Below are 82,283 nucleotides of genomic sequence, written 5' to 3' on the forward strand. Positions count from 1 at the left end.
GGAGGTGACCGCCGTTTCCGGGTATGCCTACCCCCCTCCTCCGCCCCCCCCCCTCTTCCCCCCCCCCCCCCCCCCCCCCCCCCCCCCCCCCCCTCCCCCTCCCCCCCCCCCACCCCCCCCCCCCCCCCCCGCCGCACTTGTCAGTGTTCGTCGGACCGCCGAGCGGGGCGCTCCGCATTGAGCGCGTCGACCGCCCCGCGGACGTCTCCGATCGTCATGTAGTCGACGGCGACGAAATTCACCGGACTGCCCAGCTGCTGCTCGCACCGGTGCGCACGGTCGAGCACCCCTCGGGACCTGCGCGGGGATCAGACTGTCGAGCGCCTGGTTCAGGTCGGCCGAGAGCTCTGCGAAATCCGGCTCGGGCTTCTGACTGGTAGAACGACGGGGAAACCACGGTGCTGCGTGCCGTCGCGGTCACCGCCATTACCAGCGTGCACTCGGCCGCCACGAGGAACGCGGCCGTGCGCAGCGGGTGCCGCACGCCGAGGTCAGGGCTCATCTGCCACGGACGGGATCTCCTGCTCGGTCCACAGGGCCTTGCCGTCGCTGTTGTACCGGGTGCCCCAGTGGGTGGCGAGCTGGGAGACGATGAACAGTCCGCGTCCGCCCTCGTCGACGGTGCGCGCATGGCGCAGATGGGGTGACACCCGACTGCTGTCGTGCACCTCGCAGGTGAGCGAGCGGTCCAGGATCAGCCGCAGTTGCAGCGGAGGGGTGCCGTAGCGGACGGCGTTGGTGATCAGTTCGCTCACGATGAGTTCGGTCGCCTCGGTCGTCTCCTCGTCGAGGTTCCAGCCGTCGAGCCGGTCGCGCACGAGCGTACGGGCGATGGCGGGCGTGGTCCGGTCGTGGGCCAGCTCCCAGGTCGCGACGCGTTCGGCCGGGACGACGCCGGTACGTGCGAGGAGAAGGGCGGCGCCCTCGGGACAGTCCCCGGCCGGAAGGGTGTAGACGACGTCGTCGCACAGGTCCTGCAGACTCCGGCCGGGCTGCGCGAGCGTTTCCCCTACCCGGTTTGCGGAACCGCTGCCGGTCAGGAGGGCGCCGGTGAAGAACGCCAGAACGCTGCCTTCGTCGAGCTCGAAGGCAGCGGTGGCGAACGGCGAACTGTCGGTGGAGAAGAGCGAGGGCCCTTCGGGTACGTCCAGGGCGGCCGTGGTGCCGTCGGGCGTGACGAGAACCGGCGTCGGATGCCCCGACCGTGCGATGGTGCAGGTACGGGAGAACGGGTCGTAGACCGCGTACATGCAGGTCGCCTCGGGCGATTCCCGGTGCAGTCGGTCGCCGGGCGGAAGCGACGCCCGTTCGACGGCCAGGCGGCCGGCGGTGTCGCTCAGCCGGGCAAGCACTTCGTCCGGCTCCAGGTCGAGACCGGCCAGCGCGTGGATGACGGTCCGCAACTGCCCCATGGTGATGGCCGCCTGGAGGCCCGGACCGTCGACATTGCCGATGATCAGAGCGGTGCGCGCGCCGGAGAGGCCGATGGTGTCGAACCAGCAGCCGCTGTTGCGCCCGGGCAGCAGGACGTGTGCCGTCTCCACGGCGATCCGGTCACCGTCGCGCTGGGGGAGGAGCCGGCGCTGGACCGTCGACGCGATCACATGGTCGCGCTCGTAGCGCCGTGCGTTGTCGACGCTCAGTGCGACATGAGCGGCTGCGGTCAGAGCGAGCGGGACATCGTTCTCCTCATAGGGCTCCGCCCCCGGGCACCGGTAGAGACTCACCAGACCGAGGACCGTGCCGTGCAGTTTCAGCGGGACCACGATCAAGGAGTGGGCCCTGGTCGCTTCGATCATCCGGGCGCTGTCGGGGTCCGCGTCGAGCCACGGTGTCCGGGGACCGATCTGGACGAGACGGGGCCGGAGATCCGACGCGGCCAGAGCGTAGGGGGTACGGGCGGGCAGCCTGCGCATCTCTCCGGCCAGGCCGTCCCTGCGACCGTCGGCGCCGAGGCCCCGGACCGCCGCGCGGCGCAGTGGGACATCGCGCCCCAGGGGTCCGGTCGGCGGATCCGAACCGCGCAGGACCTCGTCCACCACCTCGACCACGGCGAAGTCGGCGAACACCGGAACGACGGCCTCGACGAGCCCCTCGCAGGTGGCCGCCACATCGAGTGACCTGCCCACCCGCGTGCGCACCGCGGCGAGACACGCCGCCCGGACGCGCGCCTTCTCCTGCTCGTTGATATCGACGACCGCGGCCAGCAGCCCGAGGGTGCGACCGTCCGCATCGTCCAGACGGTAGACGGACACCCTGAGGCTGCGATTGGGGCCGGGGGCGTCCTGGAGCCGGCCGCGGATCACTTGGTCGCGCGCGGCCACGCCGGTGTCCAGCACTCCGCGCAGTATCCGCTCCGCTCTGTCCGGCTGTTCGAGGTGGTACGCGTCGGTGAAGTGACGCCCCGCAAGGAGCTCGGCGTGGACGACGTCGGAAAGGGGGTTCGCCCGCACCACCCGCAACTGCGTGTCCAGAACATGCAGGCCCACCGCGGACTGGGTGAACAGCGTGTGGAGGACCGCCGCCCCCATACCGTCGACCGGAGTCGACCCGGGGTCCGGTGCACCGGCGTCCGAGTCCGACACGGATTCACCCCCATCAGGATCCGTCCACCGCGCGTATCGGTGGGTAGGGACAAGCGTCGACGTACCCTGCCCGCTTCGCCACTGCTCAGTGGCAGACGGATGAACAGCCGCCGGGACCACGGAAGCACGACGGTTCACGCTGCTCCGCGCCCCTCCTGGGAGCCCGCCGGCCCGTCGGCCGGCGGGGTGCCACCGGAGGCCGGCCGGGCGGGCGTCGCCACGGACTCGGGGGCCGACCCCGTGTCCGACGCCGGCGGTGGGGGCGGCGCCCCGGTGGACGGGGGCACCGGAGCCTGCGGTTCGGTCGTGGCCGTGGTGGGCGGCGAGGAGACCGAAGACGGCGAGGACGGCGCGGTGGTCGAGGACGGTGGCACAGGTCCCTGTTGCGTGGGGCCCGAGAGAGGGCCGGAGGGCGGTCCTGTGGGGCGGCCGGACGGCGGGGTTCGGTCACTCACGGGTTCTTCTTCCGGGCGGTAGGCATCGGTCCCGATTCTTCCCTTACGTGCACATTGTGTGCGCCATGCTCGAGAGGCCCGCAAGCCGACGCCGACCGGCTCTCCCAAGGGGCGGAGTGCCCGGCGCCGTGCCTAGCGTGGCCCCGTGAGCGAACAGGGAGCCGGGGACCGGAGCGGCAACGGACGCAGCGCCGAGCACGGCTGGGGCGACGCCCTCGTCACGGTGCTCGCCGGGCTGGCGGCCATGGCCATCACGGCCGCGCTCGGACTGTGGGCGGCCGGCGCGACCGCTCTGCCGGACGGTGCGTTCCCGCGCGTCGTCGCGGCTGTCGTAGTGATGGCGGCGGGCGGCACGGTCGACCTCTCCGGGGACGCCGGGGACCTCGCGAAGACCCACGCGGACCTCTCGGTGCTGCCGCTCTCGGTGACCGTCGCCGGCGCGTTGGTGATCGCCGCGGGTTTTCTGCGTCCGCTGCGTCACCGGGCCGTCGCGGGCACCCGAGAATTGTCAGGCTGGGCCGCCCGGGTGGCAGTGCTCTGGGCGCTGGTGCTCATCGGCCTCTCGCTGCTCGCTCGCCAGACGTTCGCCGTCGCGGTCGGGGGGCCGACCGGCACGGTCATCAGCGACGTGTTCGACGCATCCCCCGAGGTCGGATTCCGGGCCGATGTCCTCCTCACCCTCGTCCTCGGCCTGATCTGGCTGGCAGGGGTTCTCGTCCTCGCTCTGCTCGTATCGCGGGCGGCGCCGCTCCCCGGCCGGCTGGTGCGCTTCCAGGAGTCGGTGCGCCCGGCCGCGTACACCATGGTGGTGTTGCTGCTCGCGTGGGTCGTACTGGGACTGGTCGTCGGGCTCGTCGTCGCGGTGACCCGCGGTCACCCGGCCGAGACGTTCGCCGTGATTCTCCTGGGGCTGCCGAACCTTGTGTGGCTCGCCTTCACGCTGGGGCTCGGGGCGTCGTGGGAGGGACGGGTGGACGGCCCGTTCGGGCTGCCCGTGCCGCATGTGCTCGACTCCGTACTCCGTACCCCCGACATTTCCACCCTCGACGTCACCACGCTGGCCGATGCCGACGCGCGGTCCTGGTGGCTGGTGGTCGTCGCCGCGGTACTGACCCTGTCCGCCGCGTTCCTCATGGCGATTCGCTCGCCCGCCCGGATGCCGCCCTGGCAGCACGCCGTGCACATGGCGGTGGGGCTCGTACTCACCGTGCTCACCATCTGCCTGACCGTCGCCATCTCCGCGCACTACGGACTGTCGCTGCTGGGCATCGGGGATGTGGACGGCGGCCTCGGCGGGCAGGTCACCCTGCGCCCGCACGTAGGGAGCGCACTTGCTCTGGCCGCACTCTGGGGGCTGGTCACCGGGTTCCTCGGCGGCCTGCTCGGCTCCAGGGTCCTCCGGCGCGGCGAAGTGGCCGGCTGACCACCGCGCCTACCGCCGGAGCCCGGGGAACACCGGCAGTGCCCACCGTGGCGGCCCGGGCGGTGGCTCGGGCCCCGGGGACCGGGTGGCGATCCGTTCGTCCACCCGGTCGGCGGATGGTTGTCCCGCGCACCGCCCCGGGCGGCCGAGCGCAGGGCAGCCACGAACTGCAGACATGAGTCGTACCGGTCGTCCGGGCTCTTGGCCAGCGCCTTCGCCAGTACGTCGTCCACCGCGGCCGGGAGATCGGGGCGCAGCCCGCTCAGGGGCGGCGGCGGGTCGAACTGGTGGGCCCGCAGCAGCCATGTCGTCGTCGCGCCGGAACGGCGGAACGGCGGAACGCCGGCCAGGGTCTCGTGGACGACACACGCCAGGCTGTAGACATCGCACCGGCCGTCCACCGGACGGCCGGAGATCTGCTCGGGCGCCACATAGTCGACGTTCCGACGAACTGGCCCACCGAGCTGAATCCGGTCAGCGACAGCGACTTCTTCGGCAGGCCAAGTCGGTGAGGTACACATGCTCGGGGTGGTGGTTGTCCGTGCCCGCCGCGACCAGGATGTTGCCTGGCTTGACGTCCCGGTGCACCAGGTCGTGATCGTGGGCGCCGTCGAGTGCGGACGCCACCTGCGCGGCGATCCGGACCGCCGTGCCGATCGGCAGCGGCCCCTCGCGGTCCATGCGAGCGCGCAGGTCCTGACCTGCGACGTAGCGCATGGCGATGTAGAGAATGCCCTCGGTCTCACCGGCCTCGAAGACCGGCACGATATGCGGATGGTCGATCGCGGCCGCGACCCGTGACTCATGGGTGAAGCGTTTGCGGAATGTGTCGTTGCGCGCGAGTTCGGGTGCCAGCAGCTTGAGAGCGACCGTGCGGTCCAGTCGCAGATCCTTGGCCCGGTAGACCACCGCCATGCCACCGCGGCCGATCTCGCTCTCCACCACATAGCCCGCGATCTGCTTCCCGATCAGACCGGAAGGCCTGCCGACGGGCAGCTCGGTGCCCCGCGAGGAGTGCGCGGCAGCCGGGCGCCGGGGCTCGCCGGCCATCACTCGTCACCCGCCCGGGTGGGCGGATGCGCGGCGGGCGTGCCGGATTCGTCGACCGGGTGGACGATCTGGGTCAGTTCCTCGTCGGCCTCTTCCGGCGGCCGGTCCCGGACCGTCCGTTCCGTGTGGACGATCTGTGTCAGCTCCTCGTCGGTCTCTTCCAGCGCTCGGGCGTCGGCCAACTGCTCGGGCGAGACGACCTGTGTCGGATCCGCTTCGACCGCCTCCGCCGGCCCGTCCGCCCGGGCCGCGCTCGGCCTGCCCGGTCCGGCCGAGGCCGCGTAGGTGCTCAGCCGCGTCCCGTCGCAGTACACCCAGCGCTTGTGCTCGGCGTCGTACAGCCACACCGCCTCGCCGTCCACGACCATCCCCACCCGCAGCCCCTGCGTACGGCGGCGGAAGGTCTCCCCGTCGATACGCCCATCGGCCAGCTCCTCCGCGGCGCGCCGGTACTGGGCCAGCGACTCCTGGACCCGGGCCAGCAGGGGGCGCGGATCCGCCGTACGAGCGAGCGGCTGCCCGGCCATCGGCGGCCCCTGCGGTACGGAGACGAGCAGGCGGCCGTCGATCCAGGCCGACCAGCCGTTGGCGCACAGGACCTGCCCCCAGGCCCCGCGCCGGTCGATGAGCTGTACCGGGAGCAGCGGGTCGAGCGGTTCGGTGGGGCGGGACACGTCCGGCGCCTCCCAGGCGGGCAGCCCCTCCTGGGGGACGGCACGGGTCGGGCGGAACTCCGGAGTCACCATGGGCGCCTGCTTCCGCTACTTCCGCATGACGGCGGGTTCGTGCCGGCGCAGTAGCCGCGCGATCACCAGTCCGAAGACGACCGACAGCACCACCAGCATCCCCATGTTCAGCAGCCACACCGATGCGGAGTGCTCGAACAGCGGATCCGAGCTCACCCTTCCCGGCACGATCCGGGCGAGCCCGATGGTCCCGCCCATCGCCGCGAGCGCCCACCGGGACGGCACCAGCCACGCCAGCTGCTCCAGGCCGGGCACCCCGTGCAGCTTCAGCAGTGCACCGCAGAAGACGACCTGGACGATGGCAAGGAGCACCAGCAGTGGCATGGTGACCTCCTCCTTGCGCACCAGCGCGGAGATGAGCAGACCGAGCATCATTGCCGTGAACGACAACATGGCCACGGCCAGCGTGATCTCGACCAGCGGTGGCAGGAGGACGCCCTTGCCGCCCGGAGCGTTCAGATCGACGCCCACCAGACCGACGAGGGTCAGGACCACGGCCTGCAGCATAGTAATGGTGCCCAGGACAACCACTTTGGACATCAGATACGCCGATCTGGACAGACCGACAGCCCGCTCCCGCTGGTAGATCGCCCGTTCCTTGACCAGTTCCCGTACGGCGTTGGCGGCGCCGGTCAGTACGCCGCCCACGCAGAGGATCAGCAGTGCGTTGATCGCCGTGTCCTGGGTCAGACGGCTGCCGGCCAGGGCGCGGGTCATCGCGCCCATCACGAACGGCAGAGCGATCATGATGGCCAGGAACGTCCGGTCGGCACTCAGCGCGGCGGCATAGCGGCGGACCAGCGTCCGCAGTTGAGCGCCCCCGCTCCGGGTCTTCGGCGGCGGCGCGACCGGCGCGACCGCGGCGTGCGGCAGCCGCGGCTGCGCGGTGGAGTTGGCGATGTACTGCCGGTGGAACGGGGACGCGCGGTACTGCGTCGACCATTCCCGGTCCCGGTCGTTCTCGAACGCCTCGAAGGCCTCCGGCCACTGCTCGAACCCGAGGAAGGCGAGTGCGTCGTCCGGCGGCCCGTAGAAGGCGGTCTTTCCGCCGGGGGCGAGGACCAGCAGCCGGTCGCAGACATCGAGGCTGAGCACACTGTGTGTGACGACGATGACCGTACGCCCGTCGTCGGCCAGCCCCCGGAGCATATGCATGACCGAGCGGTCCATGCCGGGGTCGAGCCCCGAGGTCGGCTCGTCGAGGAAGAGCAGCGACGGCTTCGTCAGCAGCTCCAGCGCGACGCTGACGCGCTTGCGCTGGCCGCCGGAGAGGCTGTGAATCGGCTGCTCCGTCCGCTTTTCCAGAGCCAGCTCACGTATCACTTCGGCGACGCGGGCCCGGCGTTCGGACGGGGCGGTGTCGTGCGGGAAGCGGAGCTCGGCGGCGTACCCGAGGGCGCGGCGCACGGTCAGCTGGGAGTGCAGGATGTCGTCCTGCGGGACGAGCCCGATGCGATGGCGCAGCTCGGCGTAGTCGTGGTAGAGGTCGCGGCCGTCGTAGAGGACACTGCCCTCGTCGGCCGGGCGGAGGCCGGTCAGTGCGTTGAGCAGGGTGGACTTCCCGGAGCCGCTCGGACCCACCACGCCGAGCAGACATTTCTCGCCCACCGGGAAGGAGACATGGTCGAGCAGGGTCTTGCTGCCCCGGTCCACGGTGACCGCCAGGTCCTGCACATCGAGCGAGACCTCACCGGTGTCGACGAACTCCTGCAGCACGTCGCCGACCAGGGAGAACTCGGAGTGGCCGATGCCGACGATGTCACCGGCGGCGACCGGGGCGCGGCCGACCAGCTGGCCGTTGAGATACGTGCCGTTGTGCGAGCCGAGGTCGACGATCTCGTACGTGCCGTCCGGATGTGTCCGCAGTTCGGCGTGCCGGTGCGAGACGGTCAGGTCGTTGACGACGAGGTCGTTGTCGGGGCTGCGGCCGATGCGTACGTTATGGACGGGCCGCGGCCGCACGGTGGTCGGCTGCCGGAACGTAACGGTGGCCGAGGGCATGGAGACGGCGGACGGGCGGTCGGCCGGATGCAGAGTGGCGGTCGGGGGCCCCTGGCCGACCAGAACGACGCACGGCCCGTCCGCGGGGTGACCGAACCGGATGACGCTGCCGGGGCCCACGCCCGACTCATGGATGCGCCTGCCCTCCGTGTACGTGCCGTTCGCACTGTCCTCGTCCTCCAGTGACCAGTGGTCGGCCACGGGCCGCAGCACCGCGTGGTGCCACGAAACCCGTGCGTCGTCGATGACGATGTCGCTCATGGGGTCGCGCCCGACGTGGTAATCCCGGCTCGGACTCATCACAGTCGGCCCTGCGTCGGTTTCGAGAACGAGTTCGGGCGCAGTCGGCGTGACAGGCCGTTCTCCCATGCCCAAATTGTAGCGATACATGCTGTTATATGCCCGGCGTATCGCACTGAACGGACTCCGCCCAGCCGGTCCGCAGCCACCGCATCCGGCGCGCCACAGGTACGACCCCCGCCCTTCAGTCCAGGTTCACCCGACATTTCCGGAATCAAGAAACCCTCATCACGGCGGCGCCGCGATCCGGGCCTCGGGCCGTTGCCGCCCTGCACTGAGGAGAACATCGCGCCATGTCCCACCCCGTGCCCGAATGGGCCGACCCCCAGGTTCCCGCGGAGTCACTCGACCCGCAGGGTCTCAGCCGCCGAGGTCTGATGCGCCGAGCCGGTCTGTTCGGTGCGGCCTTCGCCGCCGCTTCGCTACCGCTGCCCGCGCTGGCCGACAGTCGGGGAGGGCGGTCCCAGGGACTCGGTCACGGACACGCCCCCGACCTGGTCTATCTGGTCGGCGATCACCACAACCACTCCGTCTACAGCCATGACGCCAAGTACACCTTCTCCCAGCTGGCCTCGGCAGGACAGAAGTTCGGCCTCGACTGGATGGTCTTCACCGAGCACAGCAACATCGGCCATGCCGAGCTCGGCGCCGCTCAGGAGCACCGGGAGATCCTCAAGGCCCGCGCCGACAACGAGCGCATGCTGATCTTCCAGGGCCTGGAGTGGTACATCCCCGGTGCCGAGCACTGCACCGTCTTCTCACCGCCCGGACGGCATGAAGTCGATCTCCTCACCCGTTTCGAAGAAGCCTTCGACGGCAAGCTGCTCGGCTACACCGCCGGTGCCCCCACGCACTCCGACACCCCGCGGAACGAGGCGCACGCGGTCAAGGCCCTCAAGTGGCTGGCCGAACAGCGCCGCACCCGGTACGTCGACGACGTGCTCGTACTCGCCAACCACCCCATGCGGCTCGGTATCGACTCCCCGCACGAGATGCGAGGCTGGCGCGACGCGGCCCCCGAGATCATGATCGGCATGGAGGGCGCCCCGGGCGCCCAGGCAGGGGCGATCCCGGGCTGGCACCCGGATACCAACATCCGCGGCGAGTACACGAATTCACCCTCCGCCGACTCCTGGCCCGGCTACCCGCGCGAGGCGTACGTCACCTACGGGGGCTTCGACTGGGCGACCGCGACCGTCGGCGGCCTGTGGGACGCGATGCTGGCGGAGGGCAAGCTCTTCACGATCACCTCCAACTCCGACGTCCACCGCGTCGCCCAGGACACCTGGGTCAACGGCGCCTGGCCGCCCGGCCGGAACTTCGACAACACCGGCCACGTCCCCGACCCGTACGACACCACCGAGCCGCAGCCCGGCGGCGACTTCTGGCCGGGCCAGTTCAGCCGTACGCATGTCGGCGTCACCCGGTACGGCTACCGGCACGTGATGGAGGGATTGCGGGCCGGCCGGGTCTGGGTCGACCACGGCCATCTCATCGACGGCATCGACGTCAAGGTGCGCGGCGAGCACGGCAACAGCGCCACACTCGGTGGCCGACTGCGCGCCCGGCGCGGCGAGAAGCTCACCCTCACCGTCACGGTGACGGCCGCCTCCCGCCGCAATCCGTACGGTGTGCTGCCGCGCCTGGAGCACGTCGACGTCATCCGCGGCGCGGTCCGCGGCCCGGTCGCCGACCGCGACGACTGGCACGCCCCGGACACGCGGCTCGCCCACACCGCCGACGTTGCGGGCCGACGCGGCACGTACACCCTGCGCATCCCGGCCGGGCGTGCGGACGAGCCGTTCTACCTGCGGCTGCGCGGCAGCGACGGCAAGCGCCACGGAACGGGATTCCTCGGTGCGTCGATCGACCCGCACGGCCCGCTCCCGCACGAGCCCGGCAAGGGCAACCCATGGCTCGACACCTGGTTCTACACCAACCCGGTCTTCGTGGACATCGTGCGCTGAGCCCGCCGAACGGCCGGGGCCGCCCGAGGCGGCCCCGGCCGGTCTCAGGCGTCCAGCGCCGCGGAGACCACGGCCTTGGCCTCCTCCTGCACCCGGCCGAGATGGTCGGCGCCCAGGAACGACTCGGCATAGATCTTGTACACGTCCTCGGTGCCCGATGGACGGGCGGCGAACCAGGCGTTCTCGGTGGTCACCTTGATGCCGCCGATCGGTGCGCCGTTGCCGGGCGCCTTTGTCAGCACGGCCGTGACAGGTTCACCGGCCAGGGTGTCGGCCGTGACCTGCTCGGGGGAGAGCCGTGCGAGAACCGCTTTCTGCTCGCGGTCGGCGGGAGCGTCGATCCGGGCGTACGCCGGCTCGCCGAACCGGCCGGTGAGCGCCGCATAGTGCTCAGACGGGGACTTGCCCGTCACCGCGAGGATCTCGGAGGCGAGCAGCGCCAGGATGATGCCGTCCTTGTCGGTCGTCCACACCGAACCGTCTTGGCGCAGGAAGGACGCCCCGGCCGATTCCTCGCCGCCGAACCCGAGCGATCCGTCGGCCAGTCCGTCCACGAACCACTTGAAGCCGACCGGCACCTCGACCAGCTCACGGCCGAGGCCGGTGGCGACCCGGTCGATCATTCCCGAGGAGACCAGCGTCTTGCCGATGCCCGCTGCGGCCGGCCACTGGTCGCGGTGGGCGTACAGGTAGTTGATGGCGACGGCGAGGTAGTGGTTCGGGTTCATCAGCCCGGCGTCGGGTGTGACGATGCCGTGCCGGTCGGCGTCGGCGTCGTTCCCGGTCGCGATCTGATAGCGGTCGCGCTGCCCGATCAGCGAGGCCATCGCGTACGGCGAGGAGCAGTCCATCCGGATCTTTCCGTCCCAGTCCAGCGTCATGAACCGCCAGGTGGGGTCGGTCAGGGGATTGACCACGGTCAGATCGAGCCGGTGCTGTTCGGCGATGCGGCCCCAGTACGCGACCGACGCGCCGCCCAACGGGTCGGCACCGATGCGTACTTCCGCCGAGCGGATCGCGTCCAGGTCGAGCACGGACGGCAGGTCCGCGACGTAGCTGCCGAGGAAGTCGTACGTCCCGGTGGTCGACGCCGCCCGTGCGCGGACGTAGGGCAGCCGTCGTACGTCCTTCATTCCGGCCGCGATGATCTCGTTGGCCCGGTCCTGGATCCAGCCGGTGGCCTCGGAGCCGGCCGGGCCGCCGTTCGGCGGGTTGTACTTGAACCCGCCGTCACCGGGCGGGTTGTGGGACGGAGTGACCACCACGCCGTCGGCGAGCTGCGAGGTCCGGCCCCGGTTGTGGGTGAGGATGGCGTGCGACACCGCCGGGGTCGGGGTGTAGCCGTCGGCCGGATCGATGAGCACGGTCACGTCATTGGCGGCGAACACCTCGATGGCGGTGATCCGGGCCGGTTCCGACAGCGCATGGGTGTCGGCGCCGAGGAAGAGCGGCCCGTCCGTGCCCTGCAGCGCCCGGTACTCGCTGATGGCCTGGCTGGTGGCGGCGATGTGGTCCTCGTTGAACGCGGTGGCCGTGGACGACCCGCGATGGCCGGAGGTACCGAAGGTCACCCGTTGGCCGGGCTCGGCCGGATCCGGGTGCAGCGTGTAATAAGCGGTGACCAGCCGGGCCACATCGGTGAGATCCTCAGGCCGGGCCGGCTCTCCAGCTCGTTCGTGCGGCATCTGCCCACTCCTCCATATCGGTCGGTCGTTGCGATCTTCCCCTCCGCCATTTTCGCGGGTGGCCCGCGCCGGTCCGCGACTGCCCCGCCGTGGACACGCACCGGCGCGGAGGGAAGGGCCGGCCCGGATGAACAGCCCAAATCCTGTGGAGGCGTGGCTCCGGCCCGACATATGTTTGTCCACGACGACGAGCAGCCCACCGCAGAGTGCGAGAAGTGGCGGGTTCCGACCGAAGGGGAAGCGACGAGATGGCACTGACCGAGTCCGCAGCGGCCGACCGCGCCTCGCTGCGCGAGGCCGCCGCCGAGGACGCGGAGCCGCTCACCCGGCTGTTCCTCGCCTCCCGCGCCGCAGCCATGCCGTACCTGCCGAGGGTGCACAGCGACGAGGACACGCTGGCCTGGATGACCCATGTCGTCCTGCCCGGAACAACGGTGTGGATCGCCGAGACCGGGGCCGGGGAGGTGCTGGGGTTCGCCTCCCTCGACGGAACGGAGCTGGAACACCTGTATCTGCGACCCGATGTGCGGCGTCGGGGCATCGGCTCGCTGCTCCTGGCCAAGGCGCGCGAGATCGCCCCCGACGAGCTCACTCTGTACGTCTTCCAGCGCAACACCGACGCCCGGGCCTTCTACGAGCGGTACGGCTTCACCGCGGTCGGGTTCGACGATGGCAGCCGCAACGAGGAGAAGGAACCGGACGTCAGGTACCGGTGGACCGCGAACGGCTGACGGCCCGCGCCGTCGGGGACGAACGCGCGGGTACATCCGCGGCACTTGCGTGAGCTTCCCGGCTGCCAGGGCAAGGAACCGGGTCTTCCGGAGGCGGATATTCCGCGTGACCGGATCCAGGACCCCATGCACTTCCGCTCGGGCGGCACCGACCCGGGACGCGACGGGTGCCGGGTACCGCTGCCGTGGTCGGCGCAGGCACCGTACGCCGGCTTCGGCTCCACCACGGAGCCGTGGCTTCCGTAGCCGGCCGACTGGTCCTCGTACGCCGCCGACCGGCAGAGCGCCGATCCGCAGTCGATGCTCAGCCTCTACCGCGAAGCTCTGCGGCTGCGCCGGACCGAGCCGGGCTTCCGGGTGGCGGCGGGTTTTGGTGCCCAGCAGATGACCTGGCTGCCCTCGGCGCCCGGGGTGTTCGCCTTCACCCGGACCGGCGGACTGATCCGCGTCGCCGATCCGGGCGCGGAACCCGTCGAACTGCCCGGACACACGGACATCCTTCTCACCAGCGGCCCGCTGGACGAGGAGAGGAGGCTCCCGCAGGACACGACGGCCTGGCTGCGGAACTGACCGAGGGGGAGCCGACGGGGCGACCGGTAATCCGTGCGGTGGGCCTGCGGCAGGATCGCGGGGGGACGAGGGCTGCGGCACAGTGGGCATATGGACGATCTGAATGCCCTCGCCGATGAGCATCTGGCCGCGGCCCGCACCTCAGCACACGGCCGCAGCGCCCACCGCCTGCTGCATGAGGAACCCCTGCGCCAGACCGTCATCGCCCTCACCTCCGGCTCCGCCCTCGACGAGCACAACGCACCCGCCGCGGCCTCCCTCCAGGTGCTCCGCGGCAGGGTACGCCTCACGGCGCCATCCGGCGATGTGGAGCTGAGTGCCGGAGGACTCCACCCGATCCCGCAGGAGCGGCACGGGCTGCTGGCGCTGGAGGACGCCGTGGTGCTGCTGACGACCGTCAACGAGTGACGGCGACGGACCCGGGACGTGCGACGGAGGCCATCCGGACGCGCTCCAGGACCCACAGCACAAGGCTTCCGGCGGCCAGCGAACCGCCCAGGATGCAGATGCCGCTCCAGCCCGCCCGTGCCCAGAGCACCGAAGCGAGTGCGGCTCCGGCCGCCCCGCCCATGAAGAAGAGCGTCATGAATCCGGAGTTGATCCGGTTGCGGGCCTCCGGGCGGAGCGCGTAGATCACATTCTGTGCGCTGTTGAGCCCCGCCTGCTGGGCGATGTTCAGCGAGATCACCCCGACCGCCAGCCACAGCAGGGAGGACTCGCCGGCCAGCAGCGGCAGCCAGGAGAGCGTGAGGAGCGCGGCCGCCGTTCCCGACACCGCCTGTACCCGGCCGCGGTCGCTCAACCGGGCCGCGAAGTTCATGCCCACCACACCGATGACGCCCACCAGACCGAAGAGTCCGATGGCGGCCGCGTTCCAGCGGAAAGGGGGCCGGGTCAGCAGAAACGTCAGCGCGGTCAGCTGCACGCTGTACGAGGCCATGGAGAACGCGCCGATGGCTGCCCGCCAGCGGAGCAGAGGCTCCTGCCGCAGCAGGGACAGTGTGGAGCGCAGAAGCCCGGTGTACGACATCGGGGCCGCGTCGCGCTGCCGGGGCAGCCGGGGGAGCCGTTTGTGCAGAAGTATCGCCATGACGGCCATGAGCAGCGCGTTGACCCAGTACGCGGTCCGCCAGCCGCCGAGCTCGGACAGCGCGCCGGAGGCCATCCGCCCGAACAGCCCGCCGAGCAGGACACCGGACATGACGACGCCGACGATCCTGCCGCGTTCGGCCGGAGCCGCGAGCGTCGCCGCGAACGGCACCACGACCTGCGCGCCGACGGAGGTCAGCGCGGTGAGCAGAGTCCCGGCGATCAGCAGGGGGCCGGTGGGGGCAGCGGCCGTGGCCAGGAGGAAGAAGGCGGTCAGCGCGAACAGGCTCACGGCGAGTCGTCGGCGTTCCATGACGTCCCCGAGGGGAACGAGCAGGATCAGGCCCAGCGCGTATCCGGCCTGCGCGGCGGTCACGATAAGCCCCGCCGCGGTGACACCGATGTGCAGATTCACCTCGATGATGTCGAGCAGCGGCTGCGCGAAGTAGTTGCCGGCGGCCGAGAGTCCGGCAGCGAGGGCCATCAGCAGGACCAGGCCGCGCCCGAGAGCGGGCGAATCGGGGAGAGTGCGCGGGACGGCCCGGCTTCGGGTCCCGTGTGTGGAATGAGCCATGTCCCTCAGCGTCGGGGATTCACCATCCATGAGTCCAACACATGTTTTTCATTCCATCGATCGTGGTTCACGATGGATGGATGGAACTTCAGCAGATGCGGTACGTCGTCGCGGTGGCCGAACTGGGGAACTTCACCCGCGCCGCGAAGAGGTGTCTGGTCGTCCAGTCCGCGTTGAGTCATCAGATCGCGCGGCTGGAGAAGGAGCTGGGGGCCCGGCTCTTCGACCGCACCAGCCGTCAGGTGCGGCTCACCGCGGCGGGCGAGGCGTTCCTGCCGGAGGCCAGGCAGGCGCTGGACGCGGCGGAGCGGGCCCGTGCCGAAGTGGCCGCCACGGCGGGTGAGGTCCGCGGGCGCCTGGCGGTCGGAGCCATCCCGACCGTCGCCGCGGTCGATATCCCGGCCGCGCTGCGGGCGTTCCACCTCCGCTACCCGAAGGTGCACATCGTCCTGCGCGACGGGGCGAGCAAGGACCTGGTCCAGGAGGTGCGGGACGGCGTGCTCGACGTGGCGTTCCTGGGCGTGCTGCCGAGCTACCGGCCGAAGGGCGTGAGCGATCACGAACTCGCCACGGGCGAACTGGTCGCCGTCGTGGCCCCCACCCACTCCCTGGCCGGTGAGGCGGAAGTGAGTCTGGAGCGGCTGGCGAAGGAGATGTTCGTCGACTACCCCGACGGCACCGCGGCCCGGGCGCAGTCGGAGGAGGCGTTCGCGGCGATGGGGCTCACCCGCGAGGTGGCCTTCGAGGTCAGCGGCACCGACTTCATCGTCCGGCTGGTCCGCAGCGGGCTCGGCATCGCCATGCTGCCGGCCGCCTTCGCGGCGGAACTGACCGGCGTACATGTGCTGCCCGTCCGCGACGCGCCTGCCCGCACGGAGCGGTTGGTCTGGAGCCGCTTCCGCCCCACCCCGGCCGCTGCGGCGTTCCTGACCGGACTCGGCGTCGACGCCGGCTGAACATTTCCTTCAGCCTTCCGGCAGCGACCGGCGGCGGCTCCGCAGGAAGTCCCGCTCGGCCGTGTTCGCCGTGCGGTCGACAGCGGCGTCGTACGCCGACGCGGCGTCCGAGGTACGGCCCAGCCTGCGGAGCAGATCGACGACGGTACGGGCCGAGCGGTCGGCTACATCCTGGGAACCGCGAACACGGCGCGGTTCGTCGAAGCGTTCCGCGAGAATCGGCTGCCGTCGGTCGAGGAGCGCTTCCCGGCGCTCGACGGCCCGCCGCGTACCCCCAGCGAGGAGATGATCGCCCTCCTGCACGACCCGGAGCGGATGATCCTCCCCGAACTGGCGGCCCATCCCGCGCACTTGCACATCGATCTGCTGCCCGCACGGCAGCGGAAAGGGTACGGAAGAGCGCTGATGCGTACGTTCCTGGCTGCGCTGCGGGCCAAGGGGGTCGAGGCCGTGCATCTGTCCATCCCTCCGGGGCGCCGGCCCCGGCCACCCGCGGGCGTCTTCGCGTCATCTGTACCGGACTGGCCATGGGAGGGGGTGTCACGGGGGTTGGCTGGGCAGGTACTGGTGTACGACCCGGAAAACGGGGCGAAGCGGCCGGCGCCGAGGGGTGTGTGACGTGAGGGAGCAGACCGTGTGGCAGTTCTCCGACGATCGTGGGCAGTTGTCGACCGCCGGGCGGCGCCCGACGCGGGTGCTCGCCTATGTCCAGGCCGGAGCGACCCTGTGGGACCACGGGATACGCCCGAGCGCAATATTCGGCTCCGATCACGACGACCAAGCCGTGCCGGACGCGGCGAAGACCGGATCGATGTCGCTGACCGAGGTCGGCTACCTCGGTGCAGGCAGCACCCTGGATGTGGACACCCTGCTGAGCGGTGAACCGGACCTCGTGGTGGCCGTCAGCTACGGCGGCGGTCATGTCTACGGGCTCGCCCCGGAGACCGCCAAGCATCTGGCGGAGCACGTCCCGGTCGTCGTCATCGACGTGGGCCAGGCGCGCACCCTCGCGGAGATCGGTGACCGGTTCGCGAAGCTGGCACGCTCACTCGGCGCCGAGGAGGTCACGACGGCGACACAGGACCTGGAGCCTGCCCGGGACCGGCTGCGCACACTCGCCGCCGGACCGGACCGGCCCAGGGCGGTCGCCCTTTCCCCGGCCGGGCAGGACCGGACGCACCTCGCCCGCCCCCGCATGTGGCCCGAGCTGCGTGTGCTGGCCGAGCTCGGCGTCGACCTGGTGGAGCCGGCCGAGGGGCCCGGCGCGAACTGGTCCACGGTCGGCTGGGCGGACGCCGCGGCGCTGCGCCCCGCCATCGTGCTCGCCGACATCCGCGCCAACGCCACGCCCCTGGACGAGCTCCGGACGAACGAGGAGTGGTCGGCGATCGAGCGCGTCGCCCGGGTGCTGCCCTGGAATCCGGAGCCGGTCTGCAGCTCGCAGGCCCATGCACGGTTCCTGACACTTGTGGCCGACGCGCTGGAGGCCGCCGCCCGCCGGATTTGACGTACGGGACGGCGGGCAGACGACCGTACTCGCCGAAGTGCCCCTGCCGCTGCGCACCGGGGTGACTCCTGCGCTGCGGATCCGCGCCCGGGCGTACGGATCGAGGCGTTCATCGACGGCCGTCCGGTCATCGATGTGACGGACACCCGCTATGCAAGCGGCAGGATCGGGCTCAATGTGTTCGGAGGCCGCACCGCCTACCAGGACACCTTCGGCACCGCACTCTAGGAGACCCCAGCTCATGCTCGACAGACTCGACCTGCTGGTCATCGGCGAATGCGTCGCCGACATCGTCCGGCTGCCGGGTGCGGCCGACCAGGTCCACCCGGGAGGCAGCCCGGCCAACGTCGCGTACGGTCTGGCCCGGCTCGGGCACGGCGCAACCCTGCTCACCCAGCTCGGCCCGGACGACAACGGGCGGCTGATCAGGGGCCATCTGACCGGCGCCGGGGTCGAGATCCGCACGGACGGTGCCACGGAACCCACCCCGTCCGCCGCCGTGACCCTGGGCGACGGCGGCCAGGCCGCGTACACCTTCGAGATCACCTGGACGCTCGACGCGGTCTCCCTGGACCGGGCGCCCCACCACGTCCACACCGGATCCATCGCGACGGTGATGGAACCCGGAGCGGCCACCGTCCTCGCCGCCGTCGAGTCGCTGCGGACGTCCGCGACCATCAGCTACGACCCCAATGTGCGGCCCGAGCTGATGGGGGACCACGACGCGGCCGTCCGCAAGGTCGAGTGCTGCGTCGCGCTCAGCGATGTGGTCAAGGCCAGCGACGAGGACCTGCAGTGGCTGTATCCGGGCCAGGAGCCGGAGCGGGTCGCCGAGCAGTGGCTCGCCACCGGCCCGGCCGTCGTCCTCGTCACCCGGGGAGGCGACGGTGCCCTGGCCGTCATTCCCGACGGTCAGGTGACGGTCGATGCGCTGCCCGCCGACGTGGTCGACACGGTGGGGGCGGGCGACGCCTTCATGTCCGGCACCCTGCACGCCCTCGCCTCGCACGGGCTGCTCGGTGCGGACGGCCGTGAACGGCTGCGCGCACTGGACCGGGACACCGTGACCGATGTCCTGCGTCACGCCGCGGCCTCCGCCGCCGTGACCGTCGCACGGGCCGGTGCCAACCCGCCGGACGAGGGGGAGTTGAAGGCGGCATTCGCCCGTTTCTGAACAGCCCCGGCATGACGGTGTCACCTCCCCCTCGCGGGGACGGTGACCCCGCCCTGTCATGCCGTCAGCGCGGGGTCACCCGATCGGAATGACCCGGGTCCGTATGCCGGACCGTGACGCCGGGAGACGGTAGGTAGGCTCGTTACCCGTTTATTACCCGGGCGCCGCCAGATGCGGCGTGCTGTCGTCGTCGAGGAACTCGATGACGGCGAGGGCGAACAGCGCGCACAGCGCGATCCATACGGTGACCAGGCCCGTCGGTCGGTCCCACGCCACCAGGACCGCGGCGGCCACCACGACCACCGTCCAGTTCAGCCAGAGCCTGGCGCGGTGCACCCACCTGCCGACCGGGCCGCCGGTGACACCGGCCGCGTCCCGTACGGCACCGATGCCGCCGCTCCACATCGCCTTGACGCGGGTGGCGGCGCGGCCGTCACCGGTGAGCCAGGCGGCGAGGGCCACCACAATGCCGAACGTGAGCACCAGGCGGACCAAGGCGCGTACGGGGCCGGCCAGGGCGTCGAAGACGGAACCGGCGGCCGGCTGGGACACCGCGGACGGGAGACTGTCGAGATAGAAGGCACGGCCCACCCACACGGTCAGCCCGAGCACCGCGGCACCCGCCGCGATTGCCAGAGCCGCCGTGGCCAGTGCGCGACGGCGGCGTATCGCGAGAAGCACCCCGCCCGCAGCAAGGACCAGAGTGACCAGCGGCAGCCAGAAACCGATGATCTGGAGGGCCCGGAACCACTTCTTGGCCTTGCCGACCGAGCCGGAGGTCAGCACCGTGAAGTCGGTGTGGATCTCCGGGATCTTCGCGGCGGCCGTCAGCCCCCGATCGACGAGGCGTTGCTTCACCCGGTCGATCACCGGTGCCAGGTCGATGGTGACGGTGTCATTGGTGAGTTTCACCGCCCCGCCGCCGCTCCCGGACAGTGCCTTCATCGTCGCGGACTGGGCGGTCCGGTTGAGGTCGGTCCAGATGGTCTCGAAGGCGTCGCCGGCGACGAACTTCTCCACGGTCCCGTGCACGAAGTCCGAAACCCCCGTGGTCAGGGGACCGCTCAGTCTCGAGAGCGCCTTGTCGACAACCGGCCGGTCCGCCGGGGCGACGTCGGCCAGCAGCGCCTTCACGTCGAGGTGCTTCATGACGGCGCCGGTCACGCGATCGGCCACCGCAGACTGCACATCGGGGTCGGAGGCGAGTGGCGCCATCATCGCCACATAGTTGTCCGTGTCGCCGATCTCGTTCTCCGCCCAGGTGGACACGATGCTCAGCGGTGTGAGGACGGCCGCGACGAGAATGAGCAGCACGGCGAAGAACGAACGGGCCCGCAGCCGGTGCCGTGCCGGGGCACGGGCCTCCAGCACCGCCACCCTGGCGCGCAGCGCCTCCAGTTCCGCGCGCGCTTGCGGGGACTGATACTGGTTACCGTCCGCTTCCATGTCCCAAGGGGATGCCCTGCCGGTGCACACAGCGCGGCGGACTGCTGCGGACGGGTGAACGCCTTCACCGGGCGCGCGGCGAGGTTCGGTCCACTCGGCCCATCGGTGACCCGTTCGGCTCAGTGAGCGCATCCTCGCCCGGGCGACTGCCGTTCGACATCCGGTAGACGTGATCGGTTACGGAGGAGGGGCGGATCATGGGGCGGGTCGACATGGGTGTCGCGGTTACGGGAGTGGGGCTGGTGACCCCTGCGGGCGCGGACGAGCACACCTTCTGGGCGGGACTGTGCGCCGGTGTGTCCGTGGCACGGCGATGTGAGGAACTGGCCGGGCTCCCGGTCGACTTCGCCTGTCCGGTGGACGGGATCGACCTGGACGAGGCCGTCGGCGGACGCTCGGGGTGGCGCATGGCACGGTTCGTGAAGATGGCGCTGGTCGCCGCCCGGCAGGCGGTGGCGGACGCCGGGCTGTCACCGGAGCGGTGGCACGGCGACCGGGTGGGAGTAGTGCTCGGCGTCGGTGTGGGCGGGGTGTCCGTGCTCGTCGACAATCTGCGCAAGCTGGACGGCGGCGGACCGGAGGCGGTGTCGCCGCTCCTGGTCCCGATGATGATGCCCAATGCCGCCGCCGGGGAGGTGGCCATCGCCCTGCGGGCCCACGGTCCCAGCCTGGCACCGGCCACGGCCTGCGCGTCCGGGGCGACCGCGATCGCCGTGGCCCGTGACCTGCTGACGAGCGGCCGCTGCGATGTGGTGGTGGCAGGCGGCGCGGAGTCCGTACTGACTCCGCTGGTGGTGAGCGCCTTCGCGGGAATGGGAGCGCTCTCCCTGCGCACCGGCGATCCGGCGGGCGCGTCGCGGCCGTTCGCCGCGGACCGGGACGGGTTCGTGATCGGTGAGGGTGCCGCCGTGCTCGTGCTGGAGCGGACACTCGATGCGCAAGCCCGCGGCGGACGGGCGCGCGCCCTGCTGACCGGCGCGGGTTCCGGCACCGATGCCCACCACCCCACAGCCCCGGACCCGGAAGGAGCCGGTGCGCGCAGGGCCGTGGAGGCGGCGCTGCACGAGGCGGGCTGGGTGGCCCACGAGGTCGACCACATCAATGCGCACGGCACATCGACCCCGCTGAACGACGCGATGGAGACAGCGCTCATCTCGGGGCTCTTCCCCCACCGGCCGTCGGTGACCGCGCCGAAAGGTGTGCTCGGGCACACCCTCGCCGCGGCCGGGGCGATCGAGGCGGTGGCCACCGTACTGACCCTGGAGCACGGTCTCGTCCCGCCGATCGCCAACCTGGCCCCGCTGCCGGACCGGTTCGACCTCGACTGTGTGGTCAAGGAGCCCCGCATGCAGCACGTCGAGCGGGCACTCAGCCACTCCTTCGGCTTCGGCGGACACAACGTCGCGCTCGCCTTCCAGCGCGTGGACGCGGACGGCCCGCCGAAGACGGCCCCCGGTGTCCTTGCGGTCGGCTGATCGTTCTTGTCTCATGACCGCAACGATCGACGACCTCCGCACCGAACGGTCCATGGAACTGCTCACGGGTGTGCTCCTGGGCGACAACTTCCGCCGGGAGCACGGCTTCTGGCAGCGAATGATCAGCACGGAACCGTTCCGCCGCCCGGACCGCTGCACTCCCGACGAACGCCTGCGTCTCGCGTACGAGCGGCTGCGTATCCTCAACGACTGCCTCGACAGCGGCGCCCGGCTCGCCGCCGACCCGCGCGCCCTCGCGGCCCTGCACGAATGGCTCGGCCCGGTCGACCCGGCCCTCACCACGGTGGCGGGCATCCACTACAACCTCTTTCTCGGCAGTCTCCTCGACCACGAAGGCGACAGCCGGCTCGATCTGTCGGACTTCCTCCGACTGCGCAGCATCGGCACCTTCCTCTGTACGGAGGTGGCGCACGGCAATGACGCGGCGGCCGTCGAGACCACGGCCGCCTACAACCGCGAACGCGACGGGTTTGTGCTGCACACACCGCATGCCGGCGCCCAGAAATTCATGCCCAACACCAGTCCGGCAGGCGGTCCCAAGACCGGTCTTGTGGCCGCGCGGCTGCTCGTCGACGGCACCGATCACGGCGTCTTCCTCTTCCTTGTACCGCTCACCGATGCCGTACGGGCCCTGCCCGGCGTACGGGTGCGCAGACTTCCCGCACGCATGGGGAGCCCGGTGGACCACTGCCTGACCTCCTTCGACCAGGTCTTCGTGGGGCGCGACGCGCTGCTCGGCGGGGACCACGGACGGATCGGTGACGACGGCGAGTTCAGCAGCGCTGTCGACAACCGCAGGCGTCGCCTCCTCACGTCGATCGGGCGCGTCACCTCCGGCAAGATCTCCATGAGTGCCTGCGCGGTCGGCTCCGCGCGCGCAACGCTCGCCGTCGCCGTCCGATACGGCAGCCACCGGTACATCTCCGGGCCCCGCGGATCGCGTCAGGTACCGGTGATCGCCCACCGCAGCCACCACGCCCCGCTCGCCCGGGCCATGGCCACGGTCTTCGCTATGAGCCTGCTGCACCGCAGGGCCCTGAACCGCTGGGAGGGAAGGGAGGACGGCTCGGGCTCGGGCCGGGAGGAGGCGGAGCGGCTGGTCGCCGTCGCCAAGGGTTGGATCAGCTGGCAGGCCAGGTCCGTGATCGTCGAATGCCGTGAACGGTGCGGTGCCCAGGCGCTCCTGGAGAACAACGGTATGACCGAACTCATCACCGGAGTGGAAGGCGTCATCACCGCTGAGGGCGACAACCTGGCCATCCACGCCAAGGCGGCCGCGGAAATGCTCTTCGCCATCGAACCGGCCGCGTACGACGCTCCCTTCGGCGGCGAACCCGGTGATCTCACCGACCCCGGGTTCCTCGGCAGGCTCCTGGCTGTGCTGGAGGAGATCTGGTTCGGCCGGGCCAGGGAAAGGCTGGGCCGCGCACCGCACGGTGACCCTCTGGAGCGGTGGAACATCGCATCCGGTCCCGCCCTTCGGGGCGTCGAGGCCCACGCCCACCGACAGGCTGCCGAGGCGTACGCGGACGCGGTGGCAGGTCTGCCGGACGGACCCGCCCGTGAGCGGCTGGTCGAGCTGCAGCGGCTGTTCGCACTCGACCGGATCGCCCGGAACAGCGGTGATCTGCTGGCCGCGGGATATCTGACAGCTGATCAGGTCAATGGATTGCCGGACGCCTTGGAAGAGCTGATCACCGCCGTCGCCGCTCATCTGCCCGCCCTCGCCGACTCCTTCGCGCTGCCGCAGGAACTGCTCGCCGACTGGCCCATCGCGGGGGCCGATTACGTCGATGCGTACGACGATCCGGCGGCGGCCTGGCAGTCGGACGGGGACCGGGCGACGGCCCCGGGGGAGCGGTGAGAGCCGTGACAGGGACGGGAACAGTTGTGCGGACGGCGCGGGTACGGGAGGCGGCCGGGACCCTCGGTGTCCGCGTTGTGCTGCTGGTCTTCTGGGGTACGGCAGCCGTCCTGGCCCGGTGGTGCACGCAGCCGCAGCAGGGCGGTGGCGAATCGGTTCGGCACAAGGCGTAACTGGAGGCACGTCACCCAGTTGATTCGGCGTCGGGACGGTGCCCCCGCCGTCCCCGGCAGCCGTACCGAATGATGGAGAGGAAGCTCATGAGTGCGATTCATCCCGAGATCACCGAGGTTCTGACACACACCTTCAAAGTGCCCGTCGCCGAGATCCGCCCGGATTCCACGATGGACAGCCTGGAGATGGACTCCCTCGCCGTCGCCGAGTTCGCCGTCCTCATCAGGGAGACGATGGGCGGCGACGGGGACTTCGACAAGCTCCCCAAGGACGCCACCCTGGCCGACATCACGCGGTACATCGACGCGACAGCCGGCAGCGGGGCGCTGATGGGCGGCGTGGCACCGACGAGCAATGCCCGATGAACAAGCCCGCGATTGCCGTAACAGGCCTGGGAATGATCACCCCTGTCGGCAACGATACCGAATCCACCTGGAAGGGTGTGTGCGCCGGAGTCTCGCCGGTGCGTACCGTCGCGGCACTCGAAGGCTGCGCGATCGACTTCGCCTGCACGGTCGACGGTATCGATCTGGACGCCGCGATCGGCGGCCGCACGTCCTTCCGGATGGGGAAGTACGTCAAGTTCGCCGTTCTCGCCGCCCGGGAGGCGGTCGCCGACGCCGGACTCGACCCGGCGCAGTGGGAGGGCAGCAGGGTCGCGGTGGTCGTCGGCACCAGCAGCGGAGGCTCCGCCGCACTGACCGAGCAGGCCGTCGTACTCGACCGGCACGGACCGGATGCCACCTCGCCATCGGGCATCCTGCTCACCATTCCGAACATGCCCGCGGCCGAGATCGCCATCCAGTTGCGGGCCACCGGTCCCAGCCTGGCACCGTGCACCGCCTGCTCGTCCGGCGCCACCGCACTGTCCGTCGCCCGCGATCTGCTGGTCACCGGACAGTGCGACATCGCGATCGCCGGAGCCACCGAGTCGATCGTCTACCCGGTCGCCATGACCGGATTCGCCCGGTCCGGAGCCGCGGCCCGTGCGGAGGGCGACCCGGCCAGGCGGTGCCGGCCCTTCGCGGCCGACCGTGCCGGGCTGGTCATGGGTGAGGGCGCCGCCGTCATGGTGCTGGAACGGGCGGACGACGCCGTCGCCCGGGGCGCCACGCCGCGGGCACTGCTCGCGGGCACCGGCGCCACCACCGACGCCCACCACCCCACAAGCCCGCACCCGTCCGGCGCGGTCGCCCAGGCCGCGGTCGAGGCCGCGTTGCGCGACGCGGGCTGGGCGACCGAGGACGTCGAGCACGTCAACGCACACGGCACGGCGACACCGATCAACGACGCCACCGAGGCCGCCCTCATCGGCCGGGTCTACCCGCACCGGCCGCCCGTCACCGCCCCGAAGGGCGTACTCGGGCACTGCATGGGGGCGGCCGGAGCGATCGAGGCAGGACTGACCGTCCTGACGCTCCAGCGCGGAGTCGTACCGCCGATCGCCAACCTGGACGCCCCGGCGCCCGAGTTCGACATCAACTGCGTCACCGAGCAACCCCTGCGCAAGTCCATCCGGCGCGCCGTCAGTCACTCCTTCGGCTTCGGCGGGCACAACGCCGTGATCGCTCTTGAGCGTCCGTAGGCATCGGGCAGGTGGTGCGACGGGAGCACAGCCCGGCGTACCACCGGCCACACCGCCCATGAGCTGCGCGGAGGCTCGTGATAGCTTGCCGAAGCCAGTCAAACTCCACGTAGGGGTCAGGGAATCCGGTGAGAATCCGGAACTGACGCGCAGCGGTGAGGGGGACGGGCGGGGCCACGGCCACTGGGACACCCGCAGGTGTCCTGGGAAGGCGTCCCGTCCGTAGGAGCCCGAGTCCGAAGACCTGCTGGCACCTGCGACCCGGTACCGGGCGCAGGACTCCGTACAGCGGGCTCCGCGCATGAGCCCCGAGACGCAGAGGGACTCCGTGCCGTCCATAGCCAGCCCTGTCCGCGCCATTGCCCTGCTCTCGGCGGGACTCGTCCTGCTGACCGCCTGCGGGGGCGGAACGAGCAGCTCTGCCGCGAAGTCCGGCTCCGCCGACGGATACCCCGTGACGCTGAAGAACTGTGGACGCACCGTCACCGTCGATGCCGCACCGCAGCGGGCCGTTTCGGTCGACCAGGGATCGACGGAGATCCTGCTCTCCCTCGGCCTCGCCGACCGGCTGGCCGCCACCTCGACCTGGACCGACCCGGTGATGAAGGGCCTGGAGAAGGCCAACGCCAAGGTTCCCAGGATCGCGGACAACCGGCCGTCGTCGGAGAAGGTCCTCGACCAGGAACCCGACTTCATCAGCGCGTCGTTCGAGTCGACGCTCGCCAAGGGCGGCGTCGCGCCCCGCGAACAGTTCGAGGATCTCGGCGTCCCGACCTATGTCTCGCCCGCCGACTGCACCGGCAAGGACAACAGCGGTGGCGGCGACGGAGCCCGTACCGCGCCACTGCCCATGGACAGCGTGTATGACGAAGTGCGCGACCTGGCCAAGGTGTTCGGCGTGCAGAAACGCGGCGACACACTCGTGGCGCAGCTGCGGGACCGGGTGAAGAAGGCGACCGAGGGCGTCGACGCCTCCGACGCCACCCTCCTCTACTGGTTCTCCGACTCCAAGGCCCCGTACCTGGCCGGCTGCTGCGGAGCGCCCGGCATCATCACCAGGGAACTCGGCGCGAAGAACGTCTTCGACGACACCCATGAGGAATGGCCCCAGATCGGCTGGGAGACCGTCGCCGACCGCAACCCCGACGTCCTGGTCATCGGAGACCTGACCCGCAAGGCACAGACCGCCGAGAGCGCCGCGAAGAAGATCGAATTCCTGGAGTCCAACCCCGTCACGAGGAACATGGACGCCGTCAGGCACAAGCGGTACGTCCTGCTGAGCGGCCAGGCCATGAACCCATCCATCCGGACGGTCGAGGGTGTGGAACGCGTCGCCGCCGGGCTGCGCACATTCGGATTCGCGGGGTGACGGACACCGAACGGGCCACGGCGGTGGACGCGTCACGGGCCTCCGAAGCGGCCGTGCGCAGTGGCACGGGGATACGGAAGCTGCGCGGCGCAACTCTGTGGGCCTGTGGCGTCGCACTGCTCATGCTGTCCGTCGCGGTCGCCATCACCATCGGCCCCGCCCGTATCTCCGTCGCCGACGTCTGGTCCACGGTCGCCTCCCACCTCGGCTGGGGCCGGTCACGGCTCACCCCGATCCGGGACGGCATCATCTGGAACCTGCGCATGCCGCGCACCCTGCTCGCCGCGGTGTGCGGCGCCGGGCTCGCGGTGTGCGGAACCGTCATGCAGTCCCTGCTCCGCAACCCGCTCGCCGACCCGTTCGTCCTCGGCGTCTCCTCCGGTGCGTCGACCGGCGCGGTCGTGGTCGTCGTCCTCGGCGTCGGCGGGGGAGCGGTGCCGATCTCGACCGGCGCGTTCATCGGTGCACTGTGCTCGTTCGCCCTCGTTCTGCTGCTGAGCCACACTCTGGGCGGCACGACCGACCGAGTCGTCCTCTCCGGTGTCGCGGCCATGCAGCTGTTCTCCGCGCTCACCTCCTTCGTCGTGATGACCGCCGCCGACGCCGAGCAGACCCGCGGGGTGCTGTTCTGGCTGCTCGGCTCGCTCAGCGGGGTCGGCTGGACCGATGTGTGGATCTGCTCCGCCGTTCTCGTCGTGACGCTGCTGATCTGCCTCGGCCAAGCCCGTACGCTCGACGCCTTCGCGTTCGGCCAGGACGCCGCCGCCACACTCGGCGTCCATGTCGCGCGCACCCGGATCGTGCTGCTCTGCACGACCGCGCTGCTGACCGCCGCACTCGTCAGCTCGGCCGGCGCCATCGGCTTCGTCGGTCTCGTCCTGCCGCACGCCGCCCGTGTGCTCGCCGGCTCCGGGCACCGGCGGCTGCTGCCGGTCACCGCCCTGGCCGGGGCGGTGTTCCTGGTCTGGGTCGACACCCTCGCCAGGACGGTCCTCGACCCGCAGGAAGTGCCCGTGGGAGTCGTCACCGCCCTCATCGGCGTGCCCGCGTTCGTTCTGGTCCTGTACCGCAGCCGGAGGATCACATGACGCCTGGAGCCACTGAGGGGCTGCGTGCCGAGCGGGTCAGCCGGGAGGCGGGCGGCCGCCTCATCCTCGACGGGGTCCACCTCACCCCGCCACCCGGCGCCACCGTCGGGCTGATCGGGCCGAACGGCTCCGGCAAGTCGACCCTGCTGCGGGTGCTGGCAGGAGTCCTCGCCCCGGATGCGGGCGTGGTCACCCTCGACGGCCGGCGGCTCGACGAGATCGGCCGCCGAACCGTGGCCCAGCGGGTCGCCGTGGTCGACCAGCATGCGGTCACCCAGGTCGAGTTGAGCGTCCTGGACGTGGTACGCCTCGGGCGTATCCCGCACCGCAGGGCCTGGTCGGCACCCGGCCGGACGGACGACGACGCGGTGCGCGAAGCCCTGGAGCGGACCGGTCTCGCCGATCGCGGCGACCAGTCCTGGCACACCCTCTCCGGAGGCGAGCGGCAACGTGTCCAGATAGCGCGCGCACTGGCCCAGCAGCCGCGTGAACTGCTGCTCGACGAGCCGACGAACCACCTCGACATCCAGCACCAGTTGGAACTGCTGTCGCTGATCACCTCGCTGCCCCTCACCGGTGTGATCGCTCTGCACGACCTCAATCTGGCCGCGATGTTCTGCGATCGGATCGTCGTCATGAAGGAGGGGCGGGTGGTGGCCGCCGGGACCCCGGCGGAAGTGATCACCGAGGAGCTGATCGCCGACGTCTACCGGGTCAGGGCGCGGGTCACTCCCGACGGCCCGGACGGGCGGCCCTCGGTGCGTTTCCTGCCGGAGCGGCCGCAGTGCTGCCTGCCGTAACGAGCCGGGCCGTCGCAGGACCGGCAGGGCGAGCGATCCGGGTCCTGACGCGGCGGGAGAGCGGACCCCGGCACGACACGGGTCCGCCCCTCATTCCCGGTGCGGCGCTTCCCCGGTGTCGGTCCCGGGCGCCGGGGTGGTTCCCGTGTCCGCCTGGCCGCCGAGTCCGGCGGTGGTGTTCCCGGCAACGCCGTAGTGGCGGTAGAGCTCCTCCTCCTCGGCCACGGACAGATGCGCGTCCGCGTCCACCCGTGGGGCTTCCTTGACGCGGTCCTTCGAAAGCGGGATGTGCAGGTCGGATCCCACTCGACGGGCTCCGGAAAGAGGGACGAAGCTCTCCTTCATACCGAACAGGCCGGTTTTCACCGTGATCCAGTCCGGGCGGCCGGTGTTGTCGTCGACGTACACCCGGCCCACACTGCCCACCTTCTCGCCCGCGGTGTCGTACACCGTGAGGCCGTCGAGCTCTCCGGAATCCGTGAAACCGTCAGCGGCTCCCATGACCGATTCCTCCTCGCCCGGGCGCGTCCTGTGGCTGGGCCACATCAGGGGAGGCGCGTCCTTCTTCCATCGCGCCTCACCCGGATGGCCGCTGCAACCTCCCCGCCCGTGGAGGCCGGGCGCCACATGCTCGGCACTTCGGCGGTGGGCGCCCGCCAGGGCGGTGCGCACGTCGTCCTCGCGTTGGGCCGATGGGGTGAATCATGGAAGAGGTGCACTCGGAATGCGGGCGCGGAAACCGAGGCTGAGCGGCCGAAACGCCCGACGCCGAACAACCGGTGATGTGCCCTTTCCATGACAGCGGGGCACGCTGTGCGGGACAGCTCGGGCCTGACCGCAGATGCGGTGGGGTGTCTCCGGGCATGCCGCCGCACCACGGAACCGCACCATGAAACCGCACCATGAAACCGCGCGGATCCGTCCGGCGTTGTATCCGGCATGAATACCTTGCGCGGCACGTTCGACGAGGACGCGGAGCTCTACGACCGGATGCGCCCGCGCTATCCGCCGGACCTGGTCACAGAACTCGCGGTCGTGGCCGGCCTCGACGCGCGGAGCAGGGTGCTCGAAGTGGGGCCGGGCACCGGCCAGTTGACGGTTGCGCTCGCGGGGCTGGGATGCGAGCTGACGGCCGTCGAACTGGGCCCCTCGCTGGCGGACGTGGCACGGCGCAATCTGCGCGGCTTCCCCCGCGCACATGTCGAGGTGTCGCCCTTCGAGGAGTGGACGCCTCCGACGGCCCGCTTCGATCTCGTGGTGTGCGCGACCGCCATCCACTGGATCGACCCCGTGCTGCGCTTCACGAGAGCGGCGGACGCTCTACGGCCCGGCGGGACGCCGGCGATCGTCACCACCCATCATGTGGCGGGCGGCAGCGACGACTTCTTCGAGCAGGCACAACGGTGCTACGAGCGCTGGGACCCCGCCACCCGCCCGGACATCCGACTTCGGGACGAGGCGTTGGTGCACACCGTCTTCGGTGAACTGGAACAACCCCCGTGGGACGGGCCCGTCCGGGTGCGCCGCCAGGCACGGGAGATCACGTACACGACCGAGCAGTATCTGGACCTGCTGATGACCTACTCGGGCCACCGCGATCTCGCCCCCGACACGCGGCACGGTCTGTTCAGCTGCATCCGGGCCCTGATCGACGAGCGGCACGGAGGGAGCATCACCAAGCGGTATCTGCATGAACTCCTGACCGTACGGAAAGCCATGTGAACACCCGTGACACACCTCCCCGCCGACGCCGTCGGCCGTAGGATCGGCGAGCCCGGACAGAGTGCCGACGTGCGGCCCGCCGGGCACCGGCCGACGACCGTCAGGAGAGCCCGTTGACCAGCGCCCCGCACCGCATTGACCCGGCAGGCGGCTGCCCGCACGCGGACAACGCCACGCTGCTCGCCCAGGGGGCCGTGGCCTCCGTCGTCCTCCCCGGCGACGTGGCCGGGATGGTCGTGCTCGGACACGACGCGCTCAAGGAGTTCCTCGCCCACCCCGATGTCGCCAAGGGCGCACGCCACTTCACCGAGCTGGCCGAGGGACGCATACCCGACGGCTGGCCGCTGAAGACGTTTGCCACCGTGCAGGGCATGACCACCGCCGACGGCGACGACCACCGACGGCTGCGCTCACTGGTCAGCAAGGCGTTCACCGCACGGCGGGTGGAAGAACTGCGACCGCGGATCGAGACCCTCACCGCCGATCTCCTCGACGGTGTCGACCGGGCCGCGGCCGAGGGCGACGGCACGGTCGACCTGCGCGCCCGGTTCGCCCTGCCGCTGCCGATGGGTGTCATCTGTGAACTTCTCGGGGTCGGCGCCGAGCACCAGGACCGGCTGCACCATCTGTCCAGCCGGGTGGTCGCGACGGACACCGGCTCCGAGGAGGTGATGGCCGCCAACCGGGAGCTGGTGGCGCTGCTCACGGCGGTCGCGGCCGCCCGAGCGGAGCAGCCGGGCGAGGATCTGACCAGCGCCCTGATCGCCGCCCGTGACGAGGGCGGCGGTCGGCTCGGTCAGCACGAGCTCATCGGCACCCTGCTCCTGATGATCATCGCGGGGCACGAGACCACGCTGAACCTCATCACCAACGCCGTCCGCGCGCTGTGCACCCACCGCGACCAGCTCGCCCTGGTCCGGTCCGGCCGGGCACGCTGGGCGGACGTGGTGGAGGAGACACTGCGCTGGGACAGCCCGGTCAGCTACTTCCCGTTCCGCTATCCGACCCGCGACCTCCCCCTCGACGGGACCGTCATACCGCAGGGCACACCCGTGCTCGCGGGATACTCGGCCGCCGGCCGGGACAAGGCCGCACACGGCCCCGACGCCGACCGGTTCGACGTGACCAGACCAGCCGGGGACACCGCGGCCCGGCACCTCTCGCTCGGCCACGGACCGCACTACTGCCTGGGTGCGCCGCTCGCCCGGATGGAGGCCACGATAGCCCTGGAGCGGCTGTTCACCCGATTCCCCGGCCTGGACCTCGCCGTACCCGCGACGGCGCTGCCCCACCGCGCGGGCTTCGTCGGCAACAGCACGGCGACGCTTCCGGTGCGTCTGCGCCCCGGCACCGCGCCCGGCGCGGCCTGACGGCCCTGGCACATATGATCGACGGGCCAACCGCCGACCCGTCGTCCTGCCGCGCCACCGGGGGTGCCCCGTCCGTTCCGTACGCATCCGGCTCCCCGAGCAGCGCGGTGAACTGCTGGCCCGGCACGAGGACGGCCTGGACCTGCACCATCTGGTGTGGCGGCTGGGACCGGGGTGGCGGGTGTGCAGCAGCGCCGTGCTCGGAGGTGGCATCGGCCCGCGCGCCTGGATCCTCAACGCCCAGGTGCCCGGAGGCTATCCGCGCCTGGACCCCGAACGGCACCTCGCCGAGATCGCCGCCACGGAACACCTCACCGGACCCGGCGCCGGACTGATGACGGCCGCCGATGTCACCGCGTACACAGCCGCGGCCGACGAGGGTGTGACGGCGACCGCCACCTGCGGACTCGGCGTACGTGGCTGGGCCGCCACCCCGGCCGAGGGCACCGGGACGCCGCCGCGGCCGGGCACGGTCAATATCGTCGTGACCCTGCCGGTGGCACTCTCCGACGCCGCACTCGTCAACGCGGTCTCCACGGCGACCGAGGCCAAGGTCCAGGCACTCCTGGATGCGGGACTCGACTGCTCCGGCACCCCCACCGACGCGGTCTGCATCGCCGCCCCCTCCCCGGGACCCACCCCCGGTGAACCCTTCGCAGGACCCCGCTCCCGCTGGGGTGCACGACTCGCCAGGGCCGTGCACGCTGCCGTCCTCGAAGGTGCGCTACGGCAATCCTGAGAACCTACTGCGCCGCGAGCCGACCGGGGCGCGGCCGATGAAGGGAGTCCTCTCATGACCTCAAGCACTGCCGACGCCACCTCGCAGCGGCCGACGGTCGCCGTCCTCGGCACCGGAATCATGGGATCAGGCATGGCCCGGAGTCTGCTCCGGGCCGGAATCGACGTCCGTGCCTGGAACCGTACGCAGGCCAAGGCGGCCCCGCTCGCCGCCGACGGCGCCACGGTCACCGAGACGGCGGAGGAAGCCGTACGCGGTGCCGATGTCATCCTCACCATGCTCAACGACGGCCCCGCCGTCGCCGCCGCACTCGCCGCCGCGTCGCCGGCGCTGCGCGCCGGCCAAGTGCTCCTCCAGGGCTCGACCGTCGGGCTCGACGCCACCGCCGATCTCGCCCGGCGCGCGATGGACGCGGGTCTGGTCTACCTCGACGCCCCGGTCTTCGGTACCAAACAGCCTGCGGAACAGGGCACGTTGACGGTCTTCGTGTCCGGTCCCTCCACCGCCCGGGCGTCGGTGAACCCGGTGCTGGACGCGATCGGGCAGCGAACGGTCTGGGTCGCGGAGACTCCCGGGGCGGCCTCGCGGCTGAAGCTCGTGGTCAACACCTGGGGGATCACCATGGTCAACAGCATCGCGGAATGCCTCAACCTGGCCGAAGGGCTGGGGATCGCCCCGCAGACGTTCCTGGACGTCATGAAGGGCGGCCCGCTGGACTCCGCCTATCTCCAGGGCAAGTCCGCCGCCGTTCTCTCCGGCGACCTCACCCCGAGCTTCTCCCTGTCCAACGCGCTCAAAGACAGCCGCCTCATCCTGGACGCGGCACAGGAGTCGGGGGTACGGCTGGACCTGGTCGCCGCGTCGGCCGACCGTTTCGCGCGCGCCGAGGCGGCAGGGCACGGCGGCGAGGACATGATCGCCACCTACTACGCGGGCAGCGCCCCGGAGAAGGACGGCGACTGAGCGCCACCGCCCGGCCGGCCCAGGGTGCCGGAGCGATCCGCTCCGGCACCGCCGAGCCTCGTGGACCCGTCAACAACCTGCACCTCGTACCGCACCACGGCATCGAGCAGATAGCCCTGTGTGTTGTGGTCGGCAACCTTCGGCCGGCTACAGCCCGTTCCGTCCGTCGCCCGTGCCGGCAGGACGGCCGGACCGCAGTCCCTGGGCAGCCAGTCGACCGACCAGCGGACCCAACTGCCGCGCCTCGGCCCGTCGCTCAGCCGCGCCCGCCGCCACCGGGCGCCGCCGTCGGTGCGCCCGCATGCCGCCCATCGATCCGCCGGTCACCGCCGCCCACCGTCCGACGGCCAGCGCATCGGCCGGCGCCGCCTCGGCCGCCACCTGGTCGGTGTGCGCACCGAAGTCGAACGTACCGCCGTCCACCACCACACCGCCGATGGGGGTGCCGTGCCCGCCGAGGAAATTCGTCGCCGAGCGGCCCGATGCGGGCGCCCGATTTCATTGCGGCCGCGATGTACGAGCGCGATCGCGGGGCAGACGGGCGATGGAGACTTCGGCTGATGCGTCAGCCGGAGACCGCGTCCGCTCGGATCAGTCCTCGACGAGCATTCCGCTGCGGAGCTTGCGCAGAATCCTGCTTATCAGCCGCGACACATGCATCTGCGAGATGCCGAGCTCCGTGCCGATCTGGGACTGGGTCATCTCCTGGCCGAAACGCATGACGATGATGCGACGTTCACGATCGTCGAGATCGCCGAGCAGCGGCGCGAGCGTATGCAGATCCTCGACCGCCTCCATGGCGGGATCGGGTCCGCCCAGAACATCGGCGAAGGTGCGCCCCGGTGCGTTTCGCCGGCCCGCGTCCGCCGGAGCGGCCGGCATGTCCAGTGAACCCGCCGTGTACCCGTTGGCCGCCACGATGCCCTCGGTGACCTCGCCCTCGCTGAGCCCCAGCTGTTCGGCCAGCTCCGGAACGGTGGGGTCGCGGTCGAGCTGCGTGGCCAGGGACTCCTTGGTCCTGGCGATGTCGACCCGCAACTCCTGCAGCCGGCGCGGGACATGCACCGCCCAGCTGGTGTCACGGAAGAACCGTTTTATCTCGCCGGTGATGTAAGGGATCGCGAAGGAAGCGAACTCGACCTCGCGGGAGAGATCGAACCGGTCGATGGCCTTGATCAGTCCGATGGTGCCTACCTGGACGATGTCCTCCATGTCGCCGCCGCCCCGGTTCCGGAACCGTCCTGCGGCGAACCGGACAAGGGAGAGGTTCATCTCGATGAGGGTGCTGCGCGCGTACTGATGGGCAGGGGTTCCCTCCTCCAGGACCTGGAGCCGGTCGAAGAACAGCCTGGACAGTTCACGCGCATCCGGCGGGGCGATCTTCCCCGCGTCCTCGATCCACGGCAGGCCGCCCATGTCCTCGGCAGCCTCCCCCGTCCGCGTCGACCGTGCACTCTCCGCTCGCTCCGCACCGGCGGTCTGCGCAGTGTGCGCCGTCATCTCGTCACGCTCCCCTGGTCGTAGGTGAGGTGTATGCGTCTGCCCCCGGAGGGGGCTCCCATGCGGAAAAGTGGAAGTCGATCAGGTCACACGGGATCAATGGCCGGGAATCGTCGTGATCCCTCGTCATTTCTGTGCAGGCGGGGCGCACCGGACACCAGAACCGCCCCACCGGTACGGGGGAGCCCGGTGGGGCGGTCGCCTCCAGGTTGCCACAGCCGACGGCGCATCGGGGCCGACCGGCACATATCCAGCGGTAGTTGAGTCGAAATCGACGGTGCCCCGACTGCGGACCGATGCCCGGACTGCTCAGTCGCGCGGGTAGCCCACGATGGTGTGCGTGACGGCGGGGGAATAAGCAGCAGCGCCTGCTTCCCGTCGTCGGAGACCAGCAGCTCCTCCACCGTACCGGGGGCGGCGGCGACGGTGCGTACGGCTCCGGAGGCCGTGTCCAGAGCCGCGAGCCGCATCTCGGTACCGGTGGGTCCTTCGACTTCGGCGATGTGCAGCAGCGACCGGGAATCCGGCAGCCGGCGCGGGCTGTGACGGTCCGTGGGCGCGGACGGATCCGGCGGTGCGAGGAGCACGGGGGCTGCGCATCCGTCTCCGGGCCCTGCGGTCCGGCCGGGACCGGGGCCAGGACCAGTCCGACGTTCTCCGGACCGGCTGCCGCCGCGGCGACCGCGCGCGCGTCGGGACTGATCCGGGCCCCGACCGGATGGACCAGCCGCAGCATCGCCTCACGGACACGTCGCACGACGATTGCGGCGCGCCGCTGCGGCGGGCTGGGCGCGGCGGTACTGGGCACAGTGGTCCGTTCCTCGTACCGGGGACTCGCCCCGGAAGCTGCTGGAGTGACTGGCCCCGGATGCCGGGGGAGTGCGGTGGGTTCAGGCAGCCTTGCGGATCCTGGTCGCCCACGGTCCGATGAACGCGAACGGCCCGTGCCTCCAGTACCTCCAGGACGCCGAAGCCGCCTGCCACCGCTGCGTCTTCGCCGACTGATTGCTCCGGTGCCATCGAACCGGCTCGGTGCGAAGGGGGAGTTGGCGGCTGTCCCCACCTTCCTCGCGTCGACGTCCGTGCACGTCCGGTTGTTAGGCTCCGGTCGTGAAATTCGGCGTGAACATACTCAATTTCGGTTTCGGTACCACCCCGGCAACCCTCCTTCAACAGGCCATGGATGCCCGTGAGTTGGGGTACTCCTTCGCGATGATCTCCGATCACATCGCGGTCACCCCCGACGTGCACGAGACGTATCCCGCCCCGTTCTACGACCAGTTCGTACTCGCCGCGCACATCGCCGGACGGGTACCGGGTCTGGTGCTCGGTACGACCGTCACCGTGATTCCGTACCGGCACCCTCTGCAGACGGCCCGGCTCGCAGCCAATATCGACAACCTGAACGCCGACGGGTTCATCCTCGGCGCGGGGATCGGCTGGTCCAGGGCCGAGTACGAGGCGCTGGGCGTGCCCTTCGCCGAGCGGGGACGGATCACCGACGAATACCTGACCGCCATCCGCGCCGCATGGACCGAGGACCCCACGACGTTCCGGGGCGAGCACGTCTCGTACCAAGGAGTTCGGACCGCGCCCGCGCCCGCATCCGACCCCTGTCTGCCCGTCTGGGTCGGTGGCAACTCGGCCGCTGCCCAGCGCCGCGCCGCCCGGCTCGGTGAGGGCTGGCACCCGTACCGGCTGCCGCTCGATGCGATCCGGGCCGGGCTGCCGGTGATCACCGAGGAGGCCGAACGGGTCCGGCGCCCCGCTCCCACGCTCGTGCCGCGATTGCAGATCCGCGTCACCGACGCACTCCTCGGCAGTGAACGCCCCGCCGGACACGGCACGATCGACCGGATCCGGGCCGATCTGGCAGAACTCGGCGAGCTGGGCGCCACCCACGTGCTGCTCGACGTCAACCCGGACACACCCGCCGAACGCGGCACCGCGGGCGACGACCGGAGGCTTCTCGAACTCCTCGTGAACAAGGTCGTGGACCCGGTCACGGGCGGCGTCCGCTGAATCATTGCGGCCCGGTGAACACTCCACCGGCCCGGGAATACGTGCACGGAAAAGGACCTTCCTGTTGCTGTAGCGACCGGTGACCGGCCCGGCCTTCGGCGCCGTGAACCGTCGCTGCCATGACCAGGAGAGAGGGAGCTCATGCCCAAGGCGTACGTGTTCACCCGCAACGGCGGACCGGAGGTGGAGGCCCTCATCGAACAGGACGTGCCGGTGCCGGGCCCCGGCGAGCTGCTTGTCGCCGTCCGGGCGGCCGGGGTCAACCCGGTCGACTGGAAGCTGCGCACGGGGTACACCAGGCCCGGCAGTGAGCCGCAGCCGTTTCCCACCGTCTTCGGCAGCGAGGCCGCCGGAGTCGTCGCGGGCGTGGGCCCGGATGTCGAAGGATTCGAGGTCGGGGACGAGGTCTTCGGCAATCCGGTGACCGGCGGGTACGCCGAGTACACGCTGCTGCCCGTCGCCGTGACCGCGCACAAGCCGGCCGAGCTGTCGTTCACCGACGCGGCCGTGCTGCCGGTCGCGGTGGCCACCGCGTACGACGGCGTCCACCAGCTCGGACTCGCCCCCGGTTCGACCCTGTTGATCACCGGGGCCGGAGGCGGTGTCGGAACGGCCGCGGTACAGCTCGCCCGCCACGCCGGTGTCCATGTCATCGGTACCGCGAGCGCGGCCAAGAAGGACTTCGTCGAGTCGCTCGGCGCGGTGCACGTCGAATCCGGCGCCGGTCTCGCCGACCGGGTCCGGGCAGCGGCACCCGACGGCATCGACGCGGTCTTCGACCTGGTCGGCGGCGACACGCTGAGGGCCGTGGCCCCGCTGCTCACGGACCCGGCCACGCTGATCAGCGCCGGAGGCAAGCCACTGGCGGTGGAGCTCGGCGGGGCGGCCGTCGCACGGGCCCGCACCGCGGCGGTCCTCGACGAGGTGGCGAACCTCGTCGTCACCGGCGCCCTGCGGACGCACGTGACCGGGACCTTCCCGCTCGCCGAGGCGGGAGGAGCGCTGCGCGCCGTGGAGAGCGGACATGCGCGCGGGAAGATCGTCATCGAGGCGATCGCGTGAGCGCGCCGCATGTCACTGGGGGTGACGCGCATCCGCTGGACAACCCGGTCCGCGCCGCACTGACCGGCCCGCACGCCCACTTCGCCGAAGAGCATGGCCGCATTCTGCGCTACCCGGCGGACGTGGCCCCCTGGGTCGCGATGCCGGACGCGCCGCAGGCCGAGGACTGGGCCGATGCAGCAGCACTCGCCGGCCCCGGTGGCGCCGTCACCATCACCGCCTTCCGTGAACCGCCGCCGGACGACTGGGAGATCACCTTTCACGCCGAGGGCGTCCAGCTCGTCGACGCCGGGGGCGCGGCAGCCCCGTTTCCGCAGGCCGTACGGCTCGGACCCGCCGATGTGCCCGAGATGCTCGACCTGGTCGCCCGCACCCGCCCGGGACCGTTCCTGCCCCGTACGGTCGAGCTCGGCACCTACCTCGGCGTCCGCCGCGAAGGAGCGCTCGTCGCGATGGCGGGCGAACGCCTCCACCCACCCGGCTGGAGCGAGATCAGCGGCGTCTGCACGGACGAGTCCGTGCGCGGGCAGGGGCTCGGCAGCGGGCTCGTCCTCGCCGTCGCCCACGAGATCAGGCAGCGCGGCGAAACACCGTTCCTGCACGCCTCCGCTTCCAACACCAATGCCGTCCGGCTCTACGAATCGCTGGGATTCGTGCTCCGCCGCCGGACGTCCTTCCTCTCGGCGCTCGTACCGGAGCACCCGCCGACGCGCCTGCCAGGAACCGGTGGCGTCAGCCGCGACGGCGAAGCCCGTGCGGCAGCCGTGCGCTGAACCGCAACACAGTGACCTTCGTCCCGGGACTTCCGGGCCGAAGGTCACTGCCATTCCCGGTTCCGGGACCTTCGGCGCGTTCCAAGAGGCCGTAAGCCTCGTGTGCTGCCCCCTGCGAACCGGATGGACTGGGAGTGAACGCCGGCGCGGGGCCGGCAGATCCCGGGAGGAACGGGCCGTGACGATCGGGCTCCAGTACCGAGCGGCGACGCGTGGAGCGACGCTCCCTGGTACGGACGCGGGGGAGGCAGCCGTCTTCGCCCCCCGGATCGGCAATGGGGCACTGTTCGGCGGGCTGGCACTGCTGACCGTCCTGGTCGCCGTCCTCGACGTCCGGACCGGCGACGAGCTGCGCCTCATATCGCTCCTCGTGGTCGTGCCCGCACTCGTCTCGGTCTTCGGAACGATCCGGCAGACCGTCGGCGTGGCCACCTGGATCACGACCGTCCTCGTCTGCTCCCGGCTGGTGACCGGGGGGACGTTCTGGGACATCACCAGCAGCGTCGCCTTTACCGTGCTGGCCTGCTTCCTGGGCGTCGGCTCCTGCGCGCTGCGGCTCCGTCATGCCGCCGAGATAGCCAGACTGCGCTCCGCCGCCGTTGCGCTCCAGCGGCAGATTCTGCGCCCGCTGCCCATCCTGACCGAGCAGATCTTCGCTCACGGCATCTATACGCCGATCGAGGAGGACCGCCTGGTCGGCGGTGACATCTACGAGGTCGTGCAGTCGCCCTACGGAACCCGGGTGATCATCGGGGATGTCCAGGGCAAGGGGCTCGCCGCGATCGGGGCAGGCTTCGCCGTGCTCGGAGCGTTCCGGGAAGCGGCCATTCGCGAGCCCGCCCTGACCGGAGTGGTCGATGCGCTGGAGGACGCCGTCGCCCGGCACAACGCGTTCTCCGCCCAGACCGGAGAGATCGAACGCTTCGTCACCGCTCTCGTGCTCGGCTTCGGCGGGGAGGACCGGGCGCAGGCCGTGAACTGCGGCCATCTGCCGCCCCGGTTGCTGCACGACGGCGTGGCCTGCCCGGCTCCGCTGCGGCGCACATCCGTTCCCTTGGGCATGGCGGAACTGAGCCCGGAGGCACGGGTCGCGGAATGGCTGGACTTCCCGCCCGGCGCGACGCTTCTGGCCTTCACCGACGGGGTCACCGAGGCTCGCGACGCATCGGGCGCCTTCTATCCACTGGACGCCCGGCTGGGTCACTGGGCGGGCCGCGGGCCGCGCGAGGTGCTGGACGCGCTCCACGCCGACCTGGAGTCCTTCTCAGGAGGTGTACGACGCGACGACATCGCCGCCCTCGCCCTGCGCCGGGCACCGGCGGGCAGCCGCCGCCGGCCCGTGGCGACCGGTCACGGTGCGCGCCGGGCCGCTGAGACCTTCAGCAGCCGGTAGAGAGGCCGGCAGGGCAGCCGGATGTTGATCCAATGTCCCGGCGAGACTTCTGACGCGTCGGGACATTTGTAGGTGCACGGTGCACTCATGAACCCGGAACGAAAGATCGCGGAGCGACGGAGCCGCAAGGCCCGCAGGACCCGGGACACACTGGCGCAGGCCGCGTTCGAGCTCGTACTCGACCGGGGCCTGAAGAATGTGACGGTCGAGGAGATCGCGGAACGCGCGGACGTCGACCGGCGGACCTTCAGCCGGTACTTCACCAGCAAGGAAGCCGCACTCCTGGACTCGCTCCGGGGCGATGGCGACCGGATCAACGACGCCCTGCGCATGCGCCCCGCCGACGAGCCCCCGCTCACCGCCTACCGCCGCGCCGTCCTCGACTGGCTCGACGACCCCGACGCGCAGGCGTGGCACCGCCGCGACCGGATCTTCGGCCTGCTGGTCCTTGCCGAGCAGGAGCCGACCCTCTACGCCGCGTTCCACCACATCCGGGTGGACGCCCAGGAGGACTCGGTCGCCATCGTCGCGGACCGGCTCGGAGTCGACCCGCGGCTGGAAATCCGTCCCGCCGTCACGGTCGCCGCGGGCGCCGGGGCACTCCTCGCGGCCCAAGCCGCCTGGGCCCGCGGCGGACACCCGGACAACCTGCCCCGGCTGGTCGGGCAGGCCTTCGACGCCCTCTCCGAAGAACTGCTCACGCAGCTTCCCGCCGGGCCGGCGCCGCACAGCACCACGGAAGGAAACGCAATCCAATGAGCACCCCCCTCACCCCCGCCGACCAGGAGTTCGCCGGCAAGACCGCTCTCACGACCGGATCGTCGGCCTCGTCCTCGACCAGATCGCCGTCGATGGCTCCATCAATAAAGCCCCCGGCGGCGGTGAAGCCGCAGGCCGCTCACCGGTAGATCGCGGCAAACAAGGATTGAAACGCTCAGGCATGACAGACGGTTATGGAATCCCACTCGGCCGTGTGCTGGCTGGAGCGAACCGTCACGACTCCCCGCTACTCGCCCCGACCCTGGACCGCCTGCAGGACCTGGGACCGCTGCCCGAAGACGTCACCGTGCACCTGGACGCCGGCTACGACTCGGACAGGACCCGCACCCTGCTCCACGAACGCGGCCTGCACGGCCGCATCGCGCACAAGGGCGAGAAGGCACCCCTTCAGGCAAGTCAGAGGTGGCATGTGGAACGGACCCACGCCTGGCAGAACGCCTTCCATCGCCTCGCCCGCTGCTACGAGCGCCGGGCCACCGTCATCGAGGCCTTCTTCGACCTCGCTGACACCATCATCACCGTGCGTAGCCTGATCCGCCGAGCGTGGACCACTCGCCGCTGGGAGGGCCGCTCCCACCGCCGCCTGTGACGGACCGCCATCTGCGCCAGTGGTCGGCTGGTAGCTTGACTTCCATGATGGTGGCATTGATCGACTCAGGGCTTGGCCTCCTTTCCACCACAGGATGGCTTCGGCACCTCGCCCCGGAACTCGATCTGCTTCTGTTTCTGGACCCCGACGGCGCCCCCTGGGGATCGAGAACTGCCTCCTTCGTCACGGACCGTCTATTCAGTGCCGCTCAATTGGCCGTCCAGCGAGGTGCGGAGGCCATCGTGGTCCCCTGCAACACCGCCACCGTCACCGCGATCGACGCTCTGCGTGAGAGTTTTGAACCCCATGTGCCTGTGATCGGAACCGTGCCCGCCGTGAAGTCGGCCGCAGCGGCCGGCCAAGGCATCGCCGTGTGGGCAACCGTCCGGACCACGGCGAGTGACTACCAGGATCGCCTGATCGCGGACTTCGCGAACGGTCGGCCTGTCGCGCGTGTCGCATGCCCCGGTCTGGCCGAGGCGGTCGACCACGGAGACATGGCCGCAGCAGCGGAAGCGATCGCCGACGCGGCCGAGCGGACCCCCCAGAATTGCGACTCCGTGGTGCTGGGATGCACGCACTACCCCCTGGTGGCACCAGAGATTCTGCAGAGCCTGCCCACCGGAACCACCCTGTACGACAGTGCGGAGGCAGTCGCCCGCCAAGCACTTCGGCGATTGGACCGAACCACAGATTCGCACAGCACCACGGGCTCCATCGACGTGGTACTCAGCGGGCGCCGCGGAAATCTCCCAGCAGGCGCCCACGCCTACCCGGTGGGTCGCGCCCTGGCCGCCGCAGCGCGGGTGCCCCGTGACATTCTCATCTCCGCCGCAACTCGCGCCTCGATGAACGCTCCGGCGATCTGAGAAAGCCCCGGAACCTTTACAGCTTGTCGGCCAGGCGTATAGCCACCCCGTTTCGCGGTAGACCCCGGGAAATCGCAGAGCGTGACAACTACCTGATCGCCCAGGACCCGTGTCTGCCTCGCGCTGGGCTCCCCACCGCGCCTATCTGCGCGACCTCTTCGTCGGAGCATCTCCCACCGTCGCCACGGCCGGGGCCGCGGCCGCCATCGACTCCGATGTCACGATCGTCGGCGTCGGCGGCGGTGCGCTGCCGGTCGGCTTCGGCTCACTGCCGTACAGCGCGACGGGGACCTCCCCGTACTGGGGATCGCGCTCCGAGCTCGCCGAGGTACTCGACCTCGCCCGTGCCGGATCGGTCGAGGTCCACGTCGAGACCTACACGCTGGACGAGGCGCCACTGGCGTACGAACGGCTGCACCACGGCAAGATCAACGGCCGCGCGGTCATCCTCCCCAACGGCTGACCGGCCACCCCTGATCCCCAGGACCGTGCGGGCCGTCGCGCAGTGCGACGGCCCGCACAGTCATACCCGCGACCGATGCGCACCGCACCGGACACCGATGAGACCGGGCCGATGGAATTCGTCGCGCTGATGACGCTGCCCGGACTGGTGATCGGGCTGACCGTCGTCGCCTTTCTCGATCAGCTGATGCTGCGCGCAGGGCGGGCCGGTCTGCTGCCATGGCGCAACGGCGCCCGCCGGGGCCAGGTGTCGGCGACCGGGTTCGAGCAGTTGCACGCGAGCTTCTCGCCCGGCAAACAGGGCGAACTCAAGGAGCGCCAAAGCGCCCTGCTGCTGCGCGACGACGAGGAGGACGGCGCGCCGCCGAACCGCTCCACCGTCGACCTCGACGGCGGCCTCGCCGTCATCCGCCTGCCCGGACAGCACACCTGGAGCGTGTCTCTTTGATGGCCGCACTCCACCTCGCCGCCATCCTCACCGGACCCATCAGTGACCCACGGGACAGGAATCTAACCCTCGTCGGCGGTGTGTTCCTTCAGGAAGGCCCCTGCGTGGGCGGCAGCCTCTTCCTTCGTGGCGAGAGTGAGTGCACCGTTGGCTTCGCTGCATGTTCCGTCAGCGCCCTGCCCCTTCCATCGCCAGCCATCCGACGACGTGTCTCGGAACAATTCGGCGGTACCACCGAACAGTTCGAGGCTGCTCGCCCTCATTTCCGTGGCTGCCGACTTGTCGGTGGCGTCGGGCCACTTCTTGCGGGCACCCTGTCGGGTGATCCCCCAAGCAGCGCCCATCCGCTCGTAGCTCGCACCATAGGCACCGGCGGTCTGTGCGGCAATCGCCGTCAACCGTTTGACCTCCTCGTCCACTACCTTCCAGGCGCTGAGGATGGACAGGGCCACGTCAGAGGGGTCTGCTGCCCACATGCGGTCCTCGGGGAGTCCAGTCGCTCGGGCGCGCATGGATGCGGCGAGCGGGTTGAGGGCGTCGAGGAGGGCCGCGTCGAGGGCCGTCAGTTCTGCGGTCGTGATCTCAGGCATCATCATGGAGGCAACTTTAGTTACCAAATCGCCAGTCGGTAACTAAAGTTGCCAATTGGCATATGCCAAGTCGGCTGCTGGATTGAATCCTGCAGCCGGCTGACCGTGAGACCGATGCCGCGGTGTCAGTAGCTGCATGCCGCTGGCCCCGCGGCGCCAAGGGGACAGAACCGAGTACACCTAGGTCCTGCGGCGCAGCACCGAGTCCGCGAGCCCCGCACCGCACTTCTGCAACAGGCTGTACGCGAGAACGGGCAGGAGCACCTGAGGGCTGCTCGGCAGATTCGTCGCCGCCAGTACCGCACCCGCACTGCTGTTGTTCATTCCGCAGGTGAGAGTGATCGCGACCGTGTCCGCGCGGTTCGCCCGTACCGTGCGGGCCAGACACCAGCCGATGACGAAGGACGCCGCGCACAGGGCCCCGGACACGACGACCGCCGCGACCAGCAGTGCGGGCCGCGGGTGGAGCAGGAAGCCGCCGAGCGCCCCACAGGCGTTGCTGTACGTGAGCAGTACCGCGTCGACGAGTCCGAGCAGCCGCAGCCATGGCAGATGCCGTTCGAGCACAAGGCGGGGTGTCACCCGTTGGACGGCCAGACCGGCGACGCACGGCACGATCACGCTGATCACGGCGAACGCCCCGCCGTCCGTCGCCGCCATCCGGGACAGATCGTGGGCATAGTGGCCACGTGTCAAAGTCGAGGCCGCTGAGAGCATCAGCGGAATCGTCAGCGGACTCAGCAGGGTGGAGGCGAGCACGATCCCCACGACCAGGGAGTGATTGCCGCCCGCCCGACCGCCCCAGACCGTGGCTCCGGCCGCGACCGGCATGGCCCCCACGAGCGCGAGGCCGGTGATCAGTCCGCTGCAGCCGTCGGCATCGGGCAGTCGGCCCAGTGCAACGGCCAGGCAGGGCAGCAGGGCCAGCGGAATGAGCGTATTGGCGGCCGTTCCCACCAGCAGCGGCAGTGGTCGGCGGACGAGCCGAGGCAGCCCCCCGGCAGGCACCCGTAACGCCGCGGTGAAGAGCAGATAGCCGAGCAGGAGCGACGGCAGGGTGAGCTGGGTAGGGGCGGCGCCGCCGGGGACGGGCACTGCGGCGACCTGAAGCTGCCGCAGGGCCAGTCCGGCCTGCGGCAGCAGCGTGGCCGCCGTGTACGCGGCCACCATCACCCAGGTCAGTCGTCGCTGGAGGAGCGAGAGCAGACGCGGCACAACCGGTGGACGGATGACACGGGTGGCACGTGCGGGAGAGATGAGTGGCATCGCACGGAACCTCGATGGGGTGGGGCCTGGACGGACCGGTCACTGCGGGAGCGGCAGTGCCTTCCGTATCAGCGCGGTCCCGAGCCCGATCCAGACCGTGGCGAACAGCCATCCGGCGAGTACATCCGTCGCCCAGTGAACGCCGAGCAGAACCCGGCTCAGACCGACGGCCGCGGCCCAGCAGACCACCAGGGCGGCGACAACGGTACGGAGGGGACGCGGCCCGGTCCCGCCGCGCGTCCGGAGACCGAGGGCCGTGAGCAACAGGCCGGCCATCAGCGCGGACGTCGTCGCGTGCCCGGAAGGGAAGGCGAAGCCCGAGGCGTGCGTGGCCCAGTCGCCCAGCGGCGGGCGGGGCCGGGCGATCAGCTCCATGAGGCCGTAGCGGAGACCCTGCGCGAGCAGCAGGAAGGCCAGGGCGCCTGCCGCGTACCCCAGCCGTCGGCGGGTGTCACGGCCGGCGATCAGCCCGGCGATCACCGCTGTCCCGTACGGGAACACTCCGGTACCGGTGGCCGTGATGGCCCGGGCGGTCGTCACGAGGCCCGGCGGCCGATGCCGCAGCGACCAGTCGTGGCCGGCCCGGTCCAGGGTGGGCGGGGAGCCGTGCCGGGTGGCCAGGACGAGAGCCGCCAGCGCGATGAGTCCGAGCAGCCCGACCACAACGGCTCCCAGTGGTGCACGGAGCGGTAACGCGACGGGTACGGACCGGGCGCGCGCGACCCCCGAAGCGTCTTCGGTCACCGTGTCGCCACCAGGGCGCGCAGCGGGCTTTCGCGCAGCCGGACGACCGCCGGGGCGCAGCGCCGCGCCGCGACCGTCAGCGGCCAGGCGACCAGCGCGCCGGTGACCAGCCCGATCAGCACATCGTGCGGGTAGTGCACACCGATCCACACCCGGGACGCCGCCATCAGCAGAGCGGCAGGCACCGCAAGCGCCCCGAGCCGGCGGTCGGTCAGCCAGATCGCCATCGCCGCGGCCGCCGCGATGGCGGCGTGGTTGCTGGGGAAGGACCAGTCACCGAGTGCGGGACATGCCTCCACGGTCACGACATGCAGGGTCTGGCACGGCCGTTGCTCATGGAAGGCCGACTTCACCAGATCGTTGACGATGTACGCGGCCACCACGACGAGCGGGGTGCAGAGCGCCATGGCGGTACGGACGGGACCTGCGGAGCGGGAGCGCCACCAGGACGCGAGCATCAGCAGGGCGAACAGCGCCAGTCCGTAGTCCGACCAGACGCGGATGGTGGAATCCAGAGCGGCCGGGGAGCGCTGGGCCAGCTCGGTGATCCAGGTGTACAGGCCACCGTCGAACGAGGTGGCGGTGGAGGCGAGAGGCATCAGCTGTTGTCTCCTTCGGCGGTGCGCCGGCCGCGGGAGCGGAGCAGTTCGGCAGCGAGCGGGATGAGGGAGACCGCCACCACGACAGCGACGATCGGCAGCAGATAGCGGTCGACGTTGGGCACCGAGGACCCCAGTGCGTATCCCGCGAAGACCAGTCCGACGGTCCAGACCGCCCCGCCGACGACCTGCCACAGTGTGAAGAGACCGGCAGGGACGTTGAGCGCCCCGGCAAGCGGGTTGAGCACCGTGCGTACGACGGGTACGAAGCGGGCCAGCACGATCGCCCGCGCATGGCCGTATCTGCCGAGCAGCTCCTCGGCGCGGGCGGCGCCCTCGTGCAGCCGTTTGGCGCGACTGCGGGCGAGCAGGGCCCGGCCACCGCGGCGACCGATCCAGTAGCCCGCCTGTGCACCGAGCAGCGCGCCGGCCACGGCGGCGATCAGCACCTGTGGCAACGACAGCTGGACCGGGCCGTGGGTGCCCGACACGCAGAGCAGGCCCGCCGTGAACAGGAGGGAATCGCCGGGCAGAAAGAAGCCGACGAGCAGTCCTGTCTCGGCGAAGAGCACGACGGCGATGCCGAGCGCACCGAACGCTCCGAGCAGTGAACCCGCGTCGAGCAGGTTCACCGCTTGTGGCGCAGCCGCCAGTGAGAATACGGACACGGTGGAAGGTCTCCCATAATGGTGAGCGGGCGGCCCTGCGGAACGCCCGGACTGACTACAGTGATGTAGACGGTCTACATCACTGTAGACGCCCGAAGGCGGAGGAGAGTTCCCATGTCCCAGGTGAAGGGGATATCGAGCGGAGAACCCGACCCCAGCCCGTACGGCGAACCGGCCCCCGGGCTGGCAACGGAAGCCGGACCGGAGCGCCCGTCACCGCACCACACCCCATCGGAGCGACGCCCCTCCGGCGAGCTGGAGTCCACGATCCTGGCGGCCCTGTGGGCGGCCGAAACCCCGCTCACTCCAGGCCAGGTGCAGGGGGCGATCGGGGCCGCTCTCGCCCGCACCACCGTCACGACGATCCTGTCGCGTCTCTACGAAAAGGGTACGGTCACCCGAATCCGCGCAGGCCGCGGATTCGCGTACACCCCCACCGAGGACGCGCCCGGGCTGACCGCCCGCCGGATGCACAGCGAACTGCAGAAGGAGGAGGACCGCAGTACGGTGCTGGCCCGATTCGTGTCACAGCTCACCGACGAGGACGAGCAGCTGCTCCGGGACCTGCTCGATGGAGAAGCCCGATGATCTACGCCGTGTGGGTTCCGCTACTGATGCCCTTCGTCGCGGTACCCGCAGCCCGTCGCCTTGCAGACACCCTGTCGCCGGTGCGGGCCGTACGGCTGCTTGCCTCGACGGGCATCGGCCTCGCCCTGTGCAGCCTGCTCGCCCTGGCCCTGCTGGTGGTGCCCGGCGCGACCCGGTTCTCCGCCGTCTCCGCCTTCGGCGAACTCGTCAGGCCGCTCTCCGACGCAGTTCCCGCGGTCGCCGTGCCCCTCGCGGCCGCCGCACTGGCGCTGCTCGCGGGCTGCGCCGCCGCCGTCACCCGCACCGCCCGCGGCCACTGGGCGGAGCTGCACCGGTCCGCGCAGCCGTCCGAGTACACCGGTGGCGAGCTGGCCGTCCTGCGAGACAGCCGTCCCGACGCGTATGCGCTGCCCGGACGTCCCGGCACTCCCGGCCGGATCGTCGTCACCACGGGGATGCTGCGCGCCCTGGACCCCGCCGAACGCGACGCCCTGCTGGCACACGAACGCGCCCATCTCGCGGGCCACCACCACCTCTTCATCGCCGTCGCCGAAGTGGCGGCACTCTGCCACCCAGCACTGCGCTCCCTGCGCGCGCCCATGGGCTACGCCCTGGAGCGCTGCGCCGACGAGGCCGCCGCCGCCGCCGTCGGCGACCGAAGGGTCGCCGCCCGGGCCATCGGCCGAGCCGCCCTCGCCGCACGCGCCGCCGAAGGCGCCGCGCAGCCTCGCCCACGAGTGGCGCTCGCCGCAGCGGCCGGGCCCGTTCCGCGCCGCGTCGCCGCACTCCTCGGCCGGAGCGCCCCGCGCCCCCGCGTCGGCCGGGCGGCCGCCGCGGCGCTGCTGGCCTGCCTGGTCGTCTCCGGCGCCGCCGCGCTCGACGCGACGAGCGATCTGCACAGCAGCATCGAAGCGGCCCAGGGCGAGAACCCGCAACACTGACCTCGCCCGGCGGGCTGCCGCCGCAGGCCGCCGTTTCTCCTGGGCCGGGCCCTCGGCCGGAGCCGCCCGAAAAACCCGTGGGCGGCTCCAACGGCCCTGGTTACACTGAACGCCATGGGTTCGTACTACTTCTTTCGCTGATTCCGGGCACGGACGCCGCCGCGCGACACTGAGCGTCGCCGGGTGACCCCAGGGGCCACCCCCGCGTGCCGCAGTCCCTTCCGCCCACCCGGCAGCCCCGCCCCGCAGCGCACCTTCATGCGCCGCCGAGGCATGTCACCTCAGGGAAAGCACCCATGACGCCCAAGCACGCCCGCGCCCAGCTGACCATGAAGGACGTCTCCAAGCGTTACGGGGACCGAACCGTCCTCGATCAGGTGTCGTTCACCGTCCGCCCCGGCGACAGAGTCGCAGTGATCGGCGAGAACGGCTCCGGGAAATCCACTCTTCTCCGGCTGCTGGCCGAAGGAGAGGCACCGGACAGCGGCGACATCACCGTCCGATTCCCCGGCGGCACCGGCTACCTCTCCCAGACGCTCGCTCTCGCCCCCGGCCGCACCGTCCAGGACGCCGTCGACGCGGCCCTGGCCGAACTGCGCGAGCTGGAGCGGGAGATCCGTACCGCCGAAGAGGCGCTCGCCGCCGGGACTCCGGACGAATCCCGGCTCACCGCGTACGGCGATCTGCTGACGGCGTACGAGGAACGCGGCGGATACCAGGCCGACACGCGGGTCGACGCGGCCCTGCACGGCCTGGGACTCGCCCACCTCACGCGCGAACGACCCCTCGGCACGCTGTCCGGGGGCGAACAGTCCAGGCTCGCGCTCGCCTGCGTACTGGCATCCGCCCCCGAACTTCTGCTGCTCGACGAGCCGACCAACCACCTCGACCTCCGCGCCACCACCTGGCTGGAGGAGCACCTGCGTGCCCACCGCGGCACCGTCGTCGTCATCACCCACGACCGGACCTTCCTGGAGCGGACCACCACCGTCATCCTGGAGGTCGACCGTGACCTGCGCAGTGTCGTCCGGTACGGGGACGGCTGGGACAACTACCGCACCGCGAAGGCGGCCGCCCGCCGCCGCTGGGCACAGGACCACCAGGAATGGCTGGACGAGGTGGCTCGTACCGAAGAGCTCGTGAGCGCCGCCGGACAGCGCCTCGCCGGGACGGGAAAGGATCCGGGCGAGGGCTGGGGCAAACACCGCCGTTCGCACGAGGCCAAGTTGTCCGGGCAGGTCAGGGCCGCCAGAAGCCGGCTGGACGGGCTGCGCAGGGCACCCGCACCCGCCCCGCCCCGGCCCCTGCGATTCTGCGCCGACATCGCCGTCGCAGCCGACGGCGATGCGGGCCCCGGCCCCCTTGCCGCGCTCGACTCGGTCGTCGTCGGGGACCGGCTCCGCCTGCCCGCACTGCGCGTGGACCCGGGGCAGCGTCTTCTGGTCACCGGCCCCAATGGCGCGGGGAAGTCCACTCTGTTGCGGGTCCTGGCCGGGGACCTCGCCCCCGACGAGGGCACGGTGCGCCGCCGGGCCAGGATCGGCTACCTCCCGCAGGAACTTCCCGCCCGGCCGACGCGCCGCACACTGCTGGCGACCTTCGCCGCCGGGCGGTCCGGTCACCCCGACGAGTACGCCGAGAGCCTCCTCGCCCTGGGCCTGTTCCGTCCCGAGGACCTGACGGTGCCGGTCGCCGCCCTCTCCGTCGGCCAGCAACGACGGCTCGCACTGGCCCGCCTGGTCACCCGACCGGCCGATCTGCTGGTGCTGGACGAGCCGACGAACCACATCGCGCTCAGCCTGGTCGAGGAGGTGGAGGCAGCGCTCGCGGAGTACCGGGGAGCGGTCGTTGTCGTCTCGCACGACCGCAGCTTCCGCAGCCGCTTCACCGGCGACCGGCTGGAGCTGCACGGCGGCTGTCCGGTCGGGAACGGCTCAGGGTGAGCCACGACGCGGTCGAACACCACCTGCACAGCCCGGAGATCAGCCGCACAGACGGCGAAACGCCCGCTCAGGGCCCGTCCTGAGCGGGCGTCACCCCCCATACTCCACGTGTTCCCGCAGCCTTTCGAGGAAGATCCGCTGGCCCGTGACGAGCCGCTCCGTGGCCTCCTGGGGCGTGCACCAGGCGAACCGGTCGATCTCCGGGAACTCGCGCAGCACACCGGACCCCCTCGGCCACTCCATGGTGAACGTCCCGGGAACGGCCGCCGCGGCATCGACATCCGCCTCCATCGCCCACACCGTCACGGTCTTGCCGCCGGACTGACGGGCCTCACCGAGCTCCACCCACTCACCGTCCGGCGCCGGACGGCCGAACTCCTCCTCGAACTCACGGCGGGCCGCGTCCGCGGGTTCCTCGGCAGGGCCGTACTCACCCTTGGGGATCGACCACGCCGCGCTCTCGCGGCCCGCCCAGAACGGGCCGCCCATATGCCCGATGAGCACCTCGAAACCGGCACTGTCGTACGAGGCCCCGTCCGGTCGGCGGAACAGAAGGAGACCCGCACTGCGCATGGCGCGCTTCTGGGATGGCATGCCGTCAAGTCTGCGTCCCGGTACCGTACGCCGCCACGGACGACACCCCTTTCCAGGTGATCACCGCCGTCATCGAGTCGACGCGCCCTGTTTCCCCTGAGGTTCCCGATGCCCCCTGGTGCGCGGCTGTGCGTGCGGCCATGCTGTCCGCCGACAGCGCTTTCTGCCCGCGGGCCGAGCCGCGCAACCATCGGGATTCCAGGAGGATTTGTGGTTCTTGGCATAGTCGGCAGGACGACCGGACCGCGCGGGAGTGCGGCGCGAGGGTACGGAACGGTCGCGCGACCGCTCGTGCTGCTCGCGACGGTCTCCGCGATGACGGTCGGCGCGATCTCTCCCGCGCTCGCCGATTCGACCCCCGACCCCCGTCCCCGTACCTCCGCCGAAATCCTCAGACCGGTCGCCCCACCACCGGCGAGCAACCCGGCAGGGGAATCCAGATCGGTCGCGGACGGCGACGGTATCGAGACCGCTCGTACGTCGCGCCCGATCGCCCCGGGTGTCCGTATCGACTCGTACGACCGGCTCGAATCCGACAAGTGGCTGCGGGTCGACTCCCTCTCCGTCGACCTCACCGGCACCGGCGTACACGCCGACTACCTCTCCTCCGGCAAGGTCTCCGACCGGCGCACGGTCTCCGAACTCGCCGCAGGCCACGACGCGGGCCGTGGCCGCCGCACCGTCGCCGCGATCAACGCCGACTTCTTCGACATCAACCAGACCGGTGCGCCGGAAGGGATCGGCATCAAGGACGGAATCACCGTCCAGTCGCCCGCCCCGGGAATCAACCGGGCCGTCGGCATCGGCCCCGACAGCGCCGGCCGCATCCTGAACCTGTACTTCGAGGGGACGCTCACCCTGCCCGCCGGGCAGCAGCCGCTCGCCGCGTACAACGCCGCCAATGTGCCTGCCGGGGGAGTCGGCGCGTACACCTCCGCCTGGGGAGCCGCCGACCGTGCCCTGACCGTGGACAACGCGACCCCGGTCACCGCAGCGGTCGTGCGGGACGGCAAGGTCGTCTCCGTCTCGGACACTCCGGGATCGGGAGCCGTCCCCGACGACACCACCGTCCTGGTCGGCCGTGAAGCCGGGGCCGTCGCACTTGACGCCCTGAAGCCCGGCGACCCGGTGTCCCTGACCTACCGGGCACGCGCCGACAGCGGAGCCGTGCCGCGCACCGCGGTCGGCGGCCGTGAACTTCTCGTCGTCGACGGAGCCGCACAGAACCACGACGGCGAGGGCAACAACACCGCAGCGCCCCGCACCGCCGTCGGCTTCTCCAAGGACGGCCGGACCATGAAGATCCTCACCGTCGACGGGCGGCAGGCCGACAGCGTCGGCGTCACCCTCACCGAACTCGGTCTGATGATGCAGCGCGCCGGCTCGTACAGCGCACTCAATCTGGACGGCGGCGGATCGTCGACCCTCGTCGCGCGCGAGCCCGGCAGCGACGCGCTACGGGTGGAGAACAGCCCGTCCGACGGCAGCGAACGCACCGTCCCCAACGGCCTCGCCCTCACCGCCCCCGACGGCAGCGGCCGGCTCAAGGGCTTCTGGGTCCAGCCCCGTACTCCCACCGGTTCCGCACCGGGCGCAGACCCCGTAAAGGGCGGCCACCCCGACCGGGTCTTCCCCGGACTCACCCGACAGCTCACCGCGACCGGATACGACGAGACGTACGGCCCCGCCGACGGCAACCCTCGCTGGCGTACGGTGCGGGGCGCCGCCGGTACGGTGGACGGCAACGGGCTCTTCACCGCACGCCGCAGCGGCACCACCGACGTACGCGCCGAACACGGACCGGCGCGCGGCAGCACATCCCTGACCGTCCTCGACAAGCTCGCCCGGATCCAGCCGACCACCCAGCGGGTGGGCCTCGCCGACGCCGAGGCGACCGGCACGTTCGGCATCGTCGGACTCGACGCCCACGGCACCAGCGCCCCCGTCGAACCGCGCGACATCACCCTCGACTACGACCACGCACTCTTCGACATCCACGACGACGGCCAGGGCTCCTTCACCGTCACCTCACGCACCGGCACCGGCGCCGGACAGATCAAGGCGACGGTGGCCGGTACCACCACCGTCCTCGCCGTCAGCGTCGGCCTCACCGAGCAGGCAGTCTCCTCGTTCGACGACGCGGGCTCCTGGAAGTTCAGCCAGGCACGGGCGAGCGGTTCCCTCGCCGCCACGCCCGACGGCCACACCGGCACCGGACTGAAGCTCACCTATGACTTCACCCGGTCCACCGCGACCCGCGCCGCCTACGCCGCCCCGCCCCAGCCGGTCACCGTGCCCGGCCAGCCCCAGTCGTTCAAGCTGTGGATCAAGGGCGACGGCAAGGGCGCCTGGCCCACCCTGCACCTCAAGGACGCCGCAGGCTCCGACCAGCTGTTGCGTGGACCGTACGTCACCTGGACCGGCTGGCGGCAGGTCACCTTCGCCGTACCGCCGGGAGCTGCCATGCCGCTCTCCGTGTCCCGCTTCTACCTCGCGGAGACCGCGGCCGCCAAACAGTACACGGGTGAGATCGTCATCGACGAGCTCACCGCGCAGGTGCCGCCCACCGTCGACCTTCCCGAACAGGTGGCTTCCGCCGACCCGTTGATCGACCCGGCAGCCGTGACCGAGCGCAGGGACTGGCGGTTCGCGGTGATGTCGGACGCCCAGTTCGTCGCCCGCGACCCGGACAGCGCAATCGTCACCCGGGCGCGGCGCACCCTGCGCGAGATCAAGGCGGCCGGCCCGGACTTCCTGGTGATCAACGGCGACCTCGTCGACGAGGGATCGCCCGCCGACCTGGCCTTCGCCCACCGGATCCTCACCGAGGAACTCGGTGACTCGCTGCCCTGGTACTACGTACCGGGCAATCACGAAGTGATGGGCGGCAAAATCGACAATTTCGTCACCGAATTCGGGCCCGCCCAGCGGACGTTCGACCACAAGGGCACCCGCTTCGTCTCGCTCGACACATCCAGCCTCAGCCTGCGCGGCGGGGGCTTCGCGCAGATCAAGCAGCTCCGCGCCCAGCTGGACGCGGCGGCGAAGGACCGGACCGTGGGCTCGGTCATGCTGATCGAGCACGTGCCGCCGCGCGACCCGACCGTACAGAAGGGCAGCCAGCTCGGGGACCGCAAGGAGGCGGCCCTCGTCGAACAGTGGCTCGCCGACTTCCGTCGTACGACGGGCAAGGGCGCGGCCTTCATCGGCAGCCATGTCGGGGTCTTCCACGCCTCGCACGTCGACGGAGTGCCGTATCTGATCAACGGCAACTCCGGCAAGGCACCGGCCGGACCGGCGGACAAGGGTGGCTTCACCGGCTGGTCGCTGGTCGGCGCCGACCACATCACGTCCGGTGAACAGGCCGCGGCGCGGCAGCGGCCGTGGCAGGGCGGGCCCGACTGGGTCTCCGTGCAGACCCGAGCGCATGTCGACGCCCTGGCAATCGAAGCACCCCCGGTCCTCGGCACCGGAAGCCGTACGAGAGTCGCGGCGACCGTCACCCAGGGCACCCGCAGTGTCCCGGTCGGCTTCCCGCTGGCCGCGGACTGGACTGGATCCCCGAACGTCCACATCGGCGACCGGGACGACGCCCGCCACCGCCACACGGCGGTCCTCGACCCGTCCACCGGCACCCTCACCGCGCTTCGACCGGGCACGATCACGCTCGCTGTGACGGTCAACGGAATGACACAGAAGGTGCAGATCAGGATCGGGGCAGCCGGGGCCGCGTCGGCGGCCTGACGGACCACGGGCCTGTCCGGCGATCACAGCCGGACAGGCCCCGGGCCGCCCCGCACCACCCATGGACACAGGTGCGGGGCGGCCTCACGACCGCGGAACCCGTCTGCCTACACCTTGTGGTATTCGTGGGCCTCCGACGCCGCAGCCTCCACCGCCGCGATATCGCCGCCTGCCGACGCGGTGACCACGGCAGCCACCGCACCCTCCAGGAAGGGCGCGTCCACCAGCCGCGAGCCGTCCGGCAGTTCGTCCCCTTCGGCCAGCATCGTCTTGACCGTGAGTACCGCGCTGCCCAGGTCGACCAGTATCGCCACCCCCGCGCCGCCGTCCACCGACCTGGCCGCCTCGGCGATCAGCTGGGCGCTGGTCCCGAGACCACCCGCGGGAGTGCCACCGGCGGCGGCCACCGGAGCCGTCGCACCACCTGCCGCGAGACCCCTGGCCAGCTCGGCGACGGACTCGGCCACCGGGCCGCTGTGCGAGACCAGCACGATCCCGACCTGCTTCCCGCCGCTCACGCGTCACCGCCACTCGCACCATCGGTCTCGGCCAGTGCGGTGATCAGCAGGGCGGAGGACGTCGCACCCGGATCCTGATGTCCGATGCTGCGCTCACCCAGATAACTCGCCCTGCCCTTGCGGGCCAGCATCGGTACCGTCGCCAGCGCTCCCGCGTCCGCCGCCTCCCGGGCCGCGCCGAACGACGTACCGAGCGCCTCGGCGGCCGGCAGCAGCGCATCGAGCATCGTCTTGTCCCCGGCCTGCGCCCCGCCCATCTGGGCCACGGCCGCGACGCCCACCCCGAGCGCCTCCGCCAACTGCCGCCGTGCCACCCGGGGCGCGTCGCCCAGAGCCTTACCGGTACGTCGCAACAGCGTTCCGTACAACGGGCCCGAAGCCCCGCCGACCGTTGCGATCAGCTGTCGCCCGGCGAGCATCAGCACGGCCCCCGGAGTCTGCGGTGGCTCCTTGTCCAGGGCCACCCTCACCGCGGTGAATCCGCGCTGCAGATTGCTGCCGTGATCGGCGTCCCCGATCGCCGAGTCGAGCTCGGTGAGGTGGTTCGCCTCGCGGTCCACGGAAGTCGCGGCCGCGGTCATCCAGCGGTGGAAGAAGTCGGCGTCCAGCACATGATCTCCTTGTCGGGCGGGTCAACGGCCCCAGCGCAGCGCAGGCGTCTCCACCGGCGCGTCCCAGAGGCGCAGCAGCTCCTCGTCCACCTGGCAGAGCGTCACCGAGCAGCCGGCCATGTCGAGCGAGGTCACATAGTTCCCCACGAGCGTACGAGCCGCCACCACACCCCGCTCGGACAGCACCCGCTGCACCTCGGCATTGAACCCGTACAGCTCCAGCAGCGGCGTCGCACCCATCCCGTTGACCAGCACGATCACGGGTCCACGCGGCCGCAGGTCCTCCAGGACCGCGTCCACCGCGAAGTCCGCGATCTCCCGCGATGTCATCATCGGACGCCGCTCCCGACCCGGCTCGCCATGAATGCCGATCCCCAGCTCCAGCTCGCCCGGCGGCAGATCGAATGTGGGGGACCCCTTGGCGGGCGTGGTGACGGCGCTGAGTGCCACCCCGAAACTCCGCGATGCCTCGTTCACCCGCCGGGCAATGGCCTCCACCCGCTCCAGCGGCGCACCTTCCTCGGCCGCTGCCCCAGCGATCTTCTCGACGAACAGGGTCGCGCCCGTGCCCCGCCGCCCCGCGGTGAACAGACTGTCGGTCACCGCCACGTCGTCATTGACGAGCACTTGGGTGACCTGCACGCCCTCGTCCTCGGCGAGCTCGGCGGCCATCTCGAAATTCAGCACGTCACCGGTGTAGTTCTTGACGACGAACAACACCCCCGCCCCACTGTCGACCGCGGCGGCGGCCCGCACCATCTGATCCGGCACCGGCGAGGTGAACACCTCTCCCGGGCAGGCCGCGGACAGCATCCCGGGCCCGACGAACCCCGCATGCAACGGCTCGTGCCCGGACCCGCCCCCGGAGACGAGCGCCACCTTCCCGGCCACGGGCGCGTCACGCCGTACGACGACACGATTCTCGACATCTACATTCAGCTCGGGGTGAGCGGCGGCGATACCACGCAGCGCGTCCGCGACAACGGTTTCGGGGACGTTGATGAGCATCCTCATGGGTATCTCCTAGGCAGGGTAGCTGGTGGGTTGTTGTCCTGCGTTTTCGCTGTTCAGAGTGAGTATGGGTAGATCGTGATCTTGGCTGTCCGTGGCGGTCGTGAGCGGGTTCTGGCGGTACTGATGCTGACTTAATACCGACTTTGGTGACGGGCCGTCAGGTTGGCCGAATGGTCGGGCGGGTCTCGGCTGACCTGCTCCTGTCGGCAGTATCGGCCTTGCGGCGGCGAAGGGCACGTGCGAGAACGTCATGGGCGCGCCCAGGTCCGAATCAGGATGCGTTCGGTTGTGGCCGGACGTCGGTGTCTATGCGTACACCGGGCCTCGTCAGCACGTGGTGTATGGGGACATTCCAGCCCCTTGCTTGCGGCGGGAGGGATTGCGAAGCGGCGTTCGCTGTGCGGACCGGCCGTGGTGCCATCCCGGCAGATTCTTCGTCTGCTGGTGGTACACGTCATGCATGTCGCTGACCAGCGGGAACGTTGAATCTGGCGTTCCTCGTGGGCGAGGTGGTCCGGGAATGGTCCGGATCTCGGTGCCATTCGGCGGTGGTTCGCTTCGTATGCGAGGCAGAAAAGGACGGGGCGAGCAGCGAGAGCCCCGGCCGCTGCAATGCGTCCGTCGTGCTTCTGACTGGTGACGACGAGCGGACACTTTCTCAGTCCTGCCTTGGGGCGGCGGGGTCGTGGACGTGGAGGGGTGAGCCCGGTGATGCGGCCTGACTGCATGACGGGACCGTGTTGAACTCCGCCGCTGATGTCGTTGTGCACGGCGACCGGATGTGGTTCGGAGGTGGTCGCGAGCCGCTGAAGAGAGGTCAGCACGTCATGCAGGTCGCCGCTGGTGACGGAGTCAGTCTGCACAAGGCGGTGCAAGTGGTCGAGCCACTGAGGTTTTCTCGTGTACGTCCACCGGCACACATTCGCCACCCGCACCGAGGCCAGGCTGCGGATCGCGACCTGGATCACCGGCTTCTACAACACGCACCGACTGCACAGCGTGTGTGGGTACCGGAGTCCGATCGACTACGAGCACGACCACCGGGCAAACTCCGTCTTGGAGCTGGCCGCTTAGAAGATCTTCACGGTTCGAGGGGATTGACAGCCATGGATCTGAAGCTGACCGGCAAGGTCTCGTTACCGGCGCGTCCGCCGGTAACGGCGAGGCGACAGCGAGGCTGCTGGCCGACGAGGCGCTACCGTCGTCGGAGTCGCCCGCAGGCCGGGCACCCTGGACGGGCTCGGCCCCGCAGTCAGCGGCATGGCCGCCGCCGGTTCAGCTGAGCCGGATCGGCTTCGAGGTATCCGAACGTCCCTGACCGGCTACGGCCGGCCAACACCGGCATTCGCGGCGGCCATCACGCTTGTCCGCTGCGCCGTGCCCGGCCTCCTCAGTGCGACGACGGTGAGTGACAAATGTCAGCGAAACCGATGAGGAATCGGAGTAGTTCGCCGACAGCGCGGTCCCTAGCCTTCCGGTAGGGCACCACGTGCCTGCACACCGCGCGCACCATCCGCGAAGGAGATCGCCATGCAGCGTCCAGCGTCGTCCCCACCGGGCAGCACCCTCAGGACCAGCAGGACCACCGGAATCAGCAGGAGGCGGATGGTGACCACGGGCACCGTGTTCGCCGCGGGACTCGCTGTGACCGCAGCCTTTGGTGCCCCCGCTGTCGCATCGTCGCCCCGCCGGACGCCGGGTGATGTCCAGCCGCCCGTACGGCTCGTCCTTCCGCGACCGAGCGGTCCCCATGCCCTTGGCACCGTGGCACTGCATCTCAGCGACCGCAGCCGCCGGGACCCCTGGATCGCTACACAGCCGGTTCGGGAGCTGATGGTTCAGCTCTGGTACCCCGCACGCGCAGCCGCCGGCCTGCCCAGGGCGCCTTGGATGACCGGACAGGCCGCCAAGGTCTTCCAACAGACGGGGTATCTCCTCCCCGAGTACGTCACGCTGCCGGACACGCACGCCCGTATCGGTGCAGCAGCGGACACGCGTGGGGGCCGGCGTCCAGTGATCCTCTACTCCCACGGACACGGGCAGCACCGCAGCTCCAGCACGGCGCTGGTCGAGGAACTCGTCAGCCACGGATACGTCGTGGTCACCATCGACCACACATATGACGCCGGACAGGTCGAGTTCCCCGGTGGCCGGGTCGAGAAGTACGCGATGCCACCTCTCACGGGGGAGGACGACGACCCGACGATCCTCAAGGCGGTTGAGGTGCGGGTGGCCGACACCCGTTTCGTACTGGAGGAGCTGTCGCGGCGCGTACGGGGCCGCCGCAGCCCGCTCCCGCAGGGACTCGGCGACATCCTCGACCTTTCCAGGACTGCCATGTTCGGCCACTCCCTGGGGGGTGCGACAGTGGCCTCGGCGATGGCGGCACGGGTGCCGATCGCGGCGGGTGTGAACCTCGACGGCAGTCTCTTCGGTCCTGTGGTGACCGAGGGGCTGCGCAAGCCGTTCCTCCTGATGAGCGAGGACGCGGACAACAAACCGAGCTGGCCCGAGATCTGGCCCCGGCTGCGAGGCTGGCGCCGCCATCTCCGGCTGACCGGTACCCGGCACTTCTCGTACACGGACTACGAGACGTTCATGCCGCAGGCCGCCGCGCGGCTCGGAGCGGACGACGAGCAGCTGGCTGAGTTCATAGGGCCGCTCGACGGGACGCGCGGTATCGACATCCAGCGGCGCTTCCTGCTCGCCTACTTCGACCTTCACCTGCGCGGCCGTCGCGCCCCGATCCTCGAAGGGCCGTCGCCCCGGTATCCGGAGGTGCGTTTCATCGGTGGTGTCGGATGATTCGAAAGAAAATTTGTGGCCGCTCGCGTCTCTGCGGTTTCGACCACAGGGACGCGGAAATCTCAGTTCGCGAGCTGACGGATTCCTCGCGGCAGATACGCCCCGTGCCCCGTGTGGCCCACAGTAGGTGCGCCTGTCGATCACCGGAACACCGCGTGACAGCACCGTCTCCACCCGCCCCGTCACCTGTTGGTCTTCGTAGGCCGAATAGTCGACGTTCATGTCATGCGCGTCGGCGGACATGATCTGCTCGGCACGCGGGTCGTAGACGACGATGTCGGCGTCGGCCCCGGTGCGATCGTGCCCTTCTTCGGATACAAGCCGAACATCCGGGCCGGTGCCGCTCAGGCGATCTCAATCCAACGACGCCGGCTGATATGCCCGTCCACCACGGCCTGGTGCAGCAGGTCCATACGATTCCCGGCACCTGGCATGCCATTCGGAACCTTCGTGAAGTCCCCACGCCCATCTCTTTCTGTCCCTTGAAGCAGAACGGGCAATGGTCCGTGGAAACCGCCTGCCGATCGTTCGTCCGCAGCCCACGCCACAGCGCCGCCGCTCCGGGGTGCCGAGGGCGGGGCCCTGGCGCAGCCGCAGCCCCCCGTCCTTCCGCCTCTGTCCCTGTAGCCTCCGCCGCCGGGCGGCGACTGAGCCACCCCTGACTGGCGGCGCCTGACCGTCCCGTGCCGGAGGAAACGCGCCGGCACGGGAGCTCCCGTGCCCACCACCCACGTCACCGACGAAGGAGAAGACAGACCGTGGACGCACGCCCGCTGAGCACGCTGGTGCTCAACCCTGATGAGCCCGGACCCGACCCGGCGTCTGGCATGGACCTGGCGGTGAAGCTGGGCATCGGCCATCTGGAGATCCGCTCGACCGAGGGCGCCAACGCGGTGATGCTGCTCGCCGAGCGGCTGCGACGCATCCGCGACCTTCTCCGACGAGCGAGGCCTTGCGGTGGCAGCGCTGGCGCGACTTCGGCATGGAAGCCCGCGACGACGGCTTCGTCCCACGGCCGGAGTTCCTCGACGCGGTGGAGGCCCTCGCGCGGCAGGCGCCGAGCGCGGCCGGCCCTTTGGCCAGCTCCCAGACTGCCCTACCGCCGCGCGGAGGACACCTTCGGGACTCCACCCGCCTGCCGGCTGGCCCCCTCGCCGGGATCGAGGACTTCGACGATCTGGAGGGACGCTCCACTGTCTCCGCCGCAGTGCGCCGGCACACGACGCCAAGGACGGCACCTCGACGCCCATGTCACCGGCCCGCTCCCGGCATGTCCGTGTGCGGTCCCTGGAACGGTACGCCCGTCCCGGTGTCGACGAGGCCGCTGCGCACGCCGCCTCCCGTGCCCCCGCCGCCCGGCGCAAGTACTGACGAACTACTACCGCTGCGGCTGCGGCCAGCCGCGGACAGGGCACGGCGGCGAGAATGAGAACCGGCCAGGAACGGGCCGGACCTTGACCGGCCGCCGCTCGGCGGGCCTGGTCAGGACAGGTTCCCCAACTCGGCCGCCGCCGCCGTCAGATCGGTGCGGACCAGTTCCTCGTGCGGGGCGAGGTCGCTCCGCCGCCCCAGGACGGCGATGGCGGCGAAGGCCCGGCCCCGGGCGTCGCGCACGGGCGCGGCGTACTCGGTGATGCCGTGCTCGAACTCCCCGTGCGCGGCGACCAGACCTCCGGGCGCGTCGGCCGGCTGGAGAGCGGCATGGACTTCGCCGAGGCGGTGGCCGAGGCCCAGGCGCTGGGATACGCGGAGGTCGACCCCACCGCCGACGTGGAGGGGTACGACGTCCAGCTGAAGGTCATGATCCTGGCCGGTGAGGTGCTTGGCACGGAACTGAAGCGCGCCGACGTGCCCTGCGAAGGCATCTCCGGCACACCACCGAGGACATACGGGCCGCCGCGGCCGAAGGACTGCGCTGGAAACTGGTCGGATCGGCGGCCCGGCGCCCCGACGGCACCGTGGATGCGCGCGTCGCCCCCGTGGCGCTGCCGGACAGTCACCCGCTGGCCGGGGTCTCAGGACCGGTGAACGCGGTGGCCTTCCACACCGACCTGCTGGGCACCGTTACGGTCTCCGGGCCCGGCGCCGGGCGCACGGAGACCGCATACGCCCTGCTGTCGGACATCATCAGCATCCATGAGAGCCGCAACGACCGCGACACCGGAACCCCGGGAGCCACCGCCGGGGCATGCTCCGGCGCGCCGGTGGACGGTACACGTGTCCTGGAGGAGCCGAACCGTGTCGACGAGGTCTTCGACGTCCCCGGCGACATGCGCCCCGAGCGGGACTACAGCCGGGTGTACTGCGCTCGATCGAGGCGAGCCTGCGGCGCACCGGACTCGACCGGCTGGACGTCGTCTTCGTGCACGACCCGGACGACCACTGGCAGCAGGCCGCCGTGAGACCATGCCGGCCTTGGCCGAGCTGCGTGACCAGGGGGTCATCGGGGCGGGCATGAACCAGGCGGCCATGCTTGCCCACTTCGTGCGCGAGACCGCGGCGGACGTCGTCATGCTGGCAGGCCGCTACACCCTGCTGGAGCAGGACGGGCTGGACGACGTCCTGCCCGCCGCGGTCGAGCACGGCAAGAGCGTGATCGCCGCAGGGGTCTTCAACTCCGGGCTGCTGGCGACCGAACGCCCCGCGGCCGATGCCAAGTACGATTACGCGGACGCCCCGCCGGACACCGTCGCGCACGCTGTGCGGATCGCTGAGATCTGCGAGATGCACGGCACCACGTTGCCCGCCGCCGCAATCGCCTTCTCCCTCGGGCACCCCGCAGTTGTCAACGTGACCGTAGGCATGCGCACAGCCAGCGAGGTCGCCCGCAATGTCGAACTCCTTGCCCGCTGCGTACCGGACGAACTGCGGGCCCACCTGCGCGCCGAGGGGCTCCTGCGCGACGACGCCCCGGTGCCGACCACATCGCGGTGCTGGAAGACGCCCTCGCCCAACTCCCCGACGCTTACCGCCATGGCACCGCGATCCTGATCCGGGCAGACTCTGCCGGATACGCGAAGGCATTCCTCCACCACCTGCGTGACCTGTGTCTTCGCGCAGCAATATCGGGTTCCCGGTCGGCACCGCGGTCGCCGACATCCGCTGTGCGATCCGCTCAATGCCCGAGCAGGTCTGGCACCTGACCCTGGACCAGGACGGCTCCCTGCGCGACGGCGCCGAGGTTGCTGAACTGGCCGGGCTGGTCGAGCTTGCCGGCTACCCGACCGGCCCTCGCATCATCGTGCGCCGAGAACGCCCACACCCCGGCGCCCAGCTGTCCTTGTTCGACCAGTACGAGGGCATGCGCCACCAGGTCTTTCTCACCGACACCCCGTACTCGGGCAGCGGATCCATCCAGCACCTGGAGGTCCGCTACTGCGGCCACGCCACCGTCGAGGACCACATCCGCTGCGGCAAGGACACCGGCTTCGGCCGCTTCCCCCGTTATCTCTCCAGGGCCACCTCGACGCCGCGGCCACGATCGCCGCCCTCGCACCATGAGGCGCGGGCCTCTGCGAAGAACCCGCCGGGCGGGGCGCCATCGTCGCGCTCGACGGACGACGTGCCTCTCGAACCGAGACGATCGGGCGATCAGTAACGCTGACGGGCCCGCCGCCACGCGGCACTTTCCACGAAGAAGTTGTCGAAGCGCTCTTGCGAATCCAGGACTTCTTGTGGATCGGCCGTGCCCTTGCGGACCCGGTCCAGCAGCCGGAAGTAGTCGAAGCGCTCGACGCCCGGGGTGATGACGATCAGTACGTCGGCGTCCGCATCGGGTTCGGCGGCGAAAGCGTGCGGCAGTCCTGGCGGCACGAGGAGGAAGTCCCCTTCGTCCGCAGTGATCACACTGTCCCCGGTCAGCGCCTGGAGCCGGCCGCCGAGCACGAAGAAGAGCTCGGCGGATCCGGTGTGGTGGTGCGGTGAGGCTCCGTCGGTGCCCGCGGTCAGGGTCACCCGTTGGGCGCTCAGGGCCCCGCCGGTGGTGCTGGCGTCGGCGAAGAGCCGTATGGCGCTGTCAGCGCTGCCCAGCATCTCGGCCTCGGCATCCCGGACCAGAATTCCGCCTTGGGCATCGGGAGTGATCAAGGACATACGCCCCTCCATTCATCGGAGCCGTATCCGGCCCCGGCCGCGAGCCGGGACCGAGATCGACAGAAGTAATTCTGCATCGAATAGTACGACAGCTAACTATCAGCCGTCGAATAAGATGGAGGCGTGACCAAGGGAGACGTAACCAAACAGGGCGCGACTGTCGACGAACGCCGGAAGCCCAGGGACGCGGTCGACCAGATCCTCGACCAGTGGCACGAGGAACGGCCGGATCTGGACCTGTCGGCGATGGGGGTCTTCGGACGGCTGGGTCAGCTCTCGCTCCTCCTCACCCCCGCCCTCGAAGGAGTCTTCGCCCGACACGGCCTGCGCCGCGGCGAGTTCGACGTCCTGGCCGCGCTGCGCCGCTCCGGGCCCCCGTACACCCTGATCCCGTCCGCCCTCGCGAAGACCCTGATGCTCTCCCGTGCCGGCATGACCAACCGCCTGGACCGCCTGGAGGCGGACGGCCTGGTGGAACGCCGCCTCGATCCCGCCGACCGCCGCAGCTTCCATGTCGCGCTCACCGGCCGTGGCCACAGAGTCGTCGACGCTGCGGTCACCGACCACGCCGCCAACGAATCCCGCCTCCTCTCCGCTCTCACGCCCGACGAACGCGAAACCCTCGACCACGCCCTGCGCACGCTGCTCCAGGCGATCGAGTAGGGCCGAGCGCCCCCTGCGCCGACACTGTCGCCAAACACGCCTCGGAGCTGGGAGGGACTCCAGGGCCCCCTGCTGTTCCCGGGGCCCCGTCTCGCCGTCGACCGTGATCTGCTCACTGTGCTCGCGCGGCACCGGCCTGTCCGCACCTTCGCGTTCCACGCATTGGGCGAAAGTGGCCAGGCCCTGCCGGAGCGCCTGCTGCGCCTTGCACGGGCCCCTTCACCGCACCCTTGGCCGGCTACCGGGGTGTGCGGCATCCGTACCAGCTGCGCGAGGCGTACCTCGCGAGGACCTGGCCGCCGTCGATGGTGACGAACATGCGGCCCTCGTTGTACTTGGTCTTCAGCGCGGCCGCCAGAGTGTGCAGCTTGACGCGCGGCTCGCTTGCAGGAAGGCGTTCCCCTGGCGTGGGTGCCCCGGCCGACGTCATTCGCCAGCTGTCAATTCCCTCGAACTGTGGAGATCTCCTAAAAGAGCGTCTTGTCCCGGCGGGGGTGTTTGGTTCGAGGTTCCGGTGTCGCGCCAGTTCGGTGTGGATTCGCGGGTGAGGCGTTTGCTTATGAGGTCGATCATGGCGATGTGGATGATGGCTTCGGAGCGGTGTGGCTTGGTTTCGTAGTCGCGGGCGAGTCGGCGGTGGTGCATGAGCCAGCCGGTTGGGTCGGCCGCGCGGTGAGGTGTCTGCCGTGGCAGGTCCTGTTCCGCGCGGCCTCCCGCCGAACCGGACATGACGGTTTCCCAGTCATCCGGCTCTCCAGTGACTACTGCGTGAGTGATCTGGCTGGCTGTTCCGAATGGATGCGGTCGTGGCAGACGTCGCAGGCCACGACCGTTTTGCGGCGCCGTTGGAGCATGACGCGTGCCCAGTCGGAAGGCTGCCATCCGGCATGTGCGAGGTCGGCGAGAGCTCGGACGTGGTGCACTTGCACGTTGCCCTTGCTTCCGCAGATTTCGCAGATGTCCGCCAGGAGTCTCGCGATGAGTTCCTTTTGCGGATAGTCCACCCGGACCGGCTCGCGGTCGGCGAGTTCCGCCGCTCGCTGCCGTTGAAGGGGAATCCCACCGAACCGTGCCACCAGTGGTTTCCTGTTCTTCCGCTCAATATGGGCCTCGAAGCAGACTCGGGGCCCGTTGGGCGTGTCGATTCTGGCCTTGTGCTTGGCGGCCATCTTCGACACCGAGGAACGGTGCTTGGCGGCAAGGGTCTTGAGCATGGAGGTTTCCATGACCCATTGCAGCCGGTGCAGCCGGAAGACATCTCCGGCGAGCAGGTAGTACTGAATGATGCCCCGGTAGACGGTCCCGAAGGTCGCCACGATCGCGTGATCGCTGCTGTTGATCAGGGCCGTCCTCTTCGCGGGTTCTCCGCGGCCGAGATAGGGGGCGCATTTGGCTTTGATCACGTCCCGTGGGACACGGAGAGCGACCTGGCCGTTGACCCGACGGTAACGGCCGGTCTTCTTCGTGTCGTTGTGCTGGGTCGTGATCTCATAGCCGAGAAACCTCGCTGCCCCGGTGCGGGCGTGAGTGATCAGCGTCTTTTCCTGGGACAGTTCCAGCCTGAGTTCGTCACGCAGGAACTGGGCCAGGCGTTGCTTGATCTGTTCGGCCTCGGCTTTCGGTCCGGTGAAACCAAGGAGGTGATCGTCCGCGTAGCGTATGTAGCGCAGCCTGCGATATGCCGGATCGTTCGGATCCGCACTCGGCAGACGGACCATCCGCTGACGCAACGCACGGGCCTGGACCCGGCCGCCGCGCCGGCGGGCTTTCGCCAGCAGATTCTGCAACTCCAGATACGCCGGGTTCCTGGCCCGGCGCTTCCCTCGGGTGTACTCCGGAACGAGGACTTTATCGACGAACTCGTCCAGCTTGTGCAGGTAGATGTTGGACAGAACCGGGGAGGCCACTCCGCCTTGCGGTGCTCCTGAGAGCGTGGCACCCCACTTCCAGTCCTCCAGGTATCCGGCCTCGAGCATGTTGCGCACCAGCCGCAGAAACCGCTGGTCATGGATCTTCTCGCCGAGGATCGACAGCAGGACCTGATGGTCCAGGCTGCCGAAACAGTCGGCGATGTCCCCTTCGATGAACCAGGATGTCCCGGTCCAGGTGTGGTCCACCTCCCGCAAAGCGGTATGCCAGCCACGGCGGGGACGAAACCCATGGGAACGGTCGGAGAACGTCGGCTCGTAATACGCCTCCAACAGCAGGCGAATCACTTCACCGACGAGCTTGTCCGACCAGGTCGGCAGCCCCAGCGGACGCGTCGTCCCGTTCTTCTTCGGGACATGAACACGCCGGACCGGACGGAAGCGGTAGCGCTCGTGGCGCATCGCCTCGGTGATCTGGCCGATCTTCCGCTGTGACATGCCGTCCACGGTTTCCGGCGTGACCCCGGGCGTCATCGCGCCGGGATTGGCGTAGATTCGCCCGTAGGCCAGCAATCTCGATCACCGCGAGTGCCGTGCGGGGCACGGCGGCCAACTCCCGGGCATGGCGCGGCATCGTGGCGAGGAAGAAGAGAAGCCCGTAGACCGCGGGCAGGACCAGCCCCGTGACGATCAGCTGCGCCCTCTCGACGACGCAGCCGCCGATGAAGGCGGTCAGCGACGCCCCGATCACCCCGCCCGTCAGGAACCCCAGAGCGAGGTCGGCGGGCGTGTTGTGCGTGGGCGGCGCGCTCGCGGTGATCGTCATGTGGCGATTGTGCACGTCACGGATAACCCGCCGACAGACCTGTGGATGGTGAGAGCGATACGTCGAAACCGGCGCTGCGGTCATCCACAAGGCACCCCGCCCCAGTGGCTTCCAGATGCCTGGCCAGGGCGAGCACGTCGCGGTGGTCATGGCGTTTCGGCTCGCGGCGACCCGTCGACCCCGCGCAGCTCGGCAGGCGGTGGATGAGCAGGACCGGCATCAGGCGCCGTCCATGGCTGCCGGACGGCCCGCCGCTCTCTCGGAGGAGCACAGCACCGTGAACGATCCCACAGTACGGCGGCCTGCGACGCCTCAACTGTCGTCGGCAGGGCCCGTACCGCAGCGGTGTCCGCACTGTCCGTCGCCTCGCCCGCCGGCCGTTCTCGACGGCGGTGCCGTCAGGTGCGGTGAGGACCGTGTCCAGCCGGCGCATCGTGGACGTCCGGCCGTTCGCCCGTCGAGCTTCCTCCGGCGCGGCCACCGCAGCCGTCTGGAACACGTCACGGTGCTGCACCGGGCGGGCTGCGGCGGGCGCCCGGCGTGCCGTCAGGTGCGGGTTTCTCGGCGGGAGGTGGCTGCCGGCCGGGGGTTCATTTGAGGCCGGAGTGGGACAGCCCTTCGATGAAGTGGCGCTGGGCCAGGACGAAGACGATCAGCATCGGCAGGACGGTCATGGTGGCGGCGGCGAGTTGGGTGTTCCACATCGGGCCGCCGTAGGCGTCTGCGAAACGGGTCAGGGCCTGCGGCAAGGTGAACAGTTCTGGTGAGGTGAGGTAGACCGTGGGTTCCAGGTAGAGGTTCCAGGAGGCGAGGAACGTCAGGATCGCCACCGCCGACAGGGCCGGTCTGGCCAGCGGCAGGCAGATCCGCCACCAGATCGCGGGGCGGCCGAGGCCGTCGAGGCGGCCGGCCTCCTCCAGTTCGACGGGGAGGGCGATGAAGAACTGCCGCATGATGAACGTAGCCAGCACACATGGTCCGGCCAGTGCGGTCACCAGGATCAGCGGCCAGTGCGTGTTGATCAGGCCGGCCGATTTGAACAGCTGGAACAGCGGCACGATCGTCACTTCGCTCGGTACCAGCATCCCGGTCAGCACCACCAGGAACAGGGCGTTCGCGCCGGGAAACCGGATCCGGGCGAAAGCGTACCCGGCCAGACTGGACACCAGCAGAGTGATCAGTGTGACCAGCACGGCGATGTAGACACTGTTGAAGTACTGCCGGGCAAAGGGCTGGAAGCTGAATGCCTCGCGGTACGCGGACAGGGTCGGCGAGTCGGTCCACAGCGACGGCGGGGCCTTGAAGATCTCCGCCAGCGGTTTTACCGACGCGGCGACCATCCAGATCGTCGGCACCACGAATGGGATCGCCAGCACGCTCAGGGCGACCACCAGCACTACCGACCGGACTCTGTCAGTCCTCATAGAACACCCACTTACGGCGCAGCTGCCATTGCAGCAAGGTGAGCAGCATGACGAAGGACAGCAGCATGAGGGCCAGCGTCGAGCCGTAGCCGATGTCGTTGAACTTGAAGGCCTGCTGGAACACGTAGTACACGAGGACCGTGGTGGACAGCTCCGGCCCGCCACCGGTCAGGACGGCGATCTGGGCGAAGGACTGCAACGCACCGGCCACCGTGACGATGACGGTCAGCAGCACCGTCGGTGAGATCATCGGCAACGTGATCCGGGCGAAGACCGTGCGGCTGTTCGCACCGTCGATGCGGGCGGCCTCGTACAGCTCCCGCGGCACGCCCTGCAGGGCTGCCAGGAACAGCACCATGTTGACCCCGACGCCGCGCACCACCTGGGTGAGGATCACCGACACCATCGCGGTGTCGCCATGCTGCAGCCAGTTCGGCCCGTCGATCCCGACGGTGCCCAGCAGGGCGTTGATGCCGCCGTTGTCCTGGAGCAGGAAGCCCCAGACCAGGGTCCAGGCGACCACGGAGACCACCACTGGGGAGAAGAACAGTGTCCGGAACACCGTGACACCGCGGAACTTCCGGTTGAGCAGGACAGCGATCAGCAGCCCGAGTGTGACGTTGGCGACCACCACCCCGCCGGAGAAGAGCACTGTCGCCAGCAGCACCTTGGGGAGTTGTGGGTCGTGGGCCAGGGCCGCGTAGTTGTCGCCGCCGACGAACGTCTGCTTGCCGGTGAAGACGTTCCGCTTGTTCAGGCTGTACCAGATCGCCATGCCGACAGGCAGCAGGACGAACACCGCCACTCCGACGAGCTGCGGCAGGACGAACAGGTAGCCGGTCAGTACGTCCCGTCGGCGGGTTGTCCAGAACGCAGGCCCGGACGCGCGTGCGGTCTTCGCGGCGGTCTGTGCGACCGCCTGCCCGGTGGCCTGCGGGGTGGCCCGTTCGGCGGCCCGTGTCCTGGTCACTTGGCCAGAATCGGATCGATCGCGGCACAGACCGAGCGCAGGACGGCCGGGATGTCGGCATCAGCGCGCCACATCGCGTCGAGCGCCGTCTTGCCCTTCTGGGCGATCTCCGCCGGGCTGGTGTGGTTGGGCAGCGTGACGGCGTCCGGCAGCTGGTCGACCACCGCGTCCTGGAGCTGGGCGGGCTTGAGGACCTTGTTGTTCGCGGCGAGTTTATCCCCCGTCAGCAGCGACTTCCGGGGCGGTGGGAAGTACTGGGCCAGTTTGGCCGCGTTCTCCGGATCGGTCAGGTACGCGAGGAAGTCCGCCGCCTGCTTCGGGTGCTTGCTGGAGGCCAGCACGCCCATCCCGGCCTGGCCGAGAACCGAGTACTTGCCCTTGGGGCCCGTGGGCAGCGGGTACAGCCCGAACTTGAACGAGCCGGTCAGCAGCGAGGCGCGGGAGACCTGCGCGACGGTGAAGGCGGCATCGCCGGCGAAGAAGTCGGCGGTGGTTCCCGGTCCTGGCATCGCCTGGGTCTTGAACGCCGCGTCGTGCAGGAAGGCGAACGCCTGCTGCATCTCGGGGCTGTCGAAGGTGCAGGTCTTGCCGTCCGCGCTCCACGCCGACGCGCCCCAGCCGGCCCACACGGCGGCCAGCGTGTTCCACGCCTTGTAGTCGAAGTCGCGGACGACGAAGCCGGCCTTGCCGGTCTTGGCGTGGACAGCCGCTCCGGCGGCGGCCACCTGGTCCCAGGTCAGCGTGGCCGGATCGATCTTCTGTCCGGCCTTGGCCAGTAGGTCGGTGTTCACGTAGAGGGCGTACGGCGAGTTGGAGAACGGGTAGGCGTACAGCGTGCCGTCGTGGCTGAACTCCGCCGTCACGCTGTCGAGCAGGTCGTCGTACTTCCATCCGGGGCTGGCCTTGAACGTGTCGGTCAGCCCGACGAGCGCGTCGGAGGCGATGAGATCCTGGGACAGGTCGCCCATCCAGGCGAGATCCGGGGCGTTGCCGCCGGCGATCTGGGTGGTGAGCGTCGTGTTGTAGTCGGCGAACGGGAGGCTCTCGAAGGTGATCTTCGCGACGTCGGGATGGTCGGCCCGGTAGGCGGCGGCGATGCCGTCGAACAGCTTCAGCTGGGCCTTGTCCGAGGTCCAGACCGTCATCCGCAGCTCTACTGCCTTGTCCGAAGTACCGGTCGCCGGCCCGGCGCAGGCCGCGCTGAGTGCGAGGACCGTCGTCAGGGCGACAGCACTCAGCACCTTTCTGGTTCTGGTCATGGGTGGGTTCCTTTCATGTGCGGGTCGTCCGGGTCGGCTCAGTAGCCGACGACCTCGGGCCAGTGGAGTTCGACGCCGACCTCGGCCAGACGGCGTTGGAGCTGATCGACGAGTGCGGGTTCGGCGGCGACCTGCCGCGGGCTCAGTCCGCGCTCCAGGCAGAATGCGGTGAGTTCGCCCGCGGACTCGCCGACGTTCCATTCGACCGGGTGGAGCCGGTAGGCGCCGTTGGTGATGTGGGTGGTGCCGATGTTCTTGGCGGCCGGGATCAGGTTCTGGGTCCGGACCGGAACCAGGGCGCCCAGCGGGATCTCGAAGGGCGCGGACTCGACGTCGATGTAGTTGTCGCCGCCGGTCGAGGGGTGCAGGTCGATCCGGTACATCCCCACCCCGACGGATGCCTCGAACCGGGCCGGCGCGCCTGACCTGCGGGATGTGATCGAGATGTCCTGCTCGCGGACGGTGGTCAGCGCCTTGATCCGGCGGGATTCCCGGATGTACGGGGCCTGCGCGAAGCCGTCGTCGGTTCCCACCAGGTCCCCGCGCAGCCGCAGTCCCGGCCAGCCTCGACCGCCGTCGGGCCGGGGTGCCTCGGTCTGGAGCCAGTGGACGTAGGCCCGGGACTGCGCCTTCGCCGCGGCCAGGTGCCGCTCTCGTTCGTCGGTGTCGATGATCGAGCCGCCGACGTAGTCCAGCTGGGGCCAGTTGGCCAGCACGATGTCGCTGTCGTACAGGCCGTCGGCGAAGGTCTGCCGGGCGGCGATCCGCCGGAACTGCCACAGGTCCCTGTCCCCGGCGTCGAACCGCGGATCGCCGGAGACGTCCTGCTCCGGATTGACGATCATGGTGCGCTGCTCCGGCACCAAGGTGCGCGGGTTGGGTGCGGTGAACGACAGCATCGGCGCGCCCCAGTAGGGCAGTTCGAAGGAGCGCCAGTCGTCGTAGTCGTCGGGCCGGGCGATCGTGTGGTCCCCGGGGGCGTGGTCGAAGACGAAGCACCACGCGATCGACTGCACGTTGGCCGGGTCGGCGACGTCGGGAGCGCTCGGCTCACCGGTGTCGGACCGTGCCTCGGCGCCGACGACGTACTCGGTGCCGGTCAGCGGCAGCAGGTCACCGGTCTCGGTGCCGTCCAGCACGAACTCCGCCGTGATCACGCTCTGCGCCCCGGTCTGCGGATCCGCGACCGTGACCGTGCGGACCACGCCGTCCACGGTCTCGGCCGCGACCGGGACCGCGGGCTGCAGGACGGTCAGCCGGCCGCTCGACCGGTACGGCGCGAGGAAGGCGTCGATCACCGCGAGCGCCACCCGCGGCTCGTGGCACAGCCTGCTCACCCGGCCGCGCCCCGGGTTGAGTTTCCGGTCCGCGCGGGCCGCCGCCGACAGCGGGTAGTGGTCCCGGTAGTAGCGGCGGATGTTGTCCCGCAGGGTTTGGTAGCGGGCGGTTACGCCGAACTGCTCCACCCAGATGTGCTCGTCCGGTGGCACCGCCTGCGAGGTCAGCTGGCCGCCCAGCCACGGGTACTCCTCGGTCATCACCACCCGGTGTCCGCGCTGGAGCAGCGCGAGAGCGGCTGCCACCGATCCGAGACCGCCGCCGATGACCGCCACCTCTGTGGCGATCTTGTTCACGACAGCCCTGCCGATCGGACGGCGATGGTGTCGCCCGCTTCGACCTCGGCCACCAGGAGCCGCTGGGTGTCCAGATCGGCCCACTCCTGAGGGTCGGTGGTGATCAGCTGCTGGAGCAGTCCGAGTGCTTCGGCGGCGACCTGTTTGCGTGGCACGCGAAAGCCCGTCAGCGCCCGTCCGTCGGTGCGATGACCGCGGACCTCACCGAACGCGGCGACCGAGATCTCGCCGGGCACGTCCACCCCGGCACCGACGAGCGAGAGGATGACGTCCTCCGTGAGGAAGGCGTCCTCGGCGATGATCAGCGTGGCCTCCGTCGCCCGGGCCAGCCGGGGCAACTCGGCGACCCGCTCCTCACCCACCAGCATGAACGCCATACGGCCCGCCGCCGAAGCGGCCTCGACCGCGCCGCGCCGGTCCCGCGCGGTGGCGGTGTCCCGGCCGCGGTGCACGTACAGGGCCTGGCGGTGTCCGCTGTGCGCGGCCAGATCGATCACGGCGTCCGCCGGAGTGACGTAGTCGACGCCGACGTACGGCACGGTCGCGGTCGTCTCGTCCCTGCGGCCGACCGCGACGAACGGGAACTGCTCGGCGACCAGCCGTTCCAGCTCGGAGCCGACCATCTGCTGGCCGAGCAGGACACAGCCGTCGGTGAGCCGCAGCCGGGTCTTGCGGTGAAACAGACTGCGGGTGCCGTTCTCGACCGGCGAGGACGTGAACAACAGCAGGTCCCAGCCGATCTCCTCGGCCGCGCGTTCGATCCCGTTCAGCAGCGGACCGTAGAAGTCGAGGCTCTCCGGCGACAGGGCTTCCTCGTAGGTGAAGACACCGATGATCTGGTTGTCCAGACCGGCCAGCCGGCGGGCCGCCGGATCGGCGACGTAGGTCGCCTCCTCAAGTGCCCGCTTGACCCGCGCCCGGGTCTCCTCCGGGATGCGCACGTTCGTGCCGTCACGGTCGTTCAGCACCACCGAGACGGTGGTCTGACTGACCCCCGCGATCTCGGCGATCTCGCGCTGAGTAACCCGGCGCGGCTTCGATGGCATCGATCCTCCGTTGATAATGCGTAACTTCAGCGGTCGTCGGTGACGTTAAACCGCCCGAAACAAAAGCGCAATACCCCTTGACCGACAGCACATCTGATTGAGACCGTCCATGTCGCGACGTTGAAGATACGCATTATCAGAACAGCTCTCGGCCAGACAGGAGCAGACGATGACACCCTCAGATGCCCAAGGCGCCCGCCTCAGCCGTCGCGGTCTTCTCGGCGCGGCGCTCGCCGTCGGCGTCGTACTGATCGCCGAGCCCACCGCCGTGACGGCCCACGCCGCGGACGGCGATGTCACCCTGACCGCCGGCGGGATCAGCCTGCTGGCGAGCGTCGGCGGCCGTCTCGCCATCCGCGACACGGCCGGTGTCACCCGCAGTGCCGGGTCCAAGTTCCAGATCAAGGACCAGCTCACCGGCATCCACCTGTCGACCGGCGGCACCCCCGCGCTGGCCGCCCTGTCGGACGGGACACCGGCGATCCGGATGGACTACACCTTCGAGGCGTCCGCCGGACCGACCACCGTCGCCGGCTGGTTCAGCGTCACCACCGGCCACGCCCGGCTGGAGTGGCGGATCACCGGCGCGGACACCCTGCTGCCGGACGGCTTTCTGTTCAGCCGGGCGATCCAGGCGCCGACCGCGCCCGACGACTACATCGCGATCGCCGAATGGGTCCGCGACGCCGGGGGCGGCATCCCTTACGAGGAACCCGCCGGTGTCGCCCACACCTCGACCTGGGGCAGTCTGCACGGGCTGTTCCTGCTGGAACGCTCACGCCAGGCCTGGACGAACACGACCTGGATCCACGCTCCGGGAACGGCCGACCCGGCCGGCGGGTGGACCAGCAGGGCCGACTTCTTCTTCTCCGAGACCAGACCGTCGGCCACGGCCACCATCGGCCGCGGCCGCGAACTCGGCCTCGAGCTGACCACCGACAGCGACTTCAACCTCTACGACGTCCCCGGTGAGCCGATGCAGCTCACCGCCCTGGTGGCCAACGGCGGCGCCGCGCGTACGGCCGAACTGGAGCTGTCGGTACGCGACTTCGACGGCGCGCAACTGGCCGCCACCACCGTGACCGGCAGCGTCGCCGCGGCGGGCACCTGGCAGCACACCTTCACCGTGCCCGCGCCGGCCGCCGGCATCGCGTTCGCCGAGGTCGTCGTACGGTCCGGGGCCGACGAGGCGTTCGCCCGGACGAACCTCGCGATGCTGCCGCCGTTCACCTATCAGGCCGGCGTGGACAGCATGTTCGGGATCGCCAACTACCCGTGGCTGCAACGGCCGAGCGCCGACTCCGTACTCGACCTCTGGCAGCGGGTCGGTATCTCACTGGTCCGCATCGCTTACGACGGTGGTCCGGGCCTGCCGCCCTCGGCGTTCGACGCACGGGGCATCCGCCACAACATCGAACTGCAGCCGTCCCTCGATGCGACCGACACCGAGGCAGCGGCCTGGGCGGCCGACAAACTGGCCGTGGCGGAGGCGGCCGGAGCCGGTTATTTCGAGGTCGGCAACGAACTGAACCGGCCGTTCAACACCGGAACAGCCGCCCAGGCCTACCTTGACCGGGCCCTGCGCCCGGTCTTCGACCGACGGGCCGCGACCGGTGCCACCGTCAAGCTGATGAACAACGGACTCGCCGGGATGGACAAACGCTGGGTGGAGAACTTCATCGCCGCCGGCGGCTGGGACCTGATCGACGCGTTCGCCTATCACCCCGGCCGCGGCAACTTCACCCCGGACTACATACCGCCGGGGAGCGACTGGGGCACCGGCTCCGAGGGCACGTACTGGAACTTCTACGGCGGGCTGAAGCAGCTGAAGGCGCTGATGGCGCAGCACGGCGAGAAGGAGATCTGGCTGACCGAGGCCTACGCGCCGACCAAGCCGAACAGTTGGTGGCACGACACCTACCGGCACGCCGCCGAGAACGTCCTGCTCACCCTGGCACTGGCGAAGGCCGAAGGCATCACCCGCGTGTGCTGGTACCAGTTCCACGACAGCGTGCTGGGCATGCCGCAGGTCGCCGATCCGGACAATGTCGAATACCACTACGGGCTGATGAACCGCGACCTCAGCCCGAAGCCGTCGCTCCTGGCGTACGCGACCGCGGCCCGCGCACTCGACCAGGCCGCCTTCCGGGGCCGGCTGACCTTCCCCGACCCGCAGACCTTCGGCCTGTGGTTCGACACACCCGACGGCCCGGCGGTCGTCCTGTGGAACCGGGCCGACGGCTATCTGCTCAACACCTCCGGCGAGCGCACCGACTGGCACTTCCCCGCCCCCGAGGTCTGGGCCGACCCCTGGCCGACCAAGACCCTCCTCACGGTCACCGCCGGCAACGCCGTCCGCGAGCTGGACGCCATCGGCCGCAGCCGGCAGCTGCCACCGGCCCGGGGCCAGGTGACACTCACGCTCGACGGCGCGCCGCGCGTCTTCTACGGCCTGACGCCCATAGCCGGGCCCAGTGCCAACACCCTGGCGGGCTGCTGCTGACGACAGCCTGGCGAACAACCCTGCGCCCGGGCTGTCACAGTCGGGCGCCGGACCAGCGAAACAGCCACCCCACACCCCCGCCCCCCAAGGAGCAATCAACCGCATGTCCGTTCCCGGTACCTCACCGTGGTGGCGCAGCGCAGTCATCTACCAGGTCTACATCCGCAGCTTCGCCGACGGCGACGGCGACGGCGTCGGCGACATCGCCGGCATCCGCTCCCGTCTGCCGTATCTCAAGTCACTGGGCGTGGACGCCATCTGGATCAACCCCTGGTACAAGTCGCCGATGGCCGACCACGGTTACGACGTGGCCGACTATCGCGCGATCGACGAACTGTTCGGCACCGTGGCCGATGCCGAGCAGCTCATCGCGGAGGCGCACCGGCACGGGATCCGCGTCATCCCCGACATCGTCCCGAACCACACCTCCGACCGGCACGCCTGGTTCCAGGCAGCCCTGGCCGCAGGCCCCGGCAGCCCGGAGCGGGAGCGGTACGTCTTCCGGGCCGGCCGCGGCCCCGACGGCAGTCGGCCGCCCAACAACTGGATCTCCGAATTCGGCGGCCCGGCCTGGACCCGGCTGCCCGACGGCGACTGGTACCTACACCTGTTCACCCCCGAGCAGCCCGATCTCAACTGGAACCACCCCGACGTCCACACCGAGTTCGAAAACATCCTGCGGTTCTGGTTCGCCCGGGGCGTGGACGGCTTCCGCATCGACGTCGCCCACGGCCTCGTCAAGGACCCCGAACTGCCCGACGTGCCGCCCCGGCCGGACACGGCGGCCCACGAGCCCCGCCAGCACCTCGACCACCCGCACTGGGACCGCGACGACGTCCACGACATCTACCGCGCCTGGCGCAAGGTCGCCGACGAGTTCGACGGGGAGCGGTGCTTCGTCGCCGAAGCCTGGGCGGACACCCCGGAGCGCCTCGCCGCCTACGTCCGCAAGGACGCCCTGCACACCGCCTTCAACTTCGACTTCCTCATGGCCGACTGGGACCCGGAGGAGCTGCGTACGGTCATCGACGACTCCCTCGCCATGCTCGGCGCCGTCGGCGCACCCGCCACCTGGGTCCTCTCCAACCACGACGTCATGCGCCACCCCAGCCGCTACGGCCGAAACGCCGCCAAGCACTGGGTCGCCGGCGAGCGCTACGCACCCGACGGCCCCCTCGACCTGGACCTGGGCACACGCCGCGCCCGCGCCGCCGCCCTCCTCACCCTCGCCCTCCCCGGCGGCGCCTACATCTACCAGGGCGAGGAACTCGGCCTCCCCGAAGTCGAGGATCTGCCCGAGGACGTCCTGCAGGACCCCATCTGGGAGCGCTCGGGACACACCGACCCCGGCCGCGACGGCTGCCGGGTGCCGATCCCCTGGTCCGGGCGGCACCCGCCGTTCGGCTTCAGCCCCGACAACGCCACCGCCACACCCTGGCTGCCCCAGCCCGCCAACTGGAACGAGCTCTCCGTCGAGGCACAGACCGGCGACCAGACCTCCATTCTGGAGCTGTACCGCACCGCCCTGCGCCTGCGCCGCACACACCCCGCCCTCGGCGACGGCACCATGACCTGGCTGGACGCTCCACCCGGCGTCCTCGCCTTCCGCCGCGACCCCGGCTTCGTCTGCGTGGTCAACCTCTCCGCCACCCCGTACCCACTCCCCGACCACTCCTCCGTCCTCCTCGGCAGCACCTCCATCGAGGACGGTGTGCTGGCAACGGATCACGCGGTCTGGCTCGACGTCTAGAGAACCGCGGCGCGGGCACCGGGCCGCAGGGTCCCCGCTGTCCACCAGGGCCCGTCCGGTGCCCGCCGGCCGAACGGGCCCTGGTCCATGTGTCCGGGAGATGAGCCGGACAGCGCCGGGCGCGGGGCCGCCGGCTCCGGCCAGGACGGGGACGGGACAGCCAGGCCGACCGGGCGGCTGCGCAGGGCCAGGCTCCCGGCGCACACGCGTGCGACCACCGTGGCCGGTGCGTCAAACCGGCCTTGGAGTTCACGGGCCCGCCCGCGGGCCAGGGCGAGCCGGCAACGCCTTGGCCAAGCCGAGGAAGCCGGCGCACAGACCGAGGCGGAGATCATCGGCCCAGGGCGGCCCGTCCGTGCCCGGATCACCGGGCCCGGGGTCCTGGACGGCACCCCGCCCAGTTACCTTTCTCGTGGCCCCGCTCGCGGCCGGCGCGCTCACGGAGGCCGAGCCGGACACCTTCTCGTACGGCTCCACGATCGTCTCCGCCTTCCAGGTTTTCCCCCACCCTGGCAGCGGCCAAAGAGCAGACTGGTGCGATGCCGGAAGCCGTCAACGTCAACCTCGACCGCGGGTACGACAGCATCAAGTCGCGTGTGCCCACCGGCGAGTTGGGATTCTCGGCCCAGATCGCCCGCAAGGGCGTGCCCGCCCCGATCCAGGCCGGAAAGCGCTGGGTGGTGGAGCGCACGCACTCGTGGATGAACGACTACGGCAAGCTGCGGCGCTGCACCGAGAGGAGCGGCGAGGTCGTGGACTTTTACCTCTACCTCGCCGCCGCACTCGTCACGCTCCGCATGCTCATTCGACGCTCGACGAGCCGCTATCGCTGGGACGGCAGCCCCTAACACTCGAAGCCTCAAGCGATCCATTTGCCGGTCGGTCTACGGATGAGACTGTGGGCAACCCGGACCGGTTACCGTATCGGCCCGGGATCACTGAAGCTGGGACGTCCCGTCTCCTGGTGGCCGGCGAACCGGCGGAGGTAGCTCGGGTCGGCCGTGTCGGTCACCGAGATGTCATACCAGCCGTGCGCAGATGCGGTTTCCCACGTGATCTTAGTGGTTTTGCCCGGCTTGAGATTGACGGTGCGCTCCGCGGCGTGACTGTAGTCGTTACGGATGTGGAGCGTTCGGGGGGCAGTACCAGGGTTGCTGACGTCGAGGACCAGCCGTGATTTCTCGGTGTGGTCGAGGCGTACCGACACCCGCGGTTCCGTGGTGTTCGCGGTGGTGCCGGTGAAGTGGCCGAGGTATCCGTTGGCCCCGGTCACGCGCAGGTCGTAGTGGCCCTGCGCATCGGTTGCCAGGGCGCTGTCCCAGACGTCGCTGATGGTGTCGCGAGCAGCCACGGTGTAGCGGCGCGGCGCGTCGTTGTGTGCGTACACGTAGAAGTACGTGCCCGCGTTTCCGCTGTTGACGAACTGCAGCGAGAGCGACTTCGCATCCCGCTTGTCGCTGAGTCCGACGGCGAACCGGTACGGCAACGGCCGGGCTGGGCGGACACCGGGTTCCTGCTGAGGCATCGCCTGTGGGAGCGTGACGGAGAACGGCTGGTGCTGACTCTGCATCGGCTGCGGTACCGCAGGGGTGACGGGCTCACTGTCGGGCCGGGCGAAGTCGAACGCGGAGGTGAGGTCACCGCACACGGAGCGCCGCCAGGCGCTGATGTTCGGCTCGGCGACACCGAATCGAGTCTCGAGGAACCGCAGCACCGAGGTGTGGTCGAACACCTCGGAGCAGACCCAGCCGCCCTTCGAAAACGGCGACACAACGATCATCGGCACACGGGAACCCAACCCGGCGGGTTGCTTCCCTCGGGCACTGTCGCCCGACGGCGATTCGCCCGCGCGCCAGACGTCAAAGTCCAGGATTTCGTCGGCCAGGCTGGCTGCCAGGCTCTGCGATACGAGCCCGTCGGTGCCGACCTTGTTGGTCACAGGCAGCATGGGGGGAACGACGTGGTCGAACAGACCGTCGTTCTCGTCGTAGTTGATGATCAGGACGGTCTTGCTCCACACCTCGGGGTTGGCGACGAGGGCTTCCAGGACGAGGTCGATGTAGTACGCCCCGTCGGCGGGGGAGGCGGAGGCATGTTCGCTGTACTGGTACGGCGGGACGATCCAGGTCACCTGCGGCAGTTTCCCGCTCACCACGTCGCTGCGGAATTCCTTCAGCGTATGGGTGGACACGCCCTGCTCCACCAGCGGTCCCGATGCACCCTCCCGGACCTGATAACGGGCGAAGAACTCCAGTGAGTTGTCGGTGAAGTTGTCCGTCGGCTGGCCAGGAATCCCGGTGCCGCCCTGATAGAGCTTCCAGCTGATTCCCTCGGCCTGCAGCCGCTCCGGGTAGGTGGTCCACGTATAGCCGTTGACGCCACCGCGCTCCCCGATACCGGGGCCGTTCGGCTTGCTGCCCATCCGGTTTTGCGGGTCGATCGTGCCGCTCCACAGCATGATGCGGTTCGGGGCGGTGTCGGCAGGCATCGAGCAGTGGTACGCGTCGCACACGGTGAACGCCTCCGCCAGGGCGAAGTGATAGGGCAACTCGGACCGTTTCAGGTGAGCCATGGTGAACACGTCCTGCTTCTCGCTCACCCACCCGTCGTATCGGCCCTCGTTCCATAGCAGCTCCCCGCTGCCCCACCCGTGATCGGTCCCGGCGATGTACTCGCTGGTGCGCAGCGCATCCACCGGGAACGGCAGCACGTACTCCGCATCGGCCGGCAGGCCCCGGCCGTTGTATCGTCCGGTGTGTACACGGGCCGGCGGCTGGTGCCACACCGGCCGGCCGTTCGGCAGGATGTGTGGCCGAGGGTCCCCGTACCCGCGCACACCCCGCATCGTGCCGAAATAGTGATCGAACGAGCGGTTCTCCTGCATCAGGATCACCACGTGCTCGACGTCCTCGACCGTCCCTGTCCTGCGGGTGGGTTCGATCGCCAGCGCCTTGCCGATCGCGCCTGGAAGCAGTTGAGTCGCCGCGGCACCGGCCAGCGATGCGCCAGCCATACCGAGAAAGTTCCGACGGCTTGTACCCGTCACCTGGAGGCTCCTTTTCCGTCAAGTGAAATCAGCCGGACCCAGTGGAAGAATTCCCCTGCGGTTGGCAGAGGTAAATTTCGACCGAGCGGCAGCCTAGGTGCGCTTGCATCGCGCAGGGAAGGCGCTGCGAGTGAATTCGAGGTAAACGGGTGCGGGCTGAAAAAATTTCGATTCGAGCTATTCCAGGGCGGCCCGAATTGATCTCCCGGCAGGTATCGGCGCTCGTTTTCCCAGCCCACAGCCGATCCTGCGGGCACCGCTCACGGGAATGGCAGAAAGGTTGCTCAGCGGCTTCTAGAAAATGCGTGGGCGAGCGCGGTGAGAATACGTCCGGTATCAGATTCCCGTTCACCCGGTTTTTCGTTCGGGCCGGCTGCCAACCGGAGAACGGTAATGGGGAATCAAATGCGGAAAATCGAGTCGGCGCCGTGACGGGCAGCCCAGGGCCTCGGCGAAGTCGCGTGATGCCCGGTTTGTGATCGTGAGGTCCCAGGAGGTGAGGGGCGCCGAACGTCGCAGGCCCCACGAACTCGAGTGCTGATAGCTTCGTGCCCGTGATCGTGTATCCGCTGTGGCATGTCGGCCACCAGAACGAAGCCGGCGACGACGGCTCGACAGTGCACGTCGATGAGAGCGGCGTGTTCTGCGACGAGTCAGACGGCGACGACGTAAAGCTGCTCGGCATCTACTCAACCCTTGAACGGGTTGAAGAGCGTGTGCGGCAGGCTCGACTGCTACCGGGCTTCCGTGATGAACCGGAGTGCTTCCACTTCGACCCGTACGAGCTCGATGCGGACGAATGGACCGAGGGCTTCGTTCGAGTTCCGCCGGGCGAGTAGGCCCGTGGGCAGAGTCTCGGCGGGGTGCCGTTCCGTGGTCACGCAAGCCCCAGGGTTTCGGCATAGTCGGGTTGTGGCTATGTGAGTCCCAGGAGGGCGAGGGGGCGTCGTGCGTCGCGGGCGTTGTATCGCAGGCCGGCGGCGATGTTGGTGCTCCCTGCGAGGCGGAGGGCGCCGATGGCGAGGTTGCGCCAGGTGGCCATGGCGCGAGGGGCGGTGCCGGTCCGCAGTTGGGAAGCGTCCTCGGCGAACGTCACGTCTCGGACATGGTGTAGGGCCTCGACCTTCCAGTGGTCGCGGATCAAGCTCGCGAGGTCGGCGGGTGTGGTCTGTTCGGCGGTGAGGCTGGTGACGGCGTAGACGGTCTTGATGCTGATCCTGCCGGTCTTGCGATCCACGCGGCGACGCTTG

General features: G+C 70.2%; 66 protein-coding genes, 14 pseudogenes and 1 riboswitch. Of the genes and pseudogenes, 46 read left to right on the forward strand and 34 right to left on the reverse strand.

Going from position 1 to position 82,283, the window contains the following annotated elements:
- Positions 1-140 precede the first annotated feature (140 nt).
- Both ACZ7IB_RS35795 and ACZ7IB_RS35800 read right to left on the reverse strand, forming a co-directional pair.
- Positions 141-287 (reverse strand): hypothetical protein, encoded by a 147-nt coding sequence (locus ACZ7IB_RS35795; protein ID WP_470918423.1) that lies wholly within the window; start codon positions 285-287, stop codon positions 141-143.
- Between the two features lie 204 nt (positions 288-491).
- Complete coding sequence (locus tag ACZ7IB_RS35800) at positions 492-2,531, reverse strand: SpoIIE family protein phosphatase (RefSeq protein ID WP_470918514.1); 2,040 nt, start codon at positions 2,529-2,531, stop codon at positions 492-494.
- Positions 2,532-3,185: 654 nt separating this feature from the next.
- Here ACZ7IB_RS35800 and ACZ7IB_RS35805 point away from each other — a divergent pair.
- On the forward strand, positions 3,186-4,463 hold the full coding sequence (locus ACZ7IB_RS35805) for a streptophobe family protein (protein ID WP_470918424.1): 1,278 nt from the start codon (positions 3,186-3,188) through the stop codon (positions 4,461-4,463).
- 9 nt (positions 4,464-4,472) lie between these two features.
- Here ACZ7IB_RS35805 and ACZ7IB_RS35810 read toward each other — a convergent pair.
- The 3 genes and pseudogenes from ACZ7IB_RS35810 to ACZ7IB_RS35820 all read right to left on the reverse strand — a co-directional run bounded on the left by ACZ7IB_RS35810 (position 4,473) and on the right by ACZ7IB_RS35820 (position 8,629).
- Positions 4,473-5,513 (reverse strand): annotated as a pseudogene (locus tag ACZ7IB_RS35810) (serine/threonine-protein kinase).
- The gene (locus ACZ7IB_RS35815) at positions 5,513-6,259 is read right to left on the reverse strand and encodes a hypothetical protein (RefSeq protein WP_470918426.1); all 747 of its coding nucleotides are present in this window, start codon (positions 6,257-6,259) and stop codon (positions 5,513-5,515) included. The pseudogene ACZ7IB_RS35810 and the gene ACZ7IB_RS35815 overlap by 1 nt, the downstream one beginning before the upstream one ends.
- A gap of 15 nt (positions 6,260-6,274) precedes the next feature.
- Positions 6,275-8,629, reverse strand: coding sequence for an FHA domain-containing protein (locus ACZ7IB_RS35820; protein WP_470918427.1), 2,355 nt, complete (start codon positions 8,627-8,629; stop codon positions 6,275-6,277).
- A 224-nt stretch (positions 8,630-8,853) separates the two neighbouring features.
- On the opposite strand from ACZ7IB_RS35820, the gene ACZ7IB_RS35825 reads away from it, so the two are divergent.
- Positions 8,854-10,527, forward strand: coding sequence for a PHP domain-containing protein (locus tag ACZ7IB_RS35825; protein ID WP_470918429.1), 1,674 nt, complete (start codon positions 8,854-8,856; stop codon positions 10,525-10,527).
- Between the two features lie 44 nt (positions 10,528-10,571).
- Here the strand turns inward: ACZ7IB_RS35825 and pgm are convergent, their stop codons facing one another.
- On the reverse strand, positions 10,572-12,212 hold the full coding sequence (gene pgm / locus ACZ7IB_RS35830; RefSeq protein ID WP_470918430.1) for a phosphoglucomutase (alpha-D-glucose-1,6-bisphosphate-dependent): 1,641 nt from the start codon (positions 12,210-12,212) through the stop codon (positions 10,572-10,574).
- A gap of 248 nt (positions 12,213-12,460) precedes the next feature.
- Between pgm and ACZ7IB_RS35835 the strand changes: the two genes are divergently transcribed.
- The 3 genes and pseudogenes from ACZ7IB_RS35835 (at position 12,461) to ACZ7IB_RS35845 (ending at position 13,921) form a co-directional block, all read left to right on the forward strand.
- The gene (locus ACZ7IB_RS35835; RefSeq protein ID WP_470918431.1) at positions 12,461-12,943 is read left to right on the forward strand and encodes a GNAT family N-acetyltransferase; all 483 of its coding nucleotides are present in this window, start codon (positions 12,461-12,463) and stop codon (positions 12,941-12,943) included.
- Between the two features lie 54 nt (positions 12,944-12,997).
- Positions 12,998-13,513, forward strand: a pseudogene (locus ACZ7IB_RS35840) (alpha-amylase family glycosyl hydrolase); the annotation flags it as partial.
- Positions 13,514-13,603: 90 nt separating this feature from the next.
- Positions 13,604-13,921: a cupin domain-containing protein gene (locus tag ACZ7IB_RS35845; protein WP_114242880.1), complete on the forward strand. Its 318-nt coding sequence runs from the start codon at positions 13,604-13,606 to the stop codon at positions 13,919-13,921.
- Here ACZ7IB_RS35845 and ACZ7IB_RS35850 read toward each other — a convergent pair.
- On the reverse strand, positions 13,911-15,176 hold the full coding sequence (locus tag ACZ7IB_RS35850) for an MFS transporter (RefSeq protein ID WP_470918433.1): 1,266 nt from the start codon (positions 15,174-15,176) through the stop codon (positions 13,911-13,913). The two genes, ACZ7IB_RS35845 and ACZ7IB_RS35850, sit on opposite strands and share 11 nt — an antisense overlap.
- Positions 15,177-15,256: 80 nt before the next feature.
- Here ACZ7IB_RS35850 and ACZ7IB_RS35855 point away from each other — a divergent pair, with 80 nt between their 5' ends.
- The 4 genes and pseudogenes from ACZ7IB_RS35855 to ACZ7IB_RS35870 all read left to right on the forward strand — a co-directional run bounded on the left by ACZ7IB_RS35855 (position 15,257) and on the right by ACZ7IB_RS35870 (position 18,813).
- Entirely contained in the window at positions 15,257-16,132 is an 876-nt protein-coding gene (locus ACZ7IB_RS35855; protein WP_470918435.1) for a LysR family transcriptional regulator, read from the forward strand.
- 135 nt (positions 16,133-16,267) lie between these two features.
- Positions 16,268-16,750: pseudogene (locus ACZ7IB_RS35860) on the forward strand (GNAT family N-acetyltransferase); the annotation flags it as partial.
- A gap of 1 nt (position 16,751) precedes the next feature.
- Positions 16,752-17,639 carry an ABC transporter substrate-binding protein gene (locus tag ACZ7IB_RS35865; protein WP_470918437.1) on the forward strand — a complete coding sequence of 296 codons (888 nt, stop codon included), beginning with the start codon at positions 16,752-16,754 and terminating at the stop codon, positions 17,637-17,639.
- Positions 17,640-17,880: 241 nt separating this feature from the next.
- Positions 17,881-18,813: a carbohydrate kinase family protein gene (locus ACZ7IB_RS35870; protein ID WP_470918438.1), complete on the forward strand. Its 933-nt coding sequence runs from the start codon at positions 17,881-17,883 to the stop codon at positions 18,811-18,813.
- Between the two features lie 153 nt (positions 18,814-18,966).
- Here the strand turns inward: ACZ7IB_RS35870 and ACZ7IB_RS35875 are convergent, their stop codons facing one another.
- On the reverse strand, positions 18,967-20,259 hold the full coding sequence (locus ACZ7IB_RS35875) for a hypothetical protein (RefSeq protein ID WP_470918439.1): 1,293 nt from the start codon (positions 20,257-20,259) through the stop codon (positions 18,967-18,969).
- Between the two features lie 197 nt (positions 20,260-20,456).
- Here ACZ7IB_RS35875 and ACZ7IB_RS35880 point away from each other — a divergent pair, with 197 nt between their 5' ends.
- The 8 genes from ACZ7IB_RS35880 (at position 20,457) to ACZ7IB_RS35915 (ending at position 28,635) form a co-directional block, all read left to right on the forward strand.
- Positions 20,457-21,734, forward strand: a complete 1,278-nt coding sequence (locus tag ACZ7IB_RS35880) for a beta-ketoacyl-[acyl-carrier-protein] synthase family protein (protein WP_470918441.1) — start codon at positions 20,457-20,459, stop codon at positions 21,732-21,734.
- A 13-nt stretch (positions 21,735-21,747) separates the two neighbouring features.
- The gene (locus ACZ7IB_RS35885) at positions 21,748-23,619 is read left to right on the forward strand and encodes an acyl-CoA dehydrogenase family protein (RefSeq protein ID WP_470918443.1); all 1,872 of its coding nucleotides are present in this window, start codon (positions 21,748-21,750) and stop codon (positions 23,617-23,619) included.
- Positions 23,620-23,624: 5 nt separating this feature from the next.
- The gene (locus ACZ7IB_RS35890; protein ID WP_470918445.1) at positions 23,625-23,792 is read left to right on the forward strand and encodes a hypothetical protein; all 168 of its coding nucleotides are present in this window, start codon (positions 23,625-23,627) and stop codon (positions 23,790-23,792) included.
- A gap of 87 nt (positions 23,793-23,879) precedes the next feature.
- A complete protein-coding gene (locus tag ACZ7IB_RS35895) occupies positions 23,880-24,158 on the forward strand; it encodes an acyl carrier protein (protein ID WP_470918446.1) in 279 nt (92 codons plus the stop codon).
- Positions 24,155-25,378: a beta-ketoacyl-[acyl-carrier-protein] synthase family protein gene (locus ACZ7IB_RS35900; protein ID WP_470918447.1), complete on the forward strand. Its 1,224-nt coding sequence runs from the start codon at positions 24,155-24,157 to the stop codon at positions 25,376-25,378. The genes ACZ7IB_RS35895 and ACZ7IB_RS35900 overlap by 4 nt, the downstream gene beginning before the upstream one ends.
- Positions 25,379-25,456: 78 nt before the next feature.
- Positions 25,457-25,644: riboswitch (cobalamin riboswitch) on the forward strand.
- 35 nt (positions 25,645-25,679) lie between these two features.
- Complete coding sequence (locus ACZ7IB_RS35905; RefSeq protein WP_470918449.1) at positions 25,680-26,747, forward strand: ABC transporter substrate-binding protein; 1,068 nt, start codon at positions 25,680-25,682, stop codon at positions 26,745-26,747.
- A complete protein-coding gene (locus tag ACZ7IB_RS35910; RefSeq protein WP_470918451.1) occupies positions 26,744-27,835 on the forward strand; it encodes a FecCD family ABC transporter permease in 1,092 nt (363 codons plus the stop codon). Before ACZ7IB_RS35905 ends, ACZ7IB_RS35910 begins: the two co-directional genes overlap by 4 nt.
- Positions 27,832-28,635: an ABC transporter ATP-binding protein gene (locus tag ACZ7IB_RS35915; protein WP_470918453.1), complete on the forward strand. Its 804-nt coding sequence runs from the start codon at positions 27,832-27,834 to the stop codon at positions 28,633-28,635. Before ACZ7IB_RS35910 ends, ACZ7IB_RS35915 begins: the two co-directional genes overlap by 4 nt.
- Here ACZ7IB_RS35915 and ACZ7IB_RS35920 read toward each other — a convergent pair.
- A pseudogene (locus tag ACZ7IB_RS35920) lies at positions 28,574-29,136 on the reverse strand (PRC-barrel domain-containing protein); the annotation flags it as partial. The gene ACZ7IB_RS35915 and the pseudogene ACZ7IB_RS35920 sit on opposite strands and share 62 nt — an antisense overlap.
- A 438-nt stretch (positions 29,137-29,574) precedes the next feature.
- Between ACZ7IB_RS35920 and ACZ7IB_RS35925 the strand changes: the two are divergent.
- The 4 genes from ACZ7IB_RS35925 to ACZ7IB_RS35940 all read left to right on the forward strand — a co-directional run bounded on the left by ACZ7IB_RS35925 (position 29,575) and on the right by ACZ7IB_RS35940 (position 33,429).
- Positions 29,575-30,357: a class I SAM-dependent methyltransferase gene (locus ACZ7IB_RS35925; RefSeq protein WP_470918455.1), complete on the forward strand. Its 783-nt coding sequence runs from the start codon at positions 29,575-29,577 to the stop codon at positions 30,355-30,357.
- A 113-nt stretch (positions 30,358-30,470) separates the two neighbouring features.
- Positions 30,471-31,727, forward strand: a complete 1,257-nt coding sequence (locus ACZ7IB_RS35930) for a cytochrome P450 family protein (protein WP_470918456.1) — start codon at positions 30,471-30,473, stop codon at positions 31,725-31,727.
- 46 nt (positions 31,728-31,773) lie between these two features.
- A complete protein-coding gene (locus ACZ7IB_RS35935; RefSeq protein ID WP_470918516.1) occupies positions 31,774-32,466 on the forward strand; it encodes an adenosylcobinamide amidohydrolase in 693 nt (230 codons plus the stop codon).
- Between the two features lie 54 nt (positions 32,467-32,520).
- Positions 32,521-33,429 (forward strand): NAD(P)-dependent oxidoreductase, encoded by a 909-nt coding sequence (locus ACZ7IB_RS35940; RefSeq protein ID WP_470918458.1) that lies wholly within the window; start codon positions 32,521-32,523, stop codon positions 33,427-33,429.
- Between the two features lie 71 nt (positions 33,430-33,500).
- Here the strand turns inward: ACZ7IB_RS35940 and ACZ7IB_RS35945 are convergent.
- Positions 33,501-33,722 (reverse strand): annotated as a pseudogene (locus tag ACZ7IB_RS35945) (sulfite oxidase); the annotation flags it as partial.
- A 298-nt stretch (positions 33,723-34,020) separates the two neighbouring features.
- Positions 34,021-34,929, reverse strand: coding sequence for an RNA polymerase sigma factor SigF (locus ACZ7IB_RS35950; RefSeq protein ID WP_470918460.1), 909 nt, complete (start codon positions 34,927-34,929; stop codon positions 34,021-34,023).
- An 879-nt stretch (positions 34,930-35,808) separates the two neighbouring features.
- Here ACZ7IB_RS35950 and ACZ7IB_RS35955 point away from each other — a divergent pair.
- The 10 genes and pseudogenes from ACZ7IB_RS35955 to ACZ7IB_RS36000 all read left to right on the forward strand — a co-directional run bounded on the left by ACZ7IB_RS35955 (position 35,809) and on the right by ACZ7IB_RS36000 (position 43,327).
- Complete coding sequence (locus ACZ7IB_RS35955; protein ID WP_470918462.1) at positions 35,809-35,934, forward strand: hypothetical protein; 126 nt, start codon at positions 35,809-35,811, stop codon at positions 35,932-35,934.
- 117 nt (positions 35,935-36,051) lie between these two features.
- Positions 36,052-36,951: a TIGR03619 family F420-dependent LLM class oxidoreductase gene (locus ACZ7IB_RS35960; RefSeq protein WP_470918464.1), complete on the forward strand. Its 900-nt coding sequence runs from the start codon at positions 36,052-36,054 to the stop codon at positions 36,949-36,951.
- A gap of 141 nt (positions 36,952-37,092) precedes the next feature.
- Positions 37,093-38,013 carry an NADP-dependent oxidoreductase gene (locus ACZ7IB_RS35965; protein WP_470918465.1) on the forward strand — a complete coding sequence of 307 codons (921 nt, stop codon included), beginning with the start codon at positions 37,093-37,095 and terminating at the stop codon, positions 38,011-38,013.
- A complete protein-coding gene (locus ACZ7IB_RS35970) occupies positions 38,010-38,786 on the forward strand; it encodes a GNAT family N-acetyltransferase (protein WP_470918466.1) in 777 nt (258 codons plus the stop codon). Before ACZ7IB_RS35965 ends, ACZ7IB_RS35970 begins: the two co-directional genes overlap by 4 nt.
- A gap of 178 nt (positions 38,787-38,964) precedes the next feature.
- Positions 38,965-40,179 carry a PP2C family protein-serine/threonine phosphatase gene (locus tag ACZ7IB_RS35975; RefSeq protein WP_470918468.1) on the forward strand — a complete coding sequence of 405 codons (1,215 nt, stop codon included), beginning with the start codon at positions 38,965-38,967 and terminating at the stop codon, positions 40,177-40,179.
- An 87-nt stretch (positions 40,180-40,266) separates the two neighbouring features.
- Positions 40,267-40,938, forward strand: coding sequence for a TetR family transcriptional regulator (locus ACZ7IB_RS35980; protein ID WP_470918470.1), 672 nt, complete (start codon positions 40,267-40,269; stop codon positions 40,936-40,938).
- 46 nt (positions 40,939-40,984) lie between these two features.
- Positions 40,985-41,548, forward strand: a pseudogene (locus tag ACZ7IB_RS35985) (transposase); the annotation flags it as partial.
- A 44-nt stretch (positions 41,549-41,592) separates the two neighbouring features.
- Entirely contained in the window at positions 41,593-42,417 is an 825-nt protein-coding gene (locus tag ACZ7IB_RS35990; RefSeq protein WP_470918472.1) for a glutamate racemase, read from the forward strand.
- 157 nt (positions 42,418-42,574) lie between these two features.
- Positions 42,575-42,880: pseudogene (locus ACZ7IB_RS35995) on the forward strand (zinc-binding dehydrogenase); the annotation flags it as partial.
- A 111-nt stretch (positions 42,881-42,991) separates the two neighbouring features.
- Positions 42,992-43,327, forward strand: coding sequence for a DUF6191 domain-containing protein (locus tag ACZ7IB_RS36000; protein ID WP_470918518.1), 336 nt, complete (start codon positions 42,992-42,994; stop codon positions 43,325-43,327).
- Between the two features lie 62 nt (positions 43,328-43,389).
- Here ACZ7IB_RS36000 and ACZ7IB_RS36005 read toward each other — a convergent pair whose 3' ends face one another.
- The 5 genes from ACZ7IB_RS36005 to ACZ7IB_RS36025 form a co-directional block, all read right to left on the reverse strand.
- Positions 43,390-43,923 (reverse strand): hypothetical protein, encoded by a 534-nt coding sequence (locus ACZ7IB_RS36005; protein ID WP_470918474.1) that lies wholly within the window; start codon positions 43,921-43,923, stop codon positions 43,390-43,392.
- A 174-nt stretch (positions 43,924-44,097) separates the two neighbouring features.
- Complete coding sequence (locus tag ACZ7IB_RS36010; RefSeq protein ID WP_470918475.1) at positions 44,098-45,183, reverse strand: bile acid:sodium symporter family protein; 1,086 nt, start codon at positions 45,181-45,183, stop codon at positions 44,098-44,100.
- A 39-nt stretch (positions 45,184-45,222) separates the two neighbouring features.
- Entirely contained in the window at positions 45,223-45,927 is a 705-nt protein-coding gene (locus tag ACZ7IB_RS36015) for a phosphatase PAP2 family protein (RefSeq protein WP_470918477.1), read from the reverse strand.
- Entirely contained in the window at positions 45,924-46,526 is a 603-nt protein-coding gene (locus tag ACZ7IB_RS36020) for a phosphatase PAP2 family protein (RefSeq protein WP_470918479.1), read from the reverse strand. The genes ACZ7IB_RS36015 and ACZ7IB_RS36020 overlap by 4 nt, the downstream gene beginning before the upstream one ends.
- Positions 46,526-47,194 (reverse strand): DedA family protein, encoded by a 669-nt coding sequence (locus ACZ7IB_RS36025; protein ID WP_470918480.1) that lies wholly within the window; start codon positions 47,192-47,194, stop codon positions 46,526-46,528. The genes ACZ7IB_RS36020 and ACZ7IB_RS36025 overlap by 1 nt, the downstream gene beginning before the upstream one ends.
- A 183-nt stretch (positions 47,195-47,377) precedes the next feature.
- Between ACZ7IB_RS36025 and ACZ7IB_RS36030 the strand changes: the two genes are divergently transcribed.
- From ACZ7IB_RS36030 to abc-f, 3 genes are all read left to right on the forward strand, one after another.
- The gene (locus tag ACZ7IB_RS36030) at positions 47,378-47,782 is read left to right on the forward strand and encodes a BlaI/MecI/CopY family transcriptional regulator (protein ID WP_470918520.1); all 405 of its coding nucleotides are present in this window, start codon (positions 47,378-47,380) and stop codon (positions 47,780-47,782) included.
- Complete coding sequence (locus ACZ7IB_RS36035) at positions 47,779-48,723, forward strand: M56 family metallopeptidase (RefSeq protein WP_470918481.1); 945 nt, start codon at positions 47,779-47,781, stop codon at positions 48,721-48,723. The genes ACZ7IB_RS36030 and ACZ7IB_RS36035 overlap by 4 nt, the downstream gene beginning before the upstream one ends.
- Before the next feature lie 296 nt (positions 48,724-49,019).
- A complete protein-coding gene (gene abc-f / locus ACZ7IB_RS36040) occupies positions 49,020-50,666 on the forward strand; it encodes a ribosomal protection-like ABC-F family protein (RefSeq protein ID WP_470918483.1) in 1,647 nt (548 codons plus the stop codon).
- Between the two features lie 90 nt (positions 50,667-50,756).
- On the opposite strand, the gene ACZ7IB_RS36045 is transcribed toward abc-f, so the two are convergent.
- The gene (locus tag ACZ7IB_RS36045; RefSeq protein WP_470918485.1) at positions 50,757-51,260 is read right to left on the reverse strand and encodes an NUDIX hydrolase; all 504 of its coding nucleotides are present in this window, start codon (positions 51,258-51,260) and stop codon (positions 50,757-50,759) included.
- Positions 51,261-51,575: 315 nt separating this feature from the next.
- On the opposite strand from ACZ7IB_RS36045, the gene ACZ7IB_RS36050 reads away from it, so the two are divergent.
- Positions 51,576-55,004 carry a phosphodiester glycosidase family protein gene (locus tag ACZ7IB_RS36050; RefSeq protein ID WP_470918522.1) on the forward strand — a complete coding sequence of 1,143 codons (3,429 nt, stop codon included), beginning with the start codon at positions 51,576-51,578 and terminating at the stop codon, positions 55,002-55,004.
- A 107-nt stretch (positions 55,005-55,111) separates the two neighbouring features.
- Here ACZ7IB_RS36050 and ACZ7IB_RS36055 read toward each other — a convergent pair whose 3' ends face one another.
- From ACZ7IB_RS36055 to dhaK, 3 genes are read right to left on the reverse strand one after another with little or no spacing between them, the layout of a single operon-like run.
- Positions 55,112-55,522 carry a PTS-dependent dihydroxyacetone kinase phosphotransferase subunit DhaM gene (locus tag ACZ7IB_RS36055; RefSeq protein WP_404115488.1) on the reverse strand — a complete coding sequence of 137 codons (411 nt, stop codon included), beginning with the start codon at positions 55,520-55,522 and terminating at the stop codon, positions 55,112-55,114.
- On the reverse strand, positions 55,519-56,133 hold the full coding sequence (gene dhaL, locus ACZ7IB_RS36060) for a dihydroxyacetone kinase subunit DhaL (RefSeq protein ID WP_470918487.1): 615 nt from the start codon (positions 56,131-56,133) through the stop codon (positions 55,519-55,521). Before dhaL ends, ACZ7IB_RS36055 begins: the two co-directional genes overlap by 4 nt.
- 21 nt (positions 56,134-56,154) lie before the next feature.
- Positions 56,155-57,147: a dihydroxyacetone kinase subunit DhaK gene (dhaK, locus tag ACZ7IB_RS36065; protein WP_470918488.1), complete on the reverse strand. Its 993-nt coding sequence runs from the start codon at positions 57,145-57,147 to the stop codon at positions 56,155-56,157.
- A gap of 900 nt (positions 57,148-58,047) precedes the next feature.
- Between dhaK and ACZ7IB_RS36070 the strand changes: the two genes are divergently transcribed.
- Positions 58,048-58,221, forward strand: a complete 174-nt coding sequence (locus ACZ7IB_RS36070; RefSeq protein ID WP_470918489.1) for an IS3 family transposase — start codon at positions 58,048-58,050, stop codon at positions 58,219-58,221.
- Positions 58,222-58,613: 392 nt separating this feature from the next.
- Here ACZ7IB_RS36070 and ACZ7IB_RS36075 read toward each other — a convergent pair whose 3' ends face one another.
- Positions 58,614-58,763 (reverse strand): hypothetical protein, encoded by a 150-nt coding sequence (locus ACZ7IB_RS36075; RefSeq protein WP_470918528.1) that lies wholly within the window; start codon positions 58,761-58,763, stop codon positions 58,614-58,616.
- Between ACZ7IB_RS36075 and ACZ7IB_RS36080 the strand changes: the two genes are divergently transcribed.
- The gene (locus tag ACZ7IB_RS36080; RefSeq protein ID WP_470918524.1) at positions 58,753-59,952 is read left to right on the forward strand and encodes an alpha/beta hydrolase family protein; all 1,200 of its coding nucleotides are present in this window, start codon (positions 58,753-58,755) and stop codon (positions 59,950-59,952) included. The two genes, ACZ7IB_RS36075 and ACZ7IB_RS36080, sit on opposite strands and share 11 nt — an antisense overlap.
- 62 nt (positions 59,953-60,014) lie before the next feature.
- Here ACZ7IB_RS36080 and ACZ7IB_RS36085 read toward each other — a convergent pair.
- Positions 60,015-60,508: pseudogene (locus ACZ7IB_RS36085) on the reverse strand (amidohydrolase family protein); the annotation flags it as partial.
- 692 nt (positions 60,509-61,200) lie between these two features.
- Here ACZ7IB_RS36085 and ACZ7IB_RS36090 point away from each other — a divergent pair.
- Complete coding sequence (locus tag ACZ7IB_RS36090; RefSeq protein ID WP_470918491.1) at positions 61,201-61,323, forward strand: PmrA; 123 nt, start codon at positions 61,201-61,203, stop codon at positions 61,321-61,323.
- A gap of 111 nt (positions 61,324-61,434) precedes the next feature.
- Here the strand turns inward: ACZ7IB_RS36090 and ACZ7IB_RS36095 are convergent, their stop codons facing one another.
- Positions 61,435-61,566, reverse strand: coding sequence for a hypothetical protein (locus ACZ7IB_RS36095; RefSeq protein ID WP_470918493.1), 132 nt, complete (start codon positions 61,564-61,566; stop codon positions 61,435-61,437).
- Positions 61,567-61,653: 87 nt separating this feature from the next.
- On the opposite strand from ACZ7IB_RS36095, the pseudogene ACZ7IB_RS36100 reads away from it, so the two are divergent.
- The 3 genes and pseudogenes from ACZ7IB_RS36100 to ACZ7IB_RS36110 form a co-directional block, all read left to right on the forward strand.
- Positions 61,654-62,021: pseudogene (locus ACZ7IB_RS36100) on the forward strand (homoserine dehydrogenase); the annotation flags it as partial.
- Positions 62,022-62,248: 227 nt separating this feature from the next.
- A pseudogene (locus ACZ7IB_RS36105) lies at positions 62,249-62,943 on the forward strand (aldo/keto reductase); the annotation flags it as partial.
- A 55-nt stretch (positions 62,944-62,998) separates the two neighbouring features.
- Positions 62,999-63,550 (forward strand): hypothetical protein, encoded by a 552-nt coding sequence (locus ACZ7IB_RS36110; RefSeq protein ID WP_470918495.1) that lies wholly within the window; start codon positions 62,999-63,001, stop codon positions 63,548-63,550.
- On the opposite strand, the gene ACZ7IB_RS36115 is transcribed toward ACZ7IB_RS36110, so the two are convergent.
- On the reverse strand, positions 63,544-64,044 hold the full coding sequence (locus ACZ7IB_RS36115) for a cupin domain-containing protein (RefSeq protein WP_470918497.1): 501 nt from the start codon (positions 64,042-64,044) through the stop codon (positions 63,544-63,546). The two genes, ACZ7IB_RS36110 and ACZ7IB_RS36115, sit on opposite strands and share 7 nt — an antisense overlap.
- Positions 64,045-64,167: 123 nt before the next feature.
- Between ACZ7IB_RS36115 and ACZ7IB_RS36120 the strand changes: the two genes are divergently transcribed.
- Positions 64,168-64,707 (forward strand): MarR family winged helix-turn-helix transcriptional regulator, encoded by a 540-nt coding sequence (locus ACZ7IB_RS36120; protein ID WP_470918499.1) that lies wholly within the window; start codon positions 64,168-64,170, stop codon positions 64,705-64,707.
- A gap of 238 nt (positions 64,708-64,945) precedes the next feature.
- On the opposite strand, the gene ACZ7IB_RS36125 is transcribed toward ACZ7IB_RS36120, so the two are convergent.
- The 8 genes and pseudogenes from ACZ7IB_RS36125 to ACZ7IB_RS36160 form a co-directional block, all read right to left on the reverse strand.
- Positions 64,946-65,137, reverse strand: a complete 192-nt coding sequence (locus ACZ7IB_RS36125) for a hypothetical protein (RefSeq protein ID WP_470918500.1) — start codon at positions 65,135-65,137, stop codon at positions 64,946-64,948.
- Positions 65,134-65,361, reverse strand: a pseudogene (locus ACZ7IB_RS36130) (hypothetical protein); the annotation flags it as partial. The pseudogene ACZ7IB_RS36130 and the gene ACZ7IB_RS36125, both read right to left, overlap by 4 nt.
- A 107-nt stretch (positions 65,362-65,468) precedes the next feature.
- Positions 65,469-67,148: pseudogene (locus tag ACZ7IB_RS36135) on the reverse strand (reverse transcriptase/maturase family protein); the annotation flags it as partial.
- Positions 67,149-67,991: 843 nt separating this feature from the next.
- Positions 67,992-68,825: a carbohydrate ABC transporter permease gene (locus ACZ7IB_RS36140; protein WP_470918501.1), complete on the reverse strand. Its 834-nt coding sequence runs from the start codon at positions 68,823-68,825 to the stop codon at positions 67,992-67,994.
- Positions 68,815-69,795, reverse strand: a complete 981-nt coding sequence (locus ACZ7IB_RS36145; protein ID WP_470918502.1) for a carbohydrate ABC transporter permease — start codon at positions 69,793-69,795, stop codon at positions 68,815-68,817. Before ACZ7IB_RS36145 ends, ACZ7IB_RS36140 begins: the two co-directional genes overlap by 11 nt.
- Complete coding sequence (locus ACZ7IB_RS36150; RefSeq protein ID WP_470918504.1) at positions 69,792-71,054, reverse strand: ABC transporter substrate-binding protein; 1,263 nt, start codon at positions 71,052-71,054, stop codon at positions 69,792-69,794. The genes ACZ7IB_RS36145 and ACZ7IB_RS36150 overlap by 4 nt, the downstream gene beginning before the upstream one ends.
- 38 nt (positions 71,055-71,092) lie before the next feature.
- Entirely contained in the window at positions 71,093-72,679 is a 1,587-nt protein-coding gene (locus tag ACZ7IB_RS36155; protein WP_470918526.1) for an FAD-dependent oxidoreductase, read from the reverse strand.
- A 5-nt stretch (positions 72,680-72,684) separates the two neighbouring features.
- The gene (locus ACZ7IB_RS36160) at positions 72,685-73,734 is read right to left on the reverse strand and encodes a LacI family DNA-binding transcriptional regulator (protein ID WP_470918506.1); all 1,050 of its coding nucleotides are present in this window, start codon (positions 73,732-73,734) and stop codon (positions 72,685-72,687) included.
- A gap of 169 nt (positions 73,735-73,903) precedes the next feature.
- On the opposite strand from ACZ7IB_RS36160, the gene ACZ7IB_RS36165 reads away from it, so the two are divergent.
- The 3 genes and pseudogenes from ACZ7IB_RS36165 to ACZ7IB_RS36175 form a co-directional block, all read left to right on the forward strand.
- A complete protein-coding gene (locus ACZ7IB_RS36165) occupies positions 73,904-76,237 on the forward strand; it encodes a hypothetical protein (protein WP_470918508.1) in 2,334 nt (777 codons plus the stop codon).
- Between the two features lie 103 nt (positions 76,238-76,340).
- Positions 76,341-77,987, forward strand: coding sequence for a glycoside hydrolase family 13 protein (locus ACZ7IB_RS36170; RefSeq protein ID WP_470918510.1), 1,647 nt, complete (start codon positions 76,341-76,343; stop codon positions 77,985-77,987).
- A 629-nt stretch (positions 77,988-78,616) separates the two neighbouring features.
- Positions 78,617-78,835: pseudogene (locus ACZ7IB_RS36175) on the forward strand (IS5/IS1182 family transposase); the annotation flags it as partial.
- Positions 78,836-78,903: 68 nt separating this feature from the next.
- Here ACZ7IB_RS36175 and ACZ7IB_RS36180 read toward each other — a convergent pair.
- On the reverse strand, positions 78,904-81,000 hold the full coding sequence (locus ACZ7IB_RS36180) for a phosphocholine-specific phospholipase C (protein WP_470918512.1): 2,097 nt from the start codon (positions 80,998-81,000) through the stop codon (positions 78,904-78,906).
- Between the two features lie 587 nt (positions 81,001-81,587).
- On the opposite strand from ACZ7IB_RS36180, the gene ACZ7IB_RS36185 reads away from it, so the two are divergent.
- Positions 81,588-81,872 (forward strand): DUF7336 domain-containing protein, encoded by a 285-nt coding sequence (locus tag ACZ7IB_RS36185; protein ID WP_266694083.1) that lies wholly within the window; start codon positions 81,588-81,590, stop codon positions 81,870-81,872.
- Positions 81,873-81,949: 77 nt separating this feature from the next.
- On the opposite strand, the pseudogene ACZ7IB_RS36190 reads toward ACZ7IB_RS36185, so the two are convergent.
- Positions 81,950-82,283, reverse strand: a pseudogene (locus tag ACZ7IB_RS36190) (ISAs1 family transposase); the annotation flags it as partial.

This window comes from Streptomyces sp. NPDC037301, from assembly GCF_055602785.1.

Bases quoted from the DNA above. Each gene is read 5' to 3' on its own strand.
- ACZ7IB_RS35895 (WP_470918446.1), top strand. From the start codon at position 23,880: ATGAGTGCGATTCATCCCGAGATCACCGAGGTTCTGACACACACCTTC.
- ACZ7IB_RS36140 (WP_470918501.1), bottom strand. From the start codon at position 68,825: ATGAGGACTGACAGAGTCCGGTCGGTAGTGCTGGTGGTCGCCCTGAGC.
- ACZ7IB_RS35990 (WP_470918472.1), top strand. From the start codon at position 41,593: ATGATGGTGGCATTGATCGACTCAGGGCTTGGCCTCCTTTCCACCACA.
- abc-f (WP_470918483.1), top strand. From the start codon at position 49,020: ATGACGCCCAAGCACGCCCGCGCCCAGCTGACCATGAAGGACGTCTCC.
- ACZ7IB_RS35915 (WP_470918453.1), top strand. From the start codon at position 27,832: ATGACGCCTGGAGCCACTGAGGGGCTGCGTGCCGAGCGGGTCAGCCGG.
- ACZ7IB_RS35875 (WP_470918439.1), bottom strand. From the start codon at position 20,259: ATGGAAGCGGACGGTAACCAGTATCAGTCCCCGCAAGCGCGCGCGGAA.
- dhaK (WP_470918488.1), bottom strand. From the start codon at position 57,147: ATGAGGATGCTCATCAACGTCCCCGAAACCGTTGTCGCGGACGCGCTG.
- ACZ7IB_RS36115 (WP_470918497.1), bottom strand. From the start codon at position 64,044: ATGTCCTTGATCACTCCCGATGCCCAAGGCGGAATTCTGGTCCGGGAT.
- ACZ7IB_RS36080 (WP_470918524.1), top strand. From the start codon at position 58,753: ATGGTGACCACGGGCACCGTGTTCGCCGCGGGACTCGCTGTGACCGCA.
- ACZ7IB_RS36035 (WP_470918481.1), top strand. From the start codon at position 47,779: ATGATCTACGCCGTGTGGGTTCCGCTACTGATGCCCTTCGTCGCGGTA.
- ACZ7IB_RS36125 (WP_470918500.1), bottom strand. From the start codon at position 65,137: ATGACGTCGGCCGGGGCACCCACGCCAGGGGAACGCCTTCCTGCAAGC.
- ACZ7IB_RS36050 (WP_470918522.1), top strand. From the start codon at position 51,576: ATGACGGTCGGCGCGATCTCTCCCGCGCTCGCCGATTCGACCCCCGAC.
- ACZ7IB_RS36010 (WP_470918475.1), bottom strand. From the start codon at position 45,183: ATGCCACTCATCTCTCCCGCACGTGCCACCCGTGTCATCCGTCCACCG.
- ACZ7IB_RS35940 (WP_470918458.1), top strand. From the start codon at position 32,521: ATGACCTCAAGCACTGCCGACGCCACCTCGCAGCGGCCGACGGTCGCC.
- ACZ7IB_RS36090 (WP_470918491.1), top strand. From the start codon at position 61,201: ATGTCACCGGCCCGCTCCCGGCATGTCCGTGTGCGGTCCCTGGAACGG.
- pgm (WP_470918430.1), bottom strand. From the start codon at position 12,212: ATGCCGCACGAACGAGCTGGAGAGCCGGCCCGGCCTGAGGATCTCACC.
- ACZ7IB_RS35800 (WP_470918514.1), bottom strand. From the start codon at position 2,531: ATGGGGGCGGCGGTCCTCCACACGCTGTTCACCCAGTCCGCGGTGGGC.
- ACZ7IB_RS35925 (WP_470918455.1), top strand. From the start codon at position 29,575: ATGAATACCTTGCGCGGCACGTTCGACGAGGACGCGGAGCTCTACGAC.
- ACZ7IB_RS35885 (WP_470918443.1), top strand. From the start codon at position 21,748: ATGACCGCAACGATCGACGACCTCCGCACCGAACGGTCCATGGAACTG.
- ACZ7IB_RS35850 (WP_470918433.1), bottom strand. From the start codon at position 15,176: ATGGCTCATTCCACACACGGGACCCGAAGCCGGGCCGTCCCGCGCACT.
- ACZ7IB_RS35905 (WP_470918449.1), top strand. From the start codon at position 25,680: ATGAGCCCCGAGACGCAGAGGGACTCCGTGCCGTCCATAGCCAGCCCT.
- ACZ7IB_RS35825 (WP_470918429.1), top strand. From the start codon at position 8,854: ATGTCCCACCCCGTGCCCGAATGGGCCGACCCCCAGGTTCCCGCGGAG.
- ACZ7IB_RS36165 (WP_470918508.1), top strand. From the start codon at position 73,904: ATGACACCCTCAGATGCCCAAGGCGCCCGCCTCAGCCGTCGCGGTCTT.
- ACZ7IB_RS35980 (WP_470918470.1), top strand. From the start codon at position 40,267: ATGAACCCGGAACGAAAGATCGCGGAGCGACGGAGCCGCAAGGCCCGC.
- ACZ7IB_RS36020 (WP_470918479.1), bottom strand. From the start codon at position 46,526: ATGCCTCTCGCCTCCACCGCCACCTCGTTCGACGGTGGCCTGTACACC.
- ACZ7IB_RS36005 (WP_470918474.1), bottom strand. From the start codon at position 43,923: ATGATGATGCCTGAGATCACGACCGCAGAACTGACGGCCCTCGACGCG.
- ACZ7IB_RS35965 (WP_470918465.1), top strand. From the start codon at position 37,093: ATGCCCAAGGCGTACGTGTTCACCCGCAACGGCGGACCGGAGGTGGAG.
- ACZ7IB_RS35950 (WP_470918460.1), bottom strand. From the start codon at position 34,929: ATGACGGCGCACACTGCGCAGACCGCCGGTGCGGAGCGAGCGGAGAGT.
- ACZ7IB_RS35815 (WP_470918426.1), bottom strand. From the start codon at position 6,259: ATGGTGACTCCGGAGTTCCGCCCGACCCGTGCCGTCCCCCAGGAGGGG.
- ACZ7IB_RS36170 (WP_470918510.1), top strand. From the start codon at position 76,341: ATGTCCGTTCCCGGTACCTCACCGTGGTGGCGCAGCGCAGTCATCTAC.
- ACZ7IB_RS35855 (WP_470918435.1), top strand. From the start codon at position 15,257: ATGGAACTTCAGCAGATGCGGTACGTCGTCGCGGTGGCCGAACTGGGG.
- ACZ7IB_RS36045 (WP_470918485.1), bottom strand. From the start codon at position 51,260: ATGCCATCCCAGAAGCGCGCCATGCGCAGTGCGGGTCTCCTTCTGTTC.
- ACZ7IB_RS35835 (WP_470918431.1), top strand. From the start codon at position 12,461: ATGGCACTGACCGAGTCCGCAGCGGCCGACCGCGCCTCGCTGCGCGAG.
- ACZ7IB_RS35880 (WP_470918441.1), top strand. From the start codon at position 20,457: ATGGGGCGGGTCGACATGGGTGTCGCGGTTACGGGAGTGGGGCTGGTG.
- ACZ7IB_RS35845 (WP_114242880.1), top strand. From the start codon at position 13,604: ATGGACGATCTGAATGCCCTCGCCGATGAGCATCTGGCCGCGGCCCGC.
- ACZ7IB_RS36000 (WP_470918518.1), top strand. From the start codon at position 42,992: ATGGAATTCGTCGCGCTGATGACGCTGCCCGGACTGGTGATCGGGCTG.
- ACZ7IB_RS35870 (WP_470918438.1), top strand. From the start codon at position 17,881: ATGCTCGACAGACTCGACCTGCTGGTCATCGGCGAATGCGTCGCCGAC.
- ACZ7IB_RS36150 (WP_470918504.1), bottom strand. From the start codon at position 71,054: ATGACCAGAACCAGAAAGGTGCTGAGTGCTGTCGCCCTGACGACGGTC.
- ACZ7IB_RS35900 (WP_470918447.1), top strand. From the start codon at position 24,155: ATGAACAAGCCCGCGATTGCCGTAACAGGCCTGGGAATGATCACCCCT.
- ACZ7IB_RS35820 (WP_470918427.1), bottom strand. From the start codon at position 8,629: ATGGGAGAACGGCCTGTCACGCCGACTGCGCCCGAACTCGTTCTCGAA.
- ACZ7IB_RS36160 (WP_470918506.1), bottom strand. From the start codon at position 73,734: ATGCCATCGAAGCCGCGCCGGGTTACTCAGCGCGAGATCGCCGAGATC.
- ACZ7IB_RS36180 (WP_470918512.1), bottom strand. From the start codon at position 81,000: ATGGCTGGCGCATCGCTGGCCGGTGCCGCGGCGACTCAACTGCTTCCA.